The 115343-nt window shown below is 34.6% G+C and carries 91 protein-coding genes, 2 tRNA genes and 1 pseudogene (2 of these 94 cut by a window edge); 35 read left to right on the top strand and 59 right to left on the bottom strand.

Translation table 11 applies throughout. From position 1 onward, the window contains the following. Together bioB and ACM55M_RS03215 are read left to right on the top strand one after the other, a co-directional pair. Nucleotides 1–109 carry the 3' portion of a biotin synthase BioB gene (gene bioB / locus ACM55M_RS03220; protein ID WP_416856055.1) on the top strand. 977 nt of this gene lie to the left of the window's left edge, so 109 of the gene's 1086 nt are visible here — the last part of the coding sequence; its start codon lies off the left edge, out of view; its stop codon occupies nucleotides 107–109. A gap of 80 nt (nucleotides 110–189) precedes the next feature. After that, nucleotides 190–1084, top strand: a pseudogene (locus tag ACM55M_RS03215) (cupin-like domain-containing protein). 55 nt (nucleotides 1085–1139) lie between these two features. Here the strand turns inward: ACM55M_RS03215 and ACM55M_RS03210 are convergent. The 7 genes from ACM55M_RS03210 to ACM55M_RS03180 form a co-directional block, all read right to left on the bottom strand. Then, a complete protein-coding gene (locus ACM55M_RS03210; RefSeq protein ID WP_416856054.1) occupies nucleotides 1140–4949 on the bottom strand; it encodes a T9SS sorting signal type C domain-containing protein in 3810 nt (1269 codons plus the stop codon). Nucleotides 4950–5341: 392 nt separating this feature from the next. Then, nucleotides 5342–8731 carry a T9SS sorting signal type C domain-containing protein gene (locus tag ACM55M_RS03205; protein ID WP_416856053.1) on the bottom strand — a complete coding sequence of 1130 codons (3390 nt, stop codon included), beginning with the start codon at nucleotides 8729–8731 and terminating at the stop codon, nucleotides 5342–5344. 509 nt (nucleotides 8732–9240) lie between these two features. Then, entirely contained in the window at nucleotides 9241–11511 is a 2271-nt protein-coding gene (locus tag ACM55M_RS03200) for a cation:proton antiporter (RefSeq protein ID WP_416856051.1), read from the bottom strand. Between the two features lie 123 nt (nucleotides 11512–11634). Then, the gene (locus tag ACM55M_RS03195) at nucleotides 11635–12354 is read right to left on the bottom strand and encodes a LytR/AlgR family response regulator transcription factor (RefSeq protein WP_416856050.1); all 720 of its coding nucleotides are present in this window, start codon (nucleotides 12352–12354) and stop codon (nucleotides 11635–11637) included. Then, nucleotides 12317–13087 carry a sensor histidine kinase gene (locus ACM55M_RS03190; protein WP_416856048.1) on the bottom strand — a complete coding sequence of 257 codons (771 nt, stop codon included), beginning with the start codon at nucleotides 13085–13087 and terminating at the stop codon, nucleotides 12317–12319. Before ACM55M_RS03190 ends, ACM55M_RS03195 begins: the two co-directional genes overlap by 38 nt. A gap of 45 nt (nucleotides 13088–13132) precedes the next feature. Next, a complete protein-coding gene (locus ACM55M_RS03185) occupies nucleotides 13133–13462 on the bottom strand; it encodes a DMT family transporter (protein ID WP_416856047.1) in 330 nt (109 codons plus the stop codon). A gap of 2 nt (nucleotides 13463–13464) precedes the next feature. Beyond that, nucleotides 13465–15735 carry a cation:proton antiporter domain-containing protein gene (locus ACM55M_RS03180; protein ID WP_416856046.1) on the bottom strand — a complete coding sequence of 757 codons (2271 nt, stop codon included), beginning with the start codon at nucleotides 15733–15735 and terminating at the stop codon, nucleotides 13465–13467. A 197-nt stretch (nucleotides 15736–15932) separates the two neighbouring features. Between ACM55M_RS03180 and ACM55M_RS03175 the strand changes: the two genes are divergently transcribed. From ACM55M_RS03175 to rpoN, 3 genes are all read left to right on the top strand, one after another. Beyond that, nucleotides 15933–18305, top strand: a complete 2373-nt coding sequence (locus tag ACM55M_RS03175) for an efflux RND transporter permease subunit (protein ID WP_416856044.1) — start codon at nucleotides 15933–15935, stop codon at nucleotides 18303–18305. Nucleotides 18306–18763: 458 nt separating this feature from the next. Continuing rightward, nucleotides 18764–20200 carry an asparagine--tRNA ligase gene (gene asnS, locus ACM55M_RS03170; RefSeq protein ID WP_416856043.1) on the top strand — a complete coding sequence of 479 codons (1437 nt, stop codon included), beginning with the start codon at nucleotides 18764–18766 and terminating at the stop codon, nucleotides 20198–20200. Nucleotides 20201–20283: 83 nt separating this feature from the next. Then, a complete protein-coding gene (gene rpoN, locus ACM55M_RS03165) occupies nucleotides 20284–21750 on the top strand; it encodes an RNA polymerase factor sigma-54 (RefSeq protein WP_416856042.1) in 1467 nt (488 codons plus the stop codon). A 252-nt stretch (nucleotides 21751–22002) separates the two neighbouring features. Here the strand turns inward: rpoN and ACM55M_RS03160 are convergent, their stop codons facing one another. Next, nucleotides 22003–22593 (bottom strand): thymidine kinase, encoded by a 591-nt coding sequence (locus ACM55M_RS03160; protein ID WP_416856041.1) that lies wholly within the window; start codon nucleotides 22591–22593, stop codon nucleotides 22003–22005. A 197-nt stretch (nucleotides 22594–22790) separates the two neighbouring features. Between ACM55M_RS03160 and ACM55M_RS03155 the strand changes: the two genes are divergently transcribed. The 6 genes from ACM55M_RS03155 (at nucleotide 22791) to ACM55M_RS03130 (ending at nucleotide 28477) form a co-directional block, all read left to right on the top strand. After that, nucleotides 22791–23753 (top strand): hypothetical protein, encoded by a 963-nt coding sequence (locus ACM55M_RS03155; protein ID WP_416856040.1) that lies wholly within the window; start codon nucleotides 22791–22793, stop codon nucleotides 23751–23753. A gap of 135 nt (nucleotides 23754–23888) precedes the next feature. After that, nucleotides 23889–24602 (top strand): 16S rRNA (cytidine(1402)-2'-O)-methyltransferase, encoded by a 714-nt coding sequence (gene rsmI, locus ACM55M_RS03150; RefSeq protein WP_416856039.1) that lies wholly within the window; start codon nucleotides 23889–23891, stop codon nucleotides 24600–24602. Between the two features lie 7 nt (nucleotides 24603–24609). Then, nucleotides 24610–24954: a HopJ type III effector protein gene (locus tag ACM55M_RS03145; protein WP_416856038.1), complete on the top strand. Its 345-nt coding sequence runs from the start codon at nucleotides 24610–24612 to the stop codon at nucleotides 24952–24954. 48 nt (nucleotides 24955–25002) lie between these two features. Further along, nucleotides 25003–26742: a single-stranded-DNA-specific exonuclease RecJ gene (gene recJ, locus ACM55M_RS03140; RefSeq protein ID WP_416856037.1), complete on the top strand. Its 1740-nt coding sequence runs from the start codon at nucleotides 25003–25005 to the stop codon at nucleotides 26740–26742. After that, complete coding sequence (locus ACM55M_RS03135; RefSeq protein ID WP_416856036.1) at nucleotides 26705–27973, top strand: MFS transporter; 1269 nt, start codon at nucleotides 26705–26707, stop codon at nucleotides 27971–27973. Before recJ ends, ACM55M_RS03135 begins: the two co-directional genes overlap by 38 nt. Before the next feature lie 147 nt (nucleotides 27974–28120). Then, complete coding sequence (locus ACM55M_RS03130) at nucleotides 28121–28477, top strand: hypothetical protein (protein ID WP_416856035.1); 357 nt, start codon at nucleotides 28121–28123, stop codon at nucleotides 28475–28477. Between the two features lie 3 nt (nucleotides 28478–28480). On the opposite strand, the gene ACM55M_RS03125 is transcribed toward ACM55M_RS03130, so the two are convergent. From ACM55M_RS03125 to ACM55M_RS03115, 3 genes are all read right to left on the bottom strand, one after another. Continuing rightward, nucleotides 28481–29233 (bottom strand): UDP-2,3-diacylglucosamine diphosphatase, encoded by a 753-nt coding sequence (locus ACM55M_RS03125; RefSeq protein ID WP_416856034.1) that lies wholly within the window; start codon nucleotides 29231–29233, stop codon nucleotides 28481–28483. A gap of 4 nt (nucleotides 29234–29237) precedes the next feature. Then, complete coding sequence (locus ACM55M_RS03120) at nucleotides 29238–29702, bottom strand: 6-pyruvoyl trahydropterin synthase family protein (protein ID WP_416856032.1); 465 nt, start codon at nucleotides 29700–29702, stop codon at nucleotides 29238–29240. A gap of 189 nt (nucleotides 29703–29891) precedes the next feature. Beyond that, the gene (locus ACM55M_RS03115) at nucleotides 29892–30659 is read right to left on the bottom strand and encodes an enoyl-CoA hydratase/isomerase family protein (protein WP_416856031.1); all 768 of its coding nucleotides are present in this window, start codon (nucleotides 30657–30659) and stop codon (nucleotides 29892–29894) included. A 127-nt stretch (nucleotides 30660–30786) separates the two neighbouring features. Between ACM55M_RS03115 and ACM55M_RS03110 the strand changes: the two genes are divergently transcribed. Further along, a tRNA-Ala gene (locus ACM55M_RS03110) sits at nucleotides 30787–30860 on the top strand. Between the two features lie 79 nt (nucleotides 30861–30939). Here ACM55M_RS03110 and mtgA read toward each other — a convergent pair. Both mtgA and ACM55M_RS03100 read right to left on the bottom strand, forming a co-directional pair. Further along, nucleotides 30940–31680, bottom strand: coding sequence for a monofunctional biosynthetic peptidoglycan transglycosylase (gene mtgA / locus ACM55M_RS03105; RefSeq protein ID WP_416856030.1), 741 nt, complete (start codon nucleotides 31678–31680; stop codon nucleotides 30940–30942). Beyond that, nucleotides 31680–32792, bottom strand: a complete 1113-nt coding sequence (locus tag ACM55M_RS03100; protein ID WP_416856029.1) for an NAD(P)/FAD-dependent oxidoreductase — start codon at nucleotides 32790–32792, stop codon at nucleotides 31680–31682. The genes mtgA and ACM55M_RS03100 overlap by 1 nt, the downstream gene beginning before the upstream one ends. Nucleotides 32793–32996: 204 nt before the next feature. On the opposite strand from ACM55M_RS03100, the gene ACM55M_RS03095 reads away from it, so the two are divergent. After that, a complete protein-coding gene (locus ACM55M_RS03095) occupies nucleotides 32997–34862 on the top strand; it encodes a S9 family peptidase (protein WP_416856027.1) in 1866 nt (621 codons plus the stop codon). Nucleotides 34863–34932: 70 nt separating this feature from the next. Here the strand turns inward: ACM55M_RS03095 and accC are convergent, their stop codons facing one another. The 6 genes from accC to pdxA all read right to left on the bottom strand — a co-directional run bounded on the left by accC (nucleotide 34933) and on the right by pdxA (nucleotide 39933). Continuing rightward, nucleotides 34933–36279, bottom strand: a complete 1347-nt coding sequence (gene accC, locus ACM55M_RS03090; protein WP_416848332.1) for an acetyl-CoA carboxylase biotin carboxylase subunit — start codon at nucleotides 36277–36279, stop codon at nucleotides 34933–34935. A gap of 93 nt (nucleotides 36280–36372) precedes the next feature. Next, entirely contained in the window at nucleotides 36373–36849 is a 477-nt protein-coding gene (accB, locus tag ACM55M_RS03085) for an acetyl-CoA carboxylase biotin carboxyl carrier protein (RefSeq protein ID WP_416856025.1), read from the bottom strand. Nucleotides 36850–36871: 22 nt separating this feature from the next. Beyond that, entirely contained in the window at nucleotides 36872–37870 is a 999-nt protein-coding gene (locus tag ACM55M_RS03080) for a beta-ketoacyl-ACP synthase III (protein WP_416856024.1), read from the bottom strand. A 173-nt stretch (nucleotides 37871–38043) separates the two neighbouring features. After that, nucleotides 38044–38238, bottom strand: coding sequence for a 50S ribosomal protein L32 (gene rpmF, locus ACM55M_RS03075; protein ID WP_007137315.1), 195 nt, complete (start codon nucleotides 38236–38238; stop codon nucleotides 38044–38046). Between the two features lie 9 nt (nucleotides 38239–38247). Then, nucleotides 38248–38799 carry a YceD family protein gene (locus ACM55M_RS03070; protein WP_416856023.1) on the bottom strand — a complete coding sequence of 184 codons (552 nt, stop codon included), beginning with the start codon at nucleotides 38797–38799 and terminating at the stop codon, nucleotides 38248–38250. A gap of 84 nt (nucleotides 38800–38883) precedes the next feature. Then, nucleotides 38884–39933: a 4-hydroxythreonine-4-phosphate dehydrogenase PdxA gene (gene pdxA, locus ACM55M_RS03065; RefSeq protein WP_416856022.1), complete on the bottom strand. Its 1050-nt coding sequence runs from the start codon at nucleotides 39931–39933 to the stop codon at nucleotides 38884–38886. Between the two features lie 58 nt (nucleotides 39934–39991). Between pdxA and ACM55M_RS03060 the strand changes: the two genes are divergently transcribed. Then, nucleotides 39992–40579, top strand: a complete 588-nt coding sequence (locus ACM55M_RS03060; RefSeq protein ID WP_416856021.1) for a riboflavin synthase — start codon at nucleotides 39992–39994, stop codon at nucleotides 40577–40579. A gap of 37 nt (nucleotides 40580–40616) precedes the next feature. On the opposite strand, the gene ACM55M_RS03055 is transcribed toward ACM55M_RS03060, so the two are convergent. The 3 genes from ACM55M_RS03055 to mce all read right to left on the bottom strand — a co-directional run bounded on the left by ACM55M_RS03055 (nucleotide 40617) and on the right by mce (nucleotide 41636). After that, the gene (locus ACM55M_RS03055; RefSeq protein WP_416856020.1) at nucleotides 40617–40829 is read right to left on the bottom strand and encodes a hypothetical protein; all 213 of its coding nucleotides are present in this window, start codon (nucleotides 40827–40829) and stop codon (nucleotides 40617–40619) included. 190 nt (nucleotides 40830–41019) lie between these two features. Beyond that, nucleotides 41020–41093: transfer RNA gene (locus ACM55M_RS03050), tRNA-Ile, on the bottom strand. A 141-nt stretch (nucleotides 41094–41234) separates the two neighbouring features. Beyond that, nucleotides 41235–41636: a methylmalonyl-CoA epimerase gene (gene mce / locus ACM55M_RS03045; protein ID WP_416856019.1), complete on the bottom strand. Its 402-nt coding sequence runs from the start codon at nucleotides 41634–41636 to the stop codon at nucleotides 41235–41237. Nucleotides 41637–41862: 226 nt separating this feature from the next. Between mce and ACM55M_RS03040 the strand changes: the two genes are divergently transcribed. After that, complete coding sequence (locus tag ACM55M_RS03040) at nucleotides 41863–43515, top strand: Ig-like domain-containing domain (RefSeq protein ID WP_416856018.1); 1653 nt, start codon at nucleotides 41863–41865, stop codon at nucleotides 43513–43515. 6 nt (nucleotides 43516–43521) lie between these two features. Here ACM55M_RS03040 and ACM55M_RS03035 read toward each other — a convergent pair whose 3' ends face one another. From ACM55M_RS03035 to ACM55M_RS03020, 4 genes are all read right to left on the bottom strand, one after another. Next, nucleotides 43522–44292: an amidohydrolase gene (locus tag ACM55M_RS03035; protein WP_416856017.1), complete on the bottom strand. Its 771-nt coding sequence runs from the start codon at nucleotides 44290–44292 to the stop codon at nucleotides 43522–43524. 81 nt (nucleotides 44293–44373) lie between these two features. Next, on the bottom strand, nucleotides 44374–45120 hold the full coding sequence (locus ACM55M_RS03030) for a succinate dehydrogenase/fumarate reductase iron-sulfur subunit (RefSeq protein ID WP_143387023.1): 747 nt from the start codon (nucleotides 45118–45120) through the stop codon (nucleotides 44374–44376). Between the two features lie 86 nt (nucleotides 45121–45206). Next, a complete protein-coding gene (locus ACM55M_RS03025) occupies nucleotides 45207–47207 on the bottom strand; it encodes a fumarate reductase/succinate dehydrogenase flavoprotein subunit (RefSeq protein ID WP_416856016.1) in 2001 nt (666 codons plus the stop codon). Nucleotides 47208–47219: 12 nt separating this feature from the next. Continuing rightward, complete coding sequence (locus ACM55M_RS03020) at nucleotides 47220–47885, bottom strand: succinate dehydrogenase cytochrome b subunit (protein WP_416856015.1); 666 nt, start codon at nucleotides 47883–47885, stop codon at nucleotides 47220–47222. 368 nt (nucleotides 47886–48253) lie between these two features. Between ACM55M_RS03020 and ACM55M_RS03015 the strand changes: the two genes are divergently transcribed. The 3 genes from ACM55M_RS03015 to ACM55M_RS03005 all read left to right on the top strand — a co-directional run bounded on the left by ACM55M_RS03015 (nucleotide 48254) and on the right by ACM55M_RS03005 (nucleotide 52037). After that, nucleotides 48254–49615 (top strand): hydroxymethylglutaryl-CoA synthase family protein, encoded by a 1362-nt coding sequence (locus tag ACM55M_RS03015; protein ID WP_416856013.1) that lies wholly within the window; start codon nucleotides 48254–48256, stop codon nucleotides 49613–49615. A gap of 152 nt (nucleotides 49616–49767) precedes the next feature. Further along, nucleotides 49768–51060: an aminopeptidase P family protein gene (locus ACM55M_RS03010; RefSeq protein ID WP_416856012.1), complete on the top strand. Its 1293-nt coding sequence runs from the start codon at nucleotides 49768–49770 to the stop codon at nucleotides 51058–51060. Nucleotides 51061–51236: 176 nt separating this feature from the next. After that, the gene (locus ACM55M_RS03005; RefSeq protein WP_416856011.1) at nucleotides 51237–52037 is read left to right on the top strand and encodes a TIGR00266 family protein; all 801 of its coding nucleotides are present in this window, start codon (nucleotides 51237–51239) and stop codon (nucleotides 52035–52037) included. A 143-nt stretch (nucleotides 52038–52180) separates the two neighbouring features. Here the strand turns inward: ACM55M_RS03005 and ACM55M_RS03000 are convergent, their stop codons facing one another. Then, nucleotides 52181–53395, bottom strand: a complete 1215-nt coding sequence (locus ACM55M_RS03000; RefSeq protein ID WP_416856010.1) for an AbiH family protein — start codon at nucleotides 53393–53395, stop codon at nucleotides 52181–52183. Nucleotides 53396–53521: 126 nt separating this feature from the next. On the opposite strand from ACM55M_RS03000, the gene ACM55M_RS02995 reads away from it, so the two are divergent. Then, the gene (locus tag ACM55M_RS02995) at nucleotides 53522–54304 is read left to right on the top strand and encodes an alpha/beta fold hydrolase (protein WP_416856009.1); all 783 of its coding nucleotides are present in this window, start codon (nucleotides 53522–53524) and stop codon (nucleotides 54302–54304) included. Here ACM55M_RS02995 and ACM55M_RS02990 read toward each other — a convergent pair. The 4 genes from ACM55M_RS02990 to ACM55M_RS02975 all read right to left on the bottom strand — a co-directional run bounded on the left by ACM55M_RS02990 (nucleotide 54301) and on the right by ACM55M_RS02975 (nucleotide 63087). Further along, entirely contained in the window at nucleotides 54301–57066 is a 2766-nt protein-coding gene (locus ACM55M_RS02990; protein WP_416856008.1) for a PD-(D/E)XK nuclease family protein, read from the bottom strand. The genes ACM55M_RS02995 and ACM55M_RS02990 overlap by 4 nt on opposite strands. 65 nt (nucleotides 57067–57131) lie before the next feature. Next, the gene (locus ACM55M_RS02985; protein ID WP_416856007.1) at nucleotides 57132–58565 is read right to left on the bottom strand and encodes an OmpA family protein; all 1434 of its coding nucleotides are present in this window, start codon (nucleotides 58563–58565) and stop codon (nucleotides 57132–57134) included. A gap of 133 nt (nucleotides 58566–58698) precedes the next feature. Then, nucleotides 58699–59892 (bottom strand): glycine C-acetyltransferase, encoded by a 1194-nt coding sequence (gene kbl / locus ACM55M_RS02980; protein ID WP_416856006.1) that lies wholly within the window; start codon nucleotides 59890–59892, stop codon nucleotides 58699–58701. Nucleotides 59893–59937: 45 nt separating this feature from the next. Beyond that, nucleotides 59938–63087, bottom strand: coding sequence for a UvrD-helicase domain-containing protein (locus ACM55M_RS02975; RefSeq protein WP_416856005.1), 3150 nt, complete (start codon nucleotides 63085–63087; stop codon nucleotides 59938–59940). A 231-nt stretch (nucleotides 63088–63318) separates the two neighbouring features. Here ACM55M_RS02975 and rbfA point away from each other — a divergent pair, with 231 nt between their 5' ends. Continuing rightward, the gene (gene rbfA, locus ACM55M_RS02970) at nucleotides 63319–63711 is read left to right on the top strand and encodes a 30S ribosome-binding factor RbfA (RefSeq protein ID WP_416848374.1); all 393 of its coding nucleotides are present in this window, start codon (nucleotides 63319–63321) and stop codon (nucleotides 63709–63711) included. A gap of 3 nt (nucleotides 63712–63714) precedes the next feature. Next, nucleotides 63715–64914, top strand: coding sequence for an ABC transporter permease (locus tag ACM55M_RS02965; protein WP_416856004.1), 1200 nt, complete (start codon nucleotides 63715–63717; stop codon nucleotides 64912–64914). 147 nt (nucleotides 64915–65061) lie between these two features. Here ACM55M_RS02965 and dusB read toward each other — a convergent pair whose 3' ends face one another. After that, nucleotides 65062–66054, bottom strand: a complete 993-nt coding sequence (gene dusB / locus ACM55M_RS02960) for a tRNA dihydrouridine synthase DusB (RefSeq protein WP_416856003.1) — start codon at nucleotides 66052–66054, stop codon at nucleotides 65062–65064. 293 nt (nucleotides 66055–66347) lie between these two features. On the opposite strand from dusB, the gene lepA reads away from it, so the two are divergent. Beyond that, a complete protein-coding gene (lepA, locus tag ACM55M_RS02955) occupies nucleotides 66348–68144 on the top strand; it encodes a translation elongation factor 4 (RefSeq protein WP_416856002.1) in 1797 nt (598 codons plus the stop codon). Between the two features lie 100 nt (nucleotides 68145–68244). On the opposite strand, the gene ACM55M_RS02950 is transcribed toward lepA, so the two are convergent. Continuing rightward, entirely contained in the window at nucleotides 68245–69177 is a 933-nt protein-coding gene (locus ACM55M_RS02950) for a 1-phosphofructokinase family hexose kinase (RefSeq protein ID WP_416856001.1), read from the bottom strand. A 108-nt stretch (nucleotides 69178–69285) separates the two neighbouring features. Between ACM55M_RS02950 and thiL the strand changes: the two genes are divergently transcribed. Next, a complete protein-coding gene (gene thiL / locus ACM55M_RS02945) occupies nucleotides 69286–70332 on the top strand; it encodes a thiamine-phosphate kinase (protein ID WP_416856000.1) in 1047 nt (348 codons plus the stop codon). 69 nt (nucleotides 70333–70401) lie between these two features. Here thiL and ACM55M_RS02940 read toward each other — a convergent pair whose 3' ends face one another. The 5 genes from ACM55M_RS02940 to ACM55M_RS02920 all read right to left on the bottom strand — a co-directional run bounded on the left by ACM55M_RS02940 (nucleotide 70402) and on the right by ACM55M_RS02920 (nucleotide 76452). Beyond that, on the bottom strand, nucleotides 70402–71097 hold the full coding sequence (locus ACM55M_RS02940) for a response regulator (RefSeq protein ID WP_416855999.1): 696 nt from the start codon (nucleotides 71095–71097) through the stop codon (nucleotides 70402–70404). Next, complete coding sequence (locus ACM55M_RS02935; RefSeq protein ID WP_416855998.1) at nucleotides 71094–73151, bottom strand: ATP-binding protein; 2058 nt, start codon at nucleotides 73149–73151, stop codon at nucleotides 71094–71096. Before ACM55M_RS02935 ends, ACM55M_RS02940 begins: the two co-directional genes overlap by 4 nt. A 109-nt stretch (nucleotides 73152–73260) precedes the next feature. Beyond that, nucleotides 73261–73542, bottom strand: coding sequence for a 3-oxoacyl-ACP reductase (locus ACM55M_RS02930; RefSeq protein ID WP_416855997.1), 282 nt, complete (start codon nucleotides 73540–73542; stop codon nucleotides 73261–73263). A gap of 175 nt (nucleotides 73543–73717) precedes the next feature. Next, on the bottom strand, nucleotides 73718–74530 hold the full coding sequence (locus ACM55M_RS02925; RefSeq protein ID WP_416855996.1) for a LytR/AlgR family response regulator transcription factor: 813 nt from the start codon (nucleotides 74528–74530) through the stop codon (nucleotides 73718–73720). A 380-nt stretch (nucleotides 74531–74910) separates the two neighbouring features. Next, nucleotides 74911–76452, bottom strand: coding sequence for a glycine--tRNA ligase (locus ACM55M_RS02920; protein WP_416855995.1), 1542 nt, complete (start codon nucleotides 76450–76452; stop codon nucleotides 74911–74913). 97 nt (nucleotides 76453–76549) lie between these two features. Between ACM55M_RS02920 and ACM55M_RS02915 the strand changes: the two genes are divergently transcribed. Together ACM55M_RS02915 and ACM55M_RS02910 are read left to right on the top strand one after the other, a co-directional pair. Further along, entirely contained in the window at nucleotides 76550–77233 is a 684-nt protein-coding gene (locus ACM55M_RS02915) for a ComF family protein (RefSeq protein ID WP_416855993.1), read from the top strand. A gap of 331 nt (nucleotides 77234–77564) precedes the next feature. Beyond that, nucleotides 77565–78173, top strand: coding sequence for a superoxide dismutase (locus tag ACM55M_RS02910; RefSeq protein ID WP_416855992.1), 609 nt, complete (start codon nucleotides 77565–77567; stop codon nucleotides 78171–78173). 297 nt (nucleotides 78174–78470) lie between these two features. Here the strand turns inward: ACM55M_RS02910 and ACM55M_RS02905 are convergent, their stop codons facing one another. From ACM55M_RS02905 to purN, 4 genes are all read right to left on the bottom strand, one after another. Continuing rightward, on the bottom strand, nucleotides 78471–80369 hold the full coding sequence (locus ACM55M_RS02905) for an amidophosphoribosyltransferase (RefSeq protein ID WP_416855991.1): 1899 nt from the start codon (nucleotides 80367–80369) through the stop codon (nucleotides 78471–78473). Nucleotides 80370–80521: 152 nt separating this feature from the next. Beyond that, nucleotides 80522–81445 carry a PfkB family carbohydrate kinase gene (locus ACM55M_RS02900; RefSeq protein WP_416855990.1) on the bottom strand — a complete coding sequence of 308 codons (924 nt, stop codon included), beginning with the start codon at nucleotides 81443–81445 and terminating at the stop codon, nucleotides 80522–80524. 105 nt (nucleotides 81446–81550) lie between these two features. Continuing rightward, nucleotides 81551–82033 (bottom strand): ribonuclease HI, encoded by a 483-nt coding sequence (gene rnhA, locus ACM55M_RS02895; RefSeq protein ID WP_416855989.1) that lies wholly within the window; start codon nucleotides 82031–82033, stop codon nucleotides 81551–81553. A 2-nt stretch (nucleotides 82034–82035) separates the two neighbouring features. Continuing rightward, a complete protein-coding gene (purN, locus tag ACM55M_RS02890) occupies nucleotides 82036–82605 on the bottom strand; it encodes a phosphoribosylglycinamide formyltransferase (protein WP_416855987.1) in 570 nt (189 codons plus the stop codon). A gap of 174 nt (nucleotides 82606–82779) precedes the next feature. Here purN and ACM55M_RS02885 point away from each other — a divergent pair, with 174 nt between their 5' ends. The 6 genes from ACM55M_RS02885 to ACM55M_RS02860 all read left to right on the top strand — a co-directional run bounded on the left by ACM55M_RS02885 (nucleotide 82780) and on the right by ACM55M_RS02860 (nucleotide 88182). Then, on the top strand, nucleotides 82780–83016 hold the full coding sequence (locus ACM55M_RS02885; RefSeq protein ID WP_007137004.1) for an acyl carrier protein: 237 nt from the start codon (nucleotides 82780–82782) through the stop codon (nucleotides 83014–83016). Between the two features lie 179 nt (nucleotides 83017–83195). Next, on the top strand, nucleotides 83196–84449 hold the full coding sequence (gene fabF, locus ACM55M_RS02880) for a beta-ketoacyl-ACP synthase II (RefSeq protein ID WP_416855986.1): 1254 nt from the start codon (nucleotides 83196–83198) through the stop codon (nucleotides 84447–84449). 4 nt (nucleotides 84450–84453) lie between these two features. After that, the gene (locus ACM55M_RS02875) at nucleotides 84454–85194 is read left to right on the top strand and encodes a ribonuclease III family protein (RefSeq protein WP_416855985.1); all 741 of its coding nucleotides are present in this window, start codon (nucleotides 84454–84456) and stop codon (nucleotides 85192–85194) included. A gap of 113 nt (nucleotides 85195–85307) precedes the next feature. Then, nucleotides 85308–85796 carry an IPExxxVDY family protein gene (locus ACM55M_RS02870; RefSeq protein WP_416855984.1) on the top strand — a complete coding sequence of 163 codons (489 nt, stop codon included), beginning with the start codon at nucleotides 85308–85310 and terminating at the stop codon, nucleotides 85794–85796. A gap of 5 nt (nucleotides 85797–85801) precedes the next feature. Continuing rightward, nucleotides 85802–87232 carry a pyruvate kinase gene (pyk, locus tag ACM55M_RS02865; RefSeq protein ID WP_416855983.1) on the top strand — a complete coding sequence of 477 codons (1431 nt, stop codon included), beginning with the start codon at nucleotides 85802–85804 and terminating at the stop codon, nucleotides 87230–87232. Between the two features lie 179 nt (nucleotides 87233–87411). Then, a complete protein-coding gene (locus ACM55M_RS02860; protein ID WP_416855982.1) occupies nucleotides 87412–88182 on the top strand; it encodes a Bax inhibitor-1/YccA family protein in 771 nt (256 codons plus the stop codon). Nucleotides 88183–88244: 62 nt separating this feature from the next. Here ACM55M_RS02860 and ACM55M_RS02855 read toward each other — a convergent pair whose 3' ends face one another. From ACM55M_RS02855 to ACM55M_RS02845, 3 genes are all read right to left on the bottom strand, one after another. Beyond that, nucleotides 88245–88760: a PAS domain-containing protein gene (locus ACM55M_RS02855; protein WP_416855981.1), complete on the bottom strand. Its 516-nt coding sequence runs from the start codon at nucleotides 88758–88760 to the stop codon at nucleotides 88245–88247. A 95-nt stretch (nucleotides 88761–88855) separates the two neighbouring features. Continuing rightward, on the bottom strand, nucleotides 88856–89938 hold the full coding sequence (dinB, locus tag ACM55M_RS02850; protein ID WP_416855980.1) for a DNA polymerase IV: 1083 nt from the start codon (nucleotides 89936–89938) through the stop codon (nucleotides 88856–88858). Nucleotides 89939–89994: 56 nt separating this feature from the next. After that, nucleotides 89995–92076, bottom strand: coding sequence for a recombinase (locus tag ACM55M_RS02845; RefSeq protein ID WP_416855979.1), 2082 nt, complete (start codon nucleotides 92074–92076; stop codon nucleotides 89995–89997). Between the two features lie 417 nt (nucleotides 92077–92493). Between ACM55M_RS02845 and ACM55M_RS02840 the strand changes: the two genes are divergently transcribed. Next, nucleotides 92494–92961, top strand: coding sequence for a CYTH domain-containing protein (locus ACM55M_RS02840; protein WP_416855978.1), 468 nt, complete (start codon nucleotides 92494–92496; stop codon nucleotides 92959–92961). Nucleotide 92962: 1 nt separating this feature from the next. On the opposite strand, the gene ACM55M_RS02835 is transcribed toward ACM55M_RS02840, so the two are convergent. From ACM55M_RS02835 to uvrC, 11 genes are all read right to left on the bottom strand, one after another. After that, nucleotides 92963–93442 (bottom strand): septal ring lytic transglycosylase RlpA family protein, encoded by a 480-nt coding sequence (locus ACM55M_RS02835; protein WP_416855977.1) that lies wholly within the window; start codon nucleotides 93440–93442, stop codon nucleotides 92963–92965. A gap of 81 nt (nucleotides 93443–93523) precedes the next feature. Then, nucleotides 93524–93946, bottom strand: a complete 423-nt coding sequence (locus tag ACM55M_RS02830; protein ID WP_416855976.1) for a hypothetical protein — start codon at nucleotides 93944–93946, stop codon at nucleotides 93524–93526. A 97-nt stretch (nucleotides 93947–94043) separates the two neighbouring features. Beyond that, nucleotides 94044–97352 carry a TonB-dependent receptor gene (locus ACM55M_RS02825; protein ID WP_416855975.1) on the bottom strand — a complete coding sequence of 1103 codons (3309 nt, stop codon included), beginning with the start codon at nucleotides 97350–97352 and terminating at the stop codon, nucleotides 94044–94046. Nucleotides 97353–97720: 368 nt separating this feature from the next. Further along, on the bottom strand, nucleotides 97721–99364 hold the full coding sequence (gene pgi / locus ACM55M_RS02820) for a glucose-6-phosphate isomerase (protein ID WP_416855974.1): 1644 nt from the start codon (nucleotides 99362–99364) through the stop codon (nucleotides 97721–97723). A 129-nt stretch (nucleotides 99365–99493) separates the two neighbouring features. Continuing rightward, nucleotides 99494–100714, bottom strand: coding sequence for a M23 family metallopeptidase (locus ACM55M_RS02815; RefSeq protein WP_416855973.1), 1221 nt, complete (start codon nucleotides 100712–100714; stop codon nucleotides 99494–99496). A gap of 29 nt (nucleotides 100715–100743) precedes the next feature. After that, a complete protein-coding gene (locus tag ACM55M_RS02810; RefSeq protein WP_416855972.1) occupies nucleotides 100744–101673 on the bottom strand; it encodes a tryptophan 2,3-dioxygenase family protein in 930 nt (309 codons plus the stop codon). Beyond that, nucleotides 101663–102445, bottom strand: a complete 783-nt coding sequence (locus ACM55M_RS02805; RefSeq protein WP_416855971.1) for a DUF3108 domain-containing protein — start codon at nucleotides 102443–102445, stop codon at nucleotides 101663–101665. The genes ACM55M_RS02810 and ACM55M_RS02805 overlap by 11 nt, the downstream gene beginning before the upstream one ends. Nucleotides 102446–102736: 291 nt before the next feature. Then, on the bottom strand, nucleotides 102737–103897 hold the full coding sequence (hppD, locus tag ACM55M_RS02800) for a 4-hydroxyphenylpyruvate dioxygenase (protein WP_416855970.1): 1161 nt from the start codon (nucleotides 103895–103897) through the stop codon (nucleotides 102737–102739). A gap of 134 nt (nucleotides 103898–104031) precedes the next feature. Then, on the bottom strand, nucleotides 104032–105189 hold the full coding sequence (locus tag ACM55M_RS02795) for a homogentisate 1,2-dioxygenase (protein ID WP_416855969.1): 1158 nt from the start codon (nucleotides 105187–105189) through the stop codon (nucleotides 104032–104034). Nucleotides 105190–105374: 185 nt separating this feature from the next. Further along, on the bottom strand, nucleotides 105375–107570 hold the full coding sequence (locus tag ACM55M_RS02790) for a patatin-like phospholipase family protein (RefSeq protein WP_416855967.1): 2196 nt from the start codon (nucleotides 107568–107570) through the stop codon (nucleotides 105375–105377). Between the two features lie 37 nt (nucleotides 107571–107607). Next, complete coding sequence (gene uvrC, locus ACM55M_RS02785; protein WP_416855966.1) at nucleotides 107608–109407, bottom strand: excinuclease ABC subunit UvrC; 1800 nt, start codon at nucleotides 109405–109407, stop codon at nucleotides 107608–107610. Nucleotides 109408–109534: 127 nt separating this feature from the next. Here uvrC and ACM55M_RS02780 point away from each other — a divergent pair, with 127 nt between their 5' ends. From ACM55M_RS02780 to ACM55M_RS02770, 3 genes are read left to right on the top strand one after another with little or no spacing between them, the layout of a single operon-like run. Then, nucleotides 109535–110518 (top strand): succinylglutamate desuccinylase/aspartoacylase family protein, encoded by a 984-nt coding sequence (locus ACM55M_RS02780; RefSeq protein ID WP_416855965.1) that lies wholly within the window; start codon nucleotides 109535–109537, stop codon nucleotides 110516–110518. After that, nucleotides 110508–111074 (top strand): 5-formyltetrahydrofolate cyclo-ligase, encoded by a 567-nt coding sequence (locus tag ACM55M_RS02775; protein WP_416855964.1) that lies wholly within the window; start codon nucleotides 110508–110510, stop codon nucleotides 111072–111074. The genes ACM55M_RS02780 and ACM55M_RS02775 overlap by 11 nt, the downstream gene beginning before the upstream one ends. Before the next feature lie 41 nt (nucleotides 111075–111115). Continuing rightward, on the top strand, nucleotides 111116–111316 hold the full coding sequence (locus ACM55M_RS02770; protein WP_416855963.1) for a hypothetical protein: 201 nt from the start codon (nucleotides 111116–111118) through the stop codon (nucleotides 111314–111316). A gap of 71 nt (nucleotides 111317–111387) precedes the next feature. Here the strand turns inward: ACM55M_RS02770 and ACM55M_RS02765 are convergent, their stop codons facing one another. The 3 genes from ACM55M_RS02765 to ileS form a co-directional block, all read right to left on the bottom strand. Further along, nucleotides 111388–111993, bottom strand: a complete 606-nt coding sequence (locus tag ACM55M_RS02765) for a lipoprotein signal peptidase (RefSeq protein ID WP_416855962.1) — start codon at nucleotides 111991–111993, stop codon at nucleotides 111388–111390. An 85-nt stretch (nucleotides 111994–112078) separates the two neighbouring features. Continuing rightward, a complete protein-coding gene (locus ACM55M_RS02760; protein ID WP_416855961.1) occupies nucleotides 112079–112459 on the bottom strand; it encodes a TraR/DksA family transcriptional regulator in 381 nt (126 codons plus the stop codon). 8 nt (nucleotides 112460–112467) lie between these two features. Beyond that, nucleotides 112468–115343 carry the 3' portion of an isoleucine--tRNA ligase gene (gene ileS, locus ACM55M_RS02755; protein WP_416855960.1) on the bottom strand. The gene runs 583 nt beyond the window's last position, so the window shows 2876 of its 3459 coding nt (coding positions 584–3459); its start codon lies off the right edge, out of view; its stop codon occupies nucleotides 112468–112470.

The following is a 115343-nucleotide window of genomic DNA, read 5'->3' as shown; positions in this document are numbered from 1 at the left end:
AATTGAAGCAGCAGATTCACAATTCGCACCTCTTGGAGAAAAACCAAAATGGTCAAGACCAGGACACACAATTGAGAGAAATCTTGAAGCATCTACGAAAGAAAAATAGTATTGATTTCACTATAGATTAAAGCTTTTCTAATTTTGCTCTTAGCCTAAAAATTAAGAGCATTTTTTAATTTTTAATTCATGAAAATAGATCTTACCGAAATAGAGCGTGTTAAAACCATTTCGAAAGATGATTTTTATACTAATTATGTAAAAAAAACAAAAACCTTTAGTTGTTGAAAACTTGACACAAGATTGGCCGGCATACAAAAAATGGAACCTCAACTACATCAAATCTATTGCAGGTGAAAAAGTAGTTCCTTTGTATGACAATAGACCCGTTTCTCACAAAGATGGTTTTAATTAGACTCATGCCAAAATGAAGATGGCAAACTACATTGATTTATTACAATCAAAACCTACGAATTACAGAATATTCTTGTGTGATTTAATGAAGGAACTACCTATTCTTCACAAGGATTTTAAATGGCCTGATATTGGATTACGTTTAATAAAACAATTACCGATGCTTTTTTTTGGAGGTAAAAACTCCAAAGTATTTATGCACTTTGATATCGATTATTCGAATATACTCCATTTTCAATTTGATGGTCAAAAACAATGTGTTTTATTTAATCCCCATCAGACTCCTTTTTTATATAAAATTCCCCATTCATTAATCTGCAGAGAAGATATTGATTTTGACAATCCTGATTTTGATAAATGGCCCGCTTTAAAACAAGCAAAAGGATATATTTGCAAACTAAATCATGGAGAAATGCTATACATGCCTGAAGGATATTGGCATTATATGAAATACCTCGAACCTGGATTTTCAATGAGTTTACGAGCTTTCCCACGAAAAACATCCAGCCTATCAAAAGCTGCTTACAACCTAATGATTATGCGTTATTTTGACAACTTTATGCGCAAACTAAAAGGGCAGAAATGGATAGATTATAAAAATGAAGAAGCCATAATACGTACTCCCAAAAAATTAAATATTAATCAAGACATGAGCTCCAAAGTCACTTAAAGCAAGTCGTTTTTATATCAAAATGCATTTTTTGATTTTTTAATATTCACATATCTTAATTCATGATTTTCTTGACTACCGTTTTAGTATTTTTAAATACAATTTTTAACAACAAAATTTGCTGACTAGGAACCAAATTAAAAACAGAAAACTCAACATCATTCAAATTATTCTTTTGATATATTTTTCTTCCTGACAAATCATAAATTATAACTTTATCTATTATTTCCGAAGCAGATTTTACCTGTATCTGCTTATTTTTATTAGATACTAAAACTGAATTATTCACTATTTCAAATTCATTTGTAGCTAATGTTTTATCCGTATAGCGCAATACAAAACGATTATTAAAAGTTCCAATTTTTGTATTGAACGTATAACTTCCGCTTTTTAAATCAAAGATTGTATTATTTGACTTGTCTTCAATAAAGATGCTCTGACTGGAGAGTAATCCATCGACAGCATCTACATTTATTGTAAAAACACCTTCTATAGTGGTACTATAACCTAACGGAACAATATCTGTTTGCCTAAATGGCAAAGCTCTACCCTGAATTACTAAATTCTTGTCCTGGTTAATACTATAAAAATCTATATATACATTCCCATCGAAACTTTCTCCATCAAAACTAGTATCATAATCGTTAGTAGCTCCTTCTATGTAACCGATTAAGGTTTGTTTGAAAGCTCCCCGACTATTGGAAAGGTTCAGCCAAATTCGGTCTTTCTCTATATTCAACCCGTTAAATTTTTTTATTGAATTAGATTTGAAAAAATTCGTATTATTCCCAATAACACGCATACTATTATTAAATACAGCGGCTCCACTTCCATTTATACTAGTTACGAAGAAAGCCTGTCCAGAGGCTATTTTACCATCAGGTTTAGTATTATTTACTCCCAATTTTAATGCTGCGCTTGTTCCAATTCCTCCTGACAAGTTATAAACCGCATAATCATCAGAGGTGTAAACATTATTTGTAATAGCCGTATTATGTGTCCATAAATAAATAGTTCCATCTGTGATTCCGGCATTTGTTGTTATAAAAACATCTGCGTCAATTGCTGAAGGATATGGATTTCCTATAAGATTTGAAGTACTAATTGAAGTTATTGGAACCGAAACAATTCCATTGTTAGGAACTCCCGTAAAAACAGCTTCGTAAGTAGCCCGATTTATTGTTGAAAAACTTTCAGGACCTCGAATGATATAACCGGTTCCTAGACCCATTACACTTGTTGGCGCTACATTATGCCATTTATTTGTGATAGCGTCAAAAGAATAAAACTTATCCGAAAGTGTATTAGGAGATACATCAATCAACTTTTGATTTAAAACTGGCGAAGACCAATAAGTATAATCCGTTTTAAGAATTGGCGTAGTTTGTCTTTTTATTCGAATACTTCCTGTGTTAATGATTTGATCATCGGATTGATAAAGAGATGCATTGTTTTCAAAGACTAATGTCCCTAATCCTGAATAATCAAAAATTAATCCTAAAGTATTTCCGTTTGGAATTGTAACTGTATTCCCCGCACTTATTAAACAAGAACAGGCATTCATCGAATTAAAAAGAGGATAATTCCCAGTGAATATAATTGTTTTCTCAGCCGAAGGCAAACCATTACTCCAAGCAGTACCATCCCAAATAGAGCTATTAGTACATAATTTAATTCGAGCAACACGATGTTTTGTTACTCCTGAAATAGAATTAAAATTTCCGCTAATCATCACTTTGTTATTTGGAGTAAAGCAAATACTATACAACGTACTGTTTAAATTTACTAAAAAAGTAGTGTCATAAACTCCGGTCGCAAGCAATCGGACCATACGTTTGACAGAAACTCCATTATAAGTTCCAGAAAAAGTTCCTCCTATCAGCAATCGGTCGTCACGTTGGATCAAAATTGTTCTAATTTCTCCATTACTAAAACCTGTTCCTGAAGGAAAAGAAGTATCTAAACTACCATTACTATTCAGTCTGGCTATTCTTTTTGCAGAAGCACCTCCATAATTTAAAAATGTTCCTCCAACAATTAGTTTATTATCCGATTGCAGGGCAATTGTATATACGTATTTATCAAAACCAACACCAATAGAAAAACCCGAATCGATACTTCCATCCTTATTCAAGCGGACCATTCGGTTGTACGAAATCCCATTGAAAGTTGTAAACCGTCCACCTAAAACTATTCTCCCATCTAATTGTAATAAAATAGTTTCTACTATAGCGTCCGCACCCAAACCAATATTAAAGCCCGAATCAAGAGTTCCGTCAGGTAATAATCTGGCGATTCTATTTGAAGAAACACCATTATAAATTGTGAAATTTCCAGTAATAATTATTTTCCCATCAGGCTGAAGTGCTACAGCATAGATCTGATTGTTAGCCCCTGTACCAATTGTAAATGAAGTATCTAAATCCCCATTGGATAACACTCTCGTTATTCTGTTAACAGCAACTCCATTATAATTTGTAAAACTACCTACTAAAATAATTTTATTATCTGTTTGTATAACAGCGCTCTTAATTATATTATTTGCTCCAACCCCTAAAGAATTAAAAGAGGCATCGATAGCTCCATCTTCCAACAAACAAGCGATTCTATTAGCACTCGTTCCGTTGAATTTAGTAAAACTTCCAAAAGCCATTGTTTTATTATCCGGTAAGGAAATGACTTTTAAAACCGAATTATCAAAACCTACACCAGCGGTAAGATAGCCAATATCTAAGCTTCCAACGGCATCAATTCTAGCAAGACGTCCCTGGTTTTGTGAGTCGAAAACAGAAAAAGAACCGCCTGCATACCACGACCCATTTAAATCGCCTACCAAGGCATATACTGTTGCTGTTGCTGGTCCAGATCCGATATCAAAAGTTGAGCTAATAACTCCATTAGGTTCCAATAAAACCAATCGGTTCACATCGGTTCCATTATAAGTACTGGCAAAAGAACCAGCAACCATAATTGCACCGACAGAATTCGCTTTGATAATATCGACTCCACTAGTGCCAAATCCTGATCCGGAAATAAAACTTCCGTCAATGGAACCATTAGTATTCAATCGAATTATCTTATTGGCTGAAGTCCCATTAAAAATTGTAAAATCACCTCCAACTAAAATTTTACCATCTGACTGTAAAAAAAGAGCCCCAATGTCACCATTAAAACTTGTTCCAATTCCAAAAGTAGCATCAATACTACCGTTAGCATTTAATCTGATTATTCTATTACAAGTAGTGCCACTAAATGAAATAAAAGAGCCTGCCACAATTATTTTACCGTCAGTTTGAACCTGAACTTCTTCTGCCGCACCACTAGCACCAGAACCCGTAATAAAAGAAGCATCTAAATTTCCGTTTGACAATATACGAGCTATATGATTCGCATTTACCCCATTATATTTTGTAAAACTGCCTACAATAATTATACTCCCATCAGTTTGCAAAGCAGCATTATGGACTATACCAGTGTTTGCGGCTAGTGAAGTATTAAAAGTGGCATCAAAAGAACCATCACTATTCAATCGTATTAATCGTCCAACAGTTGAGCCATTAAAAGCGGTAAAAGATCCACCCAAAATTATTTTCCCATCTGGGAGCAGTAGAGAACAATATATTTTCCCGTTAAAACCGGAGCCTGATCCAAAGGAAATATCTTTAGATCCATCTGAAAACAATCTACATAAATACGAGGTTGCAGTACCATTAAAATTTAAAAAATCCCCTCCTACAATTAATTTTCCATCGGTTTGCAAAGAAATAGTTCTAACTGTATTATCAAAGCCATCCCCTTGAAGTCCATCATCGAAGGTATTAAACGCTAAATCTACTTTCCCTTGTTGGGAATAAATTGGACTCATAAAAAAAAGACCAAACAAAATAACGAAAAAATATAGCTTTGCTTTCAAATTTAAATTGAATTTATGGTTCCAATATGAATCGTGAGATAATCCGCAGTTTTTGCTCTCAGCAACATCTATAAAAGTAGAGACTATGTTTTTATACCGCAATACCCACATTTAGTGATATTTACTTACAAAAATGATTAATTTTGTTTTTTACAGAAATATGATTTTGGGGGAAGCCATGTTAGCGATAGAAGGTCTTAAGGGATTTAAATTCACAATAGACTTATCATGAATGAGCGGAAAACAGATTAACTGTTCCTAATTTTTATTTATTAAATCAAAAAATCCCATTCTGTTTATTCAGAATGGGATTTTTTAATCGTTGTCAAATTGATCAAATGTTTCTAATAAATAACTTTTTTAGAAATTATCTGGCCAGTAGTTAAAGTTATTTTTACTATTACAGTTTGCTTATTTAAAGTACTATTTAAGATATTAAATTCATTGCTTTCTATTCCTCCTTTATCAAACACTTTTCTTCCAAGTAAATCGAAAACGGTAATTCGTTTTATATTTTCAAGTTCTGATTTTATTTTTAATTCATTTTTATCTTTAGAAACCAAAACTATATTTTCTAATGTATTAAAAGTATCCTTTCCTAAAGTTTTATTGGTATTGGTATTTGTATATCGCAATATAAAACGATCGTTGAAAACTCCTGCTTCTGTTGAAAAGCTATATGCTCCCTCTTTTAGGTTTTTGACACAATTACTTTTCTTATCTTCAATAAAAATATCCTGAGACGCTAGTAATCCATCTACTTCATCAATAGCTATTGAAAAAACACCTTTAATAGTAGAACTAAAGCCCAAAGGAACCTTATCATTTTCATCAAAAGGTAAGGCTCTTCCTTGTATTGTTAAATTTTCACTTTCGTTAACACTATAAAAATCAACAAACTTATTCCCATCAAAACTCTGCCCATCAAAAGCATCATCATAACCATTAGTGGCATTGGTAACATAACCAACCAAGGTTTGCTTAAACGCGCCTTGATTGTTGCTTAAATTAAGCCAAACGCGATGTTTTTCAATTGTATTTATTGTTTTTGAATTTTTAGTTACCTTGAAAAACTGAGCGTTATTTACACCAGAAGCCCCTCCAGAAATACGCATACTGTTATTGAATACCACATTACCAGCAGCTTTACCACTTACAAAAAATCCTTGTCCCGAAGCAATTTTACCAGAAGGTCTATTGGATGTTTCCTCAACAAGTCCTACAATGTTACCTGTTCTTGTTGCTGTTCCTCCCGTTAGATTATAAGTCGCATAATCATCTGATGAGTAGGCATAAACTCCAGTACCTGGATTGCTAACTCCAATGCCAATTTCTGTTTTGTGTGTCCAAAAATAAAGGGTTCCATCCAATACTGCACTATTTGTTGTTAAAAACAAATCTGCATTTAAGGCGGATGGATAAGGATTACCTATAAGATTCGAAGTTGCTTTTCCTGTAAATGGAATTGGAATAGAAATATTTCCGTTGTTTGGTACCCCTTGAAAAATAGCTTCATAGAACCCTGGAGGTGGTATTGATGTATAATGCGGTCCTCTAATGATGTAACCAAGACCTATTGTCATAACATTAGCTGAATTCTCTTGGTTCCAATCATTTACAGCTGCATTAAACGAATAAAAAAAATTCGATGGGGTCTTGGGAGAAACCTTTTTCAATGTTTGCCCTGCCACTGGCGAAGACCAATAGGTGTAATCTGTCTCCCTAGTTGTGGAATTGTTTCTCCTATAAGTTATGTTTCCTGAATTTATTGCATTATCATTAATTTGTACCAAACTGGCAGTATTTTCGAATGTTAATATCCCTGTGCCTAAAACAGCAACCCCGTTAGTTATTTTTAGAGTTCCTCCTAATAAAATAGTTACCGAACTACCTGAATTCACTTGGCAAGAACAACCATCAACGTCAGAAACTGAAGAGTATAATCCATTAAAAATAAGGGATTTTGCACTTGTTGGAGGTCCATTAGTCCAAGACCCAACACCCGAAATAACGTTCCAAGTTGCGGTGATTACTGGATCTATCACTACATTGGCAGAAACAACCGACATACAAGTACCATTTGAAACCGTATAAGTGTAAGTTCCTGTAGAAAGACCAGTAATAGTTGTGCTAATTCCTGCTCCTGCAGTTATTAATGGTGTTACACTACCATTTTGATATAAATTCCAAACGCCTGTTGCCGGCAAACCGCTCAAAAGGACACTTCCAGTTACTGTAGAACAATTAGGTTGTGTAATATCTCCCGGTGTAAATGTTGGAGCTGTAGGCAAAGAGTTTACTGTATTAGTAATTCCTGAACTTGTTGCAGTACATCCTGATGCATTCGTAACTATCACATCAACTACTTGTCCATTAGTTAATGCAGTTGTGTTAAATGTTACTGCTGCACCACTTTGAACACTTGTTCCAGCTACTCTAAAATTATAATTCGTTCCGCCTGAAGCAGTAAATGTTACCGATGTCCCTAAACAAAATGTATTATCAGCATCATTGCTTGTTAAGCCTGCAGTTGGCGTTACAGGTTGTGCATTAACTGCTTTGCTAGATGATGCAATAGAGGTACAAGTTCCTAAGGTAGCCGTTAAGGTATAACTTCCAGTTGGCGCAGTCACTGTATTTCCAGAAATTGTCACTCCTGCTAACGGACTTACAACATAGGTATAAGATGCATTATAATTAGTTATTGTAAAACTTCCCTTTGAGGTGGTGCAGGTTGGCTGTGTTACAGTACTTAAAATTGGCTGTACTGGCGTTGCTGGCTGTACGTTTATAGATACACTAGTTCCTGAAGAAATACATCCAGATGAATTCCTGGCTGTTACATTATATGTTCCCGAAACCAATGTAGCAAAGACACCATTTGTATTTATGTATGTTAAGCCATCAATACTGTATTTCATTCCAGAACCTGTAGGTGCTGTTATTGTTATGTTTCCTGTTGAAACATAACAAGTTGGCTGTGTAAGAGTCACTGTTGGAGCTGCTGTAGTCGAGCCAGAATTAACGACAATTGTGGCTTGAGCTACAATGGATTTATTAGAACTTAGAGTTGTTGAAGTCATTGTTACTGTATATATACCTGCAGCTGCAGTTACAGAATTAGTAATAGTAGGATTCCGGCTAGTACTTGAAAACCCATTGGGGCCAGACCATGAATAGGTGTATGGCCCTCCGTTTGGTGATGGAGATGCGCTAAGATTAATAGAGTTTCCAACACAAACTGGAGAATTTGATGTTGCACTCCCAGTTCCACCTAAAGTAATTAAGTCATCAAAACCCAAAAAACCCGATCCTCCTTGACAAGTTGCCATTAGTACACCACCTATATATACCCTATCATTTCCGGTACAACCTCCACTAGTCCCCCCAGCAGGGTTTAAAGTTCCGCCATTAACAAATACTATTGAAGAACCTTCTGGAAGGTACACCCGTTTATTAGCTGTTGAAAAATCGATTGTAGCATTGTTTACTATTATTTGAATTGGTCCTAAGGAACAAGTTGTCAAGTCTAAATCCCCATTCATTATTAAATTAGAAGTAGTAGCCCCATTACCAATGTTTATTATATCAAACCCTGTAAATGTATTGCAGCTTAAAGTACTAGCATTTACATTTCCAGTAATTGTATATGTTTGTGCAATTACATTTCCAGAAAAAGCAAACAATAAAAATATAATTGTAAAAAAAGTAGACTTAGGTAAAAATATTTTCATAAAAGTATCTGCATTATTTTTAATAAATTCATTTTTGAAATCATGTTTTTCTAAAAGAAAAAACTTACATTAAAAAACAAAATAAAAAAAACAAATTTGCATAACATAATAAAGTCGTTCATATGCATATTTACTCGTTGTGTAGCTGTTTTTACAAACTCTTAAAATTCTAATATTAAGAAGAATAAATCTCAAAAAATGTCGTCCTAAAAAAGACATATCTGTTTTATTTTTGTCGCAACAGAATGATTTTTGACTTCAGAAAAATAGATTTCAAAACGAGTCTGAAAGACTTTTAAACAAAGGTTTTTTGAATCAGGAATAGAACTCAATCAAATTTTAAAGATTTGGAATTAAGTCGGTTTTACCGTTAGGAGCTCAAGCAACTTCCTAAATTTGAAGATAATATTGCTGTAAAAGTTATGTACTTAATTTAGCGCTTTAAACTAAAAATAAAGTCCTGCATGTCTCTATAAAAATGCAGGACTTTATTTTTAATTCAACTATTTTTACGGTTTTATAATCAATACCGATGATGTATTATTGAGCCAAATACTGTGGGAGTCAAGCAACTTTTTCCAGCTTTCTAAACTAATAATCATCAAATCCTGTTGCTCTAAAAATTCTTTTTTAATCGTCCTTTCCTGCATCATCATAATGTGATTCGGCGCTATTTGCTCTATCGAACGAATTCCTTCTTGGATTTTCCTATCGTTTCTAATGTGACCCACCGCATCCAAAACCGTAATTTGAGAACCATTATTGTGAATCAATTTTTGGGCAAATTCAATCAAAAAAGCATCCTCATCACTAAAAATAGGCATAAAAACCCGATTGATTTCGTCTAATTCTTTATCGACAAGAATTCCAACCGACATTTTGCTTTTGGCAATAATCTGCCTTGTTCTTTCATCAAAAGGAGAGTTTTCAAACAAGCCTTCTTTTCCCGTAAATTTATCAATCAAACGATCCGGATTGATGATTCTTGTTGTAAAACCAAGTACTTTACCCAGTAATGTTCCTTCAAAAATAGATTGTCCCAAACCTACCAATAACAAATCATATTCGCCATGATTAGCCGTATCCGTTATGTCTGAATCTATATCATTTGACGCTTTGAAAAGCGTGATGATTTTTTGATTAAGATTTTCCGATTCCGAAACAACCGGTAAAAACATTTCTCGCTCATAATCTTTTACATCAAAGGAATGCAACTCTGAACTTAATGATAAATGCATTGCGGTAACAATCGTATTCCCACTTTGTTTTTTGACTAAACTATTGGCTACTTTCAATAATGTTTTTCCTTTTTCGGGTGTGGCAAAAGAAATCAAGACTTTATATTTACTCTTATTGCTAATTTCTTCCGGTACAATGCTGCTTTTGGTTTTAAAAACATAATTGATTAAATCCAAAGCCGGACCGGTCATAAAGGTGGTTGCCAATGCCATAATAACCATCATGGTGAAAATTTCGGTAGACAAAACACCTAAATCATACCCAATATTCAAAACGACTAATTCCATCAAACCTCTTGTATTCATTAAAGTACCAATAGAGAGACTGTCTTTCCAGTTATGCCCTACGAACTTTGCCGCAAGAGCACTACCAAAAAACTTACCGACCACTGCAACCAAAATAATCAAGCCTGTAATTTTCCATAAATAAGGATCGTCGATTAATCCTATTTGGGTTCGTAAACCAGTAAAAACAAAGAACAAAGGAAGTAAGATTACAACGGAAACGTCTTCTACTTTTTCGATAAAAATAGTACGGAATTTATTGTTTTCCGGCATAATTGCCCCAGCCAAAAATGCGCCGAACAAAGCGTGAATCCCAATCAACTCAGACGCATAAGAAGACAATAATAATGTCAAAAAGAAAATAGCCACAACGGGTTTGTTCAGACTTTCTTTTGTAGCATTCAAATCCCCGACTCTTTTCAGGAAAGGCCTAACCACTTTTAGCATCACAATTACATAGAGTATAGCCAGTGCAATAACATATAACGAACTGGTGAACGAACCCGCTTTTACAATAGCGATTACGGCTGCCAGAATGCACCATGCCGTAATATCATCAGCAGCGGCACAGGTAATTACAATTGCTCCTAATTTAGTTTTATGAATTCCACGTTCCCGAACGATACCCGCCAAAACCGGAAATGCTGTAATACTCATGGCAATTCCCAAAAACAATCCAAAAGAAAGGAATTCAACACCTGGAGGAGCAAAAGAATGGTATATAAAATAAGCAAGTCCTAAACCTAGAGTAAACGGAATAATAATACTGGCATGACTAATCACAACAGCGTCATGGGCTTTATTTTTAAGCACTTTTAAATCCAATTCCATTCCTATAACAAACATGAAAAGAATTAATCCAATTTGGCTCAAAAACTGCAAGTTGCCTAACGAATCTTTCGGAAACAGCATTGCCGAAAATTCAGGAAAATACATCCCGATTAAAGAGGGACCTAAAACAATCCCTGCTATCATTTCCCCTATTACTGTTGGCTGCCCAATTCTTCTGCAAACCCATCCAAAAAATCGAGCTACCAAAATAATAGTGACGATTTGCGCCAGAAGAATGGCTAGAGGATGCTGCAAATTGTGGTTCATCGATGTTAAGAAATCAGTCCAATGTCCTTTTTCTATTTGGTGACGAACAATATTTTGTCCTATTTCCAACGTTTTCCCTTTTAGGACAATCCAATACATCAAAGCAGAAAATCCGCCTATAATTATCAGATAAAAAAACGAATTTTTAAAACTTCTCATACAACCTCTTTTTAAATTATCAATGTTTTGCGATGCAAATATGGGAAGTGATTTTTGAGGAATAAAGGGAAACACGAGGTAATTTCCTCCGAATGTAACAAGATTGGAAAACTTTGTAATAAGTTAGATTTTCACTTTTATTAAAAAATCAGAACGATAGGTTTCGCTCAAGATTAATGTGGTGAATTTTCCGTTTTCTTCCGGATGGTTCAGCGTAATTTCATTATGATTGAAAAATTTCACCGCCGTCATCGCAATAATCTCCTTTTTATTCACTCTGCAAAAATCAGGCTCAGGGAGCTGACTTAAAAGCGAATCAAAATTAATGTTTTTTAAAATCAGGGAACCGCCATCAACAAGAAACACTTCCTTATCCCGACTGTCAGTCACGGCAGTTTTAACGTATTGGATCTGATGGAAATATAACAATGCCTTCCCTTTATCAGTATTCAAATGAATGAATTTTTTTGTAATCGAAGGTTTATTGAATCGTTCTAACGCCTTTGCAACTGCTTTTTGCAAACGCTCTCTTGTAACCGGTTTTGTGATGTAATCCACAGCATCAATATCAAATGCTTCCGCAGCATAGTTTTTGTAGGCAGTGGTAAAAATGACTAATTTATTCTGCAGTAAACTCGCAAGAGTCAAACCATCCATTCCTGGCATTTCAATATCAGAAATACACAAATCAAAATCGAGTTTTGGAATTTCTGCCAGTAATTTTTCGGGATTGTTGAATGCCTTTACGATTTCTAATTCCGGAATTTGCTCACAAAGTATTTTCAGGTAGGTCAATCCCGGTAATTCATCGTCCAGCAGCAAGCATTTGAGTTTTGTATTCAAGAAGATTGATTTTTAAGTGCGCGATATAAATGTCATTTTCGACAAATTTATCCAGTTTGAACTGATTTTTGTATATAATTTTTAACCTTTGTTCCAATGTCGTGGCTCCGATGCCGCTTCGTTCTTTTTTCAAGGTCTTTTTATCTGAAATTTTATTCGAAACGGTCAAATAGAAACAATTGTCTTTGAATTCAAATAAAACAGAAATAAAGGCATCGGCACTTTGCAAATCAGCATGTTTAAACGCATTTTCTATTAAATCTATCGAAATTAAAGGTGCTAAAAGTCGTTGTTCATAAAGCATTTCGCCTTCATTGATTTTAGTTTTTACTTTCAATTCAAAAAGCGGACTCACTTTAATTTTATTGATTTCTATTAGATTCAGTGCAAACTCAATTTCTTCTTTTGAAGAAACAAACTTTTTTTGGCTTTCATATAAAATGTAATCCAGCACATTCGCCAATTTATCCAATGCAAAATAGGTTTGGTAAGCATGTGACTGAATTGAATTGAGAATATTTTTAAAAAGATGGGGATTAAGCTTGGACTCTAATGTTTCCAACTGTAAATTATTTACTTTCATTTCCAGTAAATGAAACTTTTCCTCAACACTTTCTTTTGCTTTTCCTGATTGGATTAATCGATAAATAACATAGCAAAGCGCGATTATCATAATCAGAATAATCGCCAGAAACATATAAATCACACCATCGTTTTCTAAAATTTGATCCATGTTTTATGTTTACAATACTTTAAAAAGTGACATTATTTTTTGCATTTAATGACTTGACACGAATTTAAGTCCAATAATCGAAGCTATTAAAGTAGTGATAAAGAAAACCCTCCAGAAATCAGCTGGTTCTTTAAAAACAAAAATCCCTACCAAAACTGTTCCTACGGCCCCTATTCCAGTCCAAACCGCATAAGCAGTTCCTATAGGCAATGTTTGTGTGGCTTTATAAAGTAACACCATACTAATGGTTAAACAAACTAAAAACCCACCCAACCATAGTGTAGCGGTAACTCCTGAACTTTCTTTGGCTTTGCCTAAACAGGTTGCAAAACCCACTTCAAAAATACCACCAATAATTAATAAAATCCAGTTCATCTTTAGTGTTTTAGAATCAAAACTGACGGAACCCCTCTCAGCCACACACTTCTTGAATCCACAAGCGTTTTCCAATTTTCATGACTAATCACCATTAAGTCTTCGTTTGACAAAAACTCCTCTTCAAGAATCTTGTCTCGCATCAAAGTGATATTTTTAGGATATTTTTGTTCCAAAGAATTTATGGCGCTCTTAATCACAAAATTGGAATCGATATGGCCATTTACATCCAAAATCACTATTTTAGAATTGTTATTATAAATTAATTTCTGGGCGTAATCCAACAAAAACGAATCTTCAGAACTAAAAATCGGAAGAAAAACTTCGTCCACTTTTTGCAAATCCTTATCAATCAAAATCCCAATAGGCATCTTGGTTTTAGAAATAATTTGCCTGGTTCTTTCATCAAAGGGGGAATTTTCAAACAATCCCTCTTTTCCGGTAAACTTGTCAATCAATCGGTCCGGATTGATTATTCTTGTGGTAAAACCAATTACTTTTCCAAGGATTGTGCCTTCAAAAATTGATTTTCCTAAACCTATAAGTAACAAATCGTAATCTCCTTGATTCGCAATATCAGCAATATCCGTTTCAATATCAATCGTCGCTTTAAAAATAGTGGTGATTTCCTGTTTTAGTATTTGAGATTCTTCAACAATTGGAATAAAACTATTTTTCTCTTTATCCTCCATATTAAACTGGTGCATTTCATCACTCAAAGACAAATGCATAACTGTAATAGTGGACGTTTCTTTTGTTTTCTTTACTAAACTATTGGCCAATCGTAAAAGCGATTTTCCTTTTTCATTATTACCAAACGAAATTAATATTCGGAACTTATTATGGTTTGCTTCTTCTTCAGCGTCAACACCATCTCTAGTTTTAAAGATATAATTGATTAAGTCCAAAGCCGGCCCCGTCATAAAAGTAGTGACCAAAGCCATGATTACCATCATTGTAAACACTTCGGGAGTCAACACTTTAAGCTCTAATCCAATGTTCAGCACGATTAATTCCATCAATCCTCTGGTATTCATCAAAGCACCAATGGTTAAACTGTCTCTCCAACTCTGACCTACAAATTTAGCAGCTAAAGCGCTCCCTAAAAACTTCCCGACTACCGCAACCAGAATAATAAATCCCGTCACTTTCCATAAATAAGGATCATTAAGAAGTCCGATCTCCGTTTTTAAACCTGTAAAAACAAAAAACAAAGGCAATAAAAGTATCAAGGCTACATCCTCGACTTTCTCAATAAATATAGATCTGAATTTTGGAACATCCGGCATAATAGCTCCTGCCATAAAAGCCCCAAAAAGTGCATGAATACCAATAACTTCAGTTGCATATGATGAAAGTATCAGAACCAGAAAAAAGATGGCTACAACCGGTTTTACTATACTGTCCTTAGTTCCATATAAATCCCCTATTCTTTTCAAAAAAGGTTTTACAATAAAAATCATCAATAGAACATATATTATAGCCAGTGAAATGATATATAATGAACTAACGAATGTACCCGCTTTTACTATCGCAATTACCACCGCCAAAATACACCAAGCAGTAATATCATCAGCAGCAGCGCAGGTAATAACAATCGCGCCCAACCTAGTTTTATGGATTCCTCTTTCCTGAACGATTCGCGCCAAGACAGGGAAAGCAGTTATACTCATCGCAATTCCCATGAACAAACTAAAGGAAAGAAATTTTACGCCTTCGGGAGCAAATCTATTGTAAACAAAGTAAGCTAACCCAATCCCCAGTGCAAAAGGAATAACTATACTGGCATGACTAATTACAACGGCTTCATTAGCTTTATTTTTTAATACTTTCAAATCGAGTTCCATGCCTATGACAAACATGAAAAGTATCAATCCTATTTGGCTTAAAAACTTTAAATTTCCTAACGATTCCACCGGAAACAATGTAGCTGAAAATTCAGGAAAATACATCCCTAATAAAGAGGGGCCTAAAACAATCCCAGCGATAATCTCCCCTATAACTGAGGGTTGCCCAATTTTTTTAAAAACCCAGCCAAAAAAACGGGCTACAAGTATTATCGTTATAATTTGGGCTAAAAGTATCGCTAAAGGATCTTGAAAACTATGTTGCATAGAAGCTATAAAATCATTCCAAGAACCATTCTCACTTGTAGCACCGGTAATTTTTTTACTTCCTTCTAAATGTTTTCCTTTTTTAATAATCCAATACATTAAAGCAGTGAAACCACCGGTTACACCGAAATAAAATAATGCATTTTTGTAGTTTTTCATATTTATTTTTATGTGAACTTACTCCTCTTTTAAAAATGCAAAGATGAGAAAACCAAATATATAATTTATATCTCATAAATTATATTAATGTAAAATAAAAAACAAAGAATTATCCCTGTAACAATAGAAAAAGTTTGCTTTAAACTTTATGATTTATAACGGTTTTCATTACATTTGCATGCATTTTTAAAACAGCTATGAAAAAGAAAATAACAGTAGGATTTTGGGAATTAATCGCCCGAATTGTACTTAAAAATAGAATCGCAATACTAGGAGTTATTCTTGCCCTAACCGTTTTTCTGGCATTGCAATGGAAAAACCTTGGTATGACGTATACTGAAGCCAATTTACTTCCTAAAAAACACATTGTAAATCAACAATACGAAGATTTTTTAAACAAGTTTGGCGAAGAAGGCAATTTGATTGTTATCGGTTTCAAAGACAACACTTTTTTCACTCCAAAAGCTTTTGCTGCCTGGAATGAATTGATGACTGGTTTAAAAAATTCCAAAGAAGTAGAACTAGTCGTTTCTTTGAATGATTTAAAAAAATTACAAAAAAACGAAGCAGAAGAAAAATTTGAATTGGTTCCACTTATCGACCAAACTCAAACTGTAAACCCAGGATATTTACAGAAAATAAAAAACGAACTCTTTAACAGCCTCCCTTTTTACGAAGGATTATTATTCAATAAACAATCGGGAAGTATTCGTTCAGCGGTTTATCTAAACAAGAAAATTGTAAATACGGCAGGAAGAAAGACTTTCATCATTGACAATCTGGTTCCAAAAATCGAGAAATTCGAGAAAACAACCGGAATCGATCTTCGTGTTTCGGGAATGCCTTACATCCGAACGATAAATGCAGAGAACATGAAAGGCGAAATTGGTCTTTTCATTGGTGCAGCGTTGTTTATCACTTCATTAATTTTCTTTTTATTCTTCCGTTCGTTTCGAGCGACATTTATATCCATTTGTATTTTGCTTTTTGGAGTGATGTGGTCTTTTGGGACATTGGGATTATTCCATTACAAAATCACGATTTTAACGGCTATTATTCCGCCATTGATTATTGTTATTGGGATTACAAACTGTATTTTCCTGATTAATAAATACCAACAGGAAATAAAACTGCATAATAATCAAGCCAAAGCCTTACAACGTGTAATTTCTAAAATTGGTGTTGCTACGCTGATGACGAATTTAACAACAGCTGCCGGTTTTGCCACATTTATGATTACGGGTAACGATTTACTTTTTGAATTTGGATTAGTGACTTCCATCAACGTTATCTCCGTATACCTGTTGACGCTGGTTGTTGTGCCAATTTTTTACAGTTTTATGCCTTTACCAAAGGAAAAACACTTGTATCACTTGAGCAAAACTTACATTTCAACCTTGTTGGATTGGGTGGAGAACATTGTAAAATACAAACGAAAAACGATTTATATCATCTACGCTTTACTACTTTTATTTAGCGTAATTGGGGTTTCACAAATGAAAGTTTCGGGAAGTTTGATTGGTGAAATGCCAAAAAGCGCCTCTTTCTTTAAAGACATTGTTTTCTTCGAAAAGGAATTCAACGGCGTTATGCCATTGGAAATCATGATTAACACCAAACGTAAAAAAGGGGTTATGAAGTTGTCCACGATGAAAAAAATGGATGAACTGCAAGAAACCATTGCTACCATTCCAGAATTATCAAAACCTATTTCTATTGTAAATTTGGTTAAATATTCCAAGCAAGCGTATTACAACGGCAATCCGGAATATTACGAGTTACCTACTTCGCAAGAACAGGCTTTCATCCTTTCGTATGCCAAAAATGCCACCAAAAACACCAAAGAAAATTTGATGAAAAGTTATGTGGATTCTACGGGACAATATGCCCGAATCACCACTTTCATGAAAGATATCGGAACCGAGGAAATGGCAAAAGTGGAAGGCCAGTTGCGACAAAAAATAGACAAAGTTTTTCCAAAAGACCGTTATGAAGTCACTCTGACCGGGAAAGCGTTGGTTTTCCAAAAAGGAACTTCTTATCTAATTGACAACCTGATTGAATCCCTGATTTTCGCCATTTTCTTGATAGCATTATTAATGGCCTATTTATTCAGATCAGGTAAAATGGTAATGGCATCCGTAATCACTAATGTTTTGCCGCTTTGCATCACCTCCGGATTGATGGGGTATTTTGGCATTCCGTTGAAGCCATCTACTATTTTGGTTTTCAGTATAGCTTTCGGGATTTCGGTGGATAATGCGATTCAGTTTATGGCAAAATACCGCCACGATTTACTGCAAAACAACGGAAAAGTCAAAAAATCAGTATTCAGTGCGTTGAGAGAAACCGGAATTAGTACGTTCTATACTTCGGTGGTATTGATTCTTGGATTTGCGACTTTCACACTTTCCAGCTTTAGCGGTACCATTGCGCTTGGCGGTTTGATTTCTTGTACGCTGTTGTTTGCCATGTTTGCTAACTTATTGGTTTTACCGGCACTGGTATTGACTTTTGAAAAGAAAAAAGCCAAAAAAGAAGACCTTGTAGAAGTCGAATTAGTGAATTAGTTTTTTTATTTGGAGCTATTTCCCGCTTTACACTCTATCTTTTCTTGTCTCAAAAAAGAGACAAGAAAAGGATGCCGTTTCAATCAGGGCTAGGGAATTGTGGTAACTTATAATCGATTTAGTCAATTCGCACTTTTATCCTGCAAGGTTTTTTTTAACCTTGTAGGTATTCAAATTCATTATTATAACACCTACAAGGTTAAAAAAAACGGTGCAGGATATCCCTCAAAAACATTTCTTGAAACTCCAAATCCCTCCCTTCGTTTAGCCCCGATAGTAGCGGCATCCTTTGTGTTTTTTCTTTAAAAACACAAAGATATAGCGGATAGCGGGAGATTGCTTCAGAAATTCGCAATGACAGCCAGATTACCCTATTTCTCGCAATGACTTTTAAAACAAATCCTTTATATTTGCACTTCGGTTACAAGACAATTTTCAATATCAATTATATACTTAAAATGAGACACACAAAAGTTAAAGACTTACTAAACAGTACCACGACGCTTCATGAAGTTAATGCAAAAGGATGGGTGAGAACTTTTAGAAACAATCAATTTATCGCGTTGAACGATGGTTCAACTATCAATAATATACAATGTGTTGTCGATTTTGAGAATACTCCGGATGAGACTTTAAAGAGAATTACTACTGGTGCAGCAATATCTGTAACAGGAACTTTGGTAGAAAGTAAAGGCGCGGGACAACAATTTGAAATTCAGGTAGCCAAACTGGAAATCCTTGGAGATTCGGATGCGGAGAAGTTCCCTATACAACCAAAAAACAAACCGAGCTTGGATTTCTTGCGTGAAAATGCGCATTTAAGAGTGCGTACCAATATGTTTGGTGCGATTATGAGAGTACGTTCCGTATTGTCGTTTGCCGTTCACAGTTATTTTCAGGAGAAAGGTTTTGTGTATGTGAATACGCCTATCATCACGGGATCGGATGCGGAAGGTGCCGGTGAAATGTTCAAAGTTACCGCTTTACCATTTGACGGAACACCAAGAACCGAAGACGGGAAAGTGAATTACAAGGAAGATTTCTTCGGGAAAGAAACGAACCTTACGGTTTCGGGACAACTGGAAGGAGAAACTTTTGCCATGGCTTTGGGTCAGATTTATACTTTTGGACCCACATTTAGAGCCGAAAACTCGAATACTTCGCGTCACCTTGCGGAATTTTGGATGATTGAGCCGGAAGTGGCTTTCAATGATTTGAACGACAACATGGATCTAGCCGAAGATTTTATTCAGTATGTAATCAAATACACGATGGACAAATGTCCGGAAGATTTGAAATTCCTTGAAGGACGTTTATTGGACGAAGAGAAATCGAAACCAGTTGCGGAGAGAAGCGAAATGGCTTTACTTGACAAATTAAACTTTGTTTTGGAAAACAATTTCAAACGTGTTTCGTACACGGAAGCAATTGATATTTTAAGAGATTGTACGCCAAATAAAAAGAAAAAATTCAACTATATCATTAACGAATGGGGTGCCGATTTACAAAGTGAACACGAGCGTTATTTGGTGGAAAAACACTTTAAATGTCCGGTAATCTTGTTTGACTATCCAGCAAATATCAAAGCCTTTTACATGCGTTTGAATGAAGACGGAAAAACAGTTCGCGCGATGGATATCCTTTTCCCGGGAATTGGAGAAATCGTGGGCGGTTCACAAAGAGAAGAGCGTTTTGATGTTTTGGTTGAAAAAATGAAAGCCTTGGGAATTGACGAAGAAGAATTATGGTGGTATTTAGACACTAGAAGATTCGGTTCAGCGGTCCACTCCGGTTTTGGCCTTGGATTTGAAAGATTGGTATTGTTTGTAACGGGAATGACCAACATTCGTGATGTGATCCCTTTTCCTAGAACGCCAATGAATGCGGAATTCTAAAAATTTGTTTCAGGTTTAAAGTTTAAAGTTGTCGAAATTTCTGTAACCTTAAACCTTAAACCTTAAACTTTTAAACAATAAAAATGCTAAAGCAATTCTTAAATTTAAAATTATCCCAGAAATTATCTCCTCAACAAATCCAGTTGATGAAATTAATTCAATTGCCTACGCAAGCTTTCGAACAACGTTTATTGGAAGAAATGAACGAAAATCCAGCCTTGGAAACTGGAAAAGAGGAAGAGGATTACGAGAAAGATGAGTTCGACAACGAAGATTATGATGATTATGATGATGCCGAATCGGAGCGAATTGATGCCGAAGACATTAACATCGACGAATATTTAAGCAACGACGAAACACCCGATTATAAAACACAGGCCAACAATTACAGTGACGATGACGATGATCGCGAAACGCCTTTTGCGGCTCCTGTAAGTTTTCACCAAGATTTAATCAATCAGTTGAATACGTTCATCCTGAATGATGAAGAGCGTGAAATTGCCGAATTTCTGGTAGGAAGCATCGATGACATGGGTTATATCCGTCGCAGTGTTCCTGATATGGTGGACGATATGGCATTTACCCAAGGGATTTACACCGATGAGAAAATGGTGGAAAAAATGATGCAGGTCATCCATGAACTGGAACCTTCGGGCGTGGGAGCACGTGATTTGCAGGAATGTTTGTTGTTGCAATTAAAACACAAAACCCCAACGGAATACATTGCCTTAGCAACCGATATTATCGAAAATCAGTTTGATGCGTTTACCAAAAAGCATTACGATAAATTAATTCAAAAATACAATGTTTCGAATGAGCAGCTTAAAAAAGCCATTCACGAAATAGAGAAACTGAATCCAAAACCAGGTGGTTCCTTTACCGGAAACAATAAAGTTACTGAAAATGTAGTTCCTGATTTTGCCATCCGAATTGTGGATGGTGAACTGGAATTGACCTTAAACGGACGAAATGCCCCTTCCCTTCACGTTTCCAAAGATTATCAGGAAATGATGCAAACCTATAAGGATTCACGTGATAAATCAGCGCAGCAAAAAGATGCGGTACAATTTATCAAACAAAAACTGGATTCGGCTAAATGGTTTATTGATGCGATACGCCAACGCCAAGAAACGCTTTTTGTAACCATGAATGCCATTATGCATTATCAGGAAGAATATTTCCTCGACGGCGATGAAACCAAGTTGAAACCGATGATTCTAAAAGACATTGCCGATATGGTAGGTCTTGATATCTCGACTGTTTCGCGTGTGGCCAACAGCAAATACGTGGAAACGCCTTATGGTACCAAGCTGATAAAAGAATTCTTTTCGGAATCGATGAAAAATGATCAAGGGGAAGATGTTTCTACGCTGGAAATCAAGAAAATTCTTCAGAATACTATTGAGGAAGAAGACAAGAAGAAACCACTTCCAGACGATCAACTAGCCGAAATTCTTAAAGAAAAAGGCTATCCAATTGCAAGAAGGACGATTGCAAAATACAGAGAACAACTCGATATTCCGGTGGCGAGAATGAGGAAAAAAATGTAAGATTATTGGTTTTAGATTGCTGATTAACGATTTGAGATTTAGTACTGATAAATAAACATTATGGATTATCTGTTTTTATTGCGCAGTTTTTCTTTAAAGCAATCCAAAAAAACAATGTTTCTACAAAATGAAAAACCCTTTCAGAGTTTTAAACTCTAAAAGGGTTTTTTAAATTTTCATACTTTTATATTTCAATCCAGTTCTGGCTCCCTCTCCTTTGGAGAGTCCCGAAGCTTCGGGAGGGGAGAGGATTTACTTCTCCTGATCTTTCCGCATCGCATGATAATAAGCGGCACGGCTCAACGGTTCGTATTCTTCGGTTTCCCCTAACATGACGAGTTTGTCATTATCGGTTTTACGAAAACTGTAATTCGCCAGATTTCCGGTGCGGGTGCATACGGCGTGCACTTTGGTCACATATTCGGCAGTGGCCATTAATGCGGGCATCGGACCAAAAGGATTTCCTTTGAAATCCATATCCAATCCGGCAACAATGACACGGATTCCTTGGTTCGCCAAATCGTTACAAATTTTAACGATTTCGTCATCAAAAAACTGCGCTTCGTCAATGCCCACCACATCACAACCTTGCGCCAAAATAGCAATATTTGCAGCAGCTGGAACGGGCGTGGAACGGATTTCGTTAGCGTCATGCGAAACTACCCTATCGTCATGATAGCGTGTATCAATTTCTGGTTTGAAAATTTCAACCTTTTGTTTCGCAAATTGCGCTCTTTTCAAGCGGCGGATGAGTTCCTCGGTTTTACCCGAAAACATGGAGCCACAAATGACTTCAATCCAACCAAATTGTTCTTTATGATTTACTGTATTTTCGAGAAACATTTTGTATTTTTCTGACTTAAAGAATGAATAGTTTTTATTACTTTGTAACGGATAAAACCGACTTGAAAATTTTATACTTTTACGTCGTTTCAAAAGTATGACATTTTTATTAAAGGTTACTTCTTCCTTATGCTAAATAAAACTCAGGAAGAAATTTATTGAAAAAGACCCGCCTAACACACTATAATTTCAAAGTTATGAAAAAAAAATTGGAAGCCGATTTAATCAGCATTGCACACAGAATATTACAACTAAAAAATAAATCTGATATCAATCAATTATATCTGGAAACGCAGAAACTGTATGAAAAACTTTCTGTCTTGCGATTTGTAGACGAGCATTTTAGTGACGTAAAACCAACTATTGGAATTACTGAAATAGAAAAAAAAATTGAAGAAGTTTTTGACCAAAAAGAAACTGTGCAACCTGAAAACAAAACCGTTGTTGAAGAAATCATAGTAGAAAAAACTGGGCTATTTCAACCAGCTGCAACTATTGTTGCCGAAAAAATAATTTCTGAGGAAACTACCGAAACGCCTTTAGAGAAAAAAGAAGAAATCGTTGCTGTGGAAGAACCTGCAATTGAAGAAGAAATAGTAACGGAAGAGGAAACCGCAATTGAAGAAGAAATAACCGCGCCGGAAACTCCTCCATTCCTTCCTGCTTTCGAATTATCAGAAGAAGAGGAAGAAGTTGAAGAAGAAAAAGTAGCTGAAATTGAAACGCCAAAGAAGCCGGAAGCAGTACAGATTTCTTTCGAAGATTTATTAGGGGGAAATTATAGTGATGCCCAGTTTGTAAAAGTACATCCGCTAGAAAACATTCCTACCGCCATTGCCATTGATTTCGAAGAAAAACAATTGGACACCTTTGAAGAAGTGAAACCGGAACCGGTGGAACCAAAAACACCTTCCTTAAACGAAAAATTAGCAAAAAACATCACTATCGATTTGAATGATCGCATTGCATTTACAAAACACCTTTTTGGCAACAGCAGCGAGGATTACAACCGTGTTTTAAATCAATTAATCACGTTTGATACGTTCTACGAAACCAGAGATTTTATTCAGGAAATGGTAAAACCAGATTATAATAACTGGGAAGGAAAACAAGATTACGAGGAACGTTTTATGGACATTATCGAGAAAAAATTCTTGTAATTCTGTTTGAATTGCTCTGAGTGTTCCTTTGAACAAAAACAAAATAATAAAAAACGGAATGGATTTTAAGTTTTAAAATTCATTCCGTTTTACTTCTTATCTCGAAAATTCGGGATGCGTTTAATTTTTTAATTTATGTCAAAATTATATATCGTTCCCACGCCTATCGGCAATCTCGAAGACATGACTTTTCGAGCGATTCGGATTCTTAAAGAAGTCGATTTGATTCTCGCCGAAGACACGCGAACCAGTGGAAAATTGTTGAAGCATTTCGAAATTGGCACACATATGTATAGCCATCACATGCACAACGAACACAAAACCATCGAAAATTTAATTTCCAGATTGAAAGCAGGAGAAAATATCGCCTTGATTTCGGATGCGGGAACGCCTGCCATTTCTGATCCCGGTTTTTTATTGACCCGCGCTTGTGTAGAAAATGGAATTGATGTGGAATGTTTACCCGGCGCAACGGCTTTCGTTCCTGCATTAGTCAATAGCGGTTTACCCAATGACAAGTTTGTTTTTGAAGGATTTTTGCCTGACAAAAAAGGACGTCAAACTCGCTATTTAGCTTTAGCAGAAGAAACCAGAACCATGATTTTGTATGTTTCCCCGCATAAATTAGTAAAGACTTTAGCGGAGTTCATCACCTATTTTGGCGAAGACCGCCAAATATCAGTTTCACGGGAATTATCAAAAATGCACGAAGAAAACATTCGTGGAACGGTTAAAGAAGTCGTAGCCCATTTTGAAAAAACAGCGCCAAGAGGAGAAATCGTCGTGGTGGTAAGTGGAAAAATAATTACTAAAGACCCTAAAAAATCAAAATTTTCATCAGAAGAATAATATAAATATGAATACAACATCTTTCTTAGAGAAACTAAGACAAACTCCAGAAGCAATCGCATTTACTGATACCATTGCCACCATTGAAGAAAACTATACTTTTACTCCAACTACATTTCACAACGGTTCTCAAATCAATACCGCAGGAGAAAATTCCGGTTCTTGCAAAATATTTGCTTTCGCCCAATTACAAAATTTAACAGAAGCAGAAACATTGGCCTGTTTTGGAGCCTATTATTTTGACGACGTTTTGAAAAACCCAGAAGGAACGGATCATCAAAACATTCGTAATTTCATGAAAACAGGATGGAACGGAATTCGATTTGATAGAATAGCTTTGATCTCAAAATAGCATTGCTAAAATTGTAAAACTCTTTCCTAACTATAAAAACCAAACTATATGCGTTGGACCATTAAATCAAAACCTTCCGAAGAAACCGTGAAACATCTCGCTCAAGCTTTGAATGTGGAAGATTTTGTGGCCACCTTATTAGTGCAACGTGGCATTGAAACTTTTGAAGATGCCAAACGATTTTTTCGTCCCAGTTTAGATGATTTACACGATCCGTACTTGATGAAAGATATGGAAAAGGCAGTGAAACGAATTGAAAACGCAATTGAAAATCAGGAAAATATTCTCGTTTTCGGCGATTATGATGTTGATGGGACAACAGCTGTTTCGCTCGTTTCTTCGTATTTAAGAACCTATTATCCTAACGTTACCACTTATATTCCGGATCGTTATGATGAAGGGTACGGAATTTCTTTTAAAGGTATTGACTTTGCCGATGATAATGGATTTTCGCTTATTATTGCTCTGGATTGCGGTATAAAATCCATTGATCATGTGGTTTACGCCAAAGAGCGAAACATTGATTTTATCATTTGTGATCACCACAGACCCGGGAAAAATTTACCCGAAGCCGTTGCCGTTCTCGATCCAAAACGGGACGATTGTAACTATCCTTACGATGAATTATGCGGCTGTGGAATTGGTTTCAAATTGATTCAGGCTTTAGGCCAAAACCGTGAGGAAACTATTGAAGACTTGTTCCCTTATTTGGATTTAGTGGCAGCTGCAATTGCGGCTGATATTGTACCGATGACTGGCGAAAACAGGGTTTTGGCATATTTTGGATTACAAGTCATCAACACTCAACCGAGACCCGGAATCAAAGCTTTGATTCACCAAGTAAAAAAACAAACCTTAGATATTACCGATGTCGTTTTTATCATCGCCCCTAGAATAAATGCTGCGGGACGCATCAAACACGGCAATCATGCGGTGGAATTATTAACCGAATTTAATTTTGAGCAGGCGCAACAATTTGCCTCTGAAATCGAAAAATACAATTCGGATCGAAAAGAATTAGACAAACAAATCACCAAAGAAGCACTTTCGCAAATTGAAGACAATCAGGAAAAAGAGCGATTCACTTCCGTAGTTTTTCAAGAAGATTGGCACAAAGGGGTAATTGGAATTGTGGCTTCCCGCTTGATAGAAACCTATTATCGTCCAACCTTAGTTTTTACCAAAAGTGGCGATAAATATGCAGCTTCGGCGCGTTCCGTAAAAGGATTTGATGTTTATAATGCATTGGAAGCTTGTGCCGAACATTTAGAGCAATTTGGCGGTCACATGTATGCAGCCGGAATGACTTTAAAGGAAGAAAATTATCAGCTTTTCAAAGATGCTTTCGAAAAAGAAGTGGAAAAAACCATTCATCCTGATATGCTGACTCCGGAAATCTCGGTTGACGCCGAAATCAATTTTGCCGATATTACGCCAAAACTGACTCGGATTCTAAAACAATTCGAGCCTTTTGGACCCCAAAACATGACACCCGTTTTCCTGACCAAAAATGCAAAAGACACTGGTTACGGAAAACCAATGGGACAAGAAGACGAGCATTTAAAACTGTTTGTAAAACAAAATAATTCCGAAGGCATTGCTGCGATTGGTTTTGGCTTGGGCAATAAATTAGAAACTACTAAAAACGGACAACCTTTTGAAATAGTTTATTCTATTGATGAAAATGAATGGAAAGGAAATGTAAGTTTACAATTAAGATTAAGAGATATTAAACAATTAGGTTCCAAAAATGAAAAAACACGATCCCTACGCAGCCTTGCGTTATAAAGAATTCAACACTTTTTTATTATTACGTTTCGCCATGGTTTTTGCCTGGTCCATGCAGTTTATTGTTATTGAATGGCAAGTATACAGCATCACCAAAGATCCACTTTCACTTGGAATCATTGGATTAATGGAAATAATTCCTGCTATTGCTATGGCCTTATTCGCAGGACACATTGTGGATCAAAAGGAAAAAAAAGGACTTCTTTTCAAGTGTATTTTAGGATTTTCGGCAATCAGTTTTGGGTTGTTCATGTTAACATGGCCGCCCATTGTAAGTGGGTATTCTACAAAAGTAATTTTGTATGGCATTTATTTTTTGGTTTTTCTGGGGGGAATTGTACGCTCTTTCCTCGGCCCAACGATATTTTCGCTTTTATCATTGATTGTTCCGAAAAAAGTGTATCCAAACGCAGCCACATGGAGTAGTACGGTTTGGCAAATAGGCGCTGTTTTAGGACCTGCTGTAGCGGGTTTTTCAATTACTTTGATTGGTGTTCACTGGTCAATGTGTTCCGTTTTTTTATGTTCCGTTTTTTCTTTAATCGTTTTGTCCCAAATAGCAGCCAAGCCTATTTTGAATCCAAAAATTGGGGAACCCATTATGGAAAGTTTGAAAGAGGGCGTGAAATTTGTTTTCAACAACAAAACCATTTTGGGAGCTTTATCGCTGGATATGGCGGCGGTTCTTTTTGGCGGAGCGGTAGCTTTGTTACCTATTTTTGCCCAGGATATTTTAAAAGTCGGACCTGAAGGTTTTGGTGTGTTGCGAGCTGCTCCAGCTGTTGGTTCTTTCTTAACACTGATTATTTCAGCCTATGTGCCAATGAATAAAAACGCGGGAATAAAGCTTTTGTCAGCGATTTTTGCTTTTGGAATCTGTATCATTGTCTTTGGACTTTCCACTATTTTCTGGTTGTCTGTATTGGCATTATTTTTAAGCGGTGCTGTTGATGGAATTTCGGTGGTGATACGTCAAACTATTTTGCAATTGAAAACTCCGGATCACATGCGGGGCCGAGTTTCGGCAGTGAATTCAATCTTTGTGGGCTCTTCCAATGAATTGGGTGCTTTTGAAAGTGGATTAACAGCAAAATTAATGGGAACGGTAACTGCAGTTGTTTTTGGCGGAAGCATGACACTTTTGATAGTGCTTGGAACGGGAATATTCTCGCCAGCCTTTAGAAAACTGGATTTACAAAAGGACATTGACGAACATGAAAAAGGCGATTAACAAACAGAGCTTTTTTCTCAAAACACTTTATATAGCTAGTCGGTAAAATAATCTCAGGATTTCTTACCGATTTTTTATTCTTTTTTTATATTTTTTTATTTAGAATAAATCTAAATAATTATTATATTTGTTTCAAACAATTTTCAAATGAAAGAAATAAAACAGATATACTACAATGATTCAGGAACTTCTTTTTACTGGAAAAAAGAAGATGAAGTATTGACAGACAAAATTCAATTGATTTTTAGAGAAACGGGGTTTTATTTTACCAAACACGAACTCCAAATTTTTAAATATTGCATTGAAGAAAGTAGCATACTAAATAAATGTTGTGACGATTGCGAACTTAAAAACAAATGCCACAAATTCTTACTAAAAACACCTTGTTCCCAAATTGATTTGTCCGTTTCCATGGAAGAATTAAATGCCGTAAAAGACTTGGTGGAAGGGACTTTGTTTAAAATGAATCTGGATGATTATTTACATGGTGTAGGGATGAATTAGTTTTCATACTTTTTTGATTTCGAAAGTATCGCCATCAAAAACACCATACGTGAAATACGTTATCCAGTCACCAAGATTAACATATTCGGAATTTTCACCAACCGTTACTTTCATTGGCAAGTGACGGTGTCCAAAAACAAGGTAATTGTAATGTTTGGTTTCTAGTTTTCTTTTGGAATAGAGAATCAACCATTCCTTGTCTTCTCCAAGAAAGGTCACATCTTCATCTCCGGAAATCAATTTATTTTTCACCGAAAGATATTGCGCCAATCCTACTCCAATATCAGGATGAAGCCATCTAAAAAGCCATTTTGAGAATGGATTTGTAAACACTTTTTTCATGCGTTTGTACCCCAAGTCGCCGGGACCTTTCCCATCGCCATGCCCCACTAAAAACGTTTTATCTCCAAAAGTATATTCTTGATTGTCGTGGTACACCGGAATATTCAATTCTTTCTGAAAATAGTCTTCCATCCATAAATCGTGATTTCCCACGAAGAAATATATAGGAATTCCGCCGTCGCGAATTTCGGCAAGTTTGCCCAAAACACGAACAAACCCTTTGGGAACCACTGTTTTGTATTCGAACCAAAAGTCAAATAAATCACCCACTAAAAAAATAGCTTCCGCATCTTTTTTCACTTCATCGAGCCAAGCCACAAATTTTTGTTCTCTTGGAAAACTCAATTCCGGGGTTGGGGCTCCAAAGTGTTGATCGGAGGCGAAATATATTTTTTTGTTATTGGGTAATTTCATGAAGCTACAGTATCGATTTCATATTGTCACTTGCAAACCATTCGGCGAAAGAAGATTCGGTTTCCTGTAATTTTAGGGAGAACAATTTAATTCCTTCCGGTAATCTCCTCATTATTCTTTGAGAAAAATCGACTACCATATTCTCGCTTGTTGGTTGATAATCTACCAAAATAACGTGATGCCCCCGATTCTTCAATTCGTATGCCAATTCAATATGAGGAGTGGTCTCGTTAAAAACCGTTGCATGGTCAAATTGATCTACAATTTCTTCTTTTACAATTTTCTTCAAATCAGAAAAATCGATTACCATTCCAAACTTTACGTCGTTACGGTTTTCGATTGGCTGCCCTATAACGGTTACTGACAATTTATAACTATGCCCATGAACATTTTTACATTTCCCGTCATAACCATACAAAGCATGACCGGTTTCGAAACTAAATTGTTTTGTAATTCTGATATTGCTCATCGAAGTTTAATTTTGAATGCAAATTTAGCAAATTGATATGAGAAATGAGTTGTAAATCTTGGTATTTGGATTCCAATGGTGCCTAGCCCTGATGGAAACGGCATCCTTTTGAGAAGGTGATTTTTCTTCACCTTCTCAAAAGATATAGTGGACAGCAGGAAATAGCTCCTGAAACAAATTCTAAAAAGATTACTTTTTAAATTGAGACAACGCCTTTTTGGTAAAATCAGATAATACTAATCTCCCCGAAATAGCGGCACGTTCCAGCAATAGTGTTTCCCAATCTTGGGTTCCTTCCCACAACACTTTTTTCATTTCGGCTAAGGCCTCTGGATTATAGCTCGATAATTTAGCACTGAAATCAGCTACAGCACTATCAAGTTCTTGGATAGTTTCGAAAGTATTGGCATACAAACCCTTGTCTTTTGCCCAATCGGCGGTTTTCCATTCGTGTGCTGCCAGAGTCATTTCGGCCATGGCCATTTTTCCAATTTTTCTGGAAACTACGGGTTCAATTACAAAGGGTCCAATTCCTATCGCCAACTCTGATAATTTGATCGAAGCATTGCTTGTTGCCAATATATAGTCGCAAGCCGAAGCAATTCCTACGCCACCCCCAACTGCTTTTCCGTGAATGCGCCCAACAATTAGTTTGGAGCAATTTCTCATGGCATTAATCAAATGTGCAAATCCCGAGAAGAATCTGGTTCCTTCTTCTAGACTAGAAACCGCCAAAAGTTCATCAAACGAAGCTCCGGCACAAAAAGCAGCCGTGCCTTCGCTTTTTACAATAATCACCGATACAGCAGCATTCGTACTCAACCTATTGAACTCCTTTGTTAGACGGTCTAACAATTCTCTTGGAAAGGAATTGCTCGCCGGATGACCAAATTCAACTGTTGCGATTTTATTTTCGATTGTTGTGATGAGCGAACCTGTTGGAATTTCTGTTACCATAGCACCTATTTTGATGTAAAGTTAAAAAAAGTAAAGGATGCTTTTGCTTTTTTTTCAAATAGTATGGATTTGTATTTATGAAATTTGCTTTTTGCTTTATTAATATCTTATATTTGCGATCTAGTTTGGGGGATTAGCTCATTTGGCTAGAGTGCTTGCCTGGCAGGCAAGAGGTGACCGGTTCGAATCCGGTATTCTCCACAAAACAAAACCGTAAAATCTTTTAATTAAGAGTTTACGGTTTTTTAGTTTTTGTGCGATTATCTTCTAACCAACAAATCTAATATTCTAGTTTCCCCACATGTCGCATGATACGGACAATTTTAGATTTTCTATTATTGATATAAGACGAAGAACTGGTAGCCGAATATTTTCTTGGATTAGGTAAAATCGCGGCAATTCCTGCGGCTTGTTGTAGTGTCAAACTTGAGACATCTTTTCTATACCAGTGCTGCGCCGCTGCTTCCGCACCATATACACCGTCGCCCATTTCGATACTATTCAAATACACTTCCATGATGCGTTTTTTTCCCCAGATGGTTTCTATCAAAACGGTGAAATAAGCTTCCAATCCTTTTCTTAAATAACTACGCCCTTGCCAAAGAAATACATTCTTGGCAGTTTGTTGTGATATCGTACTTCCGCCTTTTATTCTTCGGCCTCTTTCATTGCTTTTATAGGCTTTTTGCATTGCAGTAAAATCGAAACCATTGTGTTTCAAAAAAGTTCCATCTTCACTGGCAATCACTGCTTTTTGTAAATTAACGGATATATTTTCAAGAGGTTCCCAATCATGGCTGAAATAAACTTCTTTTCCAGCAACTTTATTTTCAATGGCACGAATCACCATCAAAGGAGTAAACGGCACCGGAACAAATTTAAAAAGCACCACAAAAAACAAAGAGAGCCCAATAAACCATAAAAAAACTTTAAATAAAAAACGGGTTAGTTTGTTCATAAATGTTGTTGATTCTTTTTTTGCGGGTTGTTTTGATCTTTTTGGTGTTATTCTCGTTGCCATTATACTAATTCTGCTAATTCTTTTCCTATTAAACTTCCTATGGCCACTCCCATTCCTCCCAATCGGACGCCACAATATACATTATCTGATAGTTGCGAAACGATAGGATTCTTGCTGTTGCCAATGCCCATGATTCCGCTCCAACGGTGTGCAATTTCGAAATCCTGATTCGGCAAAATTACTTCTTTTAATAATTGTTCCAATTTTTTTTGTACAATTTCTGTTTGACCAAATTCGGTTGTTGTTTCCGTCTCAAAATCAAGGTTTCTACCCCCGCCTAACAATATTCTGTCGCCAATATTCCTGAAATAATAATAACCTCTATCGAGATGGAACGTACCTTTTATATCTAAATTTTTAATGGGCTCTGTAATCAAAACTTGTGCCCTGGCCGGTTTTACCGCTCCATTGGTCAGCGCATTTGCAAAACCGTTGGTGGCAAACAATAATTTCTTAGTGACAAAACTAAAATCTCCAAGCGCCACTTCGACACCATTTTCTTTATCTATAAACGATGTTACCGTTTGTTGATTCAGAATCAAAATATTTTCATTACTAGTCTGTTTCAGCAATCCTTGCATCATATTTCCGGCATCAATCTGCGCTTCGAAAGGATTAAAAATCAAATACTCCTGAATGCCGCCAAACCCGAAACGATCCACTTCTTTAGCAAAAACATCCGCTTTAAAAAGTAATCTTAAAATTTCATTGATGAAAGGCAATTTCCCAACGCATTCGTCATAACTATTTTCATCGGTATTCAAAAACAACTCATAACCGCCGTAAGGCTTAAAATCAATCGTGTCGTCACCAAGTCTTTTTCGTAACAATTGCAGGCCTTTCCACCGTTTTTGAACGAGATTGAGTACTTCCTCTTCTGAATGGGATTTTAAATCGTCTATAATTTCCGAAAGGCTTCCAAAACAGGCGAAACCGGCATTTTTTGTACTGGCCCCTTGTGGCAACATCCCTTTTTCCAGTACAAGAATTTTACTGTCAGGAAATCTTTCGCGCAAGCGTAATGCAGCATGCAAGCCCACAATACCGCTTCCTACAATCGTGTAATCTACGTTTGTAAACCAGTTTTTTAATTCCCAATAACTCAAATCCATGTCCAAATATTTTTTATAAAAATAATAATTTTTAGAAGCCAATCCCGCTATCCGTTATAATCTTTTATTTTTTTAAAGAAAAAAAATAAAAGGATTTCCACTATTATCGGGGCTAAAAAGCAATTATCAAAACGACAAACATCAAATTAAATTGGCTATTTTTATAGCTAAGAAGAAAAAAATATTTTAATTCGTTTATATGCTATGGCACAAGATGTAATGACCCCCGAGTTACTTTGGAAATTAGGAAGAATAACTCCTTTAGGTATTTCCAAAGATGAAAAAAGTGTAGTCTATAAAGTTGAAACTCCTTCCGTCACAGAAAATAAATCGGAGACAACATTTTACACCTTATCCACAATTGGTGGAAATCCAACCGAAATAAAAGAGACCGAAGCCGTATTAAAAGACAAGAATATTTCTCCAGACGGGAAATATATTGTTTATAATGAAGAAGTAAAAATCGACAAGGTTCTCGGAAAAGATTTTTATCCGGAACTGGAAAAATCAGAAGTTCAAATCTACAATGGATTGGATTATCGTCATTGGGACACTTGGAACGAAGGCAAATTCAACCATGTTTTTTACAAAGAAAACAAAGAAGGTGCTGCAGGGATTGACATTCTGAAAGGAGAGAATTTTGATAGCCCACAAAAACCTTTTGGCGGTGATGAAGATTATATCTGGTCACCAGATAGCAAAAGCATTTTATATGTTTGCAAGAAAAAAGCGGGAACAGCATACGCTACTTCTACCAATACTAATATTTTCGAGTACAATCTGGAAACTGGAAAAACCATTAACCGAACCGAAGAAAATCTGGGTTACGATACTGCTCCACAATTTTCTCCTACAGGAAATCTGGCTTGGCTACAGATGAAACGTGATGGTTACGAGGCCGATAAAAATGATATAATTGTTAGTTTTGAAGGAATGAACAGGAACCTGACAGCTAATTGGGATGGCACCGTAAATCATTTTATTTGGAGTAATGATGGACAAAAAATCTATTTTATTGCACCAATTGATGGGACAAAACAGTTATTTGAAGTTAATTTTCCCGGACTGACAAATCCCGAAGCTTCGGGAGCAATCAAGGTTAGCCAAATCACTACTGGCGATTTTGACGTCAATGATTTAATTGGTTTTTCAGGCAACGAGATCATCATTACCAGAACCGACATGAATCATGCATCAGAAATTTTTTCTTTTAATTTAAATGAAAACATCTGGAAACAACTATCAAACGTAAATACTGCTGTCTATAATTCCTTGTCGTTAAGCAAAACCGAGAGAAGATACATTACCACCACCGATGGCAAAAAAATGTTGGTTTGGCTAATACTCCCTCCTAATTTTGATGCATCAAAAAAATATCCAACTCTTTTATTTTGTCAAGGAGGACCACAAGCTCCATTGACACAAGGCTATTCCTTCCGTTGGAATTTCCAGTTAATGGCTGCTAACGGTTATATTGTAGTGGCGCCAAACCGTCGTGGAATGCAGGGTCATGGAGTGGAATGGAATGAGCAGATTAGTAAAGACTGGGGAGGACAAGTAATGGACGATTATCTTTCGGCTATTGACGATATAACGAAAGAAGAATATGTTAACGCAGCACGTTTGGGATGCGTGGGTGCCAGTTATGGTGGTTATTCTGTATTTTATTTAGCAGGAATTCACCACAACCGATTTAAAACATTTATTGCTCACGATGGCGTTTTTAATACCCAAAGCATGTTCGGAACTACTGAGGAAGTTTTCTTTTGTAATTGGGACTTTGATGGTCCTTATTGGGAAAAAGAAAATACAATAGCACAAAAAGCCTATACTACATTCAACCCAATAAATAGGGTCGAGAAGTGGAATAAACCTATTTTAATTATTCAAGGTGGTAAAGATTTTCGGGTACCAATTGGTCAAGGACAGGAAGCTTTTCAAGCAGCTCAATTGCAAGGTATAAAAAGTAGATTCTTATATTTTCCGGAAGAAAATCATTGGGTTTTAAAACCGCAGAACGCTCAGGTTTGGCAAGGGGAGTTTTTCAAATGGCTGAAAGAAACTCTTTAATTTGAATTACGTTTATAAAACAAAAACCTCACTTTCGTGAGGTTTTATATTTTGAATTGAATATTCTAAATTATTCTGGATCGTTCATTTTGAAAGTATCCATGAAAGCAGTTGTATAATCTCCTGCAATGTATCTTGGATCATCCATTAATTGTCTGTGAAATGGAATGGTAGTTTTTATACCTTCAATCACAAATTCATCTAATGCTCTTCTCATTTTGCTAATCGCTTCTTCGCGTGACTGTGCAGTTGTAATCAACTTTGCAATCATGGAATCATAATTTGGCGGAATAGTATAACCCGAATAAACATGCGTGTCTAAACGAACACCGTGTCCTCCTGGCATATGAAGTGTTGTGATTTTTCCTGGAGACGGACGGAAATCATTATAAGGATCTTCCGCATTTATTCTACATTCGATGGCATGCAATTGTGGCAAATAGTTTTTTCCTGAAATAGGTATTCCAGCAGCAACCATAATTTGCTCACGGATCAAGTCATAATCAATAACTTGTTCTGTAATAGGATGCTCTACCTGAATACGGGTATTCATTTCCATAAAGTAGAAATTACGGTGTTTGTCAACCAAAAATTCTACTGTACCGGCACCTTCATATTTAATGTATTCTGCTGCTTTTACAGCTGCTTCACCCATTTTAGCACGAAGTTCATCTGTCATAAATGGAGATGGAGTCTCTTCAGTCAATTTTTGATGACGTCTTTGAACGGAACAATCTCTTTCAGAAAGATGACAAGCTTTTCCGTAAGCATCACCTACTACTTGGATCTCAATATGACGAGGTTCTTCGATTAATTTTTCCAGATACATTCCATCATTTCCAAAAGCGGCTGCAGATTCCTGACGGGCACCTTCCCAAGCTTTCAACAATTCCTCTTCTTTCCAAACAGCTCGCATTCCTTTTCCACCGCCACCAGCAGTTGCTTTAAGCATTACTGGATAACCAAAATCTCTCGATAATTGCAAGGCTTGTTCATATGATTCTAAAATTCCTACTGAACCTGGAACACATGGAACACCAGCTTCAATCATAGTTGCTTTTGCAGAAGCTTTGTCACCCATTCTATCAATCATTTCAGGAGATGCTCCGATGAATTTGATACCATGTTCTTGACAAATTTTAGAAAATTTTGAATTTTCAGAAAGGAATCCATAACCTGGATGTATTGCATCTGCGTTCGTAATTTCGGCAGCGGCAATAATATTTGACATTTTCAAATAGGATAAGTTACTTGGAGGTGGCCCTATACAAACCGCTTCGTCAGCAAACTTTACATGCAAACTTTCAGCATCAGCAGTAGAATAAACAGCCACTGTTTTTATACCCATTTCCTTGCATGTTCTAATTACGCGAAGCGCAATTTCTCCCCTATTTGCAATTAGTATTTTTTTAAACATCTTCTTGAAATTTTAAATTATAAATTATAAATTTTAAATTATTTGAATGATCGAAAAACAATTTCTCATTCAAAATTCATCATTCAAAATTTCTTATGATGGATCTACTAAGAATAATGGTTGGTCAAATTCTACTGGAGACATATCGTCAACCAATATTTTTACAATTTTACCAGACACTTCAGATTCAATTTCGTTAAATAATTTCATTGCTTCAATAACACAAAGCACATCTCCTTTAGAAATAGTCTTCCCTACTTCAACAAACATAGGTTTATCCGGCGATGGTTTTCTATAGAAAGTTCCAATAATTGGAGATTTTATAGTGATATAATGAGAATTTTCTACTACTGGAGCTTCAGCAACAGCTACAACGGGAGCGATTTGTTGTGGAGCTACTTGTGGAAGTGCGTTTTGAGCCGGCATTTGTTGAACATATGTGGTCTCCGTTACATTCCCCTCTAAAGTTGTTCTAATGGTGATTTTAACATCATCCATCTCTAATTTAACTTCTGCAACACCTGAATTTGCTACAAACTTGATTAGATTTTGAATTTCTTTTAAATCCATAATTATTTATTTTAGTTTAAATTTATTTTTTATCGTATGCCCATTTTAAGTAAATAGAGCCCCAGGTAAATCCTCCTCCAAAAGCTGCAAAAATAATAGTATCTCCTTTTTTAAATAAAGATTCAAAATCGTAAAGTACTAAAGGCAACGTTGCAGAAGTGGTATTTCCGTATTTTTCTATGTTCATTAAAACTTTTGAATCTTCTAAATTCATTCGGCTCGCTGTAGCGTCAATGATTCTTTTATTTGCTTGATGCGGAACTAACCAATCTACATCGTCATTGGTCAGATTATTTCTTTTCAAAATAAGTTCACTGGCATCAGCCATATTTGTAACTGCATATTTAAAAACAGTTTTACCATCTTGGATGATATTGTGTCTATTGTCTTTTACAGTTTCGAAAGTTGTAGGAACTAAAGAACCTCCAGCGGGAATTTTTAAAAAGTCACGACCTACACCATCACTACGCAAATATTCATCTTGCAATCCCAAACCTTCATAATTAGGTTCGAATAAAACTGCTCCGGCACCATCCCCAAAAATAATACAGGTTGATCTATCCGTATAATCAACGATAGAGGACATTTTATCAGCCCCAATCAAAAGTACTTTTTTATATCTACCCGATTGAATATAAGCTGCAGCTGTTGACATTCCATATAAAAAACTGGAACATGCGGCTTGTAAATCGTAAGAAAAAGCATTTATAGCTCCTATTTCAGTGGCCACATAAACACCTGTTGATGCTACCGGCATGTCCGGGGTAGCGGTTGCCATTATTAATAAATCTATTTCTAAAGGGTCAATGTTTGCTTTAGCCAATAAATCTTTTGCTGCCATAATGGCTAAGTAGGAAGTTCCTTTATCTTCATCTTTAAGGATTCTTCTTTCTTTTATTCCTGTACGGGAGGTAATCCACTCGTCATTTGTGTCAACCATTGTTTCTAGCACTTTGTTTGAAAGCACAAAGTCTGGCACATAGCCTCCAACAGCGGTAATTGCGGCGGTAATTGTATTCATTGTATTCGATTATTTCTTATCAAATGCTACCATTTGAAAAATTCTTAAAAGACTTGAAAATTACAAAAAAAATACCAAAACGTATTGATTTAGAACTTCTTATTTAATGAAAATTATAAACAACAAAAAAACTCTCACGATGTGAGAGTTCGAATATCATTTACAAAAATGTATTAAGCAACAGCTACAGATTTATCTATAACAACTTGCCCTCTGTAATACATTTTCCCTTCATGCCAGTAGGCTCTGTGGTATAAATGTGCTTCCCCTGTGATTGGGCAAGTCGCGATTTGTGCTACAGTAGCTTTGTAATGTGTTCTTCTTTTATCTCTTCTTGTTTTGGAGATTTTTCTCTTAGGATGCGCCATTTTACTATATTATTTATCCGTTAATAGTTGCTTTAATTTGTCCCAACGCGGGTCAATATTTTCTTCTTTTTGTTCTTGTTTATGCTCTTTTTTTTGTTCTTTTATTGTCAGTTCTTTCAGTTTTGTCAAGGCTTCGGTATTTAAACTTCCGTCTTTTATTCCTGGATGAACTCGTCTTAGAGGCACAGACAATACTATCATTTCATAGATATATTGTGCAATATCTACTTCAAACTCTCCGTGTGGTAAAATCAACAATTCTTCATTGTCACTATTATACATTTCTCCAAAACGAACAATCAATTTCATTTTACCTTTAACAGGCAAATCAAAATCTTCACTGGTAAGATCGCAAGGAACATTTACAGTTCCTTTATGCTTTAAACTTAACTCCAGCATTGTACTTTTTTTCTCTAAAACTACATTTACTTTGATGTCTGAATTTTGAAATTCATTATAATCAAAGATTTCAAAGAACGCATTACTTATTTGATATTCAAATTGATGTTTCCCTAGCTTTAATCCTACGAAAGGAATTAAATATTCTTTTGTCTTGCTCATTTCAACAACAATTTACCCTAAACTTCGGGAGTGCAAAGATATAAAATTATTACAAATCTAATAATGTTATTCACCTTTTTTTGTTCACAACTGTTTTTCTTTTGTTTTCAAAGGTTTTTGACTGATTTCCTTGTATTGATTTCTAGAATGAAAGATATCTATCGCAAGATAAATTGCCTCTTTAAAGGAGTTGTAATCCGCTATACCTTTTCCTGCAATATCATAAGCGGTACCATGGTCTGGCGAGGTTCTAATTTTATTTAAACCTGCCGTATAATTCACTCCTTTTCCAAAAGATAATGTTTTGAAAGGGATTAGACCCTGATCGTGGTAAGTTGCAATAACAGCATCATATTTCTCATATTGATTGCTGCCAAAAAACCCATCTGCCGCAAAAGGACCAAAAACTAACGTTCCTTTATCAAATATTTTTTTCAATGCCGGTTTTATTATCAAATCGTCTTCTGTACCTATAACTCCTCCATCACCACAATGTGGATTCAATCCTAAAACAGCAATTTTCGGCTTGTTAATACTAAAATCCTGAATTAACGATTGCTTTACGGTTTCTATTTTTTGCTTAATCAATTCTTCTGTCAAATGTGATGCAACTTCACTCAAAGGAATATGATCTGTCAACAAACCAACCCTTAAATTATCCTGAACCATCAACATTAACGCATTTCCTTCTAACTCTTGATTTAAATAATCAGTATGACCCGGAAATTTAAACGTTTCTGACTGTATGTTGTATTTATTAATTGGCGCTGTTACTAACACATCAATCAATCCCTCTTTCAAAGCTTTGGTTGCGGCAACAAAAGATTTTATAGCATATTCCCCTACCTTCTCATCATTTGTGCCTGGATTTAAATCAATGCCCTCTTTCCAAAGATTCAAAATATTAATCTTACCCAGAACAATTTGATCTAACCTATCAATCCCATGAAGCGTAGAAGCAGATTCGAAACTCTTTTTTACAAATGACATTATTTTAACATTGGCAAAAATAACTGGTGTACAAAGTTCCAACATGCGAGAATCTTCGAATGTTTTCAGTACCACTTCGCTTCCAATACCGTTCAAATCTCCTATAGAAATTCCTACGATTATATTTTCTGCTTTTTTCATCATGACCTCACGTTATTTATTGCTAATTTTGAAGTGCAAATTTAGTAAAATAAAATAAGAAATGTTTACAGGAATCATAGAAACCCTTGGTGTAATCCAAGAAATAAAAAAAGAGAAAGACAACATTCATATCACAATGAATTCATCAATCACCAGCGAATTACAAATAGACCAAAGCGTAGCTCACAATGGAATCTGTTTGACGGTAGTTGCCTTAAATGACACTTCCTATACCGTAACTGCCATTGATGAGACTATAAAAAAAACAAATTTAGGTTCCTGGCAAGAGGGAGACAGGGTAAATCTTGAAAGAGCAATGAAGTTGGGCGACAGACTCGACGGCCATATAGTTCAAGGCCATGTTGACCAAATAGGAACTTGCATCGTAGCCGACGAAACTAATGGAAGTTGGCTTTATACTTTCGAATATGACGAAACACTAAACAACATTACCATTGAAAAAGGTTCAATTACGGTAAACGGAGTAAGTTTGACTGTAGTAAACTCAAATAAAAATCAGTTTAGCGTAGCAATTATCCCATATACGCATGAACATACCAATTTTAATTCCTTTAAAGTAGGCACAAAAATTAATCTTGAGTTTGACGTAATAGGCAAATACGTCGCAAGACTATACGCCAACAAATAGAAAACCACAAAAACCCTATAAAAACAAAAACTCCAATTTAAATTGGAGTTTTTGTTTTTAATTTAAAGCTACAAATGATATAAATACCAAATAGAACTGCAATTATCATTAAAATAAAAATATTTTCATCAATAGGCAAACCTGGAGGCGGAGGCGGAGGCGCTGGCGCAGGAGGACCTGCAGCCAAAACATTAAAAATGCCAAGCGTAAATAAGATTATAGTGAAAAATTTTTTTTTAATAACTTTCATAAATCAGAAAAATAAGAGATAATTATCTAACACGAATATTTTTCCATCATATTTATTCTTTTGCAAAAAAAACATATCGTTTTAACAAAAACAAGAGTATTCGTGACAAAAGTATGATTTTTTTACATGAAATTTGCTTTTTATATTGTTATAAAAAAAGCCTTTCAAGAATTTTGAAAGGCTTTTTATGTGGTCCCACCTGGGCTCGAACCAGGGACCACCTGATTATGAGTCAGGTGCTCTAACCAACTGAGCTATAGGACCGGTTAAGAGTTTGCAATATTACTACTATTTTTCATTTGCTCCAAATATTTTTGACTTAGATTTTCAGATAGTTTCATTATTAAGAATTTACTAATCGAAACCAACTGAAGATTAGAATCCTACCTTTTTATCTAAAAAAAATTATCGTATTTCCTGACATAGCTCAATCAAAACACCATTCGTGCTTTTTGGATGTAAAAAAGCGACTAGTTTGTTATCGGCCCCTTTCTTTGGGATTTCATTCAAAACAACAAAGCCTTCTTTTTTTAAACGCGCTATTTCCAGTACGATATCCGCTACATCAAAAGCGACATGATGTATTCCTTCTCCTTTCTTGGCAATAAATTTCGCAATAGGACTATCGGGATTAGTGGCTGCTAAAAGCTCAATTTTATTAGGACCAATATTAAAGAAAGAAGTCGCAACCCCTTCACTTTCCACTTCTTCGAACTTATAAGCCGGAACACCAAATAGCTTTTCGAAAATTAAATTTGACGTTTCTAAATCGTTAACTGCAATTCCAATATGTTCTATTTTTCTCATTATTTAAATATTCAACTAAGATTAATTTATAAAATTTAAAGGCAGAAAAATTGTATTATTTAAAATTTACCAACATTAAACCCATGTAAATTTAAACATTAAAAATCATAAAAAACAAGAGGAATTATAAAAGTAAGCCTAGTTAAATCCCTCATAATAATTCGATAAAAAGTTTCGATTACATTAATTATAATTGTTATTTTGTAGATTCTAATTTTGATTTGATATGTTGAAAAACAATTTAAAATATATTTCCATATTTCTGCTTTTACTTATAATTGGCTGTGCAAAAAGAGGAAGCATTACCGGAGGCTTAAAAGACACTATTGCTCCCGTTTTAAAAACAAGTTTCCCAAAGAATTTCAATACCAATTTCAAAGGAAATGAAATTAAATTGGTCTTTGACGAAAATATAAAATTAAAGAATCTAAACAAACAGCTGGTTATTTCACCACCAATGAAAAACGAACCTTTGATTCTTCCTACAACCGTAAGTAAATTTATTACAATCAAAATAAAGGACACGCTGCAACCTAATACGACTTATAGTTTCAACTTTGGCCAGAGTATTGCAGATAATAATGAAGAAAATCCATTAAACCAGTTCAAATATGTGTTTTCAACGGGAGACTATATCGATTCTTTATCCCTTAGCGGAACTGTAAAAGATGCCTATGAAAAAGAAGTGGAATCATTCGTTTCAGTCATGCTGTATGAAGTAAATGACACCTTTAAGGATTCAATCGTGTATACTAAAAACCCGAGATACATAACGAGCACATTGGATAGTCTAAAAACATTTCGTCTTGAGAATCTTAAAGCAGGAAAATACCTTCTTGTAGCAATGAAAGACTACAATAACAATAATAAATTCAATCCAAAAAAAGATAAAATTGGATTTAGCAAGCAATTCATTACCGTTCCAAACGACACAATTTACGAATTAGCATTATTCAGACAAGTTTCCTCATTCAAGGCTTACAAACCAAGCCAGGTGTCTGGAAATCGATTAGTGATGGGATACGAAGGAAAGATAAATAAAACCAATTCAAGACCTAAAATAATCTTGAAAAATCACAATGAAATCATTCCCTCCATTGTTACGCAATTACCTAAAAAAGATTCGTTACAAATATGGTACAAACCCATAAAAACCGACTCATTAGCCTTGGCTGTAGCCCAAGACAAATACAACGCAAACTTCTCCTTTAAAATTAAAGACCAGAAAAAAGACAGTCTAAATATTGCTCGTGTACAAAATAGCGGGTCAAATTTTAAAGAACGATTTACTTTAGAATCTGCTACACCATTGGTAACTTTTGACAATTCAAAAATAAAATTAGTTAACAAAGGAGCTATTCCTGTTCCTTTTACAACTGAATATGACGAATTTAATCAGAAATTGTATTTCGATTTTAAGAAAGAACCCGCAGAAGACTATAGCATTTCCATTCTTCCTGGTGCATTAATTGATTTTTTTGAAAAATCTAATGATACACTATCTTATAAAATAACCACCAAAAGTACTGATGAATACGGAAATCTTAGTGTGTCTTTACAAAATGTGAAACAATTTCCTGTGATTGTAGAATTGACCGATACAAAAGGAGAAATTTTAGGTACTGAATACACTGAAAAGAACACAACAGTTGACTTTAATTTAATTGAACCCGGGCTTTATACACTCAGAGCTATTTATGATGAAAACAAAAACAAAGAATGGGATTCGGGCAATTATTTAGAAAAAAGACAAGCAGAAGAAGTGATCTATTTTTCTAAAGAAATAGATGTTCGCCCTAATTGGGATGTAAACCAAATTTTTGATCTGAGTATTCCTTACATTCCTGAACCTAAAAAGAAAACAGATAAAAAAGAATAAATAAAATTATCCTTTTTTTATTTCAAAAACATCTCTATCATTCAAAAAACCTAACTTTTGTCTGGTTTGTAGTATCTTTTCCTTACTTAATTCAGCGTAGAAAATACTTTCAGATTCTACCGGTTCGACACTATAATTTCCAAGAAAATCTACCACTTGTGAATGTCCGCTATATTCATAGCCATTGTTATCTTCTCCTATTCTATTAACCCCAATCACATAACACATATTTTCTATGGCACGGGCTTTAAGCAATGCATCCCAAGCATTTATCCTTATTTTGGGCCAACTTGCTACATAAATTAACAAATCATAATCCTCAGAATTCCTGGAAAATACCGGAAATCTCAAATCATAACATACTTGCAGGCAAATTTTCCAATCTAAATAATCCACAATAATTTTTTGGGTTCCGCTCGTGTACACTTTGTCTTCGCCGGCAAGAGTAAATAAGTGTTTCTTATCATAGAATTGTATTTCTCCTGATGGAAAAACGAATACTATCCTGTTGTAAAAATTATTGTTTTCTTCTATAACTAAACTCCCCGTAATAGCCGTGTTTTGGGCTTTTGCCAATACTTTAAGCCACGTTACGGTTTCACCTTGCATCGTCTCCGCCACATTTCCTGGACTCATCGTAAAGCCGGATGTAAACATTTCAGGAAGTACAATCAAATCAACATTCTCATCAATTGCTTTGATTTTTTCTTCGAAATAGTTTCGATTGGCTTTTGGGTTTTCCCAATATAAAGAGGATTGTATAAGTGCCGTTTTCATTTGAAATCATTTTTATAAAGATAAAAAAAAACGCATTCAACTTTACATTGAATGCGTTTTATAAATTTCAGTTTATCGGTTTTATCCTTTCAAACTTGCAGACATATATTCTCTGTTCATACGAGCGATGTTTTCAAGAGAAATTCCTTTTGGACACTCTACTTCGCAAGCTCCAGTATTAGTACAGTTACCAAAACCTTCAGCATCCATCTGGCTAACCATATTTAAAACTCTATCAGTAGCTTCAATTCTTCCTTGCGGCAATAAAGCATATTGAGATACTTTTGCAGCAACAAATAACATAGCCGATGAGTTTTTACAACTCGCAACACAAGCTCCACAACCAATACAAGCAGCTGCATCAAAAGCATCATCCGCATCTTTCTTGTTTATTGGAATAGTATTGGCATCAATTGTATTTCCAGAGGTATTTACTGAAATAAATCCTCCAGCATGTTGAATTCTGTCAAAAGAACTTCTGTCAACAACTAAATCTTTAATTACAGGAAATGCTTTTGCTCTAAATGGCTCAATAAAAATGGTATCACCATCCTTGAACATTCTCATGTGCAATTGACACGTTGTAACACCTCTGTCCGGTCCGTGTGCTTCACCATTGATATACAAAGAACACATTCCGCAAATTCCTTCGCGACAATCATGATCAAAAGCTACTGGCTCATCCCCTTTCATGATTAATTCATCATTCAAAATGTCAAGCATTTCAAGAAATGACATATCCGGTTCAATATGATCAATAGGATATTCGACTATTTTTCCTTCTGCAGCGGCATTTTTTTGACGCCATATTTTTAATGTAAGTTTCATATTTTTAGTTTGAAAGTCATAAAGCCGAAAGTCGAAAGTCGATTGACACGGAGCCATTTGACTTTAAGACGTTAGACATTAGACTATTATTTATAACTTCTTTGAACTAATTTCACGTTATCAAATACCAACGGCTCTTTGTGTAAAACAGCTTCACTTGGTTTTCCTGTGTATTCCCAAGCAGCTACGTAAGCGAAGTTCTCATCATCACGTTGTGCTTCCCCTTCTTCTGTTTGGTATTCTTCACGGAAATGTCCTCCACAAGATTCATTACGATGTAAAGCATCTTTAGCGAATAATTCTCCCAATTCAAGGAAATCAGCAACACGAGTCGCTTTTTCCAATTCTTGATTCAATCCATTAGCATCACCAGGAACTTTTACTTCTTTGTAAAACTCTTCACGTAAAGCAGCAATTTCTACAATCGCTTCGTTTAATCCTTTTGCGTTACGAGCCATACCAACTTTGTCCCACATAATCTTTCCTAATTTCTTATGGAAATAGTCAACAGAATGCGTTCCTTTATTGTTGATGAATTTTTCGATTTGATCTTTTACTGCTTTCTCAGCAGCTACGAACTCAGGTAAATCGGTAGAAATAGTTCCCATTTTAATATCTGGAGCTAAATAATCTCCAATAGTATATGGCAATACGAAATATCCGTCAGCTAAACCTTGCATCAAAGCCGAAGCTCCTAAACGGTTGGCTCCGTGATCAGAAAAATTCGATTCTCCAATAGAGAAACAACCTGGAATTGTAGTTTGCAAGTTATAATCAACCCAAGTACCACCCATTGTATAATGTACCGCAGGGTAAATCATCATTGGAGAAGTATAAGGATCTTCATCTACAATTTTATAATACATTTGGAACAAGTTCCCATATTTACTTTTTACAAGTTCAGTACCTAATTTAGTCACTAACTTAGTATCCTTAGTGTCCAATCCTTTTACATACGCTTGCTCATTTCCGTAACGTTGAATCGCTGCGGCAAAATCCAAATAAACTGCTTCACCTGTTTTGTTTACTCCAAAACCGGCATCACATCTTTCTTTGGCAGCACGTGAAGCTACATCACGAGGCACTAAGTTACCAAAAGCAGGATACCTTCTTTCTAAGAAATAATCTCTTTCACCTTCTGATAAATCGGTTGCTTTTTTCTTTCCTTCACGAATCGCTTGCGCATCTTCTAATTTTGCAGGAACCCAAATACGACCATCATTACGCAATGACTCTGACATTAATGTCAATTTCGATTGGTGATCTCCAGAAACTGGAATACAAGTTGGGTGAATTTGTGTGTAACAAGGATTTGCGAAGAAAGCTCCTTTTTTGTGGATTTTCCAAGCTGCAGTAGCATTAGATCCCATTGCGTTGGTTGACAAGAAGAAAACGTTTCCGTATCCTCCAGAAGCAATAACAACAGCATGCGCAGAGTGTCTTTCTATTTCACCGGTAACTAAGTTACGAGCGATAATTCCTCTTGCTTTTCCGTTTACTACTACTAAATCCAACATTTCGTGACGGTTGTACATTTTTACTTTACCACGACCAATTTGACGGTTCATTGCTGAGTAAGCACCCAAAAGCAATTGTTGACCTGTTTGCCCTTGTGCATAAAAAGTACGAGAAACCAAAGTTCCTCCAAAAGAACGGTTATCTAATAATCCGCCATATTCACGAGCCAATGGAACACCTTGTGCCACACATTGGTCAATAATATTAGACGAAACTTCAGCTAAACGGTGTACGTTAGCCTCACGAGCACGATAATCTCCCCCTTTTACAGTATCGTAAAACAATCTGTGAACAGAGTCACCATCTCCTTTATAATTTTTTGCAGCGTTTATTCCCCCTTGTGCAGCAATGGAGTGCGCACGACGTGGCGAATCTTGAAAGCAAAAAGCTTTTACGTTATATCCTAATTCTGCCAATGTTGCAGCAGCAGAACCTCCAGCTAAACCTGTACCAACTATAATTATATCTAAATTACGTTTGTTAGCAGGATTTACTAAATTAATATGATCTTTATAATTTGTCCATTTGTCCGAAATTGGACCACTAGGAATTTTTGAATCTAATGCCATTATAATTGAATATTAATGATTGAAATGATGAAAAAGTGCAATGAAAATAAATCCGGCAGGAACTACATAAGCAAATCCTAATCCGAAATTTTTCAATCCTTTAGAATATTTATTATTAAATCCTACAGATTGAAAAGAAGAACTAAATCCGTGTTGTAAGTGTAATGCTAACAATCCAAAAGACAAGCTATATAATACTGTACGAACCGGGCTTTCAAATTTAGCAACTAGTTCATGAAAATACCTTGTTTCATCTAACGGATTACATTCTACATACTTGTACACCATTTCCGGAAACCAGAAATCATAAAAATGCAATCCTAAAAATGCCAAAATTACTGAACCCGAAATAATCATATTTCTTGAAGCCCAAGAAGAATTTGCAGCTCCGTTATTCTTTGCGTAAGCAATTGGCCTCGCACTTCTATTTTTAAAATCCAAAACAAAACCCATAATAAAGTGAAAAACAACCCCTACAATTAATATAGGTTGTATTACGAATTGAACTAATGGATTATTTCCCATAAAATGGGATATTGAATTAAAAGTATCGGCACTAAATACCGATGTCATATTGATAAAAAAATGCTGTGCTAGAAACAACATCAAAAAAAGTCCTGAAAGCGCCATAGCTACTTTTTTTGCTATTGACGATTTCAATAATGCAGATTTTGCCATAAGATTTATATAATTTGTTTTAAAAAATTCTACAAAAATAAAGCAATTAGACAGCAACTACAACCTTTTCGTTGTTATTTATAATGATTTTAAAGTGTTTTACACAAAACACCAAGAAATCCTTAAAAATCAAACAAAATTCAAAAAACAGCAAAATAATCGGTTAAACAAAAAAGAAATAAATCTTAAATAAGACATAATGAAATTTACCAAAAATCAATCCTCAAAGAGGCTAAAATTACCGATTCAATAATTTTTATTATTATTTATTTCTAAATTAATAAAAACACTAAGTACCTTAATTTTATTTCCTAAAATAATTGTACCAAGAGAATGCGTTTCTAACTTTACATGTTAAAAATTGAATAATGAAAACAGGAATTGATTCCATCTCTTTTGATGTTGCTAAAATACATTTACCTATTAAAACTTTGGCGAAGGCCCGAAATATTGAACCAGAAAAATTAGAAAAAGGTTTGGGTTTAATCAAAATGACACTACCTGATTCACATCAAGATACAGTAGTTTTTGCTGCAAACGCTTTGACTAAACTGATCCAAGAAAACAATCTGAATCTAAATGAAATTGCAAGAATATATGTTGGAACCGAAAGCGCTATTGATAGTTCAAAACCAATAAGTTCTTTTTTAATCGCCTTAATGGAGCAAAAATTCGGAGAAAACACTTTATCCGAATGTGATGTAGTTGATTTTACATTTGCTTGTATTGGCGGCGTTGATGCGTTGCAAAACTGTATTGATTTCGTAAAATTAAACCCAGCCAAAAAAGCAATTGTTGTCACTACTGATTTTGCAAAATACGATTTAAATTCAACCGGAGAATACACCCAAGGCGCTGGAGCTTTAGCCATGTTGATCACTTCAAACCCAAGGATTATTGCATTTGACAACAATTGGGCGACAAGTACAAAAGGTGTTTTTGACTTTTTCAAACCCTTCCGAACACTTTCGAAAGAAGAAATTACAGGAAATGCAACCAACGAATCATGGTTTGACAATCTGGAAGCCGAAATAGAAATTCACAAGGACCAACCTGTTTTTGACGGACAATATTCCAACCAATGCTATATGGATCGTACCAGAAACGCCTATTTTTCGTTCAAAAAATTAAAAAACACGAGCGAAACCATCTATAATTCATGGGCAAGCATCATTATGCATTTACCTTATTCGTTCCAAGGGCGTCGCATGTTGTCTGAAATTTATGCTTTGGATGCCGAAAATAAAATCATCTCCGGAGAGGAAGACGCTTCGGAATACCAAAATAAATTGAAGGGAATCAGTAAATCTGAAGAATACCAAAATTTTGTAACTGAAAAATTAATGCCCGCTGAATTAGCTTCTTCATTAATTGGTAATTTATATACCGGTTCCATTTTTATGGGCTTACTTTCTACTTTGGCACATTTTTATGATACGGAGAAAGAAATTTCAAATTCAAAATTTGGCTTTTTAGCGTATGGAAGCGGTTCTAAATCCAAAGTTTTCGAAGGAGAAATTCAGTCCGATTGGAAAACGGCACTAGCTGGTATTAAACTTTTTGAAACCTTAGAACAAAGCTTTGAAATTGATTTTGAAACTTATGAAAAACTCCATAAAAAAGAACAAAAACAAAGCATTCGACTACCAAAAAACGAATGGATTTTAGAAAGAATAGAAAAAGAAATCCCAAATCTAGTAGGAGCTCGCTATTACAAATGGGTTGATTAAATCATTTAAATCCTGTTTTTATATAAACACAAAATGCGATAGACGTCCGTTTATTTTATTTTGTGTTTTTTATTTAAAATTTGACGAATTCATAATAAAAAACGATTTAAACTTAGTATTTTTGAGTAATTAAAAGTTTAAACTGTATTACCATGAAATACCATCAAATTGACCGGGATTTATTTATAAAAAATCGCACCAAATTCATGGCTCAGATGAAGCCAAAAAGCGTTGCTATTTTCAACTCTAATGACATTTATCCAATAAGTGCCGATAGCACCATGCCTTTTGCACAACACCGTGATATTTTTTATTTAAGCGGAGTAGACCAAGAAGAAAGTATTTTATTGCTTTTTCCTGATGCGCCATACGAACATCAAAGAGCGATGGTATTCTTAAAAGAAACTAGCGAACACATTGCAATTTGGGAAGGGGAAAAACTGACCAAAGAACGCGCTTTTGAAGTTTCAGGAATCAAAACCGTGCATTGGCTTCAGGATTTTGAGAAAATTTTATTCGAAATGATGACCCATTCGGATACGATTTACATCAATACCAACGAACATTACCGCGCCACCGTAGAAACCGAAACCCGTGAAGCCCGTTTTGTAAAATGGTGGAAAGAAAAATATCCGGCGCATGCTGTTGCAAAAAGCAACCCGATATTGCAACGCCTTCGTTCTGTAAAAGAAACCGAAGAATTGGATTTAATCCAAAATGCCTGTAACATTACTGAAAAAGGATACCGAAGATTATTATCCTTTGTAAAACCAAATGTAACCGAATACGAAATCGAAGCCGAACTGATTCACGAATTCATTCGCAATCGTTCCAAAGGTTTTGCCTACACGCCAATTATTGCTTCAGGAAACAATGCAAATGTGTTGCATTATATCGAAAACAACCAACAATGCCAAGCAGGCGATTTGATTTTATTGGATGTGGCTGCAGAATATGCCAATTATTCGAGCGACATGACCAGAATGATTCCTGTTTCAGGGAAATTCAACGACAGACAGGCAGCTGTTTACGAAGCCGTTTTACGAGTAAAAAATGAAGCCACCAAAATGCTTACTCCAGGAACACTTTGGAAAGAATATCATGTTGAAGTGGGAAAAATCATGACTTCAGAATTGCTTGGTTTAGGATTGCTCGACAAAGCTGATGTCCAAAACGAAAACCCGGAATGGCCCGCTTACAAAAAATATTTCATGCACGGAACTTCCCATCACATGGGACTGGACACGCACGATTATGGAATCCTGACAGAACCCATGCAAGCCAATATGGTTTTCACCGTCGAACCTGGAATTTACATTCCTGCCGAAGGTTTCGGAATCCGTTTGGAGGATAACGTAATCGTTCAGGAAACGGGCGAACCATTTAATTTGATGCGTAATATTCCCATTGAAATAGACGAAATTGAAACATTGATGAACTGTTAAACTCCTTTCAAATAGATATAATCAGAACGGCTTACAGCAATGTACGCCGTTTTTTATTGGGTGCACTTCAACCAGAAAATCTAGAACCCAACACCATGTATTCCAAAATCCATCTAAAAACTGTAACTTTATAATCCAGTTTCCGACTTATTAAAAAAACTTAAACTACAGAAATCATGCAAGCACACGAAATAGACTACCACATATATGGCGAGGAAATGCAATATGTGGAAATAGAATTAGACCCTCAGGAAATTGTAATTGCCGAAGCGGGAAGTTTTATGATGATGGACAATAATATCCAAATGGAAACCATTTTTGGAGACGGATCCGGACAGGAAAACGGGTTGTTCGGTAAACTTTTAAGCGCCGGAAAAAGAGTCCTGACAGGCGAAAGTCTCTTTATGACTGCGTTCATCAATCAAAACAATACCAAAAGCAAAGTTTCATTCGCATCGCCTTATCCCGGGAAAATTATCCCAATTGACTTGACACAATTTGGCGGAAAATTTATTTGTCAGAAAGATTCTTTTCTCTGCGCTGCCAAAGGCGTTTCTGTGGGAATCGAATTCTCTAAAAAACTTGGTCGTGGACTTTTTGGTGGCGAAGGTTTCATCATGCAAAAAATAGAAGGCGACGGTCTGGCGTTTGTCCATACTGGCGGAACATTGGCTAAAAAAGAATTAGCCGCAGGCGAAATCCTAAAAGTAGACACGGGTTGTATCGTTGGCTTCACCAAAGATGTAGAGTATGATATTGAATTTATTGGCGGGATAAAAAATTCCATTTTTGGCGGCGAAGGTTTGTTTTATGCGACACTTCGCGGTCCGGGAACGGTTTATGTGCAATCCTTACCTTTCAGCCGACTCGCCGACAGAATCATTGCATCTGCGCCAAAAGCTGGCGGAAGCAGTCGTGACGAAGGCAGTTTATTAGGCGGTTTAGGAAGTCTTCTGGATGGCGACAGACGATTTTAGTATATAATTTAAACTTTCAATTTGTCATTTCAACGAAGGAGAAATCGCATCCCTATGCTTTATGTGATTTCTCCTTCGTTGAAATGACAAAATAATAACAGTTTTCGGAGATGAGAGCCGTTTTTTATCTTAAAATATTTTTTTTAAATTTGGGGCAATGGTTGACAAAGATTTTTGTTTACAATTTTTGACCGCATTAAACTCTTTTTATTGAAGTGTCTCGATATATTTTGAATAATTTCAGTGTAATTATCCTTTATTACTTTACCATTTTCATCTTTTATATTATGATAAAATACTTTTATAGAACGACAATTTACATGTTCAAAAACGGTGTTTAACAGAGCCCTGTCAGACAAACCACAGGAATGTCCCATTATCTGCACTTGAAAATTATTACCCTCAATAAAGTCTAAAAGCGTTTTATAATTTGAGTTTTGAAGATATTGAAAAGATTTAAAATACTTTAAATATTCATTATCATCAATGTTTTCTATAAGTTTATAATTATCATCCATCTCGTCTCCAAAACCAAAATTAATTCTATTACCATTGTCATTTAATCTTCCATGAATTTGTAAATTTTTAACTTCTCCAAAATTCCTATCTTCACCATATTCTTTGGTGAAACTTATGTATTTATCAATAGTTTTTGTATAATTAAAATTTAAACAATAAGTAATTATTTCTTTTCTTTTATCAGGACTATATTCTTTATAAAAATCCTTTAATTCATTATAATCTTGACTTGGAAATTCTAAAAAATATTTATCTTCTCCTAAATTAATTCTTAATAAATCAGAAATAGTTGTCACTCTTTCTTCATCTATAATTATTTTATCATTGAGATATTTTTCTAAACTTTTTTTTACTTGATCAAACTCTGTATTAAGTTTTATTATTTTATCTTTTCTTGAAATTTCAAACTCATCTTTATCTACTAATCTATTTTCTGGCTTTAAATTAACAATACCTTTCAATTGTGTATAATATTCATTTTCAATATCAACCCAATTCTGAATCGATTTCTGATTGATTAATCTAAAAAAAATATTTTTATAATTAAGAATATGAGCTCTTGGATATTTTCCAGTTAGAATATTATTACCATATTCCGTGTAAATTTCAGCTTCAGAAAACTTAACTTCTTGATTAAGTGCAATAAATTGTTTTGATATACAATCAATATTTTTGACGTTCTCGAACTCTACCTTAGAGTTACAATCAAATGAAACAAACTCATCATTATGATTTGAATCCTTAATTCCTCTCCAATAATCATCAATAAAATCCCTGTAAGAAGTAGGCAACCCATGCGCCAAATCAAATCCGTTTCCAAGAATAACAAGTCTGTTCATATTACAAATGCTTTTCTCAAATATACTATTTTTAATACAAGCGCTTTCATGAATTACTTCTATGCTTTTATATTTCTTAAATAGTTAAAAAAATAAAATGTTACTTTTGTAGACTAAATTTTCATTTTGAAACAAATTCTATTTAAAAATACCAACATCTCCTATTCCGATACCGGGAAAGGAACCGCTATTGTCTTACTTCATGGTTTCTTGGAGAACAAAGGCATGTGGGATTTTTATATTCCGGAGTTTGCTAAAAAAAACCGCGTCATCACGATTGATTTATTGGGACATGGCGAAACGGAATGTTTGAGTTACGTGCAAACGATGGAGGACAATGCTGATGCCGTTCACGCTGTTTTATCGGAATTTCGCATCCGGAAAGCCATTTTTGTCGGGCATTCTATGGGGGGTTATGTGGCTTTGGCTTTTGCGGAATTGTATCCTGATACTATAAAAGGATTGGTTTTATTAAATTCAACCGCAAGAGCCGATAGTGAGGAACGAAAAATAAATCGGGATCGAGCTATTAAAGCCGTAAAACAATCTTTCATTAATTTTGTTTCACTATCCATTGCTAATTTATTCAGTGAAACCAACAGAGAGCAACTTTCATCAGAAATTGAAAAAGTAAAAAAAGAAGCTTTAAAGACGCCACTTCAAGGAATCGTTGCCTCACTGGAAGGAATGAAAACAAGAAAAGACCGGGAAGTTTTATTGCATCTGACACCCTATCCAAAACTATTAATCCTTGGCGAAAAAGATCCTGTTCTAAATTACGAAGAAACTAAAGAACAAACAGAAAACACCCAAGTTGAACTGGTTACGTTTCCAGACGGACACATGTCCCATATTGAGAATCAGGAAGAATTATTAAAAGTTTTATTAGCTTTTTTTAAAAAGATTTAAATTATTTTCTCTTCAAAAGGAATATTCTCATTTAAAATTTCACTCAACAAGATGACAATCTGTTCCAAATAATTACTCAAAACTTCTTCATTTATAATTGAATTAACCTCTTTGTCTTCTTTAAAATTAAACGGAAGAAAACCTGCTTTCAAATTTTTAAAAGAAATAATTCCCGCTTCAATTGGTTTTCCTTTTGCCTCATTTTCGTACATGAACGCATAAGCCAAAACCTGAATGATTTTATCGCTTTTAATATCTTCGGTTAATCCTTTCCAGGATTTCAGAGTGACGCTTGCTTTTTCTACTTTACCAGTTTTGTAATCGATAATTCTAATGATTCCGTTGCGCTCTTCAATTCGGTCTACATTTCCTTTTATCAATACCGGAAAAGGCAAATTCGGATGATTTAAAGTTCTTCCAAAAGTTTGTTCCAAAGCTAGAATTTTTATCGCATCGCCGTTTTTAATACTTTTTTCTTCTTCCTTCAAAAAATTTGAAACATTTCGTTTGGCTACTTCAAAAGCCAACAAATTTCGCCCTTTTTTGATTTCACCTTCTTTGTAAACCAATTTGAATTGCTTCAAAACCTCAGCGTCTATTTGTTTGAAACAGTTTAAAATATCACTTTCCGAAATAAACTTTCCAATGAACGGTTCGTAAAGCACTTTCAACGTTTCGTGAATAATGGTCCCTAAGGTATTCAAGGCAATATTCTCTTCCACTTCTTCGACTTCGCTGATGCGTAAAATTTTCTGGAAATAAAACTGAATCGGATTTCGAATATAACTCGTCAATGCCGATGGAGAAAACCCTTTTTCTGCAATTTCTTTCAATCGCACCATAACACTTTCCGATTTTGGAATTACCGTCGGTTGATATGCTGTTTCAGGTAAAACAGCATTATAAATTTCATGAGTAAGCGTATGATTGACCTGTTTTTCCACTTCCAATTGCGTGATGAAACGGCTTTTTTCACCCGCATCCAGTCCTTCACTTTCGGTATTATAAAGCAAGTATATGTTTTTGGCCCGTTGTAACAAATGATAGAAATGATACGTGTAAATCGCGTCTTTTTCTTTGAATGTCGGCAATCCCAATTCACGTTTCACATCATACGGAATAAACGAATTTTGTGATTTACCCGCTGGAAATTTCCCTTCATTCATCGAAGTGACAATAACCGTATCAAAATCCAATACACGGCTTTCTAATACACCCATAATCTGTAAACCATTCAAAGGTTCCCCCTCAAAAGAAACTTCAGCCAAATCAATTACTTGCTTGTAAATAGCATAAAGCGTTTCTATTTTATCGATGTGTTCGTGTTTCGAATAGTAATTAATCAATTTATTAATGACTTTGAAAATGGCAAAAACAAATGCCTTCGTAATTTTCTCTTCTTCATTATCATTACTTAAATTATTCTTTATTGTTTGTAATAATTTAGAAATTGTCTCTAATACTGGAACCGATCCATTCTCCCATTTTTGGAATAACAACAGAAACAACTCCGATGGATTTGCATTCAATTCTATCAATTTATGATGGGTAATAAAAGTGTAATTGTTTTGATTAATTATTTTGACTAGCGCATTCGTTTTCGCATAAGGTTCCACCAATGGATGCGTCAAAATATCCAATACATCTTTATAATACAATACGTAACTTTTGGCATTTCTAGACAAAGAATTCGTGTGCATTTTAAACAGTTTCGCAATTAAAATCTGAGCTGGATTGTTTTTACTCGAATAACCCATAGTAATATTCAAAGCACCAACGCTTGACGGCAAAGAATATAAAAGGGGAACCAAAAGATTTTCCTCGCCAAGAACCACAGCTACTTTGTCAAGCTTGCCTTCAGGATTTGCATTGATGACATTTTCAATAATACTTCCAGCAATTTTGGCTTGACCGATTGTTTTTGGTGTTCCAATTACATGAATGTTTTTAGTCTGCGAAAAATCATTCACAATCCATTCAAAAGGATGCGATTTATAATGTTTCCAACTTTCTTTGAAACGCCTTACGAACAATCCTGCATCATGATACGGATCATTTAGGAACGTCTGATCCACATCCCAATATATTTTGGCTAGATCAGAAGCGATAAGATGTTGGATTATTTTTTCTTCGGCCGCGTTTAGTGCATTAAAACCCGCAAACAAGAATTGTTTATTTTGTACAGAATTCGAAAAATGGTTTAGATTGTTTATCGCTTCACGATAAATCAGACCTTGATAACCGATTCCTTTATTCAATAAATGGGTATAAAGGGATTGATAATAATTGGGTAGTAATTTCCAAAAATCGATGTATTTTTCTAATAATACAGTTTTGTTTTCAACTTCAATTCCCCATTTTTTAATGTCTTCGATATCTTTCAGATACGAAAGAATGTGGGAAGGATCTAATAAATAGCGATCAATTTCATTAAAATCCTGTAAAAGTGTTTTCGCCCAATTGGCAAAGAGTTCGAATGATTGTTGGTTTGTTTTTTCTGTAATAGACAAATAAACTTCATAGAATTCGAATAATAGCTCAATAGGATCAATAGTACGAATGCCGGCGATGTCTTGAATAAAATCTTCAATACTAATAATTTCAGGAGAAAGTATATTTGTGCTTACCTGATTCTTCAGCGCTTCAATCAAAAATATTTTAGCACGTTTGTTTGGTAAAACTACAATTGTATTGGAAAGATTATCAGAATAATTTTCAATTAAAACGGCGGCTATTTTATCTAAAAAAGAAGTATTTGTCATTTTATAAAAATAAAAAAAACGCCCCGATAAATCGAGGCGTTTTCCATAAATATTCTAGAAAGAAATTATTCTTTAATCAAAGATATTTCAACTCTTCTGTTCATTGCTTTACCTTTTGCAGTTTTGTTAGTTGCAATTGGTTTAGTTTCACCAAAACCTGTAGATCTAAGTCTATCAGCAGCAATTCCGTTTTCAATTAAATAATTTTTAACTGCAGCAGCTCTGTTTTCAGATAACGTTTGGTTAAGTTCATTACTACCATCACTATCACAATGTCCTTCGATCATGAATCTTGAATAAGGATATTCTTTTAAGATTGAAGTGATTGATTGTAAAACTGTGTAAGTTCCTTTTTGGAAAGTAGCTTTACCAGAATCAAACAAAATTATTTTACCATAGTTATTTAAAGTCTTCATAACTTCTTCTGAAACTTCTGGACAACCTTGATTAGCAACAGTTCCTCTTACGTCTGGACATTTATCATCTTTGTCTAAAACACCATCTCCATCAGTATCTGGCCAAGGACAACCTACGTTTTCTTTAGGACCTGCAACAGTTGGACATTTGTCATCTTTATCAGCTACTCCATCTCCATCAGAATCTGGACAACCTTTTAATGCAGCTAAACCAGCAACATCTGGACAAGCATCATCTTTATCAGCAATTCCATCTCCATCAGTATCAGGACATCCGTTCAATGCAGCTAAACCAGCAACTTCTGGACAAGCATCAGCACTATCTTGAATTCCATCTCCGTCAGTATCGGGACAACCGTTGAATTGTTTTAAACCAGCAACTTCTGGACAAGCATCATCTTTGTCATATATTCCATCACCGTCAGTATCTTTACCTCCAAATTTGAAGATAAGACCTGCACTGTGTTGAAAATGTGATGGAGCGTCAGGAGTTCCCGAAGCATCTTCTCTATCACCAAAAGATTTTTTGTATTTTGTTGCAAGTTCTAATCCAATGTTTTCAGTAAACCATAAAGTAAGACCAGCACCTGGATTAAGAGTTCCATAACTACTTTCACCAAAGAATGTATATCCTCCACCAACAGATAATGACGGATCAATTACTTTAGAGTTGATTAAGTTCATCAAACTGTATTTGATAGTTGCGTCAACACCGTAATACATTAAGTCTCCAGGATTAGAAACTATGTATCCGCGAGAATCATGACCAACAGCAGTCGGATTAAATTTCACATATTTATCAATTTTGTTTACAGAACCAGTAAGTCCAAAAGAGAAATTATCTCCTATGTATCTAGATACACTAATGTATGACACAGAAGGAAGAATGTTCCAGTTGTCTTTAACAGCGAAAGGCTGAGAAAAATGTCGGTCTAACCAATTATGCCCACCACCAGCACTAGTTTTAGTGTCAACGGCATTAACCCCAAAAGAGATTGCCCATGGATTGTTACTGTCTTGTGCGTGAGAGCTTAAACCCATCACCATCATTACGGCAACTAAAAGTTTGTTAAGATGTTTCATACTTAATTTTTTTAATTACAATTTAGTTAATTACAGACAAAAGTAACTCGTAAATTTTTAACTACAAAATGAAATGTTAAAAAAAACCTATAAAAATCGCTAAAAGTGGAAATTATATAACTTCAAATCAAAATTACACAACATTTAACATTCTGCCAACTTCAATAAAAGCACTAATTGCCTTATCTAAATGAGCGGTTGTATGTGCTGCAGACAGCTGCACTCTGATTCTTGCTTTATCCTTAGGGACCACTGGAAAAAAAAAGCCAATAACATAAATTCCTCTTTTTAAAAGCTCATTTGCCATAGTTTGGGACAATTTTGCATCATAAAGCATCACAGGAACGATTGCTGAATCACCATCAATAATATCAAAGCCAGCTTTTTTCATTCCCTCTTTGAAATAATTTGTATTCCATTCTAACTTATCGCGTAACACAGTATCTCTTTCTAATATTTCAAAAACCTTTATAGAAGCTCCAACAATGGCTGGCGCAAGGGAATTAGAAAATAAGTAAGGTCTGGAACGTTGACGCAATATTTCGATAATTTCTTTTTTAGCAGTAGTATACCCACCCATTGCTCCTCCAAGGGCTTTACCTAATGTTCCAGTAATGATATCTACCCTTCCCATTACGCCTTTTGCCTCAAGTGTCCCTTTTCCGGTTGCTCCTATGAATCCGGCAGCATGACATTCATCCACCATTACCATTGCATCATATTTATCTGCTAAATCACAGATTTTATCCAAAGGGGCCACAACTCCGTCCATAGAAAAAACGCCATCAGTAACAATTAATTTGAAACGAGTTCCAGCCTCAGTAGCTTTGATTAATTGTTGCTCCAAATCTTCCATATTGCTATTTTCATAACGATAGCGAGCCGCTTTACACAAACGAACCCCATCTATGATAGAAGCATGATTTAAACTATCTGAAATTATTGCATCATTTTCTCCTAGCAACGGCTCAAAAACACCACCGTTAGCATCAAAAGCGGCGGCATAAAGAATAGTATCTTCTGTCCCATAAAATTCAGAAATCTTTTTTTCCAATATTTTATGGATATCTTGAGTCCCACAAATAAACCGAACTGATGACATTCCGAAACCGTGTGTATCCAAAGCATCTTTAGCAGCCTGAATTACTTCTGGATGCGATGATAATCCAAGATAATTATTAGCACAAAAATTTAAAACTTTCTCACCTGTAGAAATAGTGATTTCTGCTCCTTGCGGAGAAGTGATGATTCTTTCTTTTTTGAAAATTCCGTTATCTTCAATAGTTTGCAATTCTGACTGTAAGTATTCTTTGATTTTTCCGTACATTTTATAAGTTTATTAAAGCCGTTATTTATTCATTTCAATAGTAGCTTACAAATTTACTACATCGATTTCTTTCCCTATGTATACCAATGCCTTTTTAACTACTTTGTATCCCATTTTCTCAATAGCATCCTGATAATTCTCCAATTGCTGTTGGTATTTAACATTATGTGTTCCAGTTTTATAATCCAACAACAATACTTCTTTGTTTTTTGTTAAAACCATTCGGTCCGGTTTTACTGTTTTTCCTTCTTTTTGAATAATAGTTTGTTCATTCAAAATTTCATTTCCTTCGGCAAAATAAGTTGAAAGGTCTAAATGATTGACAATTTCCTGAATCGTTTTATAAACTAATTCTTTTTGATTCAGGGTAATTAATCCATTTTCAATAGATTTTATAACCGCCAAATCAATATCGTTTTTAGTTCTTACAAAAGATAAAATTTCGTGAATAACATTGCCATACTCTATGGCTTCTTGCTGCAGTGTTCCCCACATTAAAGCTTCACGTTGTGCTATTTTTATATTCTTTGGATTAAGAATTTCTGAAACTAAAGGAATTGTTTTTGAAGTATCGACGTGTTGTTTTGCTGAAGATAATTTCGTTGCATTTCCAAATTTATATTCCAATTTATTTTCATCGAATTGGCCTTTGTTACCCAAATAATTAATGAAAAAGCTACACATATTATTTTTTGGAATTTCGCCTTTACTGGATAAATTCATGTTCGAAATCACATACAACTGCTCCTCAGCCCTTGTTAAAGCAACGTATAAAACATTGATATTGTCCAATAATTCTTCCTGCTTTTTTTGATTGTAAACGAATGATGCTTCCTCTCCAAAACCTTCCACCGCACTGCTGTTATCGATTAAAACTTTAGGCAAACCAAAATCCTGTTCCTCAGCATTAAGCCATAATTTATCTTTTGGTTTTCGATTATAATCTTCTTCAGCGAAAGGAAAAATCACAACCGGAAATTCCAATCCTTTCGATTTGTGAATGGTCATAATCCGAACTGCATTAGTCCCTTCCGGAGATGGAATACTAAATTTTTCCGCATTTTTATCCCAGAAATTCAAGAAATCAGAAATTCCTGCCTGGTTGCGAATGTCTCGTTCTAAAACAATGTCCAAGAAATATTGAACATAAGCATTACTAATCTTTGGGTTTAGGAATTTACTTATTATAGTTTCCACCGCTTCGTACAATGATTTTTTTCTAATGTTTTGAAACGAAAGCGAAACATCAAAACTCATCAACCAATTTTCGAAATCAGTTTCCTGAAACAACGCCATTCCTTGAGCAATAAAATCATGAATTGGTAATTTATCCTGACTATTTTGAGCTAAATATTGAAGAAAATTTGCTTTGGATTCCAAATCAGAACTGTTTTTCAAGTATTTTAGTAAATGAATAATCAATCGAACTTCGGTTGCGTTTTGAATCATCAAGGTTTCTGATGACAAAAGCGGAATACCTTGCTCCGTCAAATAATTTGCAATCGCAATTCCCTGACTTCGTTTTCTAGTCAGAATAACAATGTCTTTATATTCAAATCCTTGTTGTAGTACTTTTTGAATCGTATTCAATGTCGCTAAAACATACAATTCTGTTTTATCTAAGGCCTCATCATCTTCTTCCGAAGTTTCTACTTTTGGAATAAAAGAAATATTCACATAACCACCCATTTTATCATTTATCTTTTGGTGGCTGTGATTTTCATATAAATCTTTGTAATCCAAATGTTCGAATTCATTCGATAACAATTTAAAAAAATCATTATTGAATTCGATTATCTGCGAATAACTTCTATAATTTTTATCTAAATGCTCCAGAACTTTCTCCGGATTATTGAATGGATTCTGGTCTTTGCTCAATTCAATAAACTGCTCGGCTTTTCCACCACGCCATCTGTAAATGGATTGTTTCGGGTCACCCACTATCATCAAAGTGCCTTTTTCACCGTCAATTTCACTAGAAGTCGCATTATCAATCAGCGGAATTAAATTCTGCCATTGCATTTCAGAAGTATCCTGAAATTCATCAATAAAAAAATGACGGTAACGCTCTCCCAATCGTTCATATATAAAAGGAGCTGGCTGATTTTGGATTTCTCGATGAATAATCGCATTAAATTCTGAAATAGAAAGTACATTTTGCTCTTCCTGAATTTTGGCTAATTCATTACTTACGGTATTTAGTAATGATAATGGCGTAATGTTTTTCAGGAACGCTTTATAGAAATTTATCTTTTCGAAAGCCGTGTAAACTTTAGTAAGAATTAGCAAAAATTCAGGAATAAGGTTTTCAATAATCGCTCGATCTTTTGCCGTTTTATTGATTGCAATATCATCAAACTCATGAAAAGTTTTATTCTTGGGATTGAATTTTCCTTGCTGAATACTATTGATATGATTTGGAAAAGTCCCTCTGGAAAAAGATTTTACATCAATTCCGTTTTTATCAATTAACGTTAGCGCTTCTTCTGCAAAAATAATAGTTTGCTTTTCTAAGTCTTTACAGGCTTCGGATAGTTTATTTTTTATTTCGACAAATTCAGCGATGGATTTATCTTGAAAATGAGTGATTTCATTTCTATTATTTTCGTTTAAAACCAACCGGCCGGTTTCGAGAATTTCACGAGAAATATCCCAAGATTTGTCATCGTCAGTTTTTTCCATCGTGAAATCAATTAACAGCTTGGTTAATGTTTCATCTTCTCCAGCTTGAGCGATGATTGCATCGACGGCTTCTATTAATAAATTTTCGGTATCCAAGGTGACTTCAAAGGTCATGGGTAAATTCAAATCGTGTGCAAAGGCACGAATCACTTTATGCGTGAATTTATCGATGGTCGAAATATCAAAAGCAGCATAATTATGAATAATATGCTTGATGATTTGCTGTGATTTGGTTTTTATTTCAATGATAGAAAGTTCGATATCTATAGCCAAATCTTGCATTAAATCCTGCGCTTTTGGACTTGGTTCGTCTTTGGCAAATTCGGATAAGCTTCCTACGATACGGCTTTTCATTTCGTGAACCGCTTTATTGGTAAACGTAATGGCGAGAATGTTGCGATAAGCATCATTTTTTTTGGCAACAAGAATGATTTTCAGGTATTCTTTGACAAGCGCGTAGGTTTTTCCGGAACCTGCCGATGCGTCGTATATGGAGAAGGAAGGTCTTTGCATTAAGATTTTAGATTTCTGATTAACGATTTTAGATTTCTGATTTAGAATTAGCGTTCTAATTTCCCAAATCCCCTAGCCCTGATAGAAGCGACATCCTTATGTGCCGGGGTTCGGCACATAAGATATAGCGAATAGCAGGAAATAGCTTCTAAAAATTCAACTATTGCTAGGTTACTTTTAAAATTTGTCCCGAAACTTCGGGATAAAACTTAAAAGTAGTATTTTTGCAGCATGGAAACAAATAGACAGAAAAAAATAGGTGGGGTTATCCAAAAAGATTTGGTTGACATTCTGCAAGGTGAAGTGAGAAAAAACGGAGTTACAAATTTGATAATTTCGGTATCCAAGGTTGTTGTAACTTCAGATTTATCCGTGGCTACAGTGCATTTAAGCGTTTTCCCTCAGGACAAAGCAAAAGAGATTTTAGAGGCGGTGAAGTCCAATTCTAAAACAATAAAACATGATTTATCACAGCGTGTTCGTTTACAATTAAGAAAAGTTCCCAATTTGGTTTTCTTTATCGACGACTCTTTGGACTATATCGAAAAAATTGACAATGCCTTAGCTAACAAAGACAATCCTATTGAGAATAGAGATCTTTTGGACAAACGCAGATTTCAATAAAATTTGAATTTCCCCCTTTACATAGCCAAACGCTATATTCGTAGCAATAGTAAAAACAATGCGATCAATATCATCAATCGGATTGCCAGCATGGGAATTATTGTTGGCGCAATGGCTTTGTTTGTGGTTTTATCTGTTTTTAGCGGGTTGAAAGTTTTTAGTCTTTCGTTTACCAATGACATTGATCCCGATTTAAAAATAAGCAGTACTTTAGGGAAATCCTTTCTTATTTCTCCGACTCAGGAAAGCCAAATCAAGAAAATTGATGGGCTAGCTTCTTACACTAAAATAATAGAAGAGCGTGTTTTATTTACTTTTGACGGAAAGCAGGAAGTTACGTACTTGAAAGGAGTTGATTCCAACTTTAGTAAAGTAAATGCTATTGAAAAGAAACTTTTCAACGGGCAATGGCTCAAACCGAATACCTATCAAGTAGTGGTTGGTTACGGAATTGCCCAAAAATTCTCAATGGGACTATTTGATTTTAATCATCAATTGGAAGTTTTAGTTCCAAAACCAGGGAAAGGCGCTATCGAAAATCCCGAACAAGCTTTTAATAAAACGGAGATTATTCCTGTTGGGATTTATGCCATCAGCGAAGACCTTGATTCGAAATATGTTTTTGCCGATTTAGGTTTAGCACAAGAATTATTGGAATATAAAAACAATCAAGTTTCAGGGATTGAAATCAAAGAAAAAGCTGGTGCTGATGAAAGTGCCATCATCGACCAACTTCAAACCATTTTTAATAATACTGTTACTATAAAAAACAGGGCTCAACTCAACGAATCCTTGTATAAAATGTTGAATACCGAGAACATTGCTGTGTATTTAATTTTTACCTTAGTGATTGTTGTGGCTCTTTTCAACTTGATTGGCGCACTGATTATGATGATTTTGGATAAAAAAGGAAACCTAAAAACCCTTTTTAATCTAGGAACTGAAATCAAAGATTTGCGAAAAATATTCCTGCTTCAAGGCACTTTATTGAGTGTTTTTGGCGGAATTATTGGACTGGTTTTAGGGGTTATAATTGTATTACTGCAACAACATTTTCAACTGGTTATGATTACACCCACACTGGCGTATCCTGTAGTTTTCTCTCTCGAAAATGTACTGATTGTTATGGGAACAATTGTCACGCTTGGTTTTATTGCTTCATTGATTGCAAGTAGTCGCGTGAGTAAGAAGTTGTTGGAATGAGATTTTTAATTGCTTAGCCTGTTCGCAAAAGCTCGGGTGAAGATTAACGATTTTTGATTTCAGATTTAAAAAAATAAAACACAAATTCCACTAATTTACACGAAATAATTTGTGTAAATTAGTGGAATTTGTGTTTGAAAGATCTAGTTAAACAACCTCATAACCCACATAAACCTCTTCGATTTCATTCAAAGCAGCGAATAACTCTTCAGGTCGATCTAGTGTTACTAATTGTTGTTTGAATGGTTTAAAAGAGTGAATTCCTTTAAAATAATTGGTATAATGTGGTCTTGTTTCAACAATGCCCAATCTTTCTCCTTTCCATTCCATTGCCCAAGTGAGGTGATTTCGAACTGCTTCGACTCTATCAACAACAGTGGGTTTCGGTAAATGTTCTCCCGTTTTGAAGTAATGTTTGATTTCGTCAAAAATCCAAGGATAACCAATTGCAGCACGACCAATCATGATGCCGTCGATACCGTATTCGTTTTTATAGTGTAATGCTTTTTCCGGAGAATCGATATCGCCGTTTCCAAAAATAGGCATCGTAATTCTGGGATTATTTTTCACCCGGGCAATGTGGGACCAGTCAGAATGGCCTTTGTACATTTGGGCACGCGTTCTGGCATGGATGCTCAAAGCGGCTACGCCAATGTCTTGCAAACGCTCCGCAACTTCATCAATATTAATGGAATTATCATCCCAACCCAAACGGGTTTTTACAGTCACTGGCAAATGGGTGCTATCGATAACAGCTTGTGTCAAACGAATCATCAAATCTACATCTTTGAGAACGCCGGCTCCGGCACCTTTGCAAACTACTTTTTTAACAGGACAACCAAAATTGATGTCTATTAAATCCGGGTTTACAGCTGAAACAATTTTGGAGGACATCGCCATGGCTTCTTCATCTCCGCCAAAAATCTGGATTCCGACAGGGCGTTCGTAATCGAAAATATCTAATTTCATTCGGCTTTTGATGGCATCCCGTATTAATCCTTCGGAAGAAATAAATTCCGAATACATCATATCGGCACCATGGGCTTTACACAACCTGCGAAAAGGCGGATCGCTCACATCTTCCATAGGCGCGAGAAGTAAAGGGAATTCGGGTAATATTATGTTGCCAATCTTGACCATCTTCATGTATTTTGGTGCAAAATTACGATTTTTAGATGAAAGGATAAAAGAAGAAAGAAGAAAGACTTAGTATTAAACCGATTAGTTTGCGAATTCGGGACTTTGAAACTGTTGAATTTAGCTTATATTTGCAGATTAATTGTCGCTGTTTGGCGATTGCGTGAGGGATTGTAGCAAAAATCCTTTTCCTTTTTTCTTTAAAAAGGAAAAGATTGTAGTGGAAAGCACGACCCTTGTGGTCACGCCCTGAAACAATTCAGGGTAAACCAAAATAAATTTGATATAAACAGAAAATGAAACACATAAGGAATTTTTGCATAATTGCACATATTGATCACGGGAAAAGTACCCTTGCGGACCGATTACTTGGTGCAACACAAACGGTAACCGCTCGTGAAGAAAAAGCGCAATTGCTTGACAACATGGACCTAGAACGCGAACGTGGTATTACGATTAAGAGTCACGCGATTCAGATGGAATATACCTATAAAGGACAAGAATACATCCTGAATTTGATTGATACTCCGGGACACGTGGATTTTTCGTATGAAGTTTCCCGATCGATTGCGGCTTGCGAAGGTGCGCTTTTGATTGTAGATGCAGCGCAAAGCATCCAGGCACAAACGATTTCGAATTTATATTTGGCTTTGGAAAACGACTTGGAAATTATTCCCGTTTTGAACAAAGTAGATTTACCAAGTGCGAATCCAGAGGAAGTAAGTGACGATATTATTGATTTACTGGGATGTAAATTAGAGGATATTATTCACGCTTCGGGTAAAACTGGTTTTGGTGTAGAAAATATATTGGCAGCCATCATCGAAAAAATTCCACCTCCATCAGGAAGTGTTGACGAACCGCTACAAGCGTTGATTTTTGACTCGCATTACAATCCGTTTCGAGGAATCGAAGTTATTTTCCGTGTAAAAAACGGACAGATTAAAAAAGGCCAGAAGATAAAATTTATGGCTACCGGAAATGAATATTTTGCAGATGAAATTGGTACTTTGAAACTGAATCAAGTTCCGAAACAAGTCATTTCAGCGGGGGATGTTGGGTATTTGATTTCTGGAATTAAAGAAGCAAAAGAAGTAAAAGTAGGTGATACATTGACGGATGCAAAAACGCCAACAACGAATATAATTAAAGGTTTTGAAGATGTGAAACCAATGGTTTTTGCGGGGATTTATCCTGTGGATACTGAAGATTACGAGGAGTTGAGAAACTCTATGGAAAAGCTGCAGTTGAATGATGCTTCGTTGGTATTTTTACCGGAAAGTTCGGCAGCTTTGGGATTTGGTTTCCGTTGCGGATTCTTGGGAATGTTGCACATGGAAATTATCCAGGAGCGTTTGGAGAGAGAATTTAACATGACTGTTATTACTACCGTTCCCAACGTTTCGTATTTGGCTTACACCAAAAAAGATCCTACAACACCGCTTATCGTAAATAATCCTTCGGACTTGCCGGAGCCTTCTCGTTTAGACCATGTGGAGGAACCTTTTATCAAAGCAACTATCATTACCAAATCTGATTATGTTGGAAATGTAATGAGTTTGTGTATCGAAAAACGTGGATTGATTACGAATCAGACGTATTTGACTACAGAACGCGTAGAGTTGACTTTTGACATGCCGTTGGCAGAGATTGTATTTGATTTTTACGACCGTTTAAAAACAGTTTCTAAAGGATATGCTTCGTTTGATTATACGCCAATAGGGATGCGAACTTCTAATTTGGTTAAAGTGGATATCTTATTGAACGCAACGATTGTGGATGCTTTGTCCTCCCTGATGCATGCTGATAATGCGTATCAAATTGGTAAAAAAATGTGTGAGAAATTAAAAGAATTAATTCCGCGCCAGCAATTTGACATTCCGGTGCAAGCGGCTATTGGCGTGAAAGTTATTTCGCGTGAAACGATAAAAGCGTTGCGTAAAGACGTTACCGCCAAATGTTATGGTGGGGATATTTCTCGTAAACGTAAATTATTGGAAAAACAGAAAAAAGGTAAAAAACGTATGAGACTGGTTGGAAATGTTGAAATTCCGCAAGAAGCGTTTATGGCGGTATTGAAGTTGAATGACTAAAAATTATTTTAAATTCTGACCCGAGCGAAGCGAACTGGCAAAGCAATTTTAAATTATAGATGAAACCTGACGATGTGAAAATTGTCAGGTTTTTTTGTTTCTATTTATTCTTCAACCATTCAAACAATCGTTTGGCATCTTCGAATTTAAACAATTGGGTTCCTTCATTCATCGTTGCTGCCGATCCGCAAGCAACTCCCCAACGGATGACTTCTTTTAAGCTTTTATTTTGCGAAAGCGCCCAAACCATTCCACCCACCATACTATCACCGGCACCCACAGTACTTTTTTTTGCAACATTAGGAGCAGGGACAAATTCATAGGAATCTTTGGTAACTAAAACTGCGCCTTGCGGACCAAGTGAAACAACTACGATTTCGGCGCCGCCTTTTGCAATGATTTGTTTGGCGGCTTCGTTTACTTCTTCCAGTTCCAATCGCTCAACGCCTATTAATTTTGCCAGTTCTCCAACATTGGGTTTGATCATATAAACACCAATTTCTAACGCTTTTTTTAATGATTCACCAGAGGTGTCCACAATTAACTTAGCATTTGATTTTTTTGCAATTTCTGCAATTTTTTGATAAAAATCTACTGACAAACCTTCATTCAAACTGCCACTGGCAACTAGGAATTTTAGTTTAATATTAACTATGGTTTCTAATATTCTTTTGCTTTCTTCGGTAGTAATTTTTCCGCCTGTAAACCCAAATCGGTATTGTGAATTGGTGTTGTCATCTACCGCGACAAAACTTTCTCTTGTCCAGGTTTGGACTTCGATTGCTTTAAATTCAACCGATTCTTTAGCCACCAATTCCTCAAGCATTTTACCCATTGGTCCACCAGAAGTAAAGACTGCTAAAGACGTCCCTCCTAGACGGGAGATCGCCTTAGAAACATTGATTCCTCCACCTCCCGCATCATAACGCGGTTCATCACATCGTATTTTTTGTTCTGGGACTAAGCCTTTAAAGTGAGTACTTTTATCTAAAGCAGGATTAACGGTAAGGGTAACGATATCAAATGTCTTCATTTTTTACAAATTTTTACTACTCTAAAGGTCGGATAAAATTGATAGAATTTGATAGAATTCAAGGCGAATATTTCTTTGTATATTTGCAACCTCAAAACAATTTAAATAATGATCGAAGATAAAACCCCACAACGCACAAGTATTGCTCAATTAGGAGAATTTGGATTGATAGACCATTTGACAAAAAACTTTGAAATCAATCAACCTTCTACATTAAAGGGAATTGGAGATGACGCTGCTGTTTTGGATTTCAAAGACAAAAAAGTAGTCATTTCAACTGATTTATTAATTGAAGGTGTACATTTCGATTTGGCTTATATGCCCTTAAAGCATTTGGGTTATAAAGCGGTCGTAGTCAATGTTTCTGACATTTGTGCGATGAATGCAAAGCCAACGCAAATCACGGTTTCCATTGCGGTCTCTAATCGTTTTCCTTTGGAAGCATTAGATGAATTATTTGCAGGAATAACGCATGCAGCACGTGAATATAATGTAGATGTTATAGGTGGCGACACCACTTCTTCCCAAAAAGGATTAATCATCAGTATAACAGCTCTTGGAGAAGCTGATGAAGAAGAAATCGTTTATAGAAACGGTGCCAAAGAAACTGATTTATTAGTGGTTACAGGCGATATTGGAGCTGCTTATATGGGGTTGCAAGTTTTGGAAAGAGAAAAGCAAGTTTTTCAGGTTAATCCAAATTCACAACCGGATTTAGATGCGTATAACTATTTAATAGAACGTCAATTAAAGCCAGAAGCCAGAAAAGATGTCCGTACCTTATTGCACGCTTTGGAAATAAAACCAACTTCAATGATTGATATTTCGGATGGATTGTCATCGGAAATTATGCATTTGTGCAAACAGTCCAAAGTGGGTTGTAATTTATATGAGGACAAATTACCAATCGATCCTCAATTTATTAATGTTTGTGAAGAATTCAACATCGATAGTACAACAGTTGCGATAAATGGGGGAGAAGATTACGAATTGCTTTTCACCATTGCTATGGAAGATTTTGAAAAAATAAAAGGAAATCCAAATTTCACGATTATTGGTCACATGACACAAGAAAGTGAAGGAATTCATTTAGTTACTCGAGCCAATACAAAAATTGCTTTAAAAGCGCGTGGTTGGAATGCTTTGAGCGAATAGAAATCTCTAAATTAAACAAAAAATGACACCTGAAAAAGTGTCGTTTTTTGTTTAAAATTCATTTAAAAGCTAAAAAAGCAATCCTTGATTTTTTGCCTCGCGTATCAAATCAATATCACTATCATTCTCTATTTTCAATAACTCTTTTAGATTTAGCTTTCTTCTTTCAATTTCTCCTAATGAAATCGGAATATACTGCGGAATCTCACTCAGCTTAGTGCCTTTTGACAAATGAAATAAAATTTGCTTATCAAATTGATCAATTTCTATTGTGTCCTTTTCTCCTAAGTCTAACATTTTTTGGACAGATTGACTATAATAAATTTTATTGTTTATGACTTTATCAAAGGCAAAAAGTAATTCGTCAAATGTTAGGTCATTTTTTATTACTAATCCATTTGGATTTATTGTTTTAATAATGGTCTTTATTTTTAGCAATTCAGTATACATGGTAAGCAAAATGATTTTGCAATCAGGCATGGTTTCATTAATCAATTTAGCCAAATCTTCTCCAGAATAAATACCTTTTTCTTCATAAGGTGGCATGCTAATATCTAAAAAAGCAATATCAAAAGCTAAAGTATCTGAATTTGTAATAATATCGTATGCCGATTTACAATCCTTAGCTTGACTAATAAAAAACTGAAATTCCTTAGGATTATATCTTGTAATCGCATTCTTATACCCTTCAATAATAAAAGGGTGATCATCAACAATTAATATATTATTTTGAATCATTATCTTTTCAGTTGAGGCAATTGTCATTTCTCTGTAAGTATTTGTTTCTGTTCTATTGGGACTGTAATTGTAATAGTTGTTCCTTCTCCTTTATTTGATTTTATCTCTACTGTTCCATCACATTCATTTGTTCGAGATTGTATATTTTGTATACCAATACCTCTTTTAGCTTTGTTTACATTAAACCCAACGCCATCATCATTTATTGACAAAAATAAATCATCTCCTTTTTTCTTGATTTTAACTTTAATAGTATTCGCATCAGCGTACTTATTAATATTTTGGAGTGACTCCTGAATAATTCGGTATAAATTTATTTTAACTGCATTACTTAATGACTCCCATTTTATAGCAGGATCAATGATCGTAACTAATTTTGGTTCAAATGTCTTTTTTTGTTCTTCAAATAAATTGTTTACAATGGCAACGAAGTTATTAATTAATTCTGATTTTTCTCTATTCAAATCATGTGAAATTTCACGAATATCTTGTTCTATATTTTTTAATTCTGACAAATAACTATTTCTTTGATTAACAGCAATCTCATCATTAAATTTATTCAAGCCATCTAAATTCATACGTACTCCAAACATTCTTCCCAACACCCCATCGTGTAACTCTTGCGCAACTCTTTTTTTCTCCACAATTCTATTCGTCTCAATGGTGCTTTGCTGCGAAATCATTAAATTATAGATTTCCTCATTTACCTTTTGTTGCTCCTGTTTGAACAACAATTCTCTATTTTTAGTTTTCTGGGCTTTAATAATATACAAAAACAAACCTAACATCGTAAAAGCGCTAAACCCGAATAACAAATTCCTGTTTTTAGTTTCCAAGTTTGTATTCTCGCCTTTTATTTGATCCGTTTCATATTCTATACGAGAGAATTTTTCTCCCATTTTTCGTTCTGCTTTTTGCAAGTTTTCATTGATACGAATATATTCCTTAGTATAATCAGATGCCTTTTCGGGCTCTATAACAGCTAATTCTTTCAAAGCCACTAAAACATCTCGTGAAATATTAGTGTTTCTAGCAAGTAACAAAGCCTCTTTGGAATATTGCAGCGCTTTGACTGTATCCTTTTTTGAAGCAAAATATTCTGATAAATGGATTTTATTAATAAATATACCAGAAGTTAGTTTTAAACTGTCTCTTAGTTTCAAAGATTGGTAAAACATTTCGGGAAGCCCTTCTGTCTCATTTAATTTAAATTTAGCATAAGCTAAATTATCCAATAACATTGTATAAACGTATGGTTTTTGAATAATTAGATTTTTCTGTTCTAATCCCTTTTGAAAATATTCTTTTGCAAGTAAGTATTTTTGTGAATTGAGATAGAGAAAACCAATATTATTATAAGAAGTGGCTCTAGACTGAAATTCCAATGGTATAATTTCATCATCAATTACAGTCAATGCCTTATTATTATAAACGATAGCAGATTCATAATCCCCAAGCTCATTATAAATTAATCCTAAAAGATTATAAGCATCGTATAAAATACTATTTATTTTCTTTTCTCCTTTAACAATACGCAAAACATTGAACACTGATTTTTCGCTTCCTAAAAAATCCCCTGCTTTATAAAGTAAATTTGCTTTGCTAAATAATGTTTTACCTAAATTAATATTATCTCCCAGTTTAGCATACATTTTTTCTGCTTTATAATAAAACATGAAAGCACTATCTGAAACTGATTGTGATTCGTAATAATCTCCTAAATAGGTATAGGCTTTTGTAATATTTATTGTATCCTTGGCACTTTCAGACTTTTCCAAAACAAGATGTACCGTTTTATTAAAATCTCTCCAATTATTTATATTATAATATCGATTGGCAACTTTGAATAGACTTACTCGATTTAGCGAATCATTCTCTTGATTCACAACTATAACAAAAGCTTTATTACTATATTCTTGTCTCTTTTCACGTGCTAAGGTAAAATCATTTGCCAATGAAAAATAAGTAGAAAGACTGTCTTCTGATGAAGTAACAGGAATGTCTTCTGCTTTTTTTTTGGTACAACCAAAATAAACAAAAATCAGAAACAATAATAGAAATATGTAGTATTTATTTTTCAATAGCAGCTAATGATTTTTACCAAAAATAGTAAAATAAAACTATTGACATAAAAAAAGGCTATCAAATAATTGATAGCCTAAATATTATTTAAAAAATACACTTAAATTATTAGTCCACTTTTACATTTCCTCCTGTTGCTCCACCACCAATTATATCAACTTTTACATTTCCTCCCGTTGCTCCACCACCAATTATATCAACTTTTACATTTCCTCCTGTTGCTCCACCACCGATGATATCAACTTTTACATTTCCTCCTGTTGCTCCACCACCAATGATATTAACAGTAGTGTCAGATTTTACAGTGTTATTATTTGTTTCTGGTGTAGTAAATGAAGTTAAGATCATTACTAAAGAGAATAAACCGATTGTTAAGATTGCTTTTTTCATAATTTGGGGTTTTTATGTTGTTATGTTTTTTTACTTTTTTTTACTTCCTTTTGCAGGAAATTGTTTCGTAAAACTACATAGGTAATCTTAAAAATTCCTACAAAAAAAGAAGTATATGGTAGAACATAGCCGTTTGAGAGTGAATGATACTCAAATTATGGTAAATGACTATTTCTTAGATTTCCAAGTAATTTCCGTTAGAAAAATCAGAAATAATAAGGTCAACATTTGCCTTATACGATTTGGAGAAAGGAAGTTTTGTAGTGGTGTTTTTAATATAACATACTGCATTTCCTGTATGAATTCTAGAAATGTAATTTCGGTTTACAATATAACTGTTGTGAATTCTAATAAAAGGGAAAGAAAGAATTCCTTCAAAATGCTTCAATGTTTTGAAAGCAGTTATCATTTCGCCATTATTTAGGTGTATGTCAGTAGAATTATTATCCGCTTGGAAGTAGCAAATATCTTTAGCATCAATATACCTGTAATCACCATATGATTTTATACATAGAATAAGAGGCTGCTCCTGATTTGAGGCTTCTTGCCTAACTGAAACTATAGGTTTTTCATCAACAGTTGGCGATTGTTTCGAAAGGACTTCTTCCGCATTATTCGATTTGTTCAATTTTAAAATTGATTTTACAATATCGATACGTACTAATGGTTTTAATAAATAATCTGTTACTTCATATTGAATAGCCTCAAAAGCCAAATCTTTCTTTGCGGTTGTAACAATAATCTTCGGAATTACTTTCAGATATCGATACAACTCATTAATGAGTATTAACGATAAATTACTGGCTGCATTAGTAGGGTCAATTTCAAGAAAAACCAATTGAGGGGTGTGTTCTAAAATAAGATTTAAACCATCCGTGTAATTATTTGCTGATGCCACAAAAGTAAGCTCCGAAAAACTATCAGCAATGGCTTTCGTTTTCGAAACACTTTCTTGATCATCGTCAATAATAATGTACGAGTAATTCATTAATGGCTATTCCTAAAATTGTTAGGCATAACATCAGATTTCCAAAGTAAAATGCACTTCAAATTATTAAGTAATATTGGTAGTTTTGGGAAACTAATTAAACAAAAGCATAAAATATCGCATAAAACCCCTTATTTAACAGTCTAAAAATAAGCATTTAACCATTTTTTAATAGATCTTGTTAATATGTTTTTAACAAATGTTGATACATTAAGATGAAGCGCAAATAAATCCGACAAAGCGCATAAATTCTTATTATAAAAGAAATTAATAACTATTTCTTTTATAATTAATTGTGCATTAAAAAAATCACTGACCCTATGTAAAATAAAAAAGCTCTCCGTTTCGGAAAGCTTTTCTAATATGAACAAAAAAAATAATTACATTTTCATCAACCAATTTTTCATCGAAACTTCATTTTCAATGATTGCTTTCAAATCTGCGATTTTTACACGGTCTTGTTTCATCGTATCTCTATGACGAATCGTTACCGTATCATCCTCAATAGTCTGATGATCTACTGTGATACAAAAAGGAGTCCCTAATGCATCCTGTCTTCTATAACGCCTTCCTACCGCATCTTTTTCATCATAAGCCACATTGAAATCCCATTTCAAATCTTCAATGATTTTATGAGCTATTTCTGGCAATCCATCCTTTTTAACTAATGGGAATACTGCTGCTTTTGTGGGTGCTAAAACTGCCGGTAATTTCAGTACTGTTCTAGTAGAGCCATCTTCTAACGTTTCTTCTTTTAATGAAGTTGCAAAAACAGCTAAGAACATTCTGTCTAATCCTACTGAAGTCTCCACTACATAAGGAACATAATTCTGATTCAATTCAGCATCAAAATACTGTAATTTTCTACCTGAAAACTGTTCGTGTGCTTTCAAATCAAAATCAGTACGCGAGTGAATTCCTTCTAATTCTTTGAACCCAAAAGGAAAGTTAAATTCAATATCAGCCGCTGCATTCGCATAATGTGCTAATTTCTCGTGATCATGAAAACGGTAATTTTCTTTTCCTAAACCAAGTGATAAATGCCAGTTAAGTCTGGCTGTTTTCCAATGCTCGTACCATTTCATTTCTTCGCCTGGACGTACAAAAAATTGCATTTCCATTTGTTCAAACTCCCGCATACGGAAAATAAATTGTCTTGCAACGATTTCATTTCTAAAGGCTTTTCCAGTTTGTGCAATTCCAAAAGGAACTTTCATTCTCCCTGATTTTTGTACATTCAAGAAATTCACAAAAATACCTTGTGCAGTTTCCGGACGTAAGTATAAATCCATTGCTGTATCAGCAGAAGCTCCTAATTTTGTTCCGAACATCAAGTTGAATTGACGTACTTCAGTCCAATTTCTTGAACCTGATTCTGGGCAAGCAATTTCCAATTCTTCGATTAATGCTTTCACATCTTCTAAATCTTCGTTACCAAGCGAGCGAGCCATTCTTTCCAGAATCTCTCTTTCTTTGGCTTTGTATTCAATAACTCTTGCATTTGTAGTCACAAATTCCTGTTCGTTGAAAGCATCACCAAAACGAGCACGCGCTTTTTCGATTTCCTTGATTGCTTTTTGATTTAGCTTTTCGGCATAATCTTCAATCAAAACATCGGCTCTATATCTTCTTTTTGAATCTTTGTTGTCAATCAATGGATCATTGAAGGCATCTACGTGGCCGGATGCTTTCCAGGTCGTTGGATGCATTAATATTGCCGCGTCAAGACCAACAATGTTATCATTCATTTGAACCATTGCCTTCCACCAATATTCGCGTATGTTCTTTTTTAACTCTACTCCGTTTTGTGCATAATCATAGACTGCACTTAAACCATCGTAAATTTCGCTTGACGGAAAAATAAATCCGTATTCTTTTGCGTGCGAAATTACATTCTTAAATAAATCTTCTTGTTTTGCCATAATAGTGCAAAAATATAAAAAGTGAACTTAAAAAAAAGAAAATTGTTAAAGATTGAAGCATTGATTTGTCTATTTTTATAAATAAATCCTTGATTACATGTTCAAAAGCGTTCTTAATCTATTTTTTCCAAAAGTCTGTTCCGGTTGCAGCTCGTTTTTAGTAGTAAATGAAAATGTGATTTGTACCGTTTGTAGACATGATATTCCATTAACCAATCATCACTTAAATCCAGAGAATGATGCTTTCAAAAAATTTTACGGAAGAATTCCTGTAATTCACACTTCAGCATTATTTTATTTTCATAAAAAGGGAATTGTTCAAGAACTGATTCATAATTTGAAATACAAAGGACACGAGGAAATAGGAACAATTTTGGGCGAATGGTACGCCGAAGATTTAAAGAATATCCGATTATTAAAAACTGTTGATGAAATTATCCCGGTTCCATTGCATCGAAGAAAATTAAAAGAAAGAGGATACAATCAAGTAACAGCTTTTGGAAAAGCGCTTTCTTCGAGTTTAAATTTAGATTATAATGATTCGCTTTTGATTCGGAATGTGTATTCAAAAACGCAATCGAAGAAAAATCTATTAGGCAGAAGTGAAGGAATCGAAACTATTTTTGATGTTTCCTTTACTGAAAAAGACCATCATAAACATTTCCTTTTAATTGATGATGTTATCACAACCGGAGCTACACTAGAAGCTTGTTCCCATGCTTTATTGAAAATTCCCGGTATAAAAATCAGCATTATTTGTATGGCAATGGCACAGTCTTGATAAAATAATTCAAACCTTAATTTTTGTTTTAAAAGCAAAAAACATTATAAAATACAGTCGTTTTTAGCCCTGATTACTTCACTTGACTTTTATCCACATAGGAGTTCAGTGAACTACTTTTAAAGTTGAAATCCTTTTTATTTGCCTTTTCGACAAATAAAAAGATTGCAGCGGAAAACTGGAAATAGCTCCTGAAAATAAGTCTGTTACAATTACAAATAGCACACTATCAATTAATTTAATGAAATTATAACAAAATAGAGTTTCCGTTTCCAAAGTTAAATGTATAAATTTGATAAAATTTTTTATAAATCACTAAACAATCATAATTATGGCTTTCGAATTACCACAATTACCTTATGCGTATGACGCATTAGAACCTTATATTGATGCGCGTACAATGGAAATTCACCATTCTAAACATCACAATGCTTATACTACCAATCTTAATGCCGCAATAGTTGGGACGGATATGGAAGGTAAGACAATTGAAAATATTTTGATTAATCTTGATTTGAAAAACGCAGCTGTCCGTAACAACGGTGGTGGGTTTTACAACCACAACTTGTTTTGGACTGTAATGACACCAAACGGTGGTGGACTTCCAACTGGAGATTTATTGGCTGCTATCGAAGCTGCTTTTGGAACTTTTGAAGAATTTAAAGCATCATTCAGCAAAGCTGGAGCTACTCAATTTGGTTCTGGATGGGCTTGGCTGTGTGTACATAAAGGCGGAAAAGTGGATGTTTGTGGAACTCCAAACCAAGATAATCCTTTAATGCCAGGTGTAGGTTGTGGTGGAACTCCAATTTTAGGAATGGATGTTTGGGAACATGCTTACTATTTACATTACCAAAACAGAAGACCAGATTATATCGAAGCTTTTTTCAATGTAATTAACTGGACGGAAGTATCTAGAAGATATGCTTTAGAGAAATAAAAATAGAGACAGGATGAAAGAATCAAGACTTCAAAAATGAATGTTGTCTTGGTTCTTTAATCTTAAAACAAAAAGCGCCGATTTCAAAATTTGAAATCGGCGCTTTTTGTTTATCTTATTTTTGACTTTATTCCAATAAAAAAGGTGGAATTTCTTCCACCTTTTTTGCCCCAAATCTACCATAAACTTAACCTACTAATGTTATGGTGATTCAAATTTATAGCAGTTGTTTAATCAAAACAAATAAATTAGACAAACAACACATAAAACCGATTAAGAACTTAATTTGCTCAATTATTAGTATGCTCTCGCATCTTTTCCTTCATAAAAATTCATAAATGCTCGATTCACCACTCGGTTCCCTCCAGGAGTAGGATAATCTCCCGTGAAATACCAATCACCTAAATTTTTAGGACAAGCAATATGTAAATCTTCCACAGTTTGGAATATTATTTTTACTTCAGCATTGATTTCAGGAGAGCTTAACATTTCAGCAATTTTGTTTGAAACTTCTTGCGGTTGAAAAGGCTCATAAATTGCCGTTACATAATTTACAACATCGCTGTCAATGTAATTTTCCTGAGCTTTACATTTCAAATACACTTCATCAACAATGTGATATAAGTTTCTTTCTTTTAGTAATTCTAAAGCTGCCTTAAATGCTACTAAACCTTCCAGTTTAGCCATATCAATTCCATAACAGTCCGGATATCTAATTTGAGGCGCAGATGAAACGATTACAATACGTTTTGGATTCAAACGGTCCATCATTTTGATGATACTCATTTTCAGCGTAGTTCCACGTACAATACTATCATCAATAATCACCAAATTATCTGTTGGTTTGATAACGCCATAAGTTACATCATAAACATGGGCAACCAAATCATCACGGCTGCTGTCCTCCGTAATAAATGTTCTTAGTTTCGCATCTTTAATCGCTACTTTCTCTGTACGGATTTTTACCGAAAGCAATTCTTGTAAAGAATCCTTAGTTAAAGTATTTCTGTTTTCAAGAATGTAATTGTTCTTTCTTTGATTGAGAAAATCTTGAGCCGCTTCAACTAATCCGTAGAAGGATGTTTCAGCAGTATTTGGAATATAAGAGAAAACCGTATTATCCGTATCTTCATCAATGGCTTCCAAAACAGCAGGCAAAATCAATTTTCCTAATTTTTTTCTTTCCTGATAGATTTCAGCATCGCTTCCTCTGGAGAAATAAATACGTTCAAAAGAGCATGCTTTTTTAACTGTTGGAGGAAGAATCTCTTCCATTGAAACAGTTCCGTTTTTCTTAATTATTAATGCATTTCCTGGTTCAATTTCTTGTACTTTTTCGAAAGGCACATTGAAAACGGTTTGTATAACCGGTCTTTCAGAAGCAACAACAACTACTTCATCATCCTGATAAAAATAAGCTGGACGTATTCCTGCAGGATCTCTAAATACAAATGAATCTCCATGTCCTAAAAGTCCCGCCATAGCGTAACCTCCATCTAAATTTTTAGAAGAACGTCTCAAAATTTTAGCAATATCTAAGCGTTCCGCAATAACAGGAGATGCTTCTCTTTTAGACAAACCTTCTTCTTTACAATCTTGATACAATTGCATCACTTCTTTGTCCAGAAAATGTCCAATTTTTTCCATAACCGTAACCGTATCCGCCATTTCTTTAGGATGCTGCCCTAATTCTACCAAGTTTTGAAAAAGTTCTTTTACATTGGTCATATTGAAATTCCCGGCCAATATCAGATTTCGATGCATCCAATTGCTTTGACGCAAAAATGGATGAACACTTTCGATACTATTTTTTCCAAAAGTTCCGTAACGCACATGTCCCAAAAACAACTCCCCTATGTAAGGAATATTTTCTTTTTGAAGCGCAACATCATCTGCATATTCAGGATGAGCTGCCATCTCCTCATTTATTCTTTCATTTATTTGTTTAAATACATCTTGAATGGGCTGAGAATGATTGGATCGCACGCGACTTATATATCGCTCCCCTGGTTCAACATCCATTTTAATACTTGCAAAACCAGCCCCGTCTTGCCCTCGATTGTGTTGCTTTTCCATAAGGAGATACATTTTTTGTATTCCGTAGAAAGCCGTTCCGTATTTCTCTTTGTAAAATTCAAGCGGTTTGAGTAGTCTAACTAGTGCTATTCCACATTCGTGTTGTAAAGCGTCGCTCATTGTGTTGTTGTTTGTTGTTGTGTTTGTTGATTTAATACTTGACACTAATTATTATGTTCTAAAATAACATCCATAATTAGACCAAAAATTAAATCGTGTAATTTCTTGCCAAATTTATTTAAAAAAAAACCTCGTTTCCGAGGTTTCATGTATTATAATTCTATATCAAATTGCGTCAATGATTTGAATTGTTTCAGTCTTGACAGCACTTCTTCTTTATCTAAATCAATCATTCTTTCTGTTCCAAATTTCTCTACACAAAATGAAGCTAAATTAGAACCATGAATGATCGCGTTTTTCATGTTTTCGAATGAAACATTTTCACTCTGGGTAATAAACCCTGCAAATCCACCTGCAAAAGTGTCTCCTGCTCCTGTTGGATCAAAAACTTCTTCTAAGGGTAATGCCGGAGCAAAGAAAACTTCTTTGTCATGAAACAACAAAGCACCATGTTCTCCTTTTTTAATCACTACATATTTTGGTCCCATGGCATGAATTTTCTTCGCCGCTTTGACTAAAGAATATTCTCCCGAAAGTTGTCTCGCTTCTTCATCATTTATTGTAATAACATCTACACGCTTAATCACATCCAATAATTCTGGCAAAGCACAGTCCATCCAAAAATTCATAGTGTCCAAAACTACCAATTTAGGCTTTTTTCCCATTTGGTCTATGACACTGCTTTGAACTAGTGGATGTAAGTTTCCTAACATCACTACATCGGAATTTTTGAAATTTTGAGGAACTTTTGGCTGAAAATCTGCCAAAACGTTTAATTGAGTGTCTAATGTATCTCTTGAATTCAAATCGTTATGGTAACGACCGCTCCAAAAGAAAGTTTTCCCGCCTTTTACAACTTCAAGACCAGAAATATCAATGTTTCGTGCGGTTAATAAATCTAAATGTTCTTGTGGAAAATCATCGCCAACTACAGAAACTATTGCTGATTGTAAATTGAAATAAGAAGCTGAGAGTCCGATGTATGTTGCTGCGCCGCCTAAAATTTTATCTGTTTTTGCAAAAGGAGTTTCAATTGCGTCGAAAGCTACAGTTCCAACAATCAATAATTTATTCATTTTTTGTGTTTCGAATTAAAGCGCAAAGATAGCTCATAAGTTGTAAAATTGCAAAGGGTCTCAGTCGTAAAATTTTGCTAATTTATTTTACTGCAATCCATTGTATTACAACAACTTTTCTTCTTCTTTTTCATAGAAAGCATCTACAGAAAGTTGCTTTTGCATTGAAGCCATAACTGCCAACTCGTCACATCTTTCGTTTTGGACATGATTATTGTGCCCTTTTATCCATTTGAAATTGACTTTGTGTTTTCTATAAACCACCAGAAAACGTTTCCACAAATCAGAATTTTTCCTGTCAACAAATCCCTTTTTTTCCCAACCTAAAACCCACTTTTTCTCAACGGAATCCACCACATATTTTGAGTCTGAAATAACCAAAACTTTAGTGTTTGGGTTTTTTAATTTTTCAAGACCAACAATTACCGCCAGCAATTCCATTCTATTATTAGTAGTATGGCGAAAACCTTCGTAGAATTCCTTCTTATAAGGCTTCCCTACCCATTCCATAACCACTCCGTAACCGCCGGGACCGGGATTTCCTTTGGCAGCACCATCCGTATAAATATGTACATCGTGAGTATTCAAAATTATAAATTATGATTTAACAGTTTTTCTATCACTTCCGGAAAATATTTCTGCTCCAATTCATGAATTATTTCGGCAATTTCTTCCGGAGTTTCATCACCTGATAAAACTACATTTTTTTGAAAAAGAATATTTCCTTCATCATAATTTTCATTCACATAATGAATGGTAATTCCGGTTTCTTTTTCTTTATTCCCAACAATTGCTCTATGAATATGCATACCATACATTCCTTTTCCACCGTATTTTGGCAACAATGCAGGATGAATATTTATTATCTTATTAGGATATGTCGCGATAATGTTATCCGGGAATTTTAATAAAAATCCCGCTAAAACAATCAAATCAGGTTGGATGTTATTTATTTTTTGTAATACTTTGCTTTCATTTAATTCTTCTTTTGAGAAAATATCTGTTCCTATCCCATAATTTTTGGCTCTTTCAACCACTTTAGCATTTGGGTTGTTTGTAAACACTGCTTCCACTCTTGCAATTTCAGTTGCAGCAAAATACTTGATGATATTTTCAGCATTAGTCCCCGATCCAGAGGCGAAAATCACTATTTTTTTCATAACCTGACAATTTTAATTACGCAAAAAAAGGCATAAAAAATGAAATTAAATAACATTCAGAAGCCTTTGTCAAATATATTTTATAAATTAGACCTCACATTTATTAACTAAATAGTTGTTTTCAAATAAAGTTTTTTATTTTTGCCAACAAATTAAATTCTAAAATTAAAGATTATGTCAGACATTGCATCAAGAGTAAAAGCGATTATCGTAGACAAATTAGGTGTTGACGAAAACGAAGTTGTAACAGAAGCAAGCTTCACTAATGATTTAGGAGCTGACTCATTAGACACTGTTGAGCTTATTATGGAATTCGAAAAAGAATTTGACATTCAAATTCCAGACGATCAAGCAGAAAACATTGCTACTGTAGGTCAAGCAATCTCTTATATAGAGGAAGCTAAGAAATAATAAATTACACACCCGTTTGCAATCTTGTAAACGGGTGTTATTATTTTTTAAAAAATTAAATTCGAGATTGAGCTTCAATCAAAATATATTTATTGTAATACCCATGGCTCTTTTGTAGGAATAATACAATAAAGAAAGCATGGGTTTTATTTGTTTAAAGATAACAAAATAAAGAATTTATGGTATTAAGACGAGTTGTTGTAACAGGTTTAGGCGCTCTTACTCCTATTGGGAATAATATTGAAGAGTATTGGAACGGCCTCATTAACGGCGTTAGTGGAGCAGCACCAATTACTTATTTTGATGCTTCAAAATTTAAAACACAATTTGCATGCGAATTGAAAAATTTTAATGCCGAAGATTTCTTAGATAGAAAAGAAGCCAGAAAAATGGACCGCTATGCACAATATGCTATGGTTGCATCTGATGAAGCTGTACTTGATGCTGGTTTCAATTTTGAAAAATTAGATAAAGACAGAGTGGGTGTTATATGGGGATCTGGAATTGGAGGATTAGAAACTTTTCAAATAGAAGTTCTTAATTTCGCTGCTGGTGACGGAACACCAAAATTCAATCCTTTCTTCATCCCTAAAATGATTGCCGATATAGCTGGCGGTCATATTTCAATAAAATATGGCTTTAGAGGGCCCAATTTCACAACTGTTTCAGCTTGTGCTTCCTCTACAAACGCTATTATTGATGCTTTCAATTATATCCGATTAGGTCATGCTGATGCTATGGTTACAGGTGGTTCTGAAGCTGCGGTAACTATCGCAGGAATGGGTGGATTTAATGCCATGCATGCTTTATCTACAAGAAATGATGATCCAAAAACAGCCTCAAGACCAATGGATAAAGACAGAGATGGATTTATACTAGGTGAAGGAGCTGGTGCTCTTGTCCTTGAAGAATATGAACATGCTGTAGCTCGTGGCGCAAAAATTTATTGCGAAATTGGTGGTGGCGGAATGTCAGCAGACGCACATCATATTACAGCTCCACATCCTGAAGGATTAGGTGCCAAAAATGTAATGTTGAATTGCTTAAGAGACGCAGGTTTACAGGCAAGTGATGTTGATGGTGTAAACATGCACGGAACCTCCACACCTCTTGGAGACATGGCTGAATCTAAAGCTATTTTACATGTTTTTGGAGAACACGCTTATACCATGAATTTGAATTCAACTAAATCAATGACAGGTCATTTACTTGGGGCTGCCGGAGCAATTGAAACGATCTCCTCGATTCTTTCGATGAAATACGGAATAGTACCCCCTACAATAAATCATTTTACTAATGACGAAAGTATTGACAGTAAACTAAATTTTACTTTCAATGTGCCTCAAAAAAGAGAAATGAATGTTGTTATGAGTAATACTTTTGGTTTTGGAGGACACAATGCTTGCGTATTAGTGAAAAAATTAGACATCTAAATTAATGCGTATAATTAGAAAAATATTTTCGAAATCCCGTTCTCTAGAAGACGGGATTTTTTTTGATTCTATTCAAAAAATTTTGGGCTTCGCCCCAATCAATTTAGATTACTATAAAAAAGCCTTCACACACCGTTCCTCAAATCGACTTGATGTTTTAGGAAATCCTATCAACTACGAACGATTAGAATTTTTAGGTGATGCAATGTTAAGCTCTGTAATTGCAGCTCATTTATTCAGCAAAGCGCCAGCTGGAGACGAAGGTTATCTGACTAAAATGCGTTCAAAAATTGTAAGCAGAGAACATTTGAACGAATTAGGAAAGGATTTAAATCTGGTTCAATATATAGAAAGCAAAGTGCCGTTACAACATTTTGGCGAAAACATACACGGTAATATCTTTGAATCGCTAGTTGGAGCAATCTATTTAGACAGAGGATATGTCTACTGTGAAAAATTCATTCAGAAAAGAGTTGTCGTTCCCTATGTGGATATTGCCAGACTGGAAGGAAAAGTCATCAGCTATAAAAGCTTAATTATAGAATGGTGTCAAAAAGAGAAGAAAATATTTCATTATGATATTTTTGAGGACAATGCAATAGATGGACAACGCTTGTTTGGGGTTAAACTCAGCATCGATGATAAAGTAATTGCAAAAGCGAGAGCGACTTCTAAAAAGAAGGCAGAAGAAAAAGCGTCCCAACGTGCTTATTTTGCATTTCAAGAAAAAATGGAGAGAAAATAACATCATTTTCCTAAACCTATAACGTTTTCGTTGATAATTTAACAAAAACATCCTATTTAGATAGGTTAGAACTTCGATAGAAATACTATATTTACAACTTATTTTTTCATGAAATGGCTATTCACAAACTGGATCTTGGAGAATTTGACGAAATAGATTACTATCTAATTGCTATTCACACTTCATTAGAAGACTATAGATTGGCTTTTTTTATTAATCAATTATTGCCAATAAATCTAAGCAAAAGCAAGAATGAAATTCAGATTAATATAGAAGAAGGGGAAACAAATTTTTCAAGATTCTATTATTATGATAATGAAAAAGCAATCACTTGGAATTTGATTCAAAATAAAAATGAGGTTATTCAATATAAAAAAGGAATTAACCAAAATTTATTTTCAAATGTTACAATGGAAGTGGCAACAAAAGTCTTTTTACTTCCTGAGTTTAAAAAAGTAGATTATTTCTTAAAAATAGAGAATATTGAAGATACAACGAGCGTATCAACAATACAGACTATATTAAACAAAATCGATAACATATCTACACTTTATACCGTAGATATAAATCAAATCAAATCAAAAAACAATTTAATTTTTTAATACCAATGCTTACAAACAAAAAAACTAAAATTGTAGCCACACTGGGGCCTGCATGTAGTACAAGAGAAATCATTAAAGACATGATTGACGCAGGTGTAAATGTTTTTAGAGTGAATTTTTCACATGCTGACTACGAAGATGTAAAAGAAAAAATAAATCTGATACGAGGTCTAAATGAAGAGTTTGGTTACACAACTGCAATCCTTGGAGATTTACAAGGACCTAAACTTCGTGTAGGAGTTATGGAAGAAGGGGTTATTGTACATGATGGAGACTTAATTACATTTACTACAGCCGAAGATATCCTTGGAACTGCAAAAAAAGTATTCATGAAATACCAAAACTTTCCAAATGATGTAAATCCAGGGGAAAGAATTTTGCTTGATGATGGGAAACTTATTTTTGAAATCGTTGAGACTGATAAAAAATCAGAAGTTATAGCAAGAGTAATTCAAGGTGGTGAATTGAAATCTAAAAAAGGAGTAAATCTACCAAACACAAAAATATCTCTTCCTGCAATGACTGAGAAAGATATTGCTGATGCTATTTTTGCTATTGGGCAAAATGTGGATTGGATCGCACTATCATTTGTAAAAACACCAAGAGATTTACAAGACTTACAGGAATTAATTGCAGAACACTCAGAATATAAAATTCCAATTATTGCCAAAATAGAAATGCCGGAAGCATTAGAAAATATTGACAAAATTGTTGCTTATTGTGACGCTTTAATGGTTGCTCGTGGAGATTTAGGAGTTGAACTTCCTGCGCATGAAGTACCATTAGTTCAAAAAGAATTAATTCGCAGAGCTAAAACAGCTCGTATCCCAGTTATTGTTGCTACGCAAATGATGGAAACGATGATCACTTCTCTAACGCCAACACGAGCAGAGGTGAATGATGTTGCCAATTCTGTTATGGATGGTGCAGATGCTGTAATGCTTTCAGGAGAAACTGCCACTGGAAATTATCCGGTTCAAGTAATTCAAAAAATGACTCAAATCATTGAAGCAGTTGAGGATTCTCCGCTTATTCAAGTACCACAAAATACGCCACAGATAAAAACAAAACGTTTTATTACAAAAACAATTTGTCATCATGCTGCAACTATGGCTAATGTTATCAAAGCAAAAGCAATTTGTACCTTGACGAATAGCGGTTATACTGCTTTCCAAATTTCGGCTTGGAGACCAAATTCACATATTTTAGTTTTTACATCTAATAAAAGAATCCTTACACAACTTAATTTATTATGGGGAGTAAAATCTTTTTTCTATGAAAAAACAGTAAGTACTGATGATACGGTAACTGACATTAACGAAATCGTAAAACAAAAAGGTTTTGTACAAAAAGGAGATTTCCTTATCAATCTAGCAGCAATGCCTATAAAAGAAAAAGGAATGGTAAATACCTTGAGAGTTTCTGAAATAGAATAGTTTTAAGTTCTTCAAATATATTAAATCCGTCCCGTTATCAAACTGGACGGATTTTTTTGTTTAATTTTTCAAAAACAAACTAAACTTATCTATTTTTCATTCGAAAAAAATTAAGAACAATTAAACATTCTTCTGCAAAATAAAATTTATATTTGGGGAACAAAAAAATCGCAATCACTATGAGTTTCAATTCGAAAAATCCATTTTTAAATAATAAATCTTTTTCGTCAGCGGTATCCAGAAAAGACGAAGTACACCAAGCAACTCTGATTGATTACAATCAAGAAATGACTTTGTCAGGGACAATCAACAAGAGTCTAATTCTATTTTCACTTCTTACGGCTTCAGCCATGGTAATTTGGTGGTTAGCTTTTAATGGTATGAATCCAATGGTTCCGGCAATTGGCGGTGCTATTGTAGGACTTATTTTGGTCGTTATTTCGGCTTTCAAACCACAATATTCTCCGTATTTAGCTCCTGGATATGCCTTATTTGAAGGATTATTCATTGGTGGAATTTCGGCAATATTTGAAGCCATGTATCCCGGTATTGTGATTCAGGCCGTTGGGGCAACTTTTGTAACGTTCATGGTTTGCTTAGGATTGTATAAATATAAAATCGTAAAAGTAACAGAACAGTTCAAATCCGTTGTTGTGGCAGCTACACTTGCCATTGCGACCTATTATCTGATATCTTGGTTATTTTCTATGTTTACCAGCTTTGTACCTGTTCATTATGGCAACTCGATGATGAGCATCGGAATCAGTGTTTTTGTGATAGTTATTGCTGCTTTAAATCTATTTTTAGATTTTGACCGAATAGAAAAAGGAGTGGAACAAAAAATGCCAAAATTCATGGAATGGTATGGCGCCATGGGATTAATGATTACACTGGTTTGGTTGTATATAGAATTTTTAAGATTGTTATCTAAATTGAACAGTAAAAACTAAGCCTATTGTAAGATATTTCAATAATGAGAAAACCTTTCTAATTTTAGAGAGGTTTTTCCGTTTTATGCTGCTTTCTCAAAAGCTATGTAGTGGCTTAACTGTCCTTTCAAGTTAAAAATAGGAAATCCTTTTATCAAACAAGTATACCGCTCTCCATTCTTTTTATAGTTCAATACCGTTTTTTCAAAAGGTTCTTGAAGCTCTATTGCTTTCCGGATTTCATTCGAAGTAACCAAGCTAGTCTCCTTACCTTGAAACATCTTAGGACTTTTACCCAAAATTTCTCCTGGCTCATAGCCACTCATTTTTACTATGTTATGCGAAGCAAAAACAATAGTCAGTTTAATATCCGTTACAATTATTACTTCCTCTTTGAGTCTTGTTTTTAAATCCAAGTTGTCATAATCCCATTTATTTTGAACAGCAAATGAGTTGAGTTTATCTAAATCCAGAAAGGAATTCTTTAGTTCCTGTAAAAATTCATGATGGAAATCCCAAGAAAAAATTGGCGGTTTTTTTACGTTCAAGCAACTGTGATACTTTGCAATAGCTCCATCATATTCTTGAAAATTACTCATGATATTTTGTATTAAAAACCAAATGTAATTTTATTTATAAGAACAAAACTATAAATTTCATACTTTAACCATTGTTGAACGAGGTCAATTATTAATCAAAAATCAAATTTTAACTGCACTACAACAAATTTCTTCTCTTCGGTATTTAAATTACTTAATGAAATCCCAAGTAGCCGAACGGAATCTTTCATCCGTTCTTGATACAACAGTTCTTTTACGACTTCTATTATCAATACTTTATCAGAAATAAAATAAGGCAAAGTTTTGCTTCGGGTTTGTTGCGTGAAATCACTGTATTTTATTTTCAAAGTGACTGTTTTTCCTGCGATATTGTGTTTTTTCAACCTTCTTTCTAATGCACCGGCAATAGTTTCAAGCTGTTCTAACATATAAATTTCAGAAGAGAGATTAACATCGAAAGTGTGTTCTGCTGCAACTGATTTTGTAATTCGATTTGATTTCACTTCACTATTATGAATCCCTCTCACAACATTATAATAGAAATTTCCTGACTTCCCGAAATGTTTCTCTAAAAATTCCAATGATTTACTTTTTAATTCTACTCCGGTAAAAATTCCCAGTTGGTACATTTTTTCGGTGGTAACTTTTCCAACGCCATGAAATTTTCGAATGGGTAATTCTTCCAGAAATGAAAAGACTTCATCAGGATTGACCGTTTTTTGTCCGTTGGGTTTATTATAATCACTGGCGATTTTAGCCACAAACTTATTGACTGATATTCCAGCAGAAGCTGTTAAACCTACTTCATTAAAAATCCGCTGTCTTATCTCCTGTGCCAATAAAGTAGCACTAGGATTCCCTTTTTTGTTATTGGTTACATCTAAATACGCCTCATCGAGTGACAATGGCTCCACCAAATCCGTATAGTCATGAAAAATTTTGTGAATCTTAATTGAAATCTCCTTATACCTGTCAAATCGTGGCCTTACAAAAATGAGTTCGGGGCAATTCTTCTTGGCCATAACACTACTTATAGCGCTACGAACACCAAATTTTCTAGCCTCATAACTCGCCGCTGCAACAACGCCACGGTTTTCAGAACCTCCTACAGCAATAGGCTTTCCTCTTAACAACGGGTTGTCCATCTGCTCCACCGAAGCATAAAAGGCATCCATGTCAACATGTATGATTTTTCTATTTGGAATTAATTCCTGCATATTAAACTAATTGTATACCCAATCCTATTTTTCGAATGGTTTACTACATCCCAAAATTATTTTTGTTCTTCGGTACTTAAATAATTCTCGACTACTACCGATTTGTTTTTCTTTTCGGTAGGAAAGAAAAAACTGAATGGACGTGATTTGAAATGATTCCAAATGGAAATCGTGACAAAGCGCAACTCAAATAATGAAATGGCTCTCGAACGAAATGCCAGACCTAATGACAGGCTAAAACTTACCATAAAGTTAACCAAACCAATAATACCAATTCCAAAAACACCCCAAAATAACATCGAGTCACTCACAGCATAATTTGCGCCGTATAATGCCAAGGCCAGATTTCCGCTACCAAAAGTAATATGTCGAATATCCAGATTCAGCCCTAAAAACAAACCAATAGATGCTGTACTTCCCATGAATATACCAAACCAAAAATTAGAAACAATTCCTGCCCATCTTTTCTCATACAGTTTTGCTAATTTAATTGTCCTGTCTTTTCCTAAACTTCTTTTCAGCAAAGGATGTTCCGTTATCCTGAAAAAAACCTGATTGTGTTTATCCCTATTAGCAATACTTCCCGAAATAATTCCGGATAAAAACAAAAATACTCCGGCAATAGCTGCATGAAGAATCGCTAAGGAATGTATCGGACTTAAATCAATCAGTAACGATTCCCATTTAGTCGCAGTAATATTATAATGCAGCGTATAATCAATCAGCCAAACACCAAGTAACGAAACCGGAAATGCCATAATCACATTTCCTACAAATGCTATAAACTGAGAGCGAAAAACGCGTGCAAAAAGGATAGCAAAAGCTCTATATTTTTCGGCATCTTTACCTTGTTTTATTACTCCTTCCTCCAACGCTTTTATCAAAGCCGAAGCAGTCATGGCGGGTTGTTTTGTAGCCAATGTAAAACCCAACAAATAAATCGCAATAAATCCAAAAGCATAGTTCATGCTATAAAGAAAAGCATGTCCAAAAAAACTCGTATCAGCTTTAGAAAGCAAGACTTTAATTACACCCATTATTCCAACAATAAATCCTCCACCAAGTGCTGTCCGGAACATTTTAAAATACTCCTTTCGGCTTTCCGTAATATAATGTTCTCCTGTTTTAGCCGTATGTTGCGTTATTTCATAAGAAATCAGTTGGGTACTTTCACTAATAAATTTTCGAACATTATTTTTGTAGCAATTGTATTTAATTAAGTGTAACGCCAATGCTATTCCGTTGCTCTTTTTATCGTTCTCTTTATCTACAAGTAAAAGCGGAATTAAAAATTTTAACCGTTCTAATTGTTGCCTGATTTTTAATAAATTTTGGTTTACCCGAAGTGAAATTCCATATTTTGAACTGTTGTGAAATGCTTTATCAACAAACTCTTCACATTGCTTATGCAAAACCAATAGTTGCGCATACGATAAATCATTCGACTTGATAAAATGCTTTTCAGAATTTTTAATTTTGTCTTCAATTTGAAATAATTCCTTTTCAAAAGCCGAGAAAGGACTTTCATAATCATCAAATTCCGGTACCATTTTGATAACATCCGTTTCCATGGCACGACCACTAATTCGCTGTGTAATTAAGTGCATTCCAAATAACAATTCTGACAAAACCGAATTGAGTTCCGTGCTTTCATAAATAGATTTGAATTTTAAAAGACCATACAACTCTTCTAATTGTTGTGAGGGTATTCTATTAATCCAAATCGTGTCATCGTCTCGATAAAAAACCTGATTGAGAATATATTCTAATGTATTTTTTTGTGGCTGATAAGGTAAAAATTTAGAAAAAATCCTTTTTTTAACTTCAAAAACAAAATCAACATCTTGCAAAATAGCTGCATCCGAAAGAATCTTATTGAACTTTTTATCTTTTAAAATTTCTTTGATGTAAATGGAGAACTGTTTTCGAATACCATAATTGTCCTTTAAAAAAGAAAGGATTTCTTGTAAATCAATACTTTCCAGATTTTTAGTTTTCAAAGGGCGGATTAACCGAATTAACTCCACTAAAGGCTCTAAATCATCTTCCTTCTCGCGCCAAAACTGACTTTCATCAAAAAAATTAGTTAATAATCCAGCTGGAGTTGGCTTGGGTTTTACTTTGAAAAATAATTTCATTATTTGGCTCAATTTTGGTAAAAATACAAATTGACCCACCAACTTTCATTAAGTTAATCATAAATAAATGATTATAGAAGTACTTTCAAAAACTTAATGTTGCACGTAAAATTCGGTTAAAATCCAAAACCATATCCTTCTCTATCGTCTATTGTATGAAAAAAAATTAGCGTAAGCTATTATAAACCCTTCTGAAAGAGATAAAATTAACAGTAATAAAAATATTTAATATCTTTGAAGCATGAGATTAGCCCAGATAAAAGTGGAAATCTTCGATTGAAAAAAACTATTTTTTCTTTTTAAAAAAGAGCGACCCAGAAGCTCCTTTTTTTAAAATAGAAAAAAAGTTTTATGATTGAGAAATTGAAACGGATAGCTGGAAATTGCTACAAATACTTAAATAAACTTAACGATAAAATGATTGAAATAGAAAGAAAATTTTTGGTTAAAGACAATTCGTTCAAGACAACCGCTTTCGCTGAAAATCATATTGCACAAGGCTATTTAAGTTCGGTTCCGCAACGTACCGTTCGTGTTCGCATAAAAGGAGAGAAAGGATTTTTGACTATAAAAGGGATTTCAAATGAATCAGGATTATCCCGTTTTGAGTGGGAAAAGGAAATTCCTGTTGAAGAAGCTAAAGCATTACTCCTTTTATGTGAAAAAGGCGTTATAGATAAAACCCGATTTGAAGTCAGATCAGGCAATCACGTTTATGAAATTGATGTGTTTTATGGTGATAATGAAGGATTGATTATTGCTGAGATTGAACTGGGCTCTGAAACCGAAACATTTGAAAAGCCAAGCTGGTTAGACGAGGAAGTGACCGATGACAAACGGTATTACAATTCCTATTTAAGCAATAATCCTTACAAAAACTGGTAATTTAATTATTCAATACGGCTATTGTCACCTTCATGCCTCCATCGTCTTTACGTGAAGCAATATCCTTAAAAGCTCGTTTTGACAAGTCAATTTCTCTTGACCTGACAAATGGGCCTCTATCAGTAATTTCCACAATTACTGATTTACCATTAGCTTCATTTGTTACTTTTACTTTTGTCCCAAAAGGTAATTTTTTGTGTGCTGCAGTATATTTATTATTATCGAATCTCGTACCGCTTGTGGTTCTTTTTCCATTAAATTTATCCGCATAATAAGATGCATGAGCTTCTTTTTTATAAATTTTAAACTTCCCTAACGAAGTAATTAAAGAATCCAATTTATCATCTTGCTGTTCAACTGCTACTTTAGCCTTTTTGAGAGAGTCTTTTTGAATTATAGCTTTTTGTCTATCTGAGATTGAACTTTGACTGCTAACTAAACCAATGGCCAGCAAAAAAAATAATGTTATTAATTTTTTCATTTATATCTTTTTAGTTAAATCTATTTTACAAAAACCATACCCAGATAAAAAAAGCTCTATTTCTAGAGCTTTAATTGATTTTTAAAACCACATTTTCCATGGAATTCTACTTAAAATAAGCAATAATCCTAGACCATAAAAAATAGAAAACGTTTTGAATTTTGATTCGCTAGTAGTTAATTTTTTATGTTTTGACCATCCAATTGTAATCAAAGTAATTGCAATAATATTTATTAGCGGATGTTCCAATGATGTCAAACGCAACGCTTTATCTGACATTTGTCCTAATGAAGCAAGCCCTAATGGTGAAACAAAATATAAAATTAAACCAATCAACAATTGTGTGTGGGTTCCTATAAGACCAAATAATGCTATTTTTCTATCTTTTGAAGTAAATTCTTTTTTAGAAGACATTCCTATAAAGGAATTAACAACTGCAACTACTAATAATAAAAGTGCTAAATAAGCCCAACCAGAATGAAATTTTTGAATGAATTCGTACATAAATTATATTTTTGTTTTAACAAATATAAGAAAAAAAGGCATAAAAAAAACCACGCTGTAATGCGTGGTTTTGATTTTTTGATATTTTTTTCAGGTATTATTTACCAAATATATACCTAAGTGTAAATTGTGCTTGCCAAACATCAAAAGTTGAAGCATTTTTCTGTAACGTATCTTTAATTAAAGTTTTCGTTCCTGCCGCATCTGTTTGTGTAGCTAATTGGAAAAAAGGCACATTAGCAGTAGTCGCTCTATAACTTAAAACGGCTGCGCTTGTAACTCTTTGCGTTACTCCCCAATCTTTATTCAAGAAGTTAGTAAAGTTTAACACGTCAGCTCTAAATTGAAAATTATTCTTTTTACCTGCAATTTTGATATAAAAATCTTGAGTCGCTGATAAATCTAATCTATGTAACATTGGCAAAACTCCACCATTTCTTGCTGTATATTGACCTCTTCTTGAAGAAAGATATGAATCTTGCTTAATAAAAGCTTCATACGCCTGTTGCTGTTGTGCTTCACTATAATTTGTTACAACATTTGCCCCATTTACAACATTTGTAACCGCTAAAGTTTGAAAACGGATTTCATTTGCATTGTTTGGAACATACATCAGGTCATTCCCATTAACTTGATCTCCATTCATATCACCTCCATAAGCATAAGAGTATGGTCCCGCTTGCTCTCCAATGTATCCTAGATTAATAGAAGTCGCTGCCCCAATATTTTTACCGTATTCGATTTTATAACCTAATATACCAACTATTCTATGTGGCGTATTATTAGAAGACAATGACAAAGGTAAATCGTTGTTACCATTGATTGATCTTGCTCCAGTCCAAGAACCTGCAGCAATAGAACCTGCAGATAACAAATCATTCGCGCTTGAATGTGTATAGGCTAATGAACCCCAAAGGCCTTTTTTGTAAGGATACTCTAATTTAAATGTTGTTGAATAAAAATATCCTTTATCAGTATTTGTTAATACAACGGCACTAGAAACATTGTCATTTACACGGACACCATTGTCATTTCTAGCAAATACAGGCCTTTTATCAGGCCCGCTGAAATTCCCAACCGGTACTTCAAAGTTAGTATTGTAATAGTGAATTGCATTAATGTTTTGTTGAAAGATCCCTTCTATAGTCCCAACGAAACCAAAAGGAAGTTTTTGATCAACTGCGATATTTGTTTTCCAAACTTGTGGAAATTTAAATTTTTTGGCTGTAAAAGCTAATTCAAATGTAGAGGGAAGTGTTGGCGTTGCAGGAATAAAATAATTGTTAGGATTTGGAGTAAAACCATATCCACCTGTTCCAACTGCTGCACCACTAACATCAACAAAACCTGTAAGAACTCCGTTGTTACCGATAGCATTAGATAAAAATACTGATGGCGCTCTTCCTGTGAACACACCACTACCTCCACGTAATTGTGTTGTAGCATCTCCATTTACATCTAAATTAAAACCTACTCTAGGTTCAAATAAATATTGCGTATTTGGCATTTCTCCAGTATTGAACTTTTCACCATTTGCAAAAGTCATTGCTGTAACTTTTGTGTTTTCAAGTGCAGTATCAGCAAACCAAACTGCTGAAGCACGAAGACCTAATGTAACTCTTAATTTATCACTTACTTTAATTTCGTCTTGAGTGTACAAGTCTAATTTATTTGATTTCAAAATCTGTAAAGGTTCTACTGCACCTGGTAAAGCAGAATATCTGAATTGTAAACGAGCTGGTAATGCTGTAGTCGATGGAGCACCACCAGTATTAGCAGATTGATTAGCCGCAGCATAAAAATCACTTAATGAGTTAAAGACATATACTCCATTTGAACCCGAGAAAAATAAGTTACTTGATTTAAAATACTCAAAATTAGCCCCAAACAACAAAGAATGATTTCCTATTGTTTTCGTCAAATTATCAGTAAAGTGTAATGTAGAATAACTAAGTTTATTTCCTTGTGTAAATGGGTCCAAACCTGCAGAAATAAAAGTAGCTGCTCCATTTTTTATATCAATAGTAGGAAATAAACCACCACCTTGTAAACTTCTATCTTCAATTTGTTTATCATAACCTCCGATGAAGTTATTGTACCATGAATTACTTAATTTACTGTTCAGTTCTACTACAACAGATCTTGTGTTATCCAATATTACATAACCACTGTTTTGGAACGACATAGCAAGTGCACTAGTTCTCCTATTTCCAAATCCTAATGAATTTGAGTTAGAAGTCAACTCGTCAGAATTTGAGTTATGAAAAACATAACGAGCAGTAAGTTTATGATTGTCATTAATATTCCAGTCGATTCTGGCAAGGAATTTTTTTGAAATTTTTGAAGCATCATAATTTTCCCATGGTCCTGTTGTATAATTAAATTTGTCTTTCAAAAAAGTTGAAAGCGTTTGCATTTCTGCAAATGTAGGTAATGAAACCTGAGCACTTGGTTGCGGTGAACCTGTAGAAGTCCAAGTTGTAGCCGGGCTTGTATTTTCTATTGTTTCAAAATTTCCAAAAAAGAATAATTTGTCTTTAATGATTGGAGCTCCAATTCTAGCTCCCCAAATTTTTTCATTAAATTTTCCTGGTACTATTACAGCAGCTCCAGCTTTAGTTCCTATGAAATCCTTCTTGTTGCTTCTAAAGGAATTATAAACAGAACCTTCAATTTCATTTGTTCCACTTTTAGTTACTGCATTAATTCCAGAACCTAAAAACCCTGATTGACGTACATCATAAGGTGCAATATTAACCTGTAATTGTTCAATTGCGTCTAAAGATATCGCTGTTGACCCCGTTCTACCTCCTGCTTGTGAATCACTTCCAAGACCAAATCCATTATTAAATACAGATCCATCAATAGTAAAATTATTCAATCGTGAATCCTGACCTCCAAAAGTACCATTACTTCCAGCGTTAGCATTATATTTTGTAATTGCGTTTATTGAACGTGCTCCTGTAACAGGAACAGCCACTAACTCTCTATTAGAAAATTGTTGAGAAGCTCCAGTTCTTCCTTTATTGAAAGTTCCTTTTGATTTTGTAGAAACTACTACAACTTCACTTAAAACATTTGACTCTTCATCAACAACAATATTTATTGTTATATTATTACCTAAAGGTGCATTAATCTCAGTAATTTCAGTTGTTTTGTAACCAACATAAGTAACTTTTACAGTGTAAGGACCTCCTGGCCTAATTCCTTGAACAGCATATCCTCCATTAGAACCTGTTGTTGAAAAATATTTTGTCCCAGTCGGTTTATGAACAACCTCAACTGAAGCACCTGGTAATGTTTCGCCTCTACTTGATTTAACAGTACCAGACATTGCAGAACTAGTAACCTGCGAATGACCAACAGCTGATAAAAAAATAATCAAAATAAAAATAATTTTCTTCATTTTTGTTTTTTGTTTAATTTATTAATTTTTAGCAAAATTATAACATTTAAACCGCATACTGTTATGAAAACGTTAAGAAAACCTATCTAAATCACAATTTTTTGCTTTAAAGTGATTATTGCAACATAATTGTTAAAAAATAATTTAATTATTCTTTTTTAACAATTATATATATTCATCTGATAAAAATATTATAAAAACCAATTTGTTAAAAAATAGAAATCATTATCAAAAACTCACTATCACTGAATTACTTACATAAAAAAGCCCCGATTTTATAAAAAATCGGGGCTTTTGAGTATTTAAAAATTTAAAAACTAACAAGAGTCATTGTAATCTTCCTAATTAAATCAAATTTAAAAACTGTTTTATTTATTCGAAAGAAAATGATTCAATAAAAATGCAGTTGAAGAATCGTGATTTTTTACTTTTTTAGTATTAATCTCTTCTAAAATTGAGTTGGCTAATTGTTTTCCAAGTTCAACTCCCCATTGATCGTAACTGAATATATTCCAAATGATTCCTTGAACAAAAATCTTGTGCTCATATAAAGCAATCAAAGAGCCTAACGATCTTGGAGTCAATTTTTGTATTAGAATAGTATTTGTAGGTTTGTTACCTGCAAAAACTTTAAACGGCAAAAGAAATGCAGCTTTATCTGCAGCAAGACCTTGTTTATCGAATTCAGCTTGAACTTGTTCTTCTGTTTTCCCGTGTAACAATGCTTCGGTTTGTGCAAAAAAGTTAGACATCAATTTATCATGATGATCTTCATCTCCGTAAAGTGGTTTTATAAATCCAATAAAATCAGTAGGAATCAACTTGGTTCCTTGATGAATTAACTGAAAAAAAGCATGTTGTGAATTGGTTCCCGGCTCACCCCAAATAATAGTTCCGGTTTGATAATTTACTGGCTTGCCATCACGACCAACACTTTTTCCATTACTTTCCATAGTACCTTGCTGTAAGTAAGGCGCTAATTTTTGTAAATATTGTGTGTAAGGAATTAAAGCTTCGCTTTCGGCACCAAAGAAATTATTGTACCAAACACTTAATAAAGCTAAAACCACTGGTACATTTTTATCAAAATCAGCAGTTTTGAAATGTTCGTCCATTTCATTGGCCCCACTTAATAATTCGTCAAAATTTTCAAAACCAACTGACAGACTTATTGAAAGTCCTACTGCACTCCATAAAGAAAAACGCCCCCCAACCCAGTCCCACATAGGGAATACATTGTCAGGATTAATACCAAATTCTGTTACTTTTACAATATTTGTAGAAACCGCCACAAAATGTTTAGCAACATCTTCTTGTTTTGCTGATTCTAAAAACCATTTTCTGATTGTTTCAGAATTAGTTAATGTTTCCTGCGTTGTAAATGTTTTAGAAACGATGACAAAAAGCGTAGTTTCAGGATTTAGTTTTTTTATAATTTCATTTACATGATCCCCGTCCACATTTGAAACAAAATGAACGTTTAAATGATTTTTGTAAAATTGTAATGCTTCAACTGCCATTGCAGGTCCTAAATCTGAACCACCAATACCGATGTTGACAATATCCGTAAACGGTTTTCCAGTAAAACCAGTTCTTTGTCCTGAAGTTACTTCAAGAGTAAATGCCTTTATTTTATTTTTTACTTCATAAACTTCAGGAACTACATTTTGCCCTTCTACATTTATAACAGCTGATTCTTTAGCTCTTAAAGCTGTATGAAGTACTGCTCTATTTTCCGTTTGATTTATAATTCCACCATCAAAATAGTCAGCTATCGCACTTTTAAGTCCAGCTTCTTCTGCCAACTCAAGTAATAATTCAAGCGTTTCTTGGTTGATGATATTTTTTGAATAATCAACTAAAAAATCATTCCATTTCAAGTTAAATTTCTCTGTTCTTGAATCATCAGCTTGAAACAGTTCTTTCATGGAAGCTTTTTGCATTTCACTGTAATGCTGCTGAAGTTTCTTCCAAGCTACTGTTTCTGTTGGGTTTATTGTATTTAAAGCCATTTATTTTGGATTGTAGTTTTGTTTAATTTTTGACAAAAATACTGAAATTAGTTTTAACGATAAATGTGTTTACAATTATTCTTTAAACTAAGTAGAAAAGAATGATGATGATTTACGAAATTAATTTTGTTACAAATTAGCAACGCTATCTAATTGCCATTTTAAAGGAGTAATAACCTTTAAAAACTGCTCTTTATTTCTACCGCTCATTGGTTCACCAGTAGGCAATTTAAGCCGTAACGCATCTACCTGAACGCCATTTTTCCAAAATCGATAACAAACATGAGGACCCGTCGCTAAACCAGTACTTCCTACTCGACCTATAATCTGACCTTGATTGACATGCTGCCCCCTTCGTACCAAAATCCTTGACATGTGTAAATATTGAGTGGAATAGGTTCCGTTGTGCTTTACTTTTACAAAATTCCCATTTCCTGCGGTAAAACCTGTCTGCTCTACATTTCCTGCAGCAGTAGTTGTAATTGGGGTTCCGTATGGCGCAGCATAATCGGTTCCTTTATGCGCTTTCCATCTTTGTTGTACTGGATGGAATCGATTAGTTGAAAAACGAGACGAAATTCTGCTAAATTTAATTGGTGTTTTAAGAAAGAAATTTTTCAATGTTTTCCCTTCCTCGTCGTAATATTCTATTTTATTGGAAGAAGGATTTTGAGCATAAGGAAATGCGTAAATTATTTTTCCTTTGTATTCAAAAAAAGCAGCTTTAAGACTATCTACTCCATCATAAACGGAGTCATTTATAAATCGTTCCGTAAAAGTAATAGCAAACCGATCTCCTTTTTTAAGTTTAAAAAAATCAATAGACCAAGCATAAATTTTAGATATTTTACTTGCCAAAGCACCTTCTACATTTGCATCTTCCAAAGTTTCAGACAAAGAACTCTTTAATAATCCCCCTATTGTACGGGTCTTAATAGTAATAGGTTTCGTTTTTTTATATACAACCACTGCCGTGTCACGCAAATCGACAACATAATAGGTCAATGCATCCGGTTGATAAATAAAAACCTGTAAATTATTTGTTTTGTTTTTTGATCTTAGTAGCGTATACGGTTTGTTTATCCTGATTGTTCTAACATCAAATGTGTCCTTTACCTTTTTAATAATATCATATACTTTCCTATTACCAATATTTTGATTTTCGATAATTGTACCAAAAGTATCTCCTTTTTTTACCGTATCGTGAACCACATTAAAATCAGAATACCTAAACCCAAACTCCATTTTCTTAGCTGCTGGTTTTATAATTTCTTTTTCTAATACATCATTAGATTTATTACAAGAAACTAAAGAAAACAACACTATAATTGCTATTAATACTTGTTTCAAACTATATTTATTTTTTATTCTAATTAATTTTATTCGCCCCAATGTACCAACTCATCAGCCGACCATAATTCAGGAAAAAATATCCTGCGTTGGTATTTTGGATGCATATATTTTTTCCAGTCACTTCCGCCTGTAGCTTCCCCATTTCCTTTTCCGCTTTGATCAATATATTTTATGGCTACATTCAAGTGTTGCATCACCCAAGTAATATTTACGGTATGGTCATAATGGCGCATCGCTTTTATTAACTCTGGATTTTTTTGATCTAAATTTGGAAGTTGCTTAAATTTTTTCCAAATATTTATGGTGTTATATTCCTCCATATGTTTCAAAAACATTCCTTTGTATTTTCTTTCAAATTCCTCGAGTAAAAATGATTTTTTACCGGTGTGATAATCTTTTCCGGCTGCTTGCCAATATAAATGCTCAAAAGCAAATTCCAAAGGAGTATTCCTGTCAATTGTATCTCTATAACGGTAATCGATAAGATTTATTAAATCTGTCGAACAAAATTCTATTAATCTGTATTGCGCACTTTGAAAACCACTTGCAGGAGTAAGGGTGTTTCTAAATTTCATGTATTGATCTACATCCATTCCATCTTCCATTATACCGAAAGAAGTGGTCAACATATCAAAATAACGGCTGATTCGCATTAATCTTTCCGTAAAAAAATCAATTTTTATATCCTGACAATATGAAATTTGATTCATTTCCCAAAGTATCATCTTGAATATTAATTCATTAACTTGATGATACATGATAAAAACCATTTCGTCAGGAAGTGTGGTTCTTTGAATCTGAAGATTTAACAACGCATCGGTATGAATATAATCCCAATAAGTAATCGGCTTAGACCAAAGTAGTCCTTCTAGATGCGTCTCGGTTTTCTGGTTTATTGCTTCAAATTTAAGCTCAATTTCTTTTAAAATTGATTCAGAATTATCATTATTGTCCATTATTATTTTTTATTTTAAACTGATTCTTCAATCCTCTAAATTCATCTAAATCTGCTTTGATTGAACCTACAGCCAGACTTGCTCTAATTCGCAAGGGTATTTTATTGTCATCGTCCGAAATCCAAACGGTTAAACTTTCCTGCTCTTTAAAAACACGCCCCGATTGCACCAAGGGTCTAAAAACCATCGTTGAAACTACCCCAAATTTAGTTGTAATATCTTCATGGCCTATAAATTTCATCTTAAATTTTGTTGCTTCATCATCAAAAAACATATCAATTGCTACGGATTCTCCCGGCTTGATTTTATCGATACTTGGAAAATTTCTTAAATAGTAGAAAGTGGACAAAATGTCTTGTGCATTTTTGGGAATAACGATTGTCTTTTCGTTTTTATGTTTGTAATCCTTTACAAGAATTCTATTTGTAGTTTGATTGAAAAAACCTTCTTGATTTTTAGTGTAGCCTCCTTCGTTTATTTTTCTTACAAATCGATATGGGTTTCCAGTTTCCTTATCAATATAACTTTCATACAAATCATCCACTTTAAAGAAAAATCGTGACATTCCGGTAGTGTATCCTTTACCTACAACATGAAAAGTTTTTTTATTATTTAAGATTGCGTCTTTGACTTCAAGCGTAGCATATCCCGCATTCACTATACCGTAATGAATTCTAAATTTAAAATACTCGCCCACGTCATAAGCATCTTCTTTTTGAGAATCGAAACTTACGGTTGTTACAAATAGTATTAATAGTATTATTTTTTTCATTACTTTTTGTCAATTTATTGACTGTAATAGCAAATTTTATTCCAAATATATTAAAACAAAAAAACTCAGTCAAATAATGACTGAGTTTTTATGCTATTAACTAACCAAAAAACTATAAATTATGAAATTTATATCAATATAGGAAGGAAACCACCCCTTCCTGTTTTGTAGGTGCAAAGCTAATTAATAAAACTAATTTTTAAAGCTTCCAAATAAAGTTTAACACAACATTTGCATAAAAACAGGCCATTCACTGATTATTTTTTAACACAACATAAAAATAACACGTTTTTACAGCGTTCCTCGCAATTGTTGTTCTCGTTCAATAGACTCAAAAAGGGCCTTAAAATTACCCGCTCCAAAACCTTTGGCTCCCATTCTTTGTATGATTTCAAAAAACAACGTTGGTCTGTCCTGAACTGGCTTTGTAAAAATTTGTAATAAATACCCTTCCTCATCCGCATCGACCATAATGGCCAGTTTCTCTATCTCGCTTAAATCTTCCTTCATCATTTTCATATGCGCTCCCAATCGCTCCGGAATTGCCTCATAATAGGTATGTGGAGGAGCTGACAAGAATTCTATACCTCTTGCTTTCAATTGAGATACTGTATTGATAATATCATCTGTTGCAATAGCGATGTGTTGAATACCGGGGCCACCATAAAAGTCTAGATATTCCTCGATTTGTGACTTTTTCTTTCCTTCGGCAGGTTCGTTAATTGGGAATTTAATTCTTCCGTTTCCATTGGACATTACTTTACTCATCAAGGCCGAATATTCGGTGTTAATTTGTTTGTCATCAAAGGAAAGGAAATTTACAAATCCCATTACTTCTTCATAGAACTTAACCCAGGTATTCATTTCATTCCAACCTACATTACCCACCATGTGGTCTATATATTTTAATCCTGTTGGCTCCGGATTATAATCAGACTTCCATTCCTTATAACCTGGCAAGAAAACACCATTGTAATTTTTGCGTTCCACAAAAATATGAACGGTTTCCCCGTAAGTATAAATCCCGGAACGTATTACTTCTCCAAATTCATCTTTTTCTACTGTTGGTTCCATAAAAGAACGCGCACCACGTTTCATTGTTTCCTCGTAAGCGCTAGTGGCATCTTCTACCCAAAGTGCGGCAACTTTTACGCCGTCTCCATGTTTTCTCAAATGTTCATGTATAGGAGAATCTTGCGTTAATGGCGTGGTCAATACGATGCGAATCTTATCTTGTTTTAGCACATAAGAGGTTCTGTCTCTTACTCCGGTTTCTAATCCTGCATAAGCCAATGATTGATATCCGAAAGCAGTTTTATAATAATGTGCGGATTGTTTTGCGTTTCCTACATAGAATTCTACATAATCGGTCCCTAATAAAGGAAGAAAATCTTGCGCTCCTTCAAATATTTTTTCGAGTCCGTATTCTACTGATTTTACTTCTTTACTCATTGTGATTTATTTTTTGATTCGGCAAATCTAATTTTGGAACGCGGATAATCCTGCTACAATAGATTTACACAGATTTACTAATTTAAAAAAGATATTGTTGTTTACCCTAAAGCCCTAGCCCTGATAGCTCCTTATTACTCTACCCAAGATTTATAATATTGTCCATCGTCAAGTCCCATCGCTTCTTCGGTTACCATTAACGGGCGAAACGTATCGACCATAACCGCTAATTCGTGCGTTATGGTTTGGCCAATGCTGCGCTCCATTGCTCCTGGTGCCGGTCCGTGCGGAATTCCTTTTGGATGTAACGTAATGTGACCTTGCTCAATATTGTTGCGGCTCATAAAATCTCCGTCTACATAATACAAAACCTCATCGCTGTCGATGTTGCTGTGATTATAAGGTGCCGGAATTGCTTTTGGGTGGTAATCATACAATCTTGGAACGAAAGAGCAAACCACAAAAGTCGCGGTTTCAAAAGTTTGATGAACCGGTGGCGGTTGATGGACGCGACCCGTTATAGGTTCGAAATTGTGAATACTGAATCCATAAGGAAAATTGTAACCATCCCAACCCACTACGTCAAAAGGATGTGTGGCATATACAATTTCGTGAATCATGCCTTCTTTTTTGATTTTGATAAGAAAGTCTCCTTTTTCATCATGCGTTTCTAACTCGTTTGGCAAAATAAAATCCCGTTCACAAAACGGAGAATGCTCTAAATGCTGACCCGATTGGTTTTTGTAGCGTTTTGGAGTGTAAAATGGTGCAAAAGATTCGACGTAAAACAATCTATTTTCTAAAGTGTCAAAATCGATTTGATAAATTATTCCACGTGGAATGATCAGATAATCTCCATATTTAAATGAAATATTTCCCATCATAGTCCGCAATTTTCCTTTCCCTTTGTGAATGAAAATCATTTCATCGGCATCGGCATTTTTATAGAAATACGAACGCAAGGATTGTTTTGGCGCAGCTAATCCAATGGTGCAATCTCTATTGACCAGCATGGGTTTGCGACTGTCCAGAAAATCATCTTCGGGTTTTAACTCAAATCCTTTTAACAATAACGATTTTATGTTTTTCCCAATGGCAATTTTTGGTTCAACGGAGTAAGAATTAAGAATTTCTTTTATTTGCGTAGGTCTGTGAACATGATATAACAAGGACGAATTGCCATGAAAACCCTCTGTTCCAAAAAGTTGTTCGTAGTACAAACCACCGTTTGGTTTTTCGAATTGTGTGTGTCTCTTTTGAGGAAAACTTCCTAATTTATGATATAAAGGCATGATTTTTTTTGTTTAAAAGTGTAACAATTTAAAGTTGAGATTACTTTATAATGTGCTATGATTAATCAAAAAAAGGGTACTCACTCAGGATTTCTCTTGATAAGGAATTGAAGATAATCTAATAAACCTAGCCATTTTGTTTTCATTATAACAAATATCGGAATTATTATTGAAATAAATTACAATTAAAATAAAAATCCAATACTAAACCAAGTGAATCCTTTTCCAGTTTCCGGCGACCAGGAATGTTTTATTTCTACTGGTCCAATTACCGTTTCAAGACCATATCCTACCGCATATCCTGAATATTTCGGAATCGAAATCCAATTTACTGATTCAAAAATTCTATCCCCAATATTGGCGAAATTCGCTGAAAAGTTGACATGGTTGTTTTTATAGAACTCGTAATCAATTGTTGCAGTTGATTTTATATAACTATTAGCAGCCACACTTAAGTAATCATAACCGTATAAATACTTAAAATTATTTATGGGATTATATCCATATCCCCCCAAAATAAAATTAAAAAAAGCTACACTTTCATTCCCAAAAGAAAATCCCGCGTCAGTTTGAAATTTTACTGTCGTATTTTTAAAAAGTGTTGCTGCTATTCCAAAATCGCCTTTTGCAATAGAGAACGGATTAAAATCTCCCGTGTAATTTGAAGAAAGTAAATAGGATTGAATATCCCCTGAAAAATACCATCCTTTTTTAGGGAAATATTTATTATCAAAAGAATCAAATTTCATATACCCAAAAACACTTAAATAATTACTTTGATCAATTATTGGATCTACATTAGCCAATGTTTCTGACTTTATTTTTAAAAATTTAAGTTCCACTCCTCCTCCTATTAGAAATTTCTGTACAAATAAAGATTGAAAATAAGCTTGATTTGTTAAGTCGGTAAAATCAACATTAATTGAATTCACTTCACTTAAATTCAAATTACTTATTCCTTTAGCAACATTTCTATTGAATTGATTGAATTGAGATTTAAAACCAAAACTCAGTTTAAATCCGTTTTCTACATAATAATCCAAATTGAATCTGATATTGTCCCCTAAAACAATGTCAAATGAAGCTATATCATTTTTAAAAAGTGTTCTTTTACGTGTCAAGTTAACTAAAACAGCACTTTTAAACAAATTATCATAATGCAATCCAAATTTTAAATAGGTCTTCGTCGAATTTTCTTTCAGACTGATATTTAAATCATCCCCGTTTTGATTAGCATCCAAAGAATAGGATATGGCACTAAAATTTTGAGTCGCATTAATATTGTTTATCCCCTTCAACAAATCATTGTAGGTGGTCTTGGCTCCTGGTTTAAACCTTAATTTACCTATAACATAATCTTCTGTATAATTGTCCAATTCATTACAATTTATGTTTTTAATTTGTAAACTATCGGTAATTATTTTCAGCTCTGGTTTCTTATATGGATTTGATTCATCAACTAACACTTTTAATTTTTCAAAAACAGAAAATGTTGCTTCTTCTCCCTTTCTAATAATTTCTTTGCCTTTATCAAATGATATAACACCATAGTTTTTGATGTCTGGTTTTATATAGATATCAGTGTCTTTTACGTTTCTCTTCATTCTTTCTCTTGATTGAAGATTAGTAATTTGCACCAAAATTTTTGTGGCGTCTTTAAGTTGGGTTCTGTCCAATAAATCATTCTGAACATCAACACCTATAATAATATCAGCTCCAAGTTTTCTAACTTCTTCAATAGGATAATTATTAGCAACGCCACCATCTACAAGTAGTTTTCCATCAATTTCCACAGGAGAAAACAAAGATGGAAATGCCGAACTGGCAATCATAGCCTGAGCCAAATTTCCTTTATTCAACAAAACTTCTTCTCCTGTTTCTATATTGGTCCCGATACATAAAAAAGGAATTGGAAGCTTATTAAAATCCTTTATATGCCTGACGTTTCTGGTAATTCTACTCAATAAATTATAATTATACATCCCCTTTGACAATGCTTCAGGAATTCCAATTTTTAGTCTATTAAACGGCAGCACCAATGCATATAATTCGTCGTTTCGTCTTTCATAAAAATTTTTGGAAGATCTGGGAATAAAGTCGTTTAATAGTTCATCAAAATTTGTTGATTGAAAAATGGAATCAATCTGGCTTGCATTATATCCCGAAGCATACAGCCCGCCAACAACCGCACCCATACTGGTACCGCCAATGTAATCAATCTTGATTCCTGCTTCTTCAAGTACTTTCAAAACTCCAATATGCGCAAATCCTTTTGCTCCACCACCACTTAAAACCAAACCGATTTTTGGTCGGTTGTGCTCCTGCGAAAACAAGGTTAAACTCATACATAAAACAATGAATAAAAGCGCAATTTTCTTCATAAGTAGCAATTTGGTAGGTAATCGAAAGATGTATTAATTATTCATCTGCTGCCTTGTAAAATTCGGTAATTTTTTTGGCTTTTGATACACCTATAACGTCAGAAATTTCTTTTTCTGTCGCTAACTTCAATCTTTTAACACTTTTAAAGTGCTGAATCAAAGTCAGCATCGTTTTTTCTCCAATGCCAGGAATGCTTTCTATCGAAGAATTTAGTGCCGCTTTACTTCTTTTATCTCTGTGATGCGTAATTCCAAAACGGTGCGCTTCGTTCCGCAATTGCTGGATTACTTTCAAGGTTTCTGATTTTTTATCTAAATATAAAGGAATAGAATCCCCCGGATAAAACAGCTCTTCCAGTCTTTTTGCAATTCCAATTATAGCTATTTTTCCTCGCAAACCCAATTCATCAATACTCTTCAGTGCCGATGACAGTTGTCCTTTTCCTCCGTCAATAATAATTAATTGTGGTAAAGGTTGTTCCTCCTCTAATAATCGTTTGTATCTCCTATAAACTACCTCAGTCATAGACGCAAAATCATCCGGTCCTTCGACTGTTTTTATATTAAAATGACGGTAATCCTTTTTACTGGGTTTCCCATCTTTAAAAACAACACAAGCCGCTACTGGATTTGTTCCTTGAATATTCGAGTTATCAAAACATTCGATGTGACGCGGTTCAACAGGCAATCGCAAATCTTTTTGCATTTGCGCCATAATCCTTTTCGTATGGCGGTCTGGATCTACAATTTGCAGTTGTTTTAATTGTTCGATTCTATAAAACTTAGCGTTCCGAATGGACAAATCCAAAATTTGTTTTTTGTCTCCCAATTGTGGTACCGTAATTTTTATTTTTTCCCCCAAATCAACGTGAAACGGAACGATTACTTCCCGAGACAACAATTGAAAACGCTCTCTCAATTCGATAATCGCCAATTCTAATAATTCTTCATCGGATTCATCCAATTTCTTTTTGATTTCCATCGTATGCGAACGAATAATCGAACCATGAGAAATTTGCAGGAAATTCACATAAGCAGCACTTTCATCCGAAACGATCGAAAACACATCGATGTTGGTGATTTTTGGATTTACAATCGTGGAGCGTGATTGGTAATTTTCCAGCACTTCTATTTTTTCTTTTATTTTTTGCGCTTCTTCAAAATGCATATCGGCAGCCAGATTCGTCATTACACGCTTGAAATCTTTCATACTTTCCTTGAAATTCCCTTTTAAGATTTCGCGAATCGCATCGACTTGCTTCTGGTAATTTTCCAAAGTTTCAAAACCTTCACAAGGCCCCATGCAATTTCCAATATGATATTCGAGACAAACCTTGAATTTCCCGCTATCAATATTGCTTTTGCTCAAATCATAATTACAAGTTCTAAGTGGATATAATTCTTTAATCAGTTCTAAAATAGTATGCACCGTTTTGAAACTGGTATAGGGTCCAAAATATTCTGACCCATCTTTGACCATTCTTCGAGTGGCAAATATGCGCGAAAAAGGTTCTTTTTTGATACACAACCACGGATAACTTTTGTCATCCCGCAATAACACATTGTAACGGGGCTGCAAGGTTTTTATAAGGTTGTTTTCCAATAAAAGCGCATCGGTTTCCGTAGGAACTACTATGTGTTTTATGGTCACAATTTTCTTAACCAGCACATTGGTTTTGGCTGTGTCATGAATTTTATTAAAATAGGAAGAAACCCTCTTTTTCAAATTTTTGGCTTTGCCTACATACAAAATTTTCCCTTCCTTGTCGTAATATTGATATACGCCGGGATTATCAGGCAAGGTCTGTATTTGTAAGGCTAAAGATATTAGATTCATGTAACAAAGTTAATCTCAAAAATCACGAAATACAAATCAATGTCATCGAAATCTTTCTGACGAAAGTTTTATCAGAATTTTACTTTCTAATTCGTTATTATCCTTATTTTTATCTTTTCAATATCTTATGATAAAAATCAATACGACACCCATAGTTCTTTTTGGCGAAAGCATTATTCCCGGCGAAAGTAAAACCATCAACGTGGAAATTGCCAGATTACATACCACAACAAAACTGAACATCCCTATTATTGTCCGACGTTCTAAAATCGATGGTCCAGTGGTTCTTTTCTCTGCAGGATTACATGGCGACGAAATCAATGGCGTAGAAATCGTCAGGCAACTTATCCATAAAAAAATAAACAAACCGAAAAGAGGCACAATCATCTGTATTCCTATAATAAACGTCTATGGATTTGTCAATAAATCAAGAGAATTTCCTGATGGCAGGGATTTAAATCGAGTTTTTCCAGGAAGTAAAACTGGTTCTCTGGCCAGTAGATTTGCTTTTCATATTTTAACGGAGATTATGCCAATTGTAGAATACGCAGTCGATTTTCATGCCGGTGGCGCCAGCCGTTTCAATGCACCACAAATTCGTCTTACCCAAAATAATCCAGCCTTAAAAATATTGGCCGATGTATTTAATGCGCCTTTCACTTTATATTCTAAAAATATTTCAGGATCTTTCAGGAGTTCGAGTGAAAAAATGAATGTAAAAATGCTACTTTTTGAAGGTGGAAAATCACTAGACATCAACAACACTATTTCCGATGAAGGCGTAAATGGAGTAAAGCGCCTGTTAGCTCACCTTGACATGCTGGATTCAAAACATTATGTTAACAGACAAAGAGCACCCACTATTTATATTGAAAAATCCGGCTGGATAAGAGCCAAATGTTCCGGATTGTTGCATGATTATGATACAATAGGTAAATTTGTAAAAAAAGGAACTATTCTCGCGACCATAACAGATCCTTTTGGAAAATTTGAACGAAAAGTAAAAGCGCCCAATGACGGTTACGTAATCAATGCCAATCATTCGCCTATTGTTTACGAAGGCGATGCTATTTATCACATGTCGAATACTAACGAAGAAGATGAAGAATAAAAAAGAATTAAGATTAAAGCACAAAGCCTTGCGAAATTCACTTTCGGAAAATGAATTGGAAGAAATGAGTTTGGCTATCGCCAATAAAGTTCTGGAACTTCCTATTTGGGAGAAAACCTATTTCCATATTTTCCTTCCTATTACGGAACACAAAGAAGTCAACACCGAATTTATTTTGCACTTGTTATCCGGAAAGGACAAGGAAATCGTTCTTTCCAAATGCGATTTTAAAACGTGTAATTTGGTTCATTATCTTTTGACAGACAATACCAAAATCAAGAAAAACGAATATAATATTCCCGAACCTGTCGATGGGATTGAAGTCCCAACGCATAAAATCGATGTGGTTTTTGTACCCCTTCTGGCATTCGACAAAAAAGGAAATCGGGTGGGTTATGGTAAAGGATTTTATGACAAATTCTTATCGGAATGCAAACCGGAAACCATCAAAATTGGCCTTTCTTTCTTTGATCCCGAAGAATTGATTACAGATATTTTTGAAGGCGACGTAAAACTGGATTATTGTGTGACACCGAATTTAATTCACTCTTTTTAATTCTGAATGCGTACTTTCGCATATAAACCCAAATTAAAACCATGAAAAAAATTCAATACTCAAGATTTGCAACAATTCTTTTAATTGCTGTATTTGCCTTTTCACTATCTAACTGTGCGGTTAGAGTAGGGACAAACTCGAACAGAGCCTCTTACAAGACTAAAAGATTACCACCAGGACAAGCCAAAAAAATATATGGTGGAAAAAGTGCTAAAAGTTATGCTCCTGGGCAAAACAAATAAATCAAATAAAAAAGACCTATTCAATTATGAAATAGGTCTTTTTTATTTTTGTGAAACAGTAATTTAAAAACTTAGGCTGTTTTATGATGAAAAGCCTTTTTGTTGAAAAAAATCAAAATCCCAACTCCTGTTGAAATCGCCATATCGGCAATGTTGAAAATAGCGTTGAAAAATGTAAATTCTTTTCCGCCCCAAATTGGCACCCAAGCCGGTAAATTTCCATGCCAAAAAGGAAAATAAAACATATCTACAACTTGACCATGAAACCAGGTTCCATAAGGCTTGTCTGTGAATAAAGTAGCTAACTGCTGGTGACTATCGTCAAAAATAACTCCATAGAAAACAGAATCTATGATGTTTCCAAAAGCGCCTGCAAGAATTAATGCAATGGCTACAATTAAGTAATTAGAAATGTGTTTTCTTTCAACAGAATCCCACAACCAATATGCAATTCCGCCAACGGCAACTAATCTAAAAAGTGTCAGGAATAATTTTCCGTATGCTCCCGGGATTTTGGTTCCCCAGGCCATTCCTTCATTTTCGATAAAAAGAATTTTGAACCATTTGAACACTTCAACTTCTTCGCCTAAAATAAAATTAGTTTTAATGTATATTTTTGAAACTTGATCAACAAGCAATATGATAAAAATAAGGAGATACGCTTTTCGTAATGACATTTTATAAATTTTAATGGCGCAAAAGTAACAATTTAATCAAAAAAAACGCTCCCAATGGAGCGTTAAATATTGTTCAACAAGAGGTTTATCGTTGCAAGTTTTTTGCTTCGATGCTCATTGTTGCGTGAGGAACGATTTTCAATCTTTCTTTCCCAATTAATTTGCCTGTTACTTTGCAAATTCCGTATGTTTTGTTTTCTACACGGAAAAGTGCATTTTTCAAATCACGAATAAACTTTTCCTGACGAATCGCCAATTGCGAGTTTGCTTCTTTAGACATCGTTTCGCTTCCCTCTTCAAAGGCTTTAAATGTAGGTGACGTATCATCAGTCCCATTATTCAAATCATTCATGTAAGCACTTTTTATCAAATCTAAATCCGCTTGTGCTTTTTTAATTTTGTTAAGGATTATATCTTTGAACTCCGCCAAATCAGCGTCAGAGTATCTTGTTGCTTCATCTACCATATTCTAAGTTATTTAGTAATTATTATTTTTGTTTTTATTTGGTCAAATTCAATTTCCGTACCGTTTTCTATTTCATCTACAAAAACTAAATCGCTGGTTAATGTTTCTGATTTTATATATGCTTCATTTTTAAGAATTGCCTCTTCTAAAAGTCCATTCCTTTTCAGTTGAACTTTAATTTTATCAGTAACTTCAAATCCTGAATCTTTACGGATATTCTGAATTCTGTTTACTAATTCTCTGGCAATTCCTTCTTGTTTTAATTCTTCAGAAATTGTAATGTCAAGTGCAACCGTTATTCCGTTTGAATTGGCTACCAGCCAGCCTTCAATATCTTGTGATGTAATTTCTACATCTTCTAATGTTAAAGTTACGTTATTTCCTGCAATAACAATATCCAGGCTTCCATCCTTGTCCAATTGACTGATCTGCTCTTTAGAAAACCCTTGTATCCCCTTAGAAATCAAGCCCATATCCTTTCCGAACCGCGGCCCGAGTGCTTTAAAATTAGGTTTAATTTGTTTTACCAAAACACCCGAAGCATCATCCAAAAGTACGATTTCTTTCACATTTACCTCCGCTTTTATAAGGTCAGAAACAGCTTCAATTTCAGCTCTCTGATTCTCGTCAAGTACTGGTATCATTACCTTTTGCAACGGTTGACGCACCTTAATCATTTCCTTCTTTCGGAGTGATAAAACCAATGATGAAATGGTTTGTGCCTTCTGCATTTTACTCTCTAACATTTTATTAACATAGTTTTCAACCGAAACCGGAAACTCCGCCAAATGTACACTGTCATATTTTTCCGACTGTGTTGCTACAGTTAAATCTCTGTAAAGTTTATCCATGAAGAAGGGGGCAATAGGCGCACCCAGTTTACTTATGGTTAACAAACAAGTATATAAGGTTTGATAAGCAGCAATTTTGTCCTGTGCATATTCCCCTTTCCAGAAGCGTCTTCTGCACAAACGAACGTACCAGTTACTCAAGTTTTCCTGTACAAATTCTGAGATTGCACGAGCCGCTTTCGTTGGTTCATAATCCGCATAATAGCTATCAACATCTTTTATCAAGGTATTCAGTTCCGAGATAATCCATTGATCAATTTCCGGTCTTTCGTTTAATGGAATCTCCGCTTCTTCAAATTTGAAACCATCAATATTGGCATACAAACTAAAGAACGAATAAGTGTTGTACAATGTTCCAAAGAATTTTCTGCGTACCTCAGCGATTCCTTCTAAATCAAATTTCAAATTGTCCCAAGGATTCGCATTGGAAATCATATACCAACGCGTCGCATCTGGACCGTATTCTTTTAATGTTTCGAATGGATCTGCGGCATTCCCTAAACGTTTGGACATTTTTTGCCCATTTTTGTCTAAAACCAATCCGTTAGAAACTACATTTTTATAGGCTACTTTATCGAAAACTAATGTTGCAATAGCGTGCAACGTATAAAACCAACCACGCGTTTGATCGACACCTTCTGCGATAAAATCAGCAGGAAAATCTTTGTTTTCGTCTATTTTATCTTTATTTTCAAAAGGATAATGCCATTGTGCATAAGGCATGGAACCCGAATCAAACCAAACATCAATCAAGTCCGCTTCACGCGTCATCGGTTTGCCAGAAGCAGAAACCAAAGTAATTTCATCAACTACATTTTTATGTAAATCAATTAAATCGTAATTTGTTTCCGCCATATTTCCAATTTCAAACCCTTTGAAAGGATTTTCTTTTTGGAAACCTGCAGCGATTGATTTTTCGATTTCGTTGTATAATTCTTCAACGGAGCCTATTAAGATTTCTTCGGTTCCTTCTTCGGTTCTCCAAATTGGCAACGGAATTCCCCAGAATCTTGAACGCGATAAATTCCAGTCATTGGCATTTTTTAACCAATTCCCAAAACGTCCTTCTCCGGTAGCTTTTGGCTTCCAATTGATGGTTTCGTTCAAGTCGAACATTCTGTCTTTAACTTCAGAAATTTTTATAAACCAGGAATCCAAAGGATAGTATAAAATAGGTTTGTCTGTTCTCCAGCAATGTGGGTAACTGTGGACATATTTCTCTACTTTAAACGCTCTATTTTCTTCTTTTAATCGAATGGCGATTTCAACATCTATAGAACGTTCTGGTGCTTCACCATCATTATAATATTCGTTTTTGACATATTTACCGGCATATTCACCCATGTGCGAAGTGAATTTCCCTTGCAAATCTACTAACGGAACCGGAGTTCCATTTTCGTCAAGAACTAACATTGGAGGTACTTCAGGCGTAGCTTCTTTAGCCACTTTTGCATCATCAGCACCAAATGTTGGCGCAGTATGTACAATTCCTGTTCCGTCTTCGGTAGTTACGAAATCCCCTGAAATTACTCTAAAAGCATCTTCTGGATTTTGGTATGGCAAAGTAAACGACAGTAATTGTTCGTAACGAATATCAACCAAATCAGCTCCTTTGCATTCAGCAAGAACCTGATAAGGAATTTTCTTATCACCTTCTTTGAAATTTTCAAAATCAGCTGGCTCAGCACTTTCGAAGAACCCTTTTCCGAATTGTTTTCCAACTAAATTCTTAGCCAAAATCAATGTTGCCGGACGAAACGTATATTGATTAAATGTTTTTACTAAAGCATATTCGATTTTTGGACCTACAGTCAAAGCTGTATTACTTGGCAAAGTCCACGGCGTTGTCGTCCACGCCAAGAAATAAATATCCTCTAAATCCAACGCTTCTAATTTGTAATGCTGTAAGTTTTTTGAAGTGATATAATCATAAAACTTAGAGAACAACAATTCTTTGTGCGTGTCAATCACTTTAAATTGTGCCACAACTGTCGTATCCGTAACATCACGGTAACTTCCCGGCTGGTTCACTT

Origin of the sequence: Flavobacterium galactosi, from assembly GCF_048158585.1 — a bacterium.
Taxonomy (GTDB): domain Bacteria; phylum Bacteroidota; class Bacteroidia; order Flavobacteriales; family Flavobacteriaceae; genus Flavobacterium; species Flavobacterium galactosi.
The sequence above is the reverse complement of the archived record's forward strand: the minus strand, read 5'-3'. Positions and strand labels throughout refer to the sequence as shown.

Coding starts and splice junctions, on each gene's coding strand:
- uvrC (WP_416855966.1), bottom strand. CDS start 109,407: ATGAATCTAATATCTTTAGCCTTACAAATACAGACCTTGCCTGATAAT.
- ACM55M_RS02845 (WP_416855979.1), bottom strand. CDS start 92,076: ATGAAATTATTTTTCAAAGTAAAACCCAAGCCAACTCCAGCTGGATTA.
- ACM55M_RS03010 (WP_416856012.1), top strand. CDS start 49,768: ATGAAATACCATCAAATTGACCGGGATTTATTTATAAAAAATCGCACC.
- ACM55M_RS03120 (WP_416856032.1), bottom strand. CDS start 29,702: ATGAGCAATATCAGAATTACAAAACAATTTAGTTTCGAAACCGGTCAT.
- ACM55M_RS02780 (WP_416855965.1), top strand. CDS start 109,535: ATGATAAAAATCAATACGACACCCATAGTTCTTTTTGGCGAAAGCATT.
- ACM55M_RS03145 (WP_416856038.1), top strand. CDS start 24,610: ATGAATACAACATCTTTCTTAGAGAAACTAAGACAAACTCCAGAAGCA.
- ACM55M_RS02975 (WP_416856005.1), bottom strand. CDS start 63,087: ATGCAAAGACCTTCCTTCTCCATATACGACGCATCGGCAGGTTCCGGA.
- ACM55M_RS02840 (WP_416855978.1), top strand. CDS start 92,494: ATGATTGAAATAGAAAGAAAATTTTTGGTTAAAGACAATTCGTTCAAG.
- dinB (WP_416855980.1), bottom strand. CDS start 89,938: ATGCAGGAATTAATTCCAAATAGAAAAATCATACATGTTGACATGGAT.
- ACM55M_RS02790 (WP_416855967.1), bottom strand. CDS start 107,570: ATGAAGAAAATTGCGCTTTTATTCATTGTTTTATGTATGAGTTTAACC.
- ACM55M_RS02950 (WP_416856001.1), bottom strand. CDS start 69,177: ATGAAGACATTTGATATCGTTACCCTTACCGTTAATCCTGCTTTAGAT.
- mtgA (WP_416856030.1), bottom strand. CDS start 31,680: ATGGCAACGAGAATAACACCAAAAAGATCAAAACAACCCGCAAAAAAA.
- ACM55M_RS03080 (WP_416856024.1), bottom strand. CDS start 37,870: ATGAATACAATTACCGCCGCAATTACCGCTGTTGGAGGCTATGTGCCA.
- ACM55M_RS02875 (WP_416855985.1), top strand. CDS start 84,454: ATGCGTATAATTAGAAAAATATTTTCGAAATCCCGTTCTCTAGAAGAC.
- ACM55M_RS02805 (WP_416855971.1), bottom strand. CDS start 102,445: ATGAAAAAAATAATACTATTAATACTATTTGTAACAACCGTAAGTTTC.
- dusB (WP_416856003.1), bottom strand. CDS start 66,054: ATGGTCAAGATTGGCAACATAATATTACCCGAATTCCCTTTACTTCTC.
- ACM55M_RS03155 (WP_416856040.1), top strand. CDS start 22,791: ATGAAAAAAAAATTGGAAGCCGATTTAATCAGCATTGCACACAGAATA.
- ACM55M_RS02860 (WP_416855982.1), top strand. CDS start 87,412: ATGAGTTTCAATTCGAAAAATCCATTTTTAAATAATAAATCTTTTTCG.
- ACM55M_RS03130 (WP_416856035.1), top strand. CDS start 28,121: ATGAAAGAAATAAAACAGATATACTACAATGATTCAGGAACTTCTTTT.
- ACM55M_RS02810 (WP_416855972.1), bottom strand. CDS start 101,673: ATGGACAATAATGATAATTCTGAATCAATTTTAAAAGAAATTGAGCTT.
- fabF (WP_416855986.1), top strand. CDS start 83,196: ATGGTATTAAGACGAGTTGTTGTAACAGGTTTAGGCGCTCTTACTCCT.
- accB (WP_416856025.1), bottom strand. CDS start 36,849: ATGGATTTAAAAGAAATTCAAAATCTAATCAAGTTTGTAGCAAATTCA.
- ACM55M_RS03180 (WP_416856046.1), bottom strand. CDS start 15,735: ATGAAAAACTACAAAAATGCATTATTTTATTTCGGTGTAACCGGTGGT.
- ACM55M_RS03175 (WP_416856044.1), top strand. CDS start 15,933: ATGAAAAAGAAAATAACAGTAGGATTTTGGGAATTAATCGCCCGAATT.
- ACM55M_RS03055 (WP_416856020.1), bottom strand. CDS start 40,829: ATGAAAGTTATTAAAAAAAAATTTTTCACTATAATCTTATTTACGCTT.
- ACM55M_RS03005 (WP_416856011.1), top strand. CDS start 51,237: ATGCAAGCACACGAAATAGACTACCACATATATGGCGAGGAAATGCAA.
- ACM55M_RS02830 (WP_416855976.1), bottom strand. CDS start 93,946: ATGTACGAATTCATTCAAAAATTTCATTCTGGTTGGGCTTATTTAGCA.
- pdxA (WP_416856022.1), bottom strand. CDS start 39,933: ATGATGAAAAAAGCAGAAAATATAATCGTAGGAATTTCTATAGGAGAT.
- ACM55M_RS02795 (WP_416855969.1), bottom strand. CDS start 105,189: ATGCCTTTATATCATAAATTAGGAAGTTTTCCTCAAAAGAGACACACA.
- ACM55M_RS03000 (WP_416856010.1), bottom strand. CDS start 53,395: ATGAACAGACTTGTTATTCTTGGAAACGGATTTGATTTGGCGCATGGG.
- ACM55M_RS02775 (WP_416855964.1), top strand. CDS start 110,508: ATGAAGAATAAAAAAGAATTAAGATTAAAGCACAAAGCCTTGCGAAAT.
- ACM55M_RS03210 (WP_416856054.1), bottom strand. CDS start 4,949: ATGAGTCCAATTTATTCCCAACAAGGGAAAGTAGATTTAGCGTTTAAT.
- ACM55M_RS03100 (WP_416856029.1), bottom strand. CDS start 32,792: ATGGATTTGAGTTATTGGGAATTAAAAAACTGGTTTACAAACGTAGAT.
- ACM55M_RS03115 (WP_416856031.1), bottom strand. CDS start 30,659: ATGGTAACAGAAATTCCAACAGGTTCGCTCATCACAACAATCGAAAAT.
- ACM55M_RS02915 (WP_416855993.1), top strand. CDS start 76,550: ATGTTCAAAAGCGTTCTTAATCTATTTTTTCCAAAAGTCTGTTCCGGT.
- pyk (WP_416855983.1), top strand. CDS start 85,802: ATGCTTACAAACAAAAAAACTAAAATTGTAGCCACACTGGGGCCTGCA.
- ACM55M_RS03095 (WP_416856027.1), top strand. CDS start 32,997: ATGGCACAAGATGTAATGACCCCCGAGTTACTTTGGAAATTAGGAAGA.
- ACM55M_RS03190 (WP_416856048.1), bottom strand. CDS start 13,087: ATGGATCAAATTTTAGAAAACGATGGTGTGATTTATATGTTTCTGGCG.
- rpmF (WP_007137315.1), bottom strand. CDS start 38,238: ATGGCGCATCCTAAGAGAAAAATCTCCAAAACAAGAAGAGATAAAAGA.
- ACM55M_RS03070 (WP_416856023.1), bottom strand. CDS start 38,799: ATGAGCAAGACAAAAGAATATTTAATTCCTTTCGTAGGATTAAAGCTA.
- ACM55M_RS03040 (WP_416856018.1), top strand. CDS start 41,863: ATGTTGAAAAACAATTTAAAATATATTTCCATATTTCTGCTTTTACTT.
- ACM55M_RS03015 (WP_416856013.1), top strand. CDS start 48,254: ATGAAAACAGGAATTGATTCCATCTCTTTTGATGTTGCTAAAATACAT.
- ACM55M_RS03205 (WP_416856053.1), bottom strand. CDS start 8,731: ATGAAAATATTTTTACCTAAGTCTACTTTTTTTACAATTATATTTTTA.
- ACM55M_RS03135 (WP_416856036.1), top strand. CDS start 26,705: ATGAAAAAACACGATCCCTACGCAGCCTTGCGTTATAAAGAATTCAAC.
- ACM55M_RS02900 (WP_416855990.1), bottom strand. CDS start 81,445: ATGAATAAATTATTGATTGTTGGAACTGTAGCTTTCGACGCAATTGAA.
- kbl (WP_416856006.1), bottom strand. CDS start 59,892: ATGTACGGAAAAATCAAAGAATACTTACAGTCAGAATTGCAAACTATT.
- ACM55M_RS02930 (WP_416855997.1), bottom strand. CDS start 73,542: ATGAAAAAAGCAATCTTAACAATCGGTTTATTCTCTTTAGTAATGATC.
- thiL (WP_416856000.1), top strand. CDS start 69,286: ATGATCGAAGATAAAACCCCACAACGCACAAGTATTGCTCAATTAGGA.
- ACM55M_RS02910 (WP_416855992.1), top strand. CDS start 77,565: ATGGCTTTCGAATTACCACAATTACCTTATGCGTATGACGCATTAGAA.
- ACM55M_RS02760 (WP_416855961.1), bottom strand. CDS start 112,459: ATGGTAGATGAAGCAACAAGATACTCTGACGCTGATTTGGCGGAGTTC.
- purN (WP_416855987.1), bottom strand. CDS start 82,605: ATGAAAAAAATAGTGATTTTCGCCTCTGGATCGGGGACTAATGCTGAA.
- ACM55M_RS02920 (WP_416855995.1), bottom strand. CDS start 76,452: ATGGCAAAACAAGAAGATTTATTTAAGAATGTAATTTCGCACGCAAAA.
- ACM55M_RS03030 (WP_143387023.1), bottom strand. CDS start 45,120: ATGAAACTTACATTAAAAATATGGCGTCAAAAAAATGCCGCTGCAGAA.
- accC (WP_416848332.1), bottom strand. CDS start 36,279: ATGTTTAAAAAAATACTAATTGCAAATAGGGGAGAAATTGCGCTTCGC.
- ACM55M_RS03060 (WP_416856021.1), top strand. CDS start 39,992: ATGTTTACAGGAATCATAGAAACCCTTGGTGTAATCCAAGAAATAAAA.
- ACM55M_RS02770 (WP_416855963.1), top strand. CDS start 111,116: ATGAAAAAAATTCAATACTCAAGATTTGCAACAATTCTTTTAATTGCT.
- ACM55M_RS02940 (WP_416855999.1), bottom strand. CDS start 71,097: ATGACAATTGCCTCAACTGAAAAGATAATGATTCAAAATAATATATTA.
- ACM55M_RS03020 (WP_416856015.1), bottom strand. CDS start 47,885: ATGGCAAAATCTGCATTATTGAAATCGTCAATAGCAAAAAAAGTAGCT.
- ACM55M_RS03185 (WP_416856047.1), bottom strand. CDS start 13,462: ATGAACTGGATTTTATTAATTATTGGTGGTATTTTTGAAGTGGGTTTT.
- ACM55M_RS02870 (WP_416855984.1), top strand. CDS start 85,308: ATGGCTATTCACAAACTGGATCTTGGAGAATTTGACGAAATAGATTAC.
- ACM55M_RS02855 (WP_416855981.1), bottom strand. CDS start 88,760: ATGAGTAATTTTCAAGAATATGATGGAGCTATTGCAAAGTATCACAGT.
- ACM55M_RS03160 (WP_416856041.1), bottom strand. CDS start 22,593: ATGTTTCTCGAAAATACAGTAAATCATAAAGAACAATTTGGTTGGATT.
- rsmI (WP_416856039.1), top strand. CDS start 23,889: ATGTCAAAATTATATATCGTTCCCACGCCTATCGGCAATCTCGAAGAC.
- hppD (WP_416855970.1), bottom strand. CDS start 103,897: ATGAGTAAAGAAGTAAAATCAGTAGAATACGGACTCGAAAAAATATTT.
- recJ (WP_416856037.1), top strand. CDS start 25,003: ATGCGTTGGACCATTAAATCAAAACCTTCCGAAGAAACCGTGAAACAT.
- ACM55M_RS02885 (WP_007137004.1), top strand. CDS start 82,780: ATGTCAGACATTGCATCAAGAGTAAAAGCGATTATCGTAGACAAATTA.
- ACM55M_RS02835 (WP_416855977.1), bottom strand. CDS start 93,442: ATGAAAAAATTAATAACATTATTTTTTTTGCTGGCCATTGGTTTAGTT.
- ACM55M_RS02925 (WP_416855996.1), bottom strand. CDS start 74,530: ATGAATTACTCGTACATTATTATTGACGATGATCAAGAAAGTGTTTCG.
- rpoN (WP_416856042.1), top strand. CDS start 20,284: ATGCTAAAGCAATTCTTAAATTTAAAATTATCCCAGAAATTATCTCCT.
- ACM55M_RS03025 (WP_416856016.1), bottom strand. CDS start 47,207: ATGGCATTAGATTCAAAAATTCCTAGTGGTCCAATTTCGGACAAATGG.
- ACM55M_RS03125 (WP_416856034.1), bottom strand. CDS start 29,233: ATGAAATTACCCAATAACAAAAAAATATATTTCGCCTCCGATCAACAC.
- lepA (WP_416856002.1), top strand. CDS start 66,348: ATGAAACACATAAGGAATTTTTGCATAATTGCACATATTGATCACGGG.
- ACM55M_RS02905 (WP_416855991.1), bottom strand. CDS start 80,369: ATGAGCGACGCTTTACAACACGAATGTGGAATAGCACTAGTTAGACTA.
- ACM55M_RS03200 (WP_416856051.1), bottom strand. CDS start 11,511: ATGAGAAGTTTTAAAAATTCGTTTTTTTATCTGATAATTATAGGCGGA.
- rbfA (WP_416848374.1), top strand. CDS start 63,319: ATGGAAACAAATAGACAGAAAAAAATAGGTGGGGTTATCCAAAAAGAT.
- ACM55M_RS02825 (WP_416855975.1), bottom strand. CDS start 97,352: ATGAAGAAAATTATTTTTATTTTGATTATTTTTTTATCAGCTGTTGGT.
- mce (WP_416856019.1), bottom strand. CDS start 41,636: ATGAGAAAAATAGAACATATTGGAATTGCAGTTAACGATTTAGAAACG.
- asnS (WP_416856043.1), top strand. CDS start 18,764: ATGAGACACACAAAAGTTAAAGACTTACTAAACAGTACCACGACGCTT.
- ACM55M_RS02990 (WP_416856008.1), bottom strand. CDS start 57,066: ATGACAAATACTTCTTTTTTAGATAAAATAGCCGCCGTTTTAATTGAA.
- ACM55M_RS02985 (WP_416856007.1), bottom strand. CDS start 58,565: ATGAAACATCTTAACAAACTTTTAGTTGCCGTAATGATGGTGATGGGT.
- ACM55M_RS02765 (WP_416855962.1), bottom strand. CDS start 111,993: ATGTCATTACGAAAAGCGTATCTCCTTATTTTTATCATATTGCTTGTT.
- ACM55M_RS03035 (WP_416856017.1), bottom strand. CDS start 44,292: ATGAAAACGGCACTTATACAATCCTCTTTATATTGGGAAAACCCAAAA.
- pgi (WP_416855974.1), bottom strand. CDS start 99,364: ATGGCTTTAAATACAATAAACCCAACAGAAACAGTAGCTTGGAAGAAA.